This is a genomic window from Bacillus sp. FJAT-45350 (assembly GCF_002335805.1).
Lineage (GTDB): Bacteria > Bacillota > Bacilli > Bacillales > NISU01 > FJAT-45350.
Map to the genome: position 1 here is coordinate 717,452 of NZ_NISU01000001.1, position 115,343 is coordinate 832,794.

The window sequence follows — 115,343 nt, forward strand, 5'->3', positions numbered from 1 at the left end:
AGGAGCTTACTGCTATGTAGAAGCTGCAGTTCCAGTTACTATTAATGTTGATTTTACGGTTACAAAAGAGGACGGATATACTGATGAGGAAGTTATTGAGAATGTATCTAAGAGCTTAACAGAGTACTTAAAATCAATTGCATTTGTGGAAGGAATAAACTTTGTTTCTTATGCTCAAATTGGTTCAACCATACTAGATTCAACAGGTGTCTTTGATTATACTAATCTAATTGTGAACGGCTCTAATGTGAATATTGACATAGCAAACGATGAGGTAGCGATTCTTGGAGGTGTTGGAATTGTCTAATGAGATGATTAAAACACTTCCTCTTTTTATGCGCAAAGATGAAATTATTATTGAAATTTTTGGCGCTCAACAAAAGAAGTTTAATAGTTATAGAGATGCAATTGAAGAAATAATGATGCAATTAGATGTGGACACAGCGACATGGGGTTTGGATATTTACGAGAAAGAACTTGATATCCCAGTTGACCGTAGCAAACCTTTTGATGAAAGGCGCTCTGTCATTAAGTCGAAATGGAGAGGTTCGGGGAAGGTAGACCAAATTCTCTTAAAAATAGTTGCTGATTCCTTCACTAATGGGGATGTTGAGGTATCTTTTGATAATGGTGTAATCGGCATTCAATTCACTTCTGAAACCGGAATTCCACCAAATTTAGAAGATGCCCAAAATGCTTTGGAGGATACGCGACCGGCACATTTACCAATAAGGTATTTCTTCCGTTACCTGACTATAGGTGAGGTACATGATCTTACAATTGGAAAGATGCACAATATGACATTGGATAACTTTGCAGGGGGTGCAAGTTAGTGACTAAAAAGTACACTGAGAAGTTAAATCTCTATCAACCCAACCCAGTAACAGAAAAGGATGATACATTTAATATAGACACTATATTAAATGAAAACTGGGAGAAAGTTGATAACTTCGCTGATGAAATTACAACAAAGAAAATAAATGCTGGTAACGGTCTGACTGGTGGTGGTGACTTATCGCAAGATAGAACAGTTACGCTAGGTACACCAAGTACGGTGACAGCCACGACGAGTAACAGCACGACAGGTACTAGCCATACACATAACATAGACGTAGCGACACAAGCAGAAGCAGAAACAGGTTCAAATAGTACGAAATTAATGACACCGCAGAGAACAAAGCAAGCAATCGATAACATACAAGCAGTAAAAACAGTCGCAGGAAGAACCGGTAATGTTACTGTTACTAAAGAAGATGTGGGACTAGGTAATGTAGACAATGTACAACAAGCAACTAAGACAGAATTTGTTGAATTAAGTAATGACGTTGCTGCGCATAAGGAAGATTATGAGCAAGAGTTAAAAGAAGATGCTATCAAACCTCTTGTAATCAATACAGGTACACAAATTATCGAAAGTGTGAAACGTTCACCATTAACAGTCAATCGGATTGATGGGAAAACGGTTGTTAACTTGATTCCTCCGTTTACGAGTAGGGAGTGGGCGAAACACGCTAATGCAACGGTAAGTGCTGATGGGCGAACGTTGACGTTAGTTGTAAGTGATTCTACAAATACATCTAATGGGTATTGGCTCAGTGTTAAACCTAATACGTCTTACATTATTAGCGGGCATACAAATAATAATAATGCTTTAATCGGTGTATTTGATGATGCAGGTGGGTTTGCAAGAATTACAAATGGTGGTTATATTAGTGGGGAAAATGGAAAAAGGATAATAACTACTGGTGATATAAGTAGAATAAGAATAACTACACAAAATAACGGTTTAGCCAATGGTACTTTCACATTCTCCGACCTCATGCTCACCGAAGGTACGGAACAACACGACTTTGTACAAGGTGTGCAACATACGACAGGCGTGTATGTAACAAACGAAACCAACGACACCTATCAATACTTCGCACGTGATAGCAAAGGTGACGTATTACGTTTAGCTGATGGGGAGTATATCGAGAATGGGCGAAAGTGGAAAGAGATTGAGCGAATTGAGTTAGATGGTAGTGAGGATTGGAAGCTACCTCAAAAATTTACTGGTTACACAATCGTGAGAATTGACTTACCTAACGCTATTGATTATGAGGGGACAGTTGTTAAGTACGATGGTAAGGTGATAGATAGTTTTTTATCTAGTTCTGATTCATGGAATAGCGATAAAGCTAGGGTTACAGGGGGGGTGTTTTATCTTGCAATCTCCAACACCGATTCAGGTTGGGGCGACAACTACACACCTACAGCAGACGAGATTAAGGCGTATTTCATGAGGTGGCGGATGTATACCGATGGACAGTCAAATGGTGGAACTTATAATGGTACAGGAAATAAGGCTTGGTATCCATTAGCGATTTTAGGTGATGCTTGGAATTCTTCGGCTAGAAGGACAGTAGTGCCAATCGAGCCTTACGAGGTAAAAACAGATAAGTGGAAACCCTACCAACTACACTACAAACTAGCTACACCTTACTGGGAAGAAATCACGACAGAAGGGCAAGTCGTATTAGAAGAAGGGGAGAATCACGTTACATTAGGTTCGGGAATGGTTGTGAGGGAGGTTATGGCAAGTTTTGAAGGCACTACAACATTAGCTACAAACACCCCAATAGTACCTCAGACGTTGTATAGTTATCCTACTAATAAAATACTTGAGTGGTATAGTAACGGAAAAATTGATAATAACGTGTGGGAAATTGTCGCAGATTCTAACGCATATGGGAATGAGAGGTTAATTGTATACGGAAAAGAAAAAGCAGACAAAACAGCACAATACACCGTAACCTACCTAGCCTTACCACACGTTATCACAAGTGGTATCGCATCGGTACAAGCCGAAGTCTACGAAAATATTAAGTCTGTACAAGACAAGCATACGGTGGATATTGCAGATACGACTAAACGTGTGAACGTGCTAGAAATGCAGACGAATCCTGATTTGTCGATGTTTGCGAGTAAGAAGCAAGAAGAGTGGATTGAGCCTGTGTTGATGAATGGGTGGGCGCAAAGTAACAGAAAACTTGCATACTTTAAAGACAATTTCGGACTAGTTCATTTGAGGGGAGAAATTAGGGATGGGTCTACCGGACACAATACTATATTATTTATGCTCCCAAAGGGATATAGACCTAATATTGACAATGATATAACTATAAGTACGCACGGTGGTCTAATTAATGGTGTTTCTGTTATGCAACTAAGAATTAAGTCAAATGGTGAAGTTAATATACAGTTAAATGATGCTAAGACGTTCATTCAGATAAATGGTATTTCATTCCGAGCAGAACAGTAAAGGAGGTTAGACAGTGTTTAAAAGTCTAAGGTGTAGATTCCATTACAACCGATGGAAAAGTTTAATTTGGGCGTATTTCAATCTCACAATACTATCAGATAATAAGCAACTAGAAAAAGCAGAATACCACAAAAATAAATTTATTGAGTTAGGTGGAAGTCCTGACATTGTAAATTGGATGAAGGAGGTTAGACGATGACTAAATCAGATTTAAAGTGGTTATGTTTATTTAGTGGAATACCCCTACTCATCGTATTAATTGCACAATTTATATATTTTAATTTTCTATATAGGGGGTTACCGTTGTGAAACAAATTCTAAGAATTGATGAGAATGGGTTGTTTATCGAGCCTGTTCTCGTACAATCAATCCCGACAGAAGAGGTTGAGAAAATACGTACAATCGAACAAGAGGAATTAGATGAAGAAGGTAACGTAATCAACACAATCGAAGTCGAAGAAACGTACACCGAAACAGTACCGAAAACGTATTTTGAGACAGTCGAGCGAGAAGCAGACGAAGAAGGTAATGTAACCAGTGAGATTGTGGAACGTTTTGTTACCGTCACACCACCACAAGGATTATACACGTTAAAGTGGAATGGTGACGAGTGGGAAGAAGGTAAGCCACAAGAAGAGATTAAAGCGATACAAGAGCAAGCGAAACAGGAGAAGCAAGAGGAAGAACAGAAGAAAGCAAGACAGGAGAGTTTGCCGAGCGAGGTGGACGAGTTAAACGTTCAGAGCGTATCAAATATGCTTGCTATGGTTGAAATGTACGAGGGCAAATTGGCGTTAGAACAACAACTCACAGACGAGCAACAACGCCATGTATCGACTATGTTAGCAATTACGGAATTATACGAAATGATGCTAGGGGGTAATTAAGAATGGCTCAAATTTACGCTGAATTAATTCGATTAGGTCATAAGACAATTGACGATGTACCCGAAAATTTAAGAGAAGAAGTTAAGGCGTTGTTAGATGAATCTAATTAAACGTCTTTTTTATTTACTAAAATTAACTAAGGAGATGAGAGATATGGCGACAATTTACACTACTTTAATTATTATGGGGCATAAAACGTATGATGAAGTACCAGTAACATTAAAAGAGCAAGTTAGGGAGCAATTGATTCAGTTAGAAGCAGAGCATTTAATTACGGATTAGTTGCAGGATAGCCTGATTATGTGCAGTAAAAAAAGCCTATAAATAGGCTTCGTCAGTAACGTTCATTTATTTTTTCAAGGTTGTCAAGAAAGTAGGAAAATAAATCTGTAAAGGAATATTTTGTATTATCTAAGATGTAAGAAATAGAATTTTCTTCTCCAATATCACTGTCTTTCGAATAACTAAATACAGGCTTGATATGTTGGTTTTGGATTAAAGCTTTAGTTAATTCCAAAGCTAGTTTTTTATTGTCATCCAAATTTATCACCTCCTGTTAATAGTTATTAGGAGTTTGTCTTGAATATGCAAACACCTCTCAATGAGTAGGTGTATTTTTTATGCCCTTTCATCCAGAGTGTCATTTTAGAGGGCTCTTTTTATATTGTGGAAGGAGTGAAGTAATGGAAAGGTTTGACTTGTGGTTTAAAGGAACAATCACTGCAATAGGAGCGATATTTTCAATTGTTTCAGAAAGTCTAGGAGCTGCATTTACAGTTTTACTTGTTCTAATGGCTGTGGACTTCATTACTGGAATGATGGCTGGTTCTGTTACATCAGGTCTTAATAGTGCAATTGGACGAACAGGTTTTATTAGAAAGCTTTATGTGATATTGCTAATCGCTACTATTTATCTAATAGAAATTAACTTATTTGGAACGAATCACATAGGAAACGGTATTTGTATTGCCTACATTGCAATTGAATTAATTAGTATTACTGAAAACGGTGGGAAGATGGGTGCTCCAGTTCCACAGGGTGTAAAGAAGTTAATTACAATGCTTAAAAATGAAGAGGGAAAGGGTGAAAAGTAATGGTGAAAATTTGTTTGGATGCTGGTCATGGTGGTAATGATTCAGGTGCTATAGGCCATGGGTTACAAGAGAAGGATGTTGCATTAGATATTGTTAAACGAATTGATGAAAAATTAAAACAGTATGAAGGTGTACAGACACTTCTTACTCGTTCTTCTGATATATTTGTTGAGTTAGCCGAACGAGCAGCAATAGCTAATCGCTGGGGAGCGGATTATTTTCTTTCAGCACACCTAAATGCATTTAATGGACAAGCTAATGGTTATGAAGATTTCATTCACATCAGTGCTTCGGCTCAATCTATCTCTCATCAAAATACCATGCATGCCGAGATAACTAAACAAGTACCAGAGATTAATAATCGAGGGAGAAAGACTGCTAATTTTGCAGTATTGAGGTTAACTCGTATGCCGGCAATCTTAACGGAAAATGGATTTATTGATAATGCTCGAGACGCAGCATTGCTTAAACGCCCTGATTTTTTGGATAGAATCGCTCATGGTCATGTGGAAGGAATTATTAAAATCTATGGATTACAAAGAAAGGTGGTACCTTCTATGAGTCAATCAGGACCGTTCCCAGACGTACCAAAAGGACATTGGGCTGAAAAGGCAATTGAACACGTGAAGAAAGAAGGCATAATGCAAGGTAAGACAGACGGAACCTTCGCACCGAATGAACCGATGACTAGAGCTCAAATGGCTCAAGTAATCTTTAATATGAATAAGTAAAATAATAGCCCACTCACAAGGTGGGCTTACTTAAACAACTTCCTCATCGCTTTTCCAGTCGCTCTACCGACTACTCTTCTTCCTATCCTTTTACCGACTCTTCCTTTCCGAACGGCGTCAATATCATTCCAAATTCTAAGTATCTTATTTATTTTTGATTTTAAGCTCATTGTTTAATCTCCTCTTCTACATATTCATATAAATCATCAGTTTTACACTTTAATAACAGTGCCAGTTTATAAAGGTCCTCCGTTTTAGGCTTGGAACGTCCAGTGCACCAATTACTCAATTGTTGCTTAGTGACTTTCATTTGGTCTGAAATGTAATCTCTTCTAAACCCAGCCTTTTTAATACATTCATCTATTTTACTAATAAGCATTGAACCACCTCGTATTATTCCTATGAGTAGTTTTCTATATCTTTCAGATGAATTCCTTTATTTGTATTATTTATTTAAAAATATAAATTTCCTTTATGTTTTTGTTCTTATTCCATTAATAGCTGAGTATGATTTATTAAACCAATCACAAGGAGGTCATACACAGTTATGAATAAACAAAAACAACAAGTAGCATTGATAATGAAAAAGGCACAATTGGAAGGTAAGGTATATCTAACTGTGGAAGGAGAACAATTACTGGAGAGATGGGTGGGTGTTAAATATGAAGCAAACAAAAGTGAAAAGCGTATCATTCAATCTATCTGACCCCTACGAAAAAAAGTTATTAGAACATGCATCAATGTTTAATGTTTTTTCAGCTTATGTTAAACGGCTTATACAGAAAGATATGGAGGAGAGGAAGAGTAACAATACGAATAATAACATGCCAAAGCAAGTCCATCGTTCAGAAAGAGGGGGGTATAAAGTCGAATTTTAAAATCATAACCAGTTAATACTTACCTTCCCCTTCTGTTCAACAATGACCTGGGGGACTAGGGGACTAAGGATAAATCGAAAAACTTTCAATATAAAAAGTTAGGGGAGAGGGAGAAGTGGAGGAGTATCCTATAATAAAAAGGAAAAGACCGAAGAAAAATATTCGTATTGAACGTAAAGAACGTTCGGATAAAAAAGTATTTAGTGATATTCGTGTACCAGTTTCGTTGTACGATCGTGAATATATTATGTATTGTTCTAGAAGTAAAAAACAATCAATGACTGAGTTTTGTACAGAAATAGTCAAAATAAATATAGAAGAGTTTTATGAGTTTCCAGAATTAACATACACAACATCTGATTATATTGTTCACGTTAAAGCAGATAAAGAAGTATACGAAAGAATTGTATATTTTTCAGTATCTTGGAATTGTAGCATAAGAGAAGCTACTTATCGTATACTGACTAATGCATTGTTTTATTTACAAGGCGGTGTCTACATCAATGATAAAAGTAATTACTAACCCATACCTTATGAGGGTATAAGTTAGTAATTCAATTTGCCCACAAAATGCCCACATTGTGCCCACAATTAGAATAAAAACTATGAAGAAATATGAAAATCCATAATTTTGTAAATGTTGATACGGCACTAATTAGAGTGAATCTATGAATCTATATTATAGGAAGAAACACGTTCCGCACGCAAGTTCATCCTTGGGAGCGCGACCAGTACCTACAAACATATTAATAGAACAAACCCCTTGATACCACAGGTGTTGAGGGGTTTTTCTTTGTAACAAAGTTAAATTATATTTACAGTGATGTAAGATTAAATGTACAGTCAACTATTATTAAAAGTGAGGTCCAATAATAATAATAGGACTAGAAAATATAATTTTTTATTTTATTTTTAAAGCCATTTGTGGCAAGATTAAACCATACAAAGAAGACTTTTATTAAAGAGATATAAGTGGGGGTAGTAAAGTGAAAACAGTTGTTGTGATTGGTGGGGGAGTTACAGGCCTATCAACGATGCATTATTTACAAAAATTAAAACGCGAGCAAAATGTAGATGTAGAGTTGATTCTTGTAGAGAAAAATGAGTATTTAGGGGGTAAAATCCACACAGTACTGAATGGTGAATACAAAATAGAAACTGGTGCTGACTCTATTGTTGCAAGACATGAAAGTGTCATGCCATTAGTAACTGACTTACAACTCGAAAATGAAGTTGCTTACAATGCGACAGGTATTTCGTATATTTATACAAATAATGAGTTACATCCAATTCCTAAAGATACAGTATTTGGGATACCTACAAGTAAGGAATCATTATTTAGTAGTACATTAGTATCGGATGAAGGGAAGAAACTTGCATTAAAAGACTATGAGATGGTAAATGACCATTTTACACTCGAGAGCTCGATTGGGGAATTTTTAGAACACTTTTTAGGGAAAGAACTAGTAGAAAAGCAAATAGCACCTGTATTATCCGGTGTTTATTCAGGTAATATAAATGAGCTTACTTTGGCTTCTACACTACCTTACCTTTTAGAGTATAAACAACAATATGGAAGTATTATTGAAGGGTTAAATAAAAATAAAGAGAAATTTCAAACAGCAGCAAATAAAAAGTTCCTATCGTTTAACAAGGGTTTATCTACGCTAATTAACGAAATGGAAAATGAGTTAGAAGAGGTTGAATTCATTAAAGGAGTAAAAGCTACAAAAGTTAGTAAAGAAAATGTTAGCTATGAAATATCATTTTCAAACTTTCGTACAATCCAGGCAGACTATGTTGTACTTACGACACCACATCATGTAACTCAGGAATTACTAAATAATGAGGATTTGGATAAGGACTTTAACAAATTAACTAATGCTTCTTTAACAAGTATTTATCTAGGTTTTGATATCCCAGATGAAAGACTTCCAGCGGATGGTACTGGATTTATTGTTTCAGAAAATAATGATATTCAATGTAACGCATGTACGTGGACGAGTAGGAAATGGAAACATACATCTGAAAAAGGTAATTTATTAGTTCGTTTATTTTATAAAAGTTCAAATCCATCCTATCAAAAGTTGAAAAATATGAATGAGGATGGTTTAGTTGAAGCAGCTTTACAAGATATTGAAAAGAGTTTAGGTATAAAAGGAAAGCCTCAAGTTATAGAAGTAACAAACTGGGAAAATGCTATGCCGAATTATCATTTAGAACATAAACATGCAGTACATTCTCTTATTGGCAAAATGGAAACAAACTTTCCTAATGCTATCCTTGCTGGTTGTTCCTATTATGGAGTGGGTATAGGAATGTGTATTAAGAATGGGAATGATACAGCGGCTATGATTATCGATAGAATAAAGAAAGTTTAGTTGAAAAGCCTAATCTTATTAGATTAGGCTCTTTCTAGGATCCATTTTCGGTTTATTATAGATTAATAATTAGAATTGTAGTAATCAGGGAAATGCCCAGAGCCTTGTCCGTAAGGGAATCCGTGATGCAAGTGGTAATCAGCTGGACTATGTTTTGCTGTAGCTACTTTTTTCGAAAGTGGTTTTGGTTGTGTCTTTAGTTGGTCTCCTAGAGGATTATGAACCCATTGTGTTGGTTTATATGGAGGTTGATAATATCCATGGCCATAATAAGGAATAGGTTGATAATATCCATAAACATATTGGGGTTGTTGGTTAAGCATTGGGTGCAATGCAACACCGGGTTGTAAAGGGTTAATAAACATTTTTACATCACCTTTTTTTGAGGGTTAGGATATAGTATTGTTCAGTATGGTATAAAGAGCTTTTCCCTATGTGATTTAGGCCAATGAGTAAGAGGTGTGATTTTCCTCTTACTCATTTTTAGTTAATACCAAGGCGGTCTAGGAGGTCTAGGTGGCCAAGGGTAAAAAGGTGGATATGGCGGCCAAGGATAGTATGGTGGATATGGGGGGAACGGTGGCCAAGGATAATATGGTGGGTATGGTGGATAAAAAGGTGGACGCCAATGTCTCCTATGAGGCATAAAATTCACCTTCTTTCTTTATAAAGTACTACATTCTACACAGCAAGCATTTGTAAGGAGCATGTACTTTCTGAAATAGGTTTATTTTAGCGTCTTGAAAAGCAAAAAATCCTATCAATTTAGTTTGATAGGATTAAAGATATTAATGAATAGTTCTGAAAACTCCAATCACTTTTCCTAATACAGAGCAATTTTTAAGTATAATTGGTTCCATAGTTGAGTTTTCAGGTTGTAAACGAATATAATCTTTTTCTTTAAAGAAACGCTTAACTGTAGCTTCATCCTCTTCTGTCATAGCTACAATTATATCGCCGTTATTAGCAGTTTGTTGCTGACGAACAATAACCATATCACCATCGAAAATACCTGCTTCTATCATACTTTCACCATCGATTACTAGAATAAATACGTTTTCCTCATTTGAAACATAACGTTCAGGTAATGGGATATATTCTTCTACGTTTTCAATGGCTGTTATAGGGTTACCTGCTGTAACCTTACCGATAACAGGTACATAGGCTGTTTTGCTTTCTGCTATCTTACTATAGTCCTCTTCTGATGATAGGACTTCGATAGCTCTTGGTTTGGTAGGATCTCGTCGAATAAGACCTTTTTTCTCTAGTCGAGATAAGTGTCCGTGAACTGTTGAACTAGAGGCTAGTCCTACCGCTTCACCGATCTCACGTACAGAAGGGGGATAACCTTTGGAGCGAACCTCTGTTTTTATGTAGTCTAGTATTTCTTGTTGCCTCTTTGATAACTTTGACATTCCTCACACCTCACTTGACTAATCTTGTTAAATTTATTATATCATGCAAAATATGGACTAGCAAACATAAGTTCTAATTTACGATTGACACGAACAAAGGTTCTTACTATAATCGAGATAAGAACAAACATTCTTATGAGGTGAGGATAGTGAAAGGTTTACTAAAGAGATTTTCTGGGGAAGAAATTGGAATCATAATTGGATTTGTTGCAACAATTGTCTTAATGTGTGCTTCAGTTCTAATAACTTCTTAGGTATAATTAAGTTATGAATGCTATTATATATTGTAGAGTTAGTACAGAAAAGGAAACCCAACAAACGTCATTACACCGGCAGCAAGAAGAGCTGGTACACCTTGCTGAAAGCCATCAATTAAATGTCATAAAGATTATCAGCGAAAAAGAAAGTAGTTTTAAGCTTGAACGACAAGGGATATTAGAAATGCTAGATTATTTTAGGGAAAAGCAGGCTGAAGTTCTTCTTATACAAGATGACACAAGACTAGCGAGAGGAAATACAAAGATAGCTCTCCTACATCATTTATCAAAAATGGGGGTAACTATCTATACATTAAATAATAATGGTGAAATGGAGCTTAGTGAAACAGATTCGATGGTGCTAGAAATTGTAAGTATAGTAGAAGAGTATCAACGGAAGCTTCATAATTTAAAAATAAAAAGAGGAATGAAACGGGCAGTAAAGCAAGGCTACAAGCCACAAAAAAATTTAAAAAACACTCATGTTGGTGGCAGAGAACAAAAGGACGTACCTATTAAAGAAATTGTTCGCCTTAGAGAAATGAAATTAACTTTTCATGAAATTGCTGCTACTTTAAGAGGGTTTGGCTATGATGTATCAAAAGCAACTGTACATAGACGCTACCAATTATATATTAAGGAAACAGAGCAACTAGATAATGTACAAGACTAAAGCAAAAAAGTTGAAACGACTAAGTCCTTCGTGTACAGTTTGTATTGGTAATAATGTATTATGTACGTGATAGGAGGAATATATGATGGCGATAAATGATAAGATTGCACGCATAAATGAATTAGCGAAGAGAGCGAAAACAACAGGACTTTCAAAAGAGGAAGAACAAGAACAAAAGAGGCTACGTCAAGAGTACGTAAAGCAATTCCGCTCTTCTTTTGAAAATCAATTACATTCAGTCAAAGTTGTAGATAAAAAAGGGAATGATGTTACACCTGAAAAGCTAAAGCAAAGTAAAAAGTCACAGAATGTAACAAAGCATTAAGACACCAAACATAAAATTTATAATAATGACGATACTAGAAGCGTTTACCTTTATGTCGAAATAGGTAAGCGTTTTTATTTATGAGTATTTTTACTTTATTGAGTAAATCCTAGAAACATAGAGATGAATTTCCTAAGTTTGCTTGTACAATGGTGGAAGAAAGTATAATATGAAAAGCGTATATAATCATTATAGGTGAATCGAAAGGGTGACGAAAAATGACAACTCGCGTCGAACAGTTAGCTGTAAATACTATTCGTACGTTATCGATTGATAGCATTGAAAAAGCAAATTCTGGACATCCGGGAATGCCTATGGGAGCTGCTCCTATGGCGTTCAGTCTTTTTGCAAAGTATATGAACCACAATCCAAGTAATCCAGAATGGTTTAACCGTGACCGTTTTGTTCTGTCTGCAGGACATGGTTCTATGCTTTTATATAGCTTATTACATTTAACAGGTTATGACTTATCACTTGAAGACTTACAAAGTTTCAGACAGTGGGGGAGTAAGACTCCTGGACACCCTGAATTTGGACATACTCCGGGTGTGGAAGCGACAACTGGACCACTCGGTCAAGGTGTTGCGATGGCAGTTGGGATGGCAATGGCGGAGCGTCATTTAGCAAGTACATACAACCGTGATGGTTTAGAAATCGTTGATCATTACACTTATAGCATTTGTGGTGACGGTGATTTAATGGAAGGTGTTTCTGCAGAAGCAGCTTCATTAGCAGGACACTTAAAGCTAGGACATCTTGTTGTTCTTTATGATTCAAATGATATCTCATTAGATGGCGAATTAAATATGGCTTTCTCTGAAAGTGTAGAAGATCGTTATAAAGCATACGGATGGCAGGTCATTCGTGTGGAAGACGGGAACAATCTTGATGAGATTGGAAAAGCAATCGAATCTGCTAAGAAAGACGAACGTCCTACATTAATTGAAGTAAAAACAGTCATTGGTTATGGGTCACCAAACAAAGGTGGAAAGTCGGCTTCACATGGTGCACCACTAGGTAGCGATGAAGTTAAACTAGCAAAAGAGGCTTATGAGTGGTCATATGATAACGAATTCCATATCCCTGAAGAGGTTGAAGAATTTTATTCAAATGTTAAAGCAGAAGGTGAGCAAAAGGAGAATGCGTGGAACGAAATGTTCGCTACGTATAAAGAAAAACATCCTGAGCTAGCTGAACAATTACAACAAGCAATTAAAGGTGAGTTACCAGCTGGTTGGGATCAAGATGCTCCTGTCTATGAAGCAGGAAAAGACAGTGTTGCTACGCGCTCATCTTCAGGTGATGCTTTGAATGCGTTTGCTAAAACTGTTCCTCAGCTTATCGGTGGTTCTGCTGACTTAGCTTCATCAAACAAAACATTAATCAAAGGTGAAGCTAACTTTAGTCGCGAAGATTACAGTGGTAGAAACATTTGGTTTGGTGTTCGTGAATTTGCAATGGGAGCTGCTATGAACGGTATGGCTCTTCATGGTGGAGTAAAAGTATTTGGAGCAACTTTCTTCGTATTCTCTGATTACTTACGTCCAGCAATCCGTTTAGCTGCGTTAATGAAATTACCTGTCACTTATGTATTTACACATGACAGTATTGCGGTTGGTGAAGATGGACCAACACATGAACCAGTTGAGCAATTAGCAGCATTACGTGCGATGCCAGGTCTTTCAGTGATTCGTCCTGGAGATAGTAATGAAGCGGTTGCTGCTTGGAAGGTAGCATTAGAAAGTGAAGACACTCCAACTGCATTAGTTCTTACTAGACAAAATCTAATGACATTAGATAGTACTGCTGAGCAAGCATACGAGGGTGTTAAAAAAGGTGCTTATGTTGTATCGAAAGCAAATGGTACACCAGATGTATTATTATTGGCAGCAGGTTCTGAAGTTCCACTTGCAGTTGAAGCACAGAAGGTTCTTGAAAAAGACGGAATACATGCTTCTGTAGTAAGTATGCCGAGCTGGGATAAATTTGATCAACAATCAAAAGAATATAAAGAAAGCGTTATTCCAAGTAATGTGAAATTACGCTTAGGAATCGAAATGGGCTCTTCTCTAGGTTGGCATAAATACGTAGGTAGTGAAGGAGAAGTACTAGGTATTGACCAGTTTGGTGCATCAGCACCTGGAGAAAAAATTATGGAAGAGTACGGCTTCACTGTTGATAATGTAGTAGGTAGAGTAAAAGCATTAGTGCGTAAATAATGTGGTGTCGTAGAGTCTAGTCTACAATGAGATTACTTCTTTTTAGTAGGTAGCTATGCTCTATCGTAACTCTGCTTATTGTTTCGAGGTTGTTTCAAAAGGCAAAATCGACCTTTTGGAACAGCCTCTTCCTTTCGACAAAAATAGAACATCCTTTCTCCATCAAGAGACAATCATTTTCTAGCAAATGTATTATACTTTTTGTATTACATTTGCAATGGGGGAGAATAGGGTGAGAAACTACACTATTTATTTAATTGAAGAAGAGGTTGCTCGTCATTATTTTGGACAAGAATCGAAGTTGTTTCATTTATTTTTAGAACAACTACGCTCCTCAGAGGAAAAGGGTACGGTTATACAAAAGCAAATTGAATACATTACTTCGCCGATACCTGTTTTGCATATTCAGCAGTTAGTTAAACAGCAATTTAAAGGAAGTACAGACTATCGCTTAATTAAGGATAGACATTACTATACGCTACGTCCAGATAGTCACGCGGAATTAATGATTCAGCCGGATAAACTTATTCTATCAGCAGATGGTAATTTTGAAGTAGAAACAGTTTTCTTTGAGGGAATTAGAAAATGGTCGCCATGCTTTTTTGCAGTTGACCTTGATCATTTCCGATACGGATGGCTGAACCCTATTAAACAGATGAAATTAATTTAATTCTTGATTTCTTCTTTTAAACATGTAATTGATAAGATATAATATATAGGATTGCAATTCTTATGTTCGGACCAACAAATGTACGAACGGTTTATTGATGAAGGAGGAAATACAACTATGGTATGGTATATTGTAGTGGGCTTGCTGGCAGCTTTAGCAGGTGTTGCCATCGGCTTCTTCATAGCTCGTAAGACAATGATGAGCTATTTAAAGAAAAACCCACCAATTAACGAGCAGATGCTTAGAGTAATGATGATGCAAATGGGACAAAACCCATCGCAGAAGAAAATCAATCAAATGATGAAAGCAATGCAAAAGCAACAAACTAAATAATAAAGGACAAGCACCTCGTTAATGGGGTGTTTTTTCATTGTTTTTCAAATTGTTAAAGTCTGACTAAAGAAGAAGAGCTTCTTTCATACTCTATCTTGGACTTTTTCAGTGTTCTCGGTGCATTTTGTCTGATTAAGCGAAAATATTTACTCTAAATGTAAGAATTATGCTAAAATTTCGTTATGCTATTTCGAGTTTCGAATAAAAAAGAGAGAACTAAATTGAGAGGGAAAAAATATGAAAGTCTTTATTGATTTATGGTGGTATTTTAAACAGGAAAAGCGCAGTTATGGATTAGGAATTCTTATTTTAGTTTTTGTATCTATTCTTTCCCTATTGCCACCTTATATTGTTGGGGTGATGGTAGACCATATTGAACAGGGTACACTTACCCATTCAATCTTACTAAAATGGGTGGGAGTGCTTCTTGCCATTGCTGTTATCGTTTATATTCTTCGTTATTTATGGAGAATCATGATTTTTGGAGCGTCGATTCGATTAGCAAGACTCCTACGTAATCGCTTGTATACACATTTTACAAATATGTCTCGAAACTTTTATCAAAAAAGAAGAACAGGAGATTTAATGGCTCATTCCACGAATGATATAAAGGCTATTGAACAAACGGCTGGTGCTGGTGTTCTAACGTTAGTTGACTCATTAACTATGGGTGGCTTTGTTATTCTGACGATGGCAGTCACAATTAGCTGGGAGTTGACGTTAATAGCTCTTATACCAATGCCTTTTATGGCATTAGCAACAAGCTATTATGGTTCATTACTCCATAAGAGGTTTGCCGGAGCACAGGCAGCATTTTCAAGTTTAAATGATAAAGTGCAAGAGAGTATGAGTGGAATTCGTGTCACGAAAGCATTTGGTAATGAAGATGCTGAAGTAGAATCGTTTCGAAAAAAATCAGATACAGTTGTAGAGAAAAATATTGCCGTTGCAAAAGTAGATGCGTTATTTGATCCTACAATCTCACTCATTGTTGGGATTTCTTTTTTTCTATCAATTGTATTTGGAGCAAGATTTGTGATTGCTGACACTCTTACAATTGGACAGTTAACTAGTTTTACAATTTATTTAGGCTTACTCATATGGCCGATGCTTGCATTTGGATGGTTATTTAATATTGTTGAAAGAGGTCGTGCATCGTATAATCGTGTGTCATCATTACTAAATGAAAAACAGGAAATAACTGATGAAGAAGCAACAATAGAAGAAATACCAAAGGGGAATATTGAATTTCGATTACCGGAATTTTCTTATCCTAATTCACATGAACAAGCATTGAAAGATATTTATTTCTCTTTAAAAAGAGGAGAGACGTTAGGGGTTGTTGGTAAAACTGGGAGTGGGAAAACAACTCTTACTAAACTGTTAATGAGAGAATTTGATTCAGAGCCTCAAACAATTCTGATTGACAACAATCAGATTGAAGACTATCGTTTCGATGCTCTTCGAAAATCGATTGGGTATGTACCTCAGGATCATTTCCTTTTTTCAGCTACAATCGGAGATAATATAGCTTTTGGAATGCCAGATGCAAGCATGTCAGACATTATCAATGCTAGTAAGCTTGCTTCAATACATGAAGATATCTCTCGCTTCAACGAAGGCTATGAAACTGTCGTTGGCGAGAGAGGTGTTACTTTATCAGGTGGGCAAAAGCAAAGAATATCTATTGCCCGTGCGTTATTATTAAATCCTGAAATTTTGATATTAGACGACTCTTTATCAGCAGTAGATGCTAAAACAGAAGAAGAGATAATTCAATCACTAAGACTGACACGTAAGAATAAAACAACGATTATTACAGCACACCGTTTAAGTGCGATACAGCATGCGGATCTTATATTAGTTCTTGATGAAGGCTTAATAATTGAAAAAGGGACACATCAAGAGTTAATGAAAACTACAGGCTGGTATCGAAAAATGTATGAACATCAACAGCTAGAATCAATCGTAGAGCAGGGAGGGGAGTAAGGTGCAGCATAAAGATAATGTATTAACTTCAAAAGAGCAAAAAGACGTCTTTAAACGACTTCTGTCATATACTAAGCCACATACAAAAATATTAATTATTGCATTTACCCTACTTCTTCTTGCGACAGGTGCTGAAATAATTGGACCGATTTTAGTAAAGATATTTATTGATGACTACTTAACGCCTAGAAATCTTGCTTATGAGCCTCTTGTATTTTTAGGAAGTCTATATTTATTTCTACACATAGGGTCTGTTGCCCTAAATTATATACAATTATATTTATTTCATAAGGTAGCATTAAAAATCATTCAGCAGTTACGAATCGATGTATTTGCTAAAGTACAAAGCCTTGGCTTATCATTCTTTGATCGCACTGCAGCTGGTGGGTTAGTATCTCGTATTACAAATGATACAGAATCTATTAAAGACTTATATGTAAGTGTTTTAGCAACATTTGTACAAAATATCGTTTTCTTAATTGGTATATTTGTAGCGATGTTTTACTTAAATACTAAGCTAGCTTTCTTCTGTTTATTTTTTCTACCCTTGATTTTACTAGTTATGAAAATGTACAGAAAATTTAGCTCGAAGTTTTATGCTGAAATGAGTGAGAAGCTTAGCCACTTAAATGCCAAAATAAATGAATCGATTCAAGGGATGTCGATTGTTCAACTGTTCCGACAAGAGAAAAGATTGCGTAAAGAGTTTGCTGACATTAATGAAGAACATCAAAGAGCATGGATGAAAAGTATGAAGCTAGATGGACTTTTGCTCCGTCCAGCAATTGATTTTATCTCAATCTTGGCACTTATTATCGTATTAAGCTATTTTGGGATTACGTCGTTAAATACAGCAGTTGAGATTGGTGTGCTTTATGCTTTTGTTAATTATTTGGACCGGTTTTTTGAGCCAGTAAATCAGATGATGATGCGTTTATCAATGTTTCAGCAAGCAATTGTATCAGCGGGACGTGTTTTTAAGTTATTAGATTACGAAGACGTAGCTCCAGCCCAAGAGGGGAAAGAGAATCCTAGAATTGGAGATGGGGACGTTGAATTTCGTGATGTCACCTTTTCATACGATGGAAAAACAGATGTATTAAAAAATATTTCGTTTACTGTGAAGAAGGGCCAAACATTGGCATTAGTAGGGCATACCGGTAGTGGAAAAAGTTCGATCATAAATGTCTTAATGAGATTTTATAAGATTAAGAGTGGAGATATTCTCATCGATGGCAAGCCATTACATGCTTATTCCGATAAAGAGATCCGAGAAAATGTCGGACTCGTTCTACAAGACCCGTTTTTATATACAGGAGACATACGCTCCAACATTAAATTATACAATGATACATTAACGGAAGAAGATATAAAAAGAGCCGCTTCCTATGTTCATGCACATCAATTTATTGAAAAGCTTCCTGAAGGATATGATACGAAGGTAGCTGAAAGAGGTTCAACACTTTCAAGTGGGCAACGACAGTTATTATCCTTTGCTAGAACTATGGCAATTGAGCCGAAGATATTAATCCTTGATGAAGCAACAGCTAGTGTTGATACAGAAACAGAAGAAGCGATTCAGGTAGCTTTAGAAAAAATGAGAAAAGGACGAACGACGATTGCTATAGCCCATAGACTTTCGACGATTAAAGATGCTGATCATATCATTGTGTTACACCAAGGTGAAATAATCGAACAGGGGAACCATGAGGAATTACTTGCTGAGCAGGGACTCTATCATAAGATGTACCAATTACAGCAAGGTGTTAACATTGAGAGTCAGGTTATTAGCTAAATTTTAGAAAAAATAAAAAAAACACGCTTTCTGTTTTCAAGAAGGCGTGTTTTCTGACTGATTTCGTTTTTGTGCTTGTTCATATTCGTTAAGTAGGTCATCTAACTCTTGACTTTGTTTAAGTGCATAGGAGGAATTTAACCCATATAGTAATCCTGTATGTATTAATTCATTTCGTTTTTTTTCAATAATGTTTAGTAAATCCTTTTCCTCTACCATGGTGTTCTCCTTTAATAAGCCATCTATTATAAATTATACAAAAAACTGGATATTACATCAAGTACTCTTTTAAAAGAAAATACAAATCGTGACAAAAGCGGATAGTAAATAGGTAATATTATAAAACTTGTTGCTATTACTTGAAAATAATACTATAGGGGGGTATAGTAGTGGTGAGGTGATCGTGATGAAGGAATTTGAATTTGATATAGAATTGCAACCTGAACGGAGTCCATTAGTTATAAAGAAAGAACAGGATAAAGAAAAGCTAGTAAATCGACTGAAGAGAATAGAGGGCCAAGTTCGAGGTCTTCAAAAAATGATTGATGATGACAGGTACTGTGTCGATATACTAGTACAGGTATCCGCTGTAGATGCTGCGCTAAAAAAAGTAGGTTATACATTATTAGAGCAACATACAAAGGGTTGTGTATCACAAGCGATACAATCTGGTGAGGGCGATGATGCCATTAATGAATTAATGAAAGTTATTGGACAATTTTCGAAATGATAGAAAGGAGGACTACTTGTGGAACAATTAACGATACCTATTAGGGGTATGACTTGCGCTGCCTGTTCAACTCGAATTGAGAAAGTATTGAATAAGATTGATAGTGTGGAAGCTTCTGTTAATCTACCTTTGGAAAAGACAACAATTTCTTATGATAAATCTAAGGTTTCTATCGAGGAGATAGTTGAAAAAATTGATAAGCTTGGTTTTTCGGTAGTAGAGAGAACAATTGATTTAGATATACAAGGGATGAGCTGTGCTGCTTGCTCTAGTAGAATTGAAAAGGCAACGTCTAAATTGGACGGTGTATTGGAGGCTAATGTTAATCTACCTCTTGAAAAAGGAAGTTTTAAAATTATTGAAGGTATCATCGATGAGCAAGGAATTATAAATAAAATAGAAAAGATAGGGTTTGAAGCACAGAGAGAAAAGGATATTGATGAAGGTGAAGCTAGAGAGAAAGACGAAGTACAAATACAACGGAATCGCTTCTTATTTGCCTTAATCTTCTCAATACCATTATTTATTACGATGATTGATCATTTTTATCCAGAGAGAATGCTCTTGCCTCACTGGTTTATGAACGGATATTTACAATGGGCACTCGCTACTCCAGTACAATTTTATGCAGGTTGGCAGTTTTATCGAGGTGCTTATAAAACGTTAAGTAATAAGAGTGCAAACATGGATGTACTAGTAGCAATGGGGACATCAGCGGCATATTTCTATTCTGTCTGGCTTGTACTTCAAGGTGAAGTTTATTTATTCTTTGAAACTAGTGCTGTAATTATTACTTTAATTTTATTAGGAAAATTACTTGAAGCAAGAGCAAAGGGTAGAACATCAGAGGCGATTCAGAAATTACTTCAATTACAAGCAAAGAATGCACGTGTAATCCGTAACGGTATCGAAACTGAGGTTCCAATTGAGGAAGTTGTTTTGAATGATATCATTATTGTGAAGCCAGGGGAAAAGATACCTCTAGACGGTATGGTTATAGAAGGTCATACGAGTATTGATGAATCTATGTTAACAGGAGAAAGTATACCAGTTGATAAAAAAGTTGATGATGAGGTAATCGGTGCGACAATTAATAAGCATGGAAGTTTTAAATTTAAAGTAACAAAGGTAGGAAAGGAATCAACCTTATCACAGATCATTAAGATTGTAGAGCAAGCTCAAACGTCTAAGGCTCCAATTCAGCGTATGGCTGATATTATATCTGGATATTTTGTTCCGGCAGCTGTTTCAATTGCATTATTCTCCTTTGTATTATGGTATTTCTTTTTAGGAGCTAGTTTTCAAGATGCATTAATTAACTTTACCGCTGTTTTAGTTATTGCTTGTCCTTGTGCTTTAGGTCTTGCGACTCCAACATCGATTATGGTTGGAACAGGTAAAGGGGCAGAGAATGGAATATTATTCAAAGGTGGAGGACAGCTAGAACAAACGCACAAAACGGATACAATCGTTCTTGATAAAACAGGCACAATTACAAAAGGTGAGCCTGTATTAACGGATATTTTTGTCGTTAATGATTGGAATGAATCTGATTTACTGACGATTGTTGGTTCTGTAGAGAAAGGGTCAGAACATCCTTTAGCAGAAGCAATTGTAAAAGGAGCTAGGGACAAAGGCGTTGAGTTAAAAGATGTAGATTCATTTGAAGCAGTACCTGGCTATGGAATAAAAGCAAGCTATGAAACACTAGAAGTTCTTATAGGTACAAGAAGACTATTACAAAAATTTAACGTAGAGTACGAAGGGCTAGAAGAAATGATGGTTACTTTTGAAGAGCAAGGAAAGACGGCTATGCTAGTCGCTATAAATAATCAAGTGGCTGGACTCGTCTCAGTAGCGGATGAGGTAAAAGAAAGCTCAAAAGAAGCAATTACTAGCTTAAAGAAGCTGGGATATATGGTTGTTATGATGACGGGAGATAATCGTCATACGGCAAATGCAATTGCGAAAGAAGTAGGAATAGACCATGTCTTTTCAGAGGTTCTTCCTGAACAAAAGGCTGAAAAGGTAGAGCAGCTGAAACAAGAAGGAAAACGTGTGATTATGGTTGGAGATGGTATAAATGATGCCCCAGCTTTAGCAACAGCTGACATTGGAATGGCTATCGGCACTGGGACTGATGTTGCAATTGAGGCAGCAGATATTACATTAATGCGAGGAGATTTAACATCGATTCCTCAAGCAATTATGCTTAGTCGTTATACAATGCGAAATATTAAACAAAACTTATTCTGGGCATTTATCTATAATTCTATAGGCTTACCAATTGCCGCAGCAGGACTTCTTGCCCCTTGGATTGCAGGAGCTGCAATGGCCTTTAGTTCTGTATCAGTTGTTACCAATGCTTTACGACTAAAACGAGTAAAGCTTTGATATAAAAAAAATTTATGAGGTGAAGATGATGACAAAGGAAACAATTAAAGTAGATGGAATGAGTTGTGGACATTGCTCTGCAGCTGTAGAGGGAGCATTACTTAAAATTAATGGTGTAGAAAAAGCAGTAGTAAGCTTAGATGATAAGCAAGTAGTAATTGAATTTGATGGTGAAAAGGTCAACGTTGATAAACTTAAAAATGAAATAGAAGACATCGGCTATGATGTTGTTTCATAATATAAAAATTATGAGTCTGTATCAAAAGTCATAGTAGTAGCCCTTTCATGAGTAATCATTTAAATAATTTGTAGAATATCTCAAACAACCTTAATGGTTGTATCAAAAGGTAAAAATCGTCCTATTGATACAACCATTATTTCATTCTTTAATTATAATTTCACATACCGTATTCAGGAGTTAAAATTACAAAACATACAAGGTAGTTAGCAGATTGTAATTCATCATTCTTTTTTGAAAATACCAGTTATGGTATACTACGTGCAAAAGTAACATATAGCAATTACTAGCTTAATGAAGGATATTGCTTGTCAGAAATGGAAGCTAGTATTTAACATTAAAAATTACAAAGAAGAGGATGGTTGTTTTGTTGAAACGAACATCATTTTTTCTCTTATTATCCTTACTTATTTTGTTTACTTGGATGGGGAATGAACAAGAGAAACAAAAACTGTATACTCAAGCAGATGCTCTAGCTATCCCTAAAGTAGGGTATAAAGCACCGGACTTTACTTTAGTAAGTTTTCAAGGTGAAAGTGTTTCACTAGAGGAATTTGATGGTACACCAGTGTTCTTAAATTTTTGGGCTTCGTGGTGTCCACCTTGTAAAGCTGAGATGCCAGATATGGTTGAGGTTGCAAAGATGTATGAAGGAGAAGTACAGTTCATTGGGGTAAATATGGCTACACAAGATAGAATAGAGGCTGCAGAGTCTTTTTTGGATGAGTACGATGTATTTTATACAAATGTCATTGATGAAACTAGAACTGTGGCAGACATGTACCAAATAACTGCAATACCTACAACCTTTGTTATTGATAGAGATGGTGTTATTACGTATAGAAAACTCGGGGGTATGACAAAAAGAGAGATGGAAGCTACTATTGAAGAAGTAATAGAGAGGGGAAGATAATGTTTAGTCCTTTCCATAACATTCAGTTAGGTCCTATTAATCTTTCCATGGATATGATAGCAATTATAAGTAGTTTATTAGTCGGCTATTTAGTAATTTCCTTTTTATTAAAGCTTTCATTTGAAGAAGAAAATGTGAGAGCAATGATTCTAGATACACTGCAAATAAGCATTTTAGTTTTTGTAATTACATATAAATTTTGGCCAATTGTGTTAACTCCAAGCTATCTATTGTCACCTACAAATATTCTACTTTATTCTGGGGGACCTTGGGCCATTGAGGCAGGATTAACTTTTGCATTTGGTTGGCTGCTTATCAAATGGTATAAGAAGAAGTGGCCAATTAAATTAATTGATATATTTGCTATAGGTGGAGTTTCTGGGATAATTTTCTCTCATTTATTAGTGAAGCAATATGGAGTACAATCATTTTTGACTATTGGATGGAAGTTAAATGAGACGGTGTACCACCCAATTAATATATATATGGCTATCTTGTTATCAGCTTTTTTATTATTCAACATACAATGGTTTCGAATGAAAAGGGCTGGTACAGTAGCAATAGGCTTAGTTGTGGGGTATATCATCACAGCTTATCTTTTACAACCATTAGCGGTGTAATAGCTAGAGTATGTACGTTAAATCAATTAGAAACTTTTCCATACTGTTATAGTGAAAACTATGATATACTCTAGTTTGAAATGGTTTCTTGAGGAAGGAGGGGTCGTCGTGACGTCTGTCTTAGTTACTGTTGCTGCAGCGTGTATGGCAATGTTAGCAATCATAATTAGGTTACGAGCAACTAAGAAGCCAGCATCGGTGAAGAAGATTATATTACCACCGATATTTATGTCAACTGGTTTTCTCATGTTTTTGTATGAGCCAACGAGACCAGCTCCACTACAAGTCATAGAGGCGTTAGCAGTAGGGGTACTGTTTTCAATTTTGCTAATTAAAACGTCAAAGTTTGAAATAAAAGAGGACAAGATATATCTAAAACGTTCGAAAGCATTTGCATTTATTTTAGTAGGGTTATTGTTATTACGTATTGGATTTAAGATTATTATTGGTGACGCAATTAATATTGAAGAATTAGGCGGTATGTTCTTTTTACTAGCCTATGGGATGATTATTCCATGGAGAATTTCAATGTACCTACAATACAAAAAGGTGGAGCAAGAACTTAAGTTAGAGCAAGAGAAAACAAGAACACCAATTGTTCCACTAGAAACATAAAAAAACGCGACCAACTAGGTTGCGTTTTTTATCTTTAAAATAAATGACTATATGGGGAAACGTCGATTTGTTTTTCTTTTAGCTTCTTTAAGAGGAATTTATGGTCCCTTTTAGGTGTAGCAATAATGTAGCCACGAATAACTAAATCTTGTGTTATTTTGTCTGCATTTTCTTCAATTGCAAGTTCCCCAATCTTTCCTGCAATTTTTTCCCGTGCCACATCACGAAATAGATTAGGTACAGGTGAAACTAGTTCTTCTAATAGTTTTTTATTCTCATTAGTCCATAAATGTATTGTTTTTTGTATGTAGTGATCTTGCCAGTCTAATATTGACTTGCCGTCTTCTTTCGGTAGTCGTTTTAAAAACTTTCGGAACATAAAGTAACCACCGATAAACATAACAACCGTTAGGAAGACCGACCAAAAAACGATGAACCACATAAACCAGCCAGACATCTCCATAAAATCCACCTCTACGATCTGCTTGAAATCTTCTATTATTTTTATTTACATAACCTATTAGATTTTACCATACATCAATGTTAGAAATAAAATATATTTATTTGTGAAAGAAGTTTTGTTATAGTAAAAAACAGTGAGGTGAAATAAAAATATGTTAGTACATCTAATTAGTTATGGACTCCATCTATTAATAACGCTAATCTTTTTTGTCCTTATTCCTTTACCTATCATTATTAAGGCATGGTCAGCTGAAGATAATAAAAAAGTTGCTAGGGTGTTACGTATTTATAAAGTGGTTATCATGATTGCCCATGGAGCACTGATTGTCGCATTAGTAACAGGTTTAATTCTTCATTTTGATTTAACTTCTCTATGGATATGGGTTGTTATTCTTCTTTGGGTAGCAATTGGAGCATATTTAGGTTTAACGGCGAAATATGTACGTATGACGTTAGAATTATTAGATAAGAACGAACCACATAAAGAATCTTTGCAAAAGACAATGACGTATAGCGTATGTTTAATGCTAGGGATTATTTCAATGTTTGTTCTTAAATATATCACGTTATAACTAAACAACAGGCCTGCAAAGAAAATAAAGTTGCAGGCTTGTTGTTTTTATTAATTCTATTAATTTCTTTGACTAGGCAGGAAATTACGCTGAATTGATAGAATTTTTCTTTAACTAGCGATGTAATGGAGGGGCTTATGGGGAATAGAAAGAGACAGAAGAAAGATACGTTTATTGGAATTGATAAAAAGGAAGTAGTAGAAACGCCAAAGGCAGAAAAGTTTCAACGAATTGCTTGGGCATTTATCTTTATAGTTCTACTACCATTACTAGGCTTATTTATGTTTGGTCTAGGTGGACTTTTTGTTGGCGCAGCTATTGGCTTTATTGGATTACTTTCAACTATTAAGAAAAATAAGAGAGTGGCGAACGAAAGGAAAAACTAAAGCACAATATAGAGGTCGAAAAGTGGTAAAGGTTCGTTCGGAGCATACCGCTAATAGAAACCATTCATAGTTCGCTATAAAAAGAAGCCCGCTTCACGCGTATGATACTCATAAGTGAAGGGGCTATTTTTGATTTAAACCAATAAACATAATGAGCTTGGGGTGTTCAAGCCCATAAAAATATCACACAAACTTCTTACCTAGTTTTCCAGCATCGACCATTGCTCCAAGCACATCAGAAATAATTGCAGTTCCGAGCAGTGCCGTTTGATCGCTGACATCATATGGTGGTGATACTTCTACCAACTCTAGACCACATATTCCTTCCCTGGCAACTAAGTCTAAAAATTTCATCCCTTCTCTTGGGGTAAGCCCTTGAGGGTGAGGCCAACCCGTCCCCGGTACAAAACCACTATCAAAACTATCAATATCCACACTTAAATATACTGCTTTAGCACCTTTCCAGGCTTTTTCTAATGCGATTTCAGCTACTTTTTCTATACCTAGCTTTTCTACATCATTCATTGTGATCACTGTAGTATCAAATTTCCGTACATTTTTCACTGCTTCTCTAAGTGTTTGCCAACCACCTATTCCAACTTGAACTAGGTTTGATGGTGGTGCGTTTGGAATATTGCTTGCATGGAACCAAGGCGTAGTATGCATCCTTTCGTCCATGTCCTTTTCTTGTAAATCTAAATGGCGATCAAGGTGTATGATACCAATATTTCCGTCAATATTATCAGCGATCGCACGTACAGCTGGATACCCAATAGAGTAATCGCCACCAAGCAAGACTGGTAGAGTACCTTGGCAAAAGACATGTGATACAGCCTTGTAGATTTGATCGAAGCTTTTTTCAATATTAGCAATAGTAAACACATCACCAACATCACACATATTTAGTGATTCGATCAAATCGACACCTTTTTCATAACTATAGCTAGTAAATAGTTTTGAAATTCTTCGAAGAGCTTCAGGTCCAAATCGAGCACCAGCACGGTAAGTAGTTCCAATATCAAAAGGAACTCCCATAAAGGCAACATCATAATCTCCAATCTTGCGAACATCTTCTAGGAAAGGAGTTCGTAAAAAAGTTGGTATTCCTGATTGAGGAGGTCTTGCTTCTCTAGTGAAAGTAGAAATAGTTCGATCGCCAATTGATGGAGCAGCTTCTAATCAGAACTTAACTGAACGCTCAAGTTCTTTTTTGCGTTCAGTTTCTGGAATTTTCGCTTCCTTGTATGCTGCTTCAATACCTAATAAATCTGTATGACGATCACTTTCCAATGCCTTTTGCTTACGAAAGCTTAAGCCATGGTTATCAAAGAAACCCAATATAAACACCCCATTTACATTTTACGTACCTTATGGTGTAGGCTACTATATGTATATTTATTAATTTAATGGATATGACATGATGACAGGCTGGTTATTGGTAAATATAAGATTATGTAATATGCTGCATAAAAATATAAACATTGGCTTTACTATGATAATATCTAATAATAATCTACATTAGAATAATTGAAAAAACGAGAGAAAACTGAAAATTGTCGTAAGAGGTGAGAGCATGAGTACGGTTTCGAGTGTTGAAGTGGAAGCATTGTTTGATGAGGTATCTAAGATTGTTATAGGAAGAAAAAAAGAATTAAGACTTATCTTTACAGCGCTACTAACAGAGGGGCATGTTTTATTAGAAGACCTTCCAGGTACAGGGAAAACAACGATGGTCAAAGCTTTTTCAAAAGGGTTAGATTGTTTATTTTCTAGAATTCAATGTACACCAGATTTACTTCCTTCTGATGTATTAGGTGGTTCAATTTATAACCCGAAGACTAATGAATTTACGTTTCGTAAAGGTCCAGTCTTTACAAATGTCCTGCTTGTCGATGAAATAAATCGAACATTACCAAGAACGCAATCTAGTTTATTAGAATGTATGGAAGAGCGTCAAGTGTCGATTGAAGGGAAGACACATCCATTATCTAGTCCGTTTATTGTCCTAGCTACTCAAAATCCTGTCGAGATGGAAGGTACATTTCCATTACCTGAAGCGCAACTAGATCGATTTCTTATGAAGTTAAATCTCGGGTATTTGTCGCCAAAAGACGAGGAAAGGATGCTTGAACAAGTAGGAGATAGGCTTTCATATGAAACAATCGAAAGTAAATTCAATCCTAAACAAATTGAAGAGCTTCAAGAAAAGATTAAAAATGTACAAGTTCATGCTCAAATTAGAGAATACATAACATTGTTAGCAAATGAAACTCGTAATCATCAACTTGTTTCGATAGGTGTTAGTCCAAGAGCGAGTAAGGCACTTTATCGAACGGTAAAAACGTGGGCAGTCTTAAATGACCGACAATATGTTGTTCCAGATGATGTAAAAGAAATGCTATACCCTGTGTGGAATCATCGGATGATTTTAAAAACAGAAGCTCATATAAACGATACGACACCTGAAGAAATTTTAGTGGAAGTAGCTGAGAGAGTTCCTGTACCTGAGGAGCGTGTCGTTCGTTTATGACTGACACGTCGAAACAAATTGAAAGTGATGCGAACGGTACGAATAAGCAAGTAGTACAAACAAGCATTTTATTTGAGAAATATTCCGTTTGGGTATTTCTTACTGGACTGGTACTTGCGATATGGTTTCGGTTCATCCCGTTAATTGTTGTCTTTACCTTTTTAATTCTTTTATCGGTGCTCATTGGTGTATGGAAGAGGAAATCCCTAACTTTTATTACACCACAAGTAGAGCTCTCTAAGTCTAGAATCTTTGCAACTAATGAGTTTTATATCGATGCATCCGTTTATAACGATAAGTGGTTACCACTTCCGTGGCTAGAGTGGGAGTTCACTGAAAAAGAGGGGATAGTGATCGGAAATCGTGAACAAGATACATATCTCATTCGATTTCTATGGTTATTATGGTATCAAAAAGTACAATGGAAAATTAAAGGAACGGCAACGAAACGTGGCGTTTATAATGTCGGCTTAGTCAAATTACGCTCAGGAGACGGCTTTCGTTTTAGTGAGATAGAACAGGAACTTAATGTAAATAAAAGATTATATGTTTATCCTAAATTAGTTTCAGTCATCGTTCCACCTTTTCGACCTTCTATGCAATGGGGAGTGAAAGGAAAGCAAGGAGGATTTTTAGAAGATCCACTTTTAATAAATGGAATCCGCGAGTACCAAGAGGGAGATGAGTTACGGAGAATGAATTTGAAGGCTACCGCACGGACTGGTAAGCTTCAATCAAATGTGTATCAGCCTGTAGTGGTCGAGCAATTAATGCTCTATATAGATGTAACAGGTTTTGTTAATCAAGAAGGTACTCATGAAGATCCAACTAAATTTGCGATGATTAACAAGCAGAAAAAAGAAGATTTTGAGTGGCTACTTTCAATCATTACATCAGTTGCTGTCGCTTATAAAGAGAAAGGGTTAGATGTAGGTTTTAGTAGTAATGGATCAAAAAGTGAAGAGAAGAATGTCAGAATCGTTCCTCCTAGTAGCAATTTACTATCAGTGCTGGACCAACTAGCTGAAATGACTCAAACGGTAAGTGAAAAGAATACAATTGTGTTAGAAGAGATGCTCAAAAAGGGAAACATAAATTCACCGTTATTCATTTATTGTGAGCGAATTACAAAAAGCCAATTTATGTGGTATAAGAAGAATAGACAGAAACTTATGGATGTACGTTTTTTCTATATGTATGATACAGACTATTCAAAAAAGCTAAAAAATGCTAAGCCGATTGATTCATTCATATCCCGTAAACAAGCAGTAAAGGGGTTGTAGTGATGACCCTTAGACATCTATATAATATTTTTATTGTATTGTTTAGTGAAATAGTTTGGATTTATTACTCTATTGTTTTATTCACAAGTCTTAGTTGGAATCAGCCTGTATTTTTTTCGATTACTTGGTGGATTGTAGCTGGGCTTATAGGAATTGCTTTCAATTATATGACGAGGAATATTTCAATTGTACAAGTAGTAGGTAATATTCTTTTGATAGGGCTACTTACTGTACAAAACTTGAGAACTACAATGCCAGAAGAAGGTACGTTATTCTTTGGTGTTATTGTAAGTATTGTTGTAATTTACATTTATATACGTAGTGCTGCATTTCTAAGTGAGTTTCCTAGCCGCTTAAATGTATTGCATCGTTTTGAAGGCAATATTATTTTTTACATTCTTTTTGCACTGTCGTTCTCTGCAAATGACTGGATTCATGAAACATTTCACTTGGTATTTATTTTTGCGATATTTTTAAGCCTAATCGGTATGCTTCTATCGTTAAGTAATGAAGAACGAGGGGAAAATAGTAAGGTAGAAATACAGAAGGTTGGTCAGTCAAGTTGGTTTACGGGAGTAATTTCAGTTTTAGTCGTTGTTCTTTCACTCGTCTCTTTATTATTACTTTTTAGTTCAGTACAAAGAGGGATATATACGATTGTATTGAGTGTCTGGGAAGGGTTGCGTTCCATTGGAGTGAGCTTACTTCAATTATTTAGTTGGTTGCTCAGTTTTCTCCCAGCAACAGAAATAGAAACTGAATTACCACCTATGGAACAAGGTGAACAAGTTGTCATTCCTGAACATATGGAACAATTGATAGAAGCCTCTATTCCTTTATGGCTAATCATTGTATTAGGTTTACTTCTTTTCGGTGTCGCAATTTGGCTCTTAACTAAATTAATGAAACAAAAGAGAAGAAAACAGCCTTCTATAGAAGTACGTAAAATCATCATTAGTAAGGATTCTTGGTGGAAAAATGTTTGGGAAAAGTGGATTTCGTTTATTTCACTTTTAAATAGAAGATTTCGTATGAGGTTCTCCTGTTTTTATCATCATCAAGTCTACTGGTACTATTATCAAGTTCAAAAGTGGGGAAAAAAGAACGGTATTTCAGTTCATAATCATGAAACTTCTCAAGAATATATAAATAAACTCATCATGAAGATTGATGAGGATGATAAAACGTATACTTACAATAATGAAGGTTATAATGTTCAAGAACAACTCTTAAATCTAAATAAAGATTATCAAGCGGTCTATTATGGCCAGATGTGTGAAACTTCAACTGAGAATTATCAAATCTTATTAAAATACCTTAAAAGGTTACGTATTAAAACAATTAGCTGAAAGGGTTGATCCAAATGGATTGCCCTTTTTTTATTGAACTGACGGGAATACCATTGATAGTTCATCTTCAGTTCATAAAAGATTGGTAAAGTATAGTAGTAGTAATTTTATTATAGTAAAGGAAGTTATGTTAATGAATGAAAAAGTAGCGCTAATTGCAGGTGCGAGTGGTTTAGTTGGAAGCGAGCTTCTTCAAATTCTCCTAAATGGTGAAGCGTACGATAAGGTGTATGCAGTTAGTAGAAAGCCTCTTGAAATAGACCACCCAAAGTTAATAGAAGTAGTGTGTGACTTTGATAATCTTGAAGAAATTCAGGGTGACTATGTTGTTGATGATGTTTTCTGTTGTTTAGGGACAACTATCAAGAAGGCGAAAACAAAAGAGGTAATGTACAAGGTAGATGTAGAGTATCCAATTTCTTTAGCAAATATTACGAGAGAAATGGGTGCGAAACATTATCTCCTAATAAGTTCTATGAACGCAAATCCTTCATCTCCAATATGGTATCCAAAAATGAAAGGAGAACTTGAAGAAGAGCTAAAGAGAATTCGGTTCACTACAACGTCTATCTTCCGTCCAGCTCTATTATTAGGAAATAGAAAAGAATTCAGATTGGGAGAAGACATTGCTAGTAAGCTCTTTAAAGGGGTATCTTCTTTATTTAAAGGCTCTTGGAAAAGTCGATTCGCAATTGAAGCTTCATCAGTTGCAAAGGGGATGTATGAAGTGGCACAAATGGATAAAACTGGAGTAACTATATATGCTTCTACTACGATAGAGGACATAGCAAATAAAATACATAATGAGAGATAAAAATAATCTTACAAACTTTGAGGTGGATGACCAATGGTTAATGTCTTTGGAAAACTCGGACTAGGATTCCGTTTATTTATTATTCTTTTTCTACAATCTTTACTTTTATTTATTATCCAACAGTTTACGGGCTACACAGATACTTATTTATTAGGAGGATTAATTACGTTAGCTATCTTATTATCAACAACATTTCTTCTATATCGTATTTTAATTAAACCTATTAAGGATTTAGCAAATGGTATAAAGGTTATTACAGACGGAGATTTAACGGAGAGACTGACTGTTACAAGTGTTGGTGAGGTGCAGGTATTAATTGACTCTTTTAATAAGATGACTGATGATTTACAAACATTAGTAAAGCACTTACAAACCAATGCAAAAGAATTAAAGGGAACATCTCTGCATATTGACCAAGCAGCATTAGAATCGTTACATGCTCACCAGGAAATCTCAGCTACAGTTGAAAATACAACGAACAATATAGAAAAACAGAATGAAAATATTGAGGTTATACAAGCATCACTTCAAGAAGTGAATGTGTCTATTGAAGAAATCTCATCTGCGACAAAACGAGCTCGGACAATAACAGAAGGTGCAATTGAAACCTCTGACAATGGTGTGATAGCGATAGAAAATGTAATCGATAAGTTAAAGCTGGTAAACGAGAACACTGATAATCTTCAATCAATCCTATCAAGACTAGAAAAAGAATCGACAAATATTAATAGTATCGTAAAAGTAATTACTCAAATTTCAGAACAGACAAATTTACTTGCGTTAAATGCGACAATAGAAGCAGCACGGGCAGGAGAACACGGTAAAGGGTTTGCGGTAGTAGCGAATGAAGTAAGAAAACTCGCGGAGGAAAGCTCGAAGTCTGCCTCTATGATCTCTAGAATTGTAAATGAAAATATAACATTAACAAAAAGCTCAGTACAATCTATCGATTCCTTAAAAACAGGTTTGAACTACAGTAATGAAATTGTTCAACAATCAAAACAAACATTAAAATCAATTAAAGAAAACTCTCTACATGTTGATACTAACGTGTTTACAATTTCTGAACATATTACACAGCAAGTCTATGCTAATCAGGAGTTAAGTAGGTCAGTCGAGTCGATTTCGAGTCTGTCACATGAAATTGCGGAGGGAGCTCACTTTTCAAATAATGTTATTAAGGAGCAAACAACAACATCTGAAAAGTTTAAAGATGGAACGAAAAGATTAGAAGTAATGACTAGTGACTTTGAGAATCTCTTAAAAGGATTTAAGGTATAACAAGAAAATGCTATCAAAGGGAGCGACTGTAATGAAAACAACCATTTTAGTAGCTGATGATGATGAACATATTCGTAAATTGATTAGAATTTATCTTGAAAATAGTCATTTTACCGTTATAGAAGCAGCAGATGGGAAAGAAGCTTTAGAACATCTATCTACTAAACAAATTGACCTAGCAATTATTGATGTGATGATGCCTCATATCAATGGAATTGAACTAACCGAAGAAATCCGTTCATTTCTGAGTATTCCAATTCTGATGGTTACTGCTAGAGGAGAATCGAAAGATAAAGTAAAAGGATTTAATGCGGGTACAGATGATTACTTAGTGAAACCATTTGATCCAGTAGAGCTTATCCTACGAATTAAAGCTTTATTAAAGCGTTACAATGTCGTATCTGAAAAGATTGTAAAAGTAGGTACTGTAACAATTGACTTAGAACGACTCATTATTGAGTCACCAGACAAAGAATTGGCGTTAAAAAAGAAGGAATGTGAATTATTATTTGTCTTAGCTAGTTCACTAGGTAAGATATTTACACGCACACAATTAATTGAAAAAATCTGGGGCATTGATTATGAAGGGGATGAAAGAACTGTTGATGTTCATATTAAAAGGTTAAGAGAACAGTTAACTTCTTTTCCAGACTTATCAATTACAACAGTAAGGGGACTCGGCTATCGATTGGAGGAAGTCTAAATGAGAAAAAGTCTTTACCTCCGCATTATTAGTACCTTTATTGGTGTTGTAATTATAAGCTTACTTATTTCCTATTTTATTACTTCATTATTTTTTCACCAGGAAGTTATTTTTGAGGAAGAGGTAAATAAAATTACGACAGGGGCAGCACAACTTGTTACGATGATTGAGCCAGAAAAAATATCAGAGATTATGGATGTATTAGCTGAATTTAATTTTGAATTAATCATAGTAGATGAAAATGGATTTTCTTACTCAGAGGGAGAGCCGTCATTTACAGTTGATGAAGCATTGATTGCCCAAGTAATACATGCTCAAGATCAAACACCAATCATACTTCCTCATTCTGGAAGTGAGGCGAATAGGTTAGTTGGTTTTCCAGTAGAAATCGATAATACGAATTATGGACTGTTTATTAATTTAAACTATGAAGAAGAAGTAGGTACATTAAAGCGGGTGACAGTTTCTGCACTAATACTCGTATTATTTATTGGAAGCTTGTTAATATTGCTTGCTTCACGTTATTTAGTCAACCCTATTAAGGATGTTACAAGTGCGGCTAAAAAAATGGCGACTGGAGATTTTGCTGTTCGGTTGAAAAGTAATAATAAAGATGAAATCGGAGAATTAATTACTAGTTTTAATTACATGGCATCAGAGCTTGGAAAAATTGATAAAATGAGAGATGATTTTGTAAGCAATGTATCTCATGAAATCCAATCTCCCCTAACTTCAATAAAAGGGTTTACAAAGGCTTTAAAAGATGAGGTCATACCTAAAGAACACCAGAGAGAGTACCTTGACATTATTTATCAAGAATCGGATCGTTTGTCCAGACTTGGTGAAAACTTAATTCAACTAGCATCGCTTGATTCTGAGCATCACCCATTCCATCCAGTAAAATATAGACTAGACGAACAAATTAGAAGAACTGTACTAGCGACAGAACCACAATGGAAACTCAAAAATCAACAAATACACCTTGATCTGGAGTCGTTTGAGGTTCTTGCCGATGAAGACTTATTTGAGCAGGTCTGGTTGAATCTCCTTACAAATGCTATTAAGTATTCTAATGAGGATGATTTGATCATTATTAAGCTAGAAAGCAATGAAGAAAACGTAATCGTGAGTATAAAAGATAACGGAAAAGGGATTCCAGAAGAATCTATGCTGCACCTTTTTGAACGATTTTATAAAGTTGATAAAGCGAGAAGCAGTAAGGTAAAGGGGAATGGATTAGGTTTATCAATCGTGAAAAAAATAATTTCAATTCATGAATGCTCTATTAATGTTGAAAGCGAGGAAGGGGTAGGTTCTACATTCGTAGTAACAATTCCGAAAAATTAAATGGATAATTGGGGATGGCCTAAAAAGGTAATATACTACCTTCTGGGCCACCCCTTTTTATATTTTTACATAATTAATTCATATTCAGTTCATACAAGACTTTTATAATATAAAGGAAAAGAACACACAAATGATGAGGTGAAGCGCATGTTTAAAAAAATCGTGTTGTTAAAAAATATCAATAAAGATTCAGATGAGCAGCCTACCTTTAACGAAAATAAATCAATGAAACAAATTGTTGCAGAGCTACAACAACAAGGTATTAATGCAGAATTGTGTAAGCGAGTATCGTTCAATCGTGATGATCTCAGGTTGAACCTCTAGAGGTTATAAATTCCCCTACTTTGGATATTTCAAAGCATTCATGAAACAATAAATACGTAGTTCTAGAATGATCACGGAGTGTTCGGATAAGGAGGGCTAGATGGAAAATAAATTTATTAAATTTTGTATATCAATCATTATTTTATTTTTAATTATATACTTAGCATCACTTATCGATTGGGTATTTACTCCTCTTTTGGTGCTTGTACAGACACTGTTCGTACCAGTAATTATAGCTGGAGTACTTTTTTACATATTTAGACCAGTTGTCCGCTATTTAAGTACGAAAATGCCAAAAACATTAGCGATTTTACTGTTATATATAGGTTTTGCAGGATTTATTACAGGTTTACTTTTTCTAATTGTTCCAGAACTTCAAAAGCAATTTAATAGCTTAGTCAACAACATACCAATGATTTTTAATGAAATTCAACATTTGCTTATTCGCCTTCAGCAACATGATTTAGTTCAGAGGTTTGAATTAACGGAATTATTGCATTGGGAAGAACAAGTTGATCAGGCAGGTGCCTTTATTAATAGTGTGATAAGAGATATTTCTGCGAATGTTGTAGACTACATAGGTGCAGTTTTTAATGCTTTAATCCTTTTATTTGTTGTTCCTTTTATTCTTTTTTATTTATTAAAGGATGGAGAGAAATTTTCAAACAGTATTGTACGCTTTGTTCAAAAGGATAAACAGGGTGAAGTACGATTAATTTTACATGATATGGATATGATGTTGAGCTATTATATAAAAGGAATATTGATTGTCTGTTCTTTTATTGGGCTCATTTGTTATATTGCCTTTACAATAATTGGATTAGATTATGCTCTTATACTGGCTCTAATTGCAATGGTTACGAATGTAATTCCATATGTTGGTCCTTGGATTGGCACTGTACCAGCCGTAATTGTCGGCTTTCTTCACTCACCATTCATGGCATTGATTGTGATTGTGGTTGTCTTCTTCATACAACAAATTGAAAGTTACTTACTGCACCCTCAAGTGATGGGGAAAAAGATGTCAATGCATCCGGTTACAGTATTAATCTTAGTACTAGTTGCTGGTAGATTTATTGGAATTGTAGGAATGTTACTTGCTGTGCCAACCTATGCAGTTGGAAAGGTAATTGTGACCCATAGTTATCGGTTATGGAAAGTGAGAAGAAAAGAAGATAAAGCTCACGCTACTTAGACTAGTAGTCAAGGCATATACATGTTATAAAAGCTGTGAAAAGATGAAGAACACTGAAAATGGCTACTGAAAAAATGGAAATCATACGTTTTCAGTAGCCTAGAAAAGAGGTGGCTGTTACTTTGAAGACAGGGACAAAATCATTCCTCTTCATCACATCTGGGATATTTGGACTTTATCTGTTATATGCCTTTATTTTCGGTGTTGTTCTTTTTAACTTTCATCAACCTAAAATGAGTATAGTTGACCATAACGGGGAAATGGATTATAAAGAATCTCAATCTGATGATAGAGTTGTCTTAGTTGAAGATAGAATAGATGCTGGCCTAGCTCGTATTAATCTGATTGAAAATGCCGAGTCTACTCTTGATATAGCTTACTATACTTTACATGGAGGAAAATCAAGGGATATTTTATTTGCCAGTATAGTTGAGGCTGCTGATAGAGGAGTTCAAGTTCGAATAATGCTTGATGGACTATTTCATAATATACGGGGAAAAGATAAAGATAGTTTGTTGGCTTTTACTTATCATCCAAATGTTGAGGTGAAGTTATATGAGCCATTGGATCTCCTGCAACCGTGGACGTGGAATAATCGACTTCATGATAAGTTGATGATTGTTGATAATACATTAGCCATGATTGGCGGACGAAATATTGGTGATAACTATTTTGCTCCAGAAAAGTATCATGGGGCAACGAATGATCGGGACGTAATGATAATTAATATGGAGCAAGAAAAGAGCGTGGATAGTGTAATAAACGAAATAAGTCATTACTTTCACTATGTTTGGGAACATGAATTCTCACAAATGCCGATTGAGGTGCTCTCGACTAGAAGAGAGGCGCTTGCTCAAGAAAAACTAACTGAGTTAAGAGAGCTAGTAGCTTTATTTCACGAAAGCGATAGTGAATTATTTAATCATGAGATAGATTGGATTGCTCAGTCATTCCCAACAAATCAAATTACCTTTGTTCATAATCCAATTGAACGTCTTAATAAGGAGCCTATAGTATGGCGAGAGATAACTAGATTAATAGAAGAGGCGGAAAAATCAATACTGATTCAAAGCCCGTACATCATTCCAACTAACCAAATGCGGCACTATCTTAATAATGGAAAGATAACGGTAAATCAAATTAGTATGCTTACAAACTCTCTTGCTGCCTCTCCCAATGTCATCGCTTTTTCTGGTTACCGTCAACATCGAGAGTCGATTGCGGCTAATGTTAACTTATATGAATATCAAAATCCTCTAGAATCATTACATGCTAAAACGTTTGTGTTTGATAGTAAAATTAGTGTAATAGGCTCGTTTAATCTTGATTCTAGGAGTACGTTTTTAAGTACAGAATCAGTAGTGATAATTGATAGTGAAGAATTTGCAACATTAGTAGAAAGCAAGATAGAACAAATAATAGACAATGATAGCCTGCAAGTTACAGGTGAAGGTACTTATCGCACAAACCCATCTGTAGAGGAAGGAACAGTCTCTCTGTTGAAATTAAGTGTAACAAGAAGTCTATCCCTTGTTACGCGCTTTTTTCAATATATGTTATAGTAAAATAAATAATAATGGTTTGACAAAAAGTTCTATTTTTCGGTAGTCAGGATGGAACTTTTTTGATTTAAGATTGTCCGCTCAAGAAAAGTGAAGAAGTCTTTGTTTTAATTCATATTCAGTTCACATTTCCCACTTATAATATAGATAGTACTTGTCAATGATAATGAACGATTCCATCTATCAATATATCTTAATAGCAAAATTAATACAGTTAAATATCATTATAAATAGGAGGATGATAAAAAATGATGCCTATTAAGCTCGATGGTTTGTCCACTTATATTAGAAAAGAAATTGAAAAAATACAGTCAACGATTGCTCCATTAATGAAGAAAAGTATGCTACTAACCTTTGTTTCTATCTCTATGCTTTCAGTCGCGATTGTGAACTTGTTTATCCTAATATTCGGTTCGGTTAACAGTCAAACTGTCATGATTGTAGCTTTTTCTTTATTAGGTGCGATTGGTATGGCATTATACAAAGAAACGGTTCATCAAAACAAAGAAATTCAGAAAAAAAGTATTGAATATATAAAAGAAAGAATAAAGGGTAGCAAATCGGTCCCAGAAGAAACGAAGGACCAATACATCGAAAAGGTAACTAGAGAGCCAATGATAGCATTACAAACGTTTTGTGAATTTCTAAGTAAAGAAGAACGAATCAAGAGAATGGAAGATTTTAGTGCGTGATTTTTCAATTATAGTTAGAGAAGCCCAGGATTATTCTGGGCTTCTTTGAGTTTATTAACTATCTATTTGAACTAATTTTCCAATTTGTAACGAAATAAAAACTCTGGGGTTAACATAAGGTATTGATGAATTACTTTTATACATAGTTAACTATCGTCTTATTTTATTTTATATGTAAACCAAAAATAAAAACAAGTTGACATATAGGGTATTAAAATGTAAAATTTTCTAAAAATAGGGTTAACAGTATCATGGGGGTATGGATGCTAAATATGAATAGTGCTCAATATAAAAATATAACATTACTACTTAATTCTAGTGACTTTATAGTCTCAAGAGAGTACAGGAAAAGGCTGATTCGCATGGAGAATAAACTCTTTAGTATTAGAATGAGAGCTGCTAAAGGAGGTTCTCACGAAAATGGTGGCAAGCATATTTCTGGTGGAGAAGTACTAGCAAACTATGAAAATATAAAAAAAGCAGTTAACACCCTGATGGACAAGGCTCTAATGCATTCGAGAGGGAATCCAGATTTTATGCTGATTCAATTTGAAGAAGTACAAAGGCCAGTCCGTACCTTACGACCTTTACCTATTCAAACAAATAACGTGTCGACTACTCAAGAAGGACATCTGTTAGCAAAGCGTCTACTTAAGGAATGTGGTGTGTCGGGTTCAACAATTGAAAGGGCTTACGAATTGATTGCGAAGCCAGAAAATATCGGAATGAGAGGGGCAATGTTATTAACTACTAGTACAGGTGAACGAGTAGACAACAGAGGAGAAAAGGGAGTACGTGTTTCTAGAATGGATTGGGAGCATAGCAATTTTAAAAAATGGGCTATGAGACAAGAACTGTCGAGTAATTTAAGGGTAAAGGAAGCAATTACGCTAGCAACAAAAGTTGCGAACCACCCGGGTATCATTGCAGAGCTATGTTGGTCAGACGACCCTGATTATATTACAGGTTATGTTGCGAGTGAAAAAATTGGCTATCATCGAATTTCAAAACTGAAAGAATATGGTGATGAAAGAGGGTTTCGTATTTTTTTTGTTAAAGAAGCTAGGAACATAGAAAACTATATTGATTATCTTGAAAAAGATCCTATATTACTATTTTGGGAGGAAGAAGATGACAAACGATTTAATTACTAAAAGCAAAAAGCATTTATGGTTACCTTTTACGCAAATGAAAGATTATGATCAAGACCCACTAATTATTGAGAGCGGTGAGGGAATTAAGGTAAAAGATATTAATGGGAAGGAATACTATGATGGTTTTTCTTCTGTTTGGCTTAATGTCCACGGCCATAGAAAGAAAGAGCTAGATCAGGCTATTATCGATCAATTAAATAAAATCGCTCATTCTACTTTATTAGGAATGACGAATGTACCGGCAACGGAATTAGCAGAGAAATTAGTGGAATTAACTCCTGAAAATCTTACACGTGTTTTTTATTCAGATAGTGGTGCTGAAGCAGTAGAGATTGCATTAAAGATGGCATTTCAGTATTGGAAAAACATAGGAAGGCCGGAAAAGCAAAAATTTGTTTCAATGAAAGATGGTTACCATGGCGATACGGTTGGTGCGGTAAGTGTGGGTGCAATCGATCTCTTTCATCATGTCTATGGTCCTTTAATGTTTGAAAGCTTCAAGTCGCCTATTCCTTCTGTCTATCGCTCAGAAACTGGCGATCCAGAACAATGTCGTGATGAATGCTTACAAAATCTTGAAGAACTGCTGAAGGAGCGTCATGAGGAAATTGCGGCTCTAACGATAGAATCAATGGTTCAAGGAGCAGCTGGGATGATTGTCATGCCAAAGGGATTTCTATCAGGTGTAAGGGAACTTTGTACAAAGTATGATGTGTTAATGATTGTAGATGAGGTTGCTACTGGATTTGGTCGTACTGGTAAAATGTTTGCTTGCGAACATGAAAATGTTCAACCTGATTTAATGGCTGCTGGTAAAGGAATAACTGGAGGATACCTTCCGATTGCAGTAACATTTACGACAGAAAAAATTTATCAAGCGTTCTACGATGACTATGAAACGTTAAAAACATTTTTTCATGGCCACTCATATACAGGTAATCAATTAGGCTGTGCTGTTGCTATTGAAAATTTAAGACTCTTTGAAACTGAACGAATTGTTGAAAACGTTCAAAATAAATCAGAACAATTAAAACAAATTCTATCTACTTTACATTCGTTACCACATGTTGGTGATATAAGACAGTTAGGATTTATGTGTGGTATTGAACTTGTGCAAAACAAATCTACTAAAGAGCCGTTTCCATTTGAAACTAGAATCGGTTATAAAGTCTCTTTAAAGATGAGAGAACTAGGTATGCTAACAAGGCCTTTAGGTAATGTTGTTGTGTTTATGCCACCGCTAGTAAGTACTAAGACGGAGCTAGAGGCTATGGTGAACATCATGAAAGAGGCAATAGAAATCGTATGCCAAGAGGAAGTTACGGTGGTTGGACAAGATGTTTGATTCTTGGCTGTCAGATAGAGTCACTAAAATAAAAGAAAATAATCTGTACCGAGAGTTAAATGTCATGAATAGTGGATCTAAACCGATGGTTGAAATGAATGGTGAGGAAAAGCTTATTTTTTCATCAAATAATTATTTAGGACTAGCTTGTGATAAGCGCCTAACAAATGCTGCTGATACAGTTGGGAAAACATTTGGTATAGGAAGTAGCGGTTCTAGATTAACAACTGGAAACACTTTATGGCATGAAAAGCTTGAACGAAGGATTGCTAGATTTAAACAAACAGAAGCTTCCTTACTGTTCTCTAGTGGCTATCTTGCAAACGTTGGTGTATTGTCATCCTTACCTGAAAAGGGTGATGTTATCTTAAGTGATGAGTTGAACCACGCGAGTATTATTGATGGTTGTCGTCTTTCAAAGGCAAAAACTATTATATACAAACACGACCGTATGTACGATCTTGAACAGAAACTAATAGAAACACAACACTGTACTAGACGTTTTATCGTTACTGATGGTGTGTTCAGTATGGATGGAAACATTGCACAGTTAGATGCTATTACAGCTTTAGCAAAGAAATACCAAGCCTTTGTTATTGTTGATGATGCACATGGTACAGGTGTACTTGGTGAAAATGGACGAGGGGTATGTGAGTATTTTGGAGTTAAACCAGACGTAATGATTGGAACTTTAAGCAAAGCAGTTGGAACAGAAGGTGGGTTTGTAGCCGGCTCTAGAATACTAATAGATTTTCTGATTAATCATGCTCGAACATTCATTTTTCAAACAGCAATTCCACCTAGTGTTTGTGCAGCTTCCTATGAAGCAATAAATATAATTGAAGAAAATAAACAGAAGAGAGAATCATTAATGGTGAAAGTAAATCTAATTCGAACAAGATTACAAGCCTTAGGTTATAACGTAAAAGGTGATGAGACACCAATTATTCCTGTAATCATAGGAGATGCAAAAAAGGCTATATGGTTTGCTGACAAGCTACAAGAACATAACGTATTTGCGCCTGCCATTCGTCCGCCAACAGTAAAGGATGGAGAATCACGTATTCGTTTAACTGTTACCGCAGAGCATTCTTATGATGATATTGATACTTTAATTCAAGCCTTTGAAATAATTCGTAGTGAACAAGAGGTGATTATATGAGGGGAGTCTTTATAACTGGTACGGATACAGATGTTGGTAAAACGGTTATCTCCAGTGGAATTGCAGGCGTGTTACGGGATGAAGGTGTAGATGTTGGTGTGTTTAAACCAATGTTAAGTGGAATTAAACGTGACGATCCGGACAGTGATACATACTGGTTGAAAGCGATGTCGGAAACCTCACTGAGACTTGAGGAAATCACCCCATTTCAATTCGAACAACCTTTGGCTCCAGGAATGGCACAGGAGCTAGAAGGCAAGAACATTACACTTGGTGATATTTTAAGGAAGTGGGATAACATTCGAAATAGACATGACTTTTTTATTGTTGAAGGAGCTGGTGGGATATCAGTTCCTCTAGGTAAGGACTTTTTAGTCAGTGATTTAATCAAAGCGTTAAACCTTCCAGTACTAATTGTAGCTCGACCAAACCTTGGAACGATTAATCATACTTTTTTAACTGTAGAGTATGCAAAAAAGCTTGGCCTAACAATTAAGGGAATTATCATAAATGGAACTAGTGTTAAAAAAGATCTTGCTGAAAAGCTTAGTCCTAAGGTAATAGAAAAGATGTGTTCTGTTCCCATTATAGGTATAACTCCAAAAATAGATGAACTTTCAAAAGTAACTGTAAAGAAACTTATAAGAGACCATCTTACTTTAGAAGTATTACATAAGTAGTTGAGAATTATGCTCTCAAAGAGTAGAAACAAAAAAATTGAAGAATTGTATTTTTACACATCTTCTTGAGAGGGGCTTAACCAATGAGTCAAAAGACAAAGCTGAGACCATCGGATTTTGTTCAGGATCCATATACCTTTTATAGTGAAATCCGCTCAATAAACAGGATATATAAGGGCAACCTCTTGCGTTATCCTGGTTGGTATGTAACTGGATATGATGAAGCAAGCTTAATTTTAAAAGATGTTCGTTTTCAAAATCGCGTTCCTCTTCCAGAGACAACCAAAAAGTACGAAAGACTAAAAAGTGTACAGGACAAGATGATGCTTTATAAAAACCCTCCAGACCACAATAGATTACGTGAATTTGTAAGGGAAAGCTTTACTCCTAAAGCGATGGAACAATTAGCCTATCAGGTTGACAATATAGCGTACAATTTATTTCAAGATGTGAAGAATCAAAAGAGGATGAATATCATTGCTGATTTTGCTTTCCCGTTAGCAAGTCTTGTTATAGCTAACATGTTAGGTGTGCCGGAAAAAGATAAGGAATTTTTTCGTAAGTGGGCATTGCTTTTAATTCAAACAATTGATTTTACTCGTTCTTCTAAATCTCTTGAAATAGGTAACGATACAATTGGTGAAATGGTCACTTATTTTAACGAATTGATTGAGAAGAAGAAACTAAATCCACAAGATGATTTAATTACTTTATTAACAGAGGAAAAAGATGGCGAGAAATTAACGAACGATGAAATACTTTCAACATGCATACTACTTGTGATTGCAGGCCATGAAACAACTGTAAATCTAGTTAGTAATTCCGTATACTGTTTATTAACAAATCCTAATCAATATCAAAAATTAAAAGAAAATCCTATATTATTAGATACTGCTATTGAGGAATTTTTACGTTATGAGAGTCCTACTCAAATGATAGCTCGGATTGCTTCGGAAGATGTGACAATCAATCAAATTGAAATAAAAAAAGGTGAGCAGGTGTATGTGCTACTAGGTGCAGCAAACCGAGATCCGAAAAAGTTCGATAATCCAAACACTCTAGATATTACAAGGACCCTTAACCCTCACCTCTCGTTTGGTTCCGGTATTCATTTTTGTCTAGGGTCTACACTTGCAAAAATGGAAGCTCAAGCAGCAATACGAACTATTATTGAAAACACTAAGAATATCAAATTTGAATCTAATGAAGTCGAATGGAGAGAGCTTATGAGTTTCAGAGCGCTACAAGAGCTTCCGATTATATTTGAGTAATTTAAATCATTCTCAGGTACGAAAATCACTTAAATAGTAAGTCCCGAATAATGAATATTACTTATTATTCGGGTAAATAACACATTTGATACCCAAGATGACGTTTGAATTGTATCAACTGAAATTGAGTTACCTACTTGTGAGACAGCATAAAGTTCTTGCTTAGAAGGGTTATAGCATTTTGCTTTCATACGAAACACTTCGTTAGGAAACTCACTGAAAAATTGTTCCAGTTTAGAAAAATTAATTGGAAGATAGCTTTTATAAACATAAGTATCAATTCCATACTGTCCGATTACTTTAAGCTGATTTCTAGATGCAAATAATTCAACCTGATAAGCATAGAGGGAAGAGATTGTATTAATGTCAAAGGGGTCTTTATTTTCAGTATTTTTCTCAAGAAAATCCTCGAATGTTACTATTAACGCTCTTGGTTGTAGAATTCTAACAAATGAAAAAATTTCACCTAAACGTTCAGGAGAGATCGTTTCAGTATTACATATAAGAATTGTGTCAGCCATTTCTAACTGATTTATTAGTGTTTCTCCTATTTAAAGCTTCTCTTTCTAGTGTTGTGATCAGATTGGTTTCTGTATTTATCTCTTTATCATGAACGGCTTCTCCAATTATTCCACTAAGTTGAAACGAGTCCTCTACATTTTTAATAAGTTCAATATTTGTTTGTCTGTATAGAACCTTTGTTATTTTATTTTTTTTGATTTCTTGAATTTTTTTAACCAAATTACATTTGTCCTTTAATGAGAAGCCTGTGATAACTGTTAGAGGTTTTTGTTTTTTCAATCTTCACACATCCTTAACTAATAAATCTTACCAACTTGATTTCTTAACACCTGGAATTTGTCCTTTATGTGCAAATTCTCTAAATGCAATTCTAGAAAGTTTAAATTTACGCAGTACACCACGAGGTCTTCCAGTGTGCTTGCATCTCCTTGTTAATCGTGTAGGGGACGAGTCCCTTGGAAGTTTACTCAGACCGATATAGTCTCCTTTTTCTTTTAACTCTCTTCTTCTTTCAGCATAACGGGCAACAAGTTGTTGTCGTTTTAATTCTTTTGCAACCTTTGATTTTTTTGCCACTATTAATACACCTTCCTTTTCTTAATGAAAATCAAAATCATTACGATTTATATAATAGATTAAAAAATATAGGAAGTAAAGTATTGTGAAATTTACGCTTAATTAGGTTGGAGGAAGTTTGTAGTATAACTGATTATTTACGGGTCCTATTAAATGATGAAAAATATGCTTGGTTTCAAGATAGGGTGAAAAAGCAAATACTCAAAATGTTTGTTAGAAAAATTCATATTCACGCTAATTGATTATTTACAGGAGTACTGAATAGATATATCATCAAAATGATACAAACGTACATACATACTATGGGTTTATATGTTATACAAGAATATTGTGTTCGTCTTAGTAAAAAAAGTCGATTGCAGTTTATGGAGGTAAAGAGAATGGAAATGCACTATCGAACGTGGGGAGATCCACAAAAAACACCTGTTATACTTCTTCATGCCCTTGCTTGTCACAGTGGCTGGTGGAAGTGGGTAGCACCTCATCTTGAAAAAGAGTACTATCTAATTGCCCCTGATTTAAGAGGCCATGGTCAGAGCCCACATGCGGAAAGCTATAGCTTTGATGATTATGCAGAGGACATCGAAGAGCTTGCTAGAAAGTTTGCCCGTCCTTATGCTATCGTAGGTCATTCGATGGGTGGCTATGTTGGTCTTAAAGTGGCTAGTCGTGGGGTCCAGACACCTGCTGCTTTACTAATAGCCGATATGAAAATTGACTCTCCAGAAGAGGAGTTGGCTGGATTACGTAAAGCTTCTCAAAAGAGTGGACGTACATATGAGTCTATGCAAGACGCTGTTGGCAATTATAAGTTACTACCACCTCAGCACGTTGCCCCGTTGGAGCGAGTGGAGGAAGTAGCTAAAGAGTGCTATAAGGAATTGGAAGATGGACACTGGGGAGAGCGTTTTGATCGACGAGCTCTTGCAATTGAAAATGTTGAGTCAGTGTTGGTAGCCCAAAAGGTTACTTGTCCTGCTTGGGTTGTTAGAGGAAAGGGAAGCTTAGTGATGCCTGAAACAGGGGCCAAGGAGATCGCTCGAGTCACCGATGGACCATTACACGAGATGGAAGAGGCTTACCATCACCTTCCATTGGAAGTGCCAGAAGAGTTTGCTACCGAAATCCGAAACTTCTTGGTCGAGAACAAGCTTTAAGTCTCGATTACGTTGATATTTATACAGTGAGCTTGCATGATGTAACATTGTTATATTTTAGGTGCGTATAGAAAACGTAATGTCTATGTAAGAATTTAATCTAATTATAATTAATAACCCTAGAGGCTATATGCGAGGGGACTAAAAAAGTGAATACCACACTTTTTTAGTCCCTTTTCTATATGCCCTTAGGGTTATTTTCAAGTTGAAGTATCTACTTATCATATCTTTAAGACCTAAATCACCTTTAATGGGCATAACAACTCCCTCTAATGATAAAAAATGTAATAAATATCCTATTACTTAATACATTACAATAAATTAGCATCTAAGGGGGAACTGTATGTTAAGGTCGAGAAAAATTTTTGTTGGAAACTATAAAGGTGGGGTAGGTAAAACGACAAGTATATTTCAAATAGCGTTACATTTAGCAGAATTAGGGGAAAAGGTATTGCTAATCGATTTAGATCCTCAATGTTCTTTAAGTGAGATTTGTTTAGCGAAACAAGAAATGAATTTAGAGGATTTGGCACCAAATGAAAGTTTGAATTATGTTTATGATATGTGGCTACAAGTTAAGAGATTTCGTAGCTTGCCGTTCTATGTAGATCTTGAGCCTTTAGTGAAGCAATTAGAAGATAATGTGCATTTTATTCCATCAAATACGTTCTATAACAATGGTGGTCTAGATGATTTAGCTTTAAACCTTAGGGGTGACCTTGAAGATCTTTTACCTCTGCAACAATTTTTTCAGACAAGTAGGATCGAAGAGGAGTACGATTATATTCTTTTCGATTGTCCACCAAGTAATAATATGATTACCCAAGGTGCATTTTTACTCTCAGATTACTATATTATACCATCAATTATTCAAACATTGAGTATCCGTGGTGTTGTTCACTATATAACTACAGTAGATAAGATATACCAACGTTTTTGTGAGGAAAATCAGTATAGCTTTATTGCGAAATCGTTATTTGGTGAAAAGCCAAAGCTACTAGGAATTTTTGAAACTTTGAAAAAGGGAACTGTAAAAAATGACGACGTAATCAATGATTTAGAAAGTGACCTGCAAAAGGCGAATATTCAAACACTTATGTTTTGTGAAGATGAAGAAAAATTTATTTTTGATACGATAATTAATAATTATGAAGATATAGCACGCTCTACAGCAGAGGGAAAAAAGTGCGAAATATATGAGAATTTAACAGACGAAATTATTAACTGTATTGAGAATTCAATGGAGTGATCTAGTTTATGAATCAAGAAATTGTTGACTATTTAAATCGCCTAAAAAACATTTATCAAACTATAAATAAACCATCGCTTTCAAAAGATATAAAAAGGATAGAGAAGTTAATCGATTCATTAGATGCAAGTAAAGAAAAGAGTGTAAAAAACTTTCAAAAACCTACATTCAAAGAAAACTATGAATCATTAATTAATAAGAAATATGTTGATATGACAGGGGTAAAACTTGATTATAAAAACTTTAATAGTGTTGAGGCGGTGATTGAATTTATAAAAGACGTTTCACAATCGAAGTTACTTAGAGAAACAACAGCAGTGGACTTAAAGCTGCTTTATTGTATATTAACGAATAGTTCCACCGAAATGAAAGGAACGAAAAATGAAATTTACGAAGCAATTAAGCGTAACGTACGAGCAAGAAAGCGCGGAGAAGCGTTTAAAAAATTATGATTAAAAATCTGGTGCTTCTGAAAATCGTTCACACTAAAGATAGGACATCAGGCTCGGTACCGTTATTAAACTAAACTCAAGTTCGACAACAAAATACTACACTACAACCATCTACCTGAGTGTAATAAACACTCAGGTTTTTGTCTATCCAATACACTATTTTGAAACTTCGTAGTATTTTTAATCAATTTCATTTTTGTTAAACAAAAGTAGTTCATCTCGTTTTATTAATAAATCATTACGAGCACCTAAAAAGTATTATTAGTCTCTTCAATGCGAGGTTATGTTTACGCGTTTTGTTCCAGTCCTTTAGTAACGTTCCTAGAAGGCAATGCCCACTCAAATTTAAGTGAGATTAAACGTAAAGTAACGATAATGACAAAAAGCGTATACAGTTGATACGGGTGCTCTGCCCATCCTATACCGATGATGAAACCCGCTATCAAAGCCCAAAAAAGATAAATCTCTTGACGAAAAACAGTTGGTTTTCTTTGAGCTAGAACATCACGGACAATTCCTCCACCGGCACCAGTGATCGCAGCTGAAAACATAATTGCAATAAGTGGTAGATCGATAGAATGTGCATGCATTGCCCCTTGAATTGCAAATGCTGATAAGCCCATAGCATCAAATAGACTCCATTTTTCTAGGTACTGAACAGTTTGACTAGGCATAAAAAAGATTATCGTTATTGTAATAATGGCAATTGTAATAAGAGCTGTTTGTTGCCATAAATCTGTAATAGGTAGACCAATCATTAAATTTCGAATGGCGCCACCACCGAAAGCGGTAATTAGACCCAACGTATAAACCCCTACCATATCGTACTTCGCTTGCATCGCTATAATAGCTCCACTCATCGCAAAAGCAATAGTACCAATCACATTTAACACATCCCAAACCATAAAAAAACCCCCTAGTTTTTAAAGAAAAATAAAAAAGGACAGAGAAAAGGTATCAAACAAATACCTTTTCTCTGTCCTTTTTACCTGAGAGTTTAACCTAAACATGTAGAAGGTTTACCCCGTTGGTGGCGTTTTGCACTCTCCAGAGAAGCGTCCTACTGAGGTCTTTTTTACCTGAGAGATTCATCTCTTGGTTGATTTAGAGATTTGCCCCTTCGGTGACGTAGTTTATCAATCGATACGTTCTCTCCCACAGCAGTCTTTCGCAACTATCCAATTTATAGTTTATACAGTAGTGGAAGAGGGTTTGTTTTGTCAATAAAAAAATATTGTCACTGAACAATGCCAGCCATTCTATGTAGAAGAAATATCTTTCCACTACCTTATTTGAATAAAATAAACTAATATTGTGATAACATACATAATTATTAATCTTTTACATGGATTTCAACATTAAAGGTGGAAATGAAATGACGAATGTACATCGAGAAACGTTGGTAGAAAGACTTAGAAAAAAGAATAAAGAGATAGATTTATTAATGGCAGGGATCCGTGATATTACTTCATCACTAGATAAAGACTATGTTTTGACACAAATTATTAAGAATGCACTTATGGTCATTCCAAATGGTGAGACAGGCTTTTTAACGTTGTATGATTCTTCCTTAGAGCGATTGGTTCCTAGTACAGCAGTTGGTTTTAGTGAAACGATACAACATTTTAGGACAAAGATAGGAGAAGGGATAACTGGTAAAGTATTTGAGGATGGAAAGGCAAGAATTTACGATACAACTTCAAAGATTTATCAAGACATGAATAACCTCTCGAAAGAAAATTTTGAAATATTACACAATTCATTAAACAACCATTTGAAAATAAAGACGGCAATCGGGGTTCCGGTTTCGGTCAATCAAGAACGAATCGGTGTGCTGATCCTTCATCAATTTAGTAATGAATGTAAATTAAGTTTAGATGACGTGAAACTACTGCAAGGTTTTGCTGATCAAGTAGCAATTGCAATCCAGAATGCAGGGTTGTACTCTGAATTAAAGACAAGATTGCACGAAATAACACAGCTCAGTAAACAACTAAGGGAAAAAAATGAATTTCTACAAAAAAGAAATAAAATTCATGAGATGTTAACCGAGTTTTCACTTCAGAATCAAGGAGTAGAAAAAATAATCAATGAAATATCTCGAATGATAAAAAGTGATGTTTATTTTATTAGTTATCTAGAAAATGAGTTTTACCCTATGAAAATAAGGAAAAAGCCTCCCTTGAGTATAGATGAAGTAATGTTACTTTCGACGGATAATAGGAATCCTAAATATATAGATGTTTTAGAAGAAAAAGTGATTCAAGGTTACTATTTCTATCCTGTAGTAAACGGCTCGATCTTTTTAGGTTGCTTCATTGTTTCTAGCAATTCTCCTGTATCTGAGCTCGAAAAAATCACGATTGAACAAGGGGCATCAGTATTAGCGTTAGAACTCATTAGAAAGAGAACGCTAACAGAAATACAATTTAAGAAAACAAGAGAATTTTTTAATGAAGTTCTTGAAAATAAAGATGAAGACTATTTACAACAGAAAGGCAGTGAATTTGGATTAAATTTATCGGAGTATTTATTTTGCGTAATTTTTCAAACCTCTCAGCAGGAAGATATACAAAAACTTGATGTAAAGATGCATCGATTAATTTCGATTGTAAAAAAAATCATGTCTAACGTAGATTTTATTATTTACGCAATAGATAATCGTGTTATCTTGCTTGCAACGATTAGTAATCCAGACGCCCATAAAATCATTAAAAATAAGCTAGATATGTTTATAAAAGATTGGATAATGGTTGAGGACTCACCTTACCGTATTGGTATAGGGAATACTTATAAGGGGATCAGTAATAGTAAGAAAAGCTATACTGAAGCAGAAAAGGCTTTGAGCTATTTACTAAATCAAAAACGAACAGGGGTTATGTTCTATAAGGATATGGGTTTAAACCGATTATTTGTTAACCAAGACTATGGTGAAATTAGTGTATTTATACAAGAGGTATTTGAACCATTACAAACTGCAGTAGCCAAAAGAAATGACCTAGAAAAGACGTTAATTACGTATATTTCAACTAATAAATCGGTTAATGCGACTGCTGAAATACTTCATATTCACTCGAATACCCTTTATCAGCGCTTAAGAAAGGTGGAAAAATTACTGAATATCGATTTTTCTAATCCGGAAGATACGTTAAAAGTCCAATTAGTTTGCCACATGGTAGAAACCTATACTAAATCTAATTAATGCATCAAATAAATAAGATATAGCGTAATAAAAAGCAGGTGGATACTTTCATCTGCTTTTTAATGCTGTATAACGAATTATAAAGTGTGGAAATCAACAGTAATTTGATAAAAACGATGGTTAGTTACACATAGTAAAAATATTCTGATAGTTTATACTAATTAGTATACAAAGTTAATTCTGAAAAAAAGGGAGAGATACTAGTGGTTGAACATTTACTTTCTAAATTTAAAGAGTTGTACCCAGAATTAGTAGCTATTCGTAGAGATTTACACATGTATCCGGAAATCGGGTTCAAGGAAGAAAATACCCCTAGAAAAATTTCTGATTATTTACGTAAGATAGGGATTGAAGTTCAAACGGGTGTTGGAGGAAATGGAGTAGTCGGAAGAATTCGTGGTGGTAAGCCAGGAAAAGTGGTAGCGCTACGAGCGGATTTTGACGCACTCCCAATTCAAGATGAGAAAGAAGTCGAGTACCGTTCTAAAATTCCAGGTGCTATGCATGCATGCGGTCATGATTTGCATACGGCGGTGTTACTAGGTGTAGCAAAAGTCCTTTTTGAGGCAAGAGATGAGCTTGAAGGTGATGTCGTTTTAATTCATCAATTTGCAGAAGAGATTATACCTGGTGGGGCGAAGGCGATGATTGAAGATGGTTGTCTAGAGGATGTCGATGTCATTTACGGTGCGCATGTAATGTCTCATGAACCATTCGGAAAAGTAGGTATAAGTGAAGGGTATTTGATGGCAGCTGGGGATACATTTGAAATAGAAATCTTCGGTAAAGGTGGACATGGAGGGATGCCTCACACAACAGTAGATCCACTGCTTGCTGGATGCCAGCTTGTAATGAGTTTACAGCAGATTGTATCTAGGCGTATTGACCCGAACGAAGCGGCTGTTGTATCTGTTTGTTCATTTAATTCTGGAGAAGCGTCAAATGTCATTTCTGACTCTGCAAAAATTACGGGAACAGTTCGAACGTTTGACGAAAACGTTAGAGACCAAATTGAAGAGACAATTGGAACACTAGTGAATACAACTTGCCAAGGTGTAGGTGCAACATCATCTTATACTTATAGTAGAGGATATCCATCTTTAAAAAACGATCCGGAAGAAACGAGAAGAATTGAACGATTGGCGAAAAATATTGTTGATGAGAACCAAGTGGTACACATTCCAAAGATAACAGGAATGGAAGACTTTGCATATTACTTAAAAGAAGTACCTGGAACGTTCGTGTTTGTAGGTGGTGGAAATCCTGAGATAAATGCAATATATCCTCATCATCATCCAAAGTTTGACGTGGACGAACGAGCTATCATTACGATAGGACAGTTATTTATATCAGCAGTGTTTGATTATTTAAATGGTAGTAGTATTGAAGAATAAGTACAAACAAATGACCTTAGCAGGTTATTAAATTTTAATCAATAATGGTAACGGTTACATTTTATGAAACATATTAAAAGTGAGGTGGGATAAATGGATTATTTAGAAATTGCGAATAGTCCGTACATGTGGTTAGCTGCTGCAAGTGCAGTAACTGTTGTATTTGTACAAGCATTTGTATTCGTGAAAAAATCACTAGTGGCTGGTAAAGAAATAGGTTTAACAAACGTTCAAATGAAAAGTGCAATGAAAAGCAGTATGATTTCATCCATTGGTCCATCGATTGTTATTTTATTCGGATTAATCTCATTATTAGTTGCTATTGGGGCACCGATGGCTTGGATGAGGTTATCTTTTATCGGTTCACTTCCGTTTGAATTAATGGCAGCAGGTTTCGGTACGGAAGCGATGGGAGTTAGCTTAGGATCGGAGAATATGACAGCTACTGTATTTGCCAATGCTGTTTGGACAATGGTATTAGGGTCGTTAGGATGGATTATCTTCACAGGCTTATTTACAAATAAGTTGGAAAACATGCAAACGTTCCTCTCAGCTGGAAAAAAGGAGCTCGTTCCTATCATTTCTATATCAGCTATGATTGGAGCATTCGCTTATTTTAGTGCAGACCGTGTATTGAATTTTGATAAAGGGACGATTGCTTTATTTATTGGAGCAGGTATGATGATTGTTCTAATGTGGATTGCTGAAAAGAAAAACAAACAATGGTTAAAAGAATGGGGACTCACATTTGCTATGTTTGCAGGTGCAGTAATTGCATTTTTAATCTAGTTTGAGATTCTACTATAATTCATAAGTAATGGAGGGAATAAGATGAGTAATGCTAAGATGGAAATACCAGTGGAATCTGAGAAAAAAACGTTTTCCTATAAAGATGATTATATCCCTTTTATCGTCAAATGGGGGAGAATTACATGCTTTCTAGGACTGATACTTTCATTTACACCTTTATTTGTTTTAACGTTTGTATACGGCCTGACTCCTGATGCATCAAGTATACTTGCCGGTTTCATTGCGATAGCGGGTGTGGCAGCTGTTCTTTGGATTATTGAACCTATATCTTATTATCCAATCTTAGGGATACCGGGAACGTACATGTCTTTTCTTTCAGGTAATATTTCGAATCTTCGCTTACCGTGTGCGACAGCAGCACAAAAAGCTGCTAATGTTCAGCCAGGTACTGATAAAGGGTCAATTATCTCTACCCTAGGAATTGCAGTTTCCATCATTGTTAACGTTTTGATTTTGACAATTGGAGTTTTTGTAGGTGCATCATTACTTGCGGGGCTACCAGATGGCGTGCGAGAGATGTTTAATTATATACTCCCTGCATTATTCGGTGCGATATTTGGACAATTTGCGATTGCTCAGCCAAAAATAGGTGTGTTTGCTATTATTGTAGCGATTATAATGGCTTGGTTGTTGAGAAATGGTTACTTAGCATTCTTACCAGGGCACCCATCGTATGCTGTAATTATTTGTTCCATATTCGGTACGATTATGTTTGGTAGATATCTTTATAATAAAGGATTATTAGGGAAATAAGGGTTTGAGTTAAATAGAATAGGTGATTTAAGGACAGAGGAAGCTAGTGAAGTGCTAGATTTCTTTGTCTTTTTTTGATAGAGAGGCGGAATACCCCCATCTAACCACGTTTAAATGTGGGTGACTTGAGTCCTTCAAATAAACAAACACTTCATAATTCAAATAACTCTGTATAATACTAATCATTATGCTATAGTTAATAAGCCTTTAAACAAATTATGGCGATAATTTAAAAAGAAAAGAAGTGATCATCATTGCTTGATTTTTTACAACTTGGTATTCGACAAGAAATAAACCATACATTAAAATCATTAGGACTTATAAACCCTACTCCAATACAGGAAAGGACAATACCCACTGTACTTGAGGGGAAGGATGTTATTGCACAAGCACAAACGGGAACAGGAAAAACGTTAGCTTTTGTTCTACCGATACTTGAGAAGATTGATGTTAACAATTCGGGTGTTCAAGCGCTAATTTTAACCCCTACACGTGAATTAGCTCAGCAAGTTTCAAAAGAAATAAAGAAAATGATTGAGAATTTAGAAGGCGTTAAGGTGTTAGCTGTATACGGTGGTCAGGATGTTGAACGTCAATTGAAAAAATTAAAAGGCGGCCAACATATTGTTGTAGCAACGCCTGGACGATTATTAGACCATATTCGTCGTGAAACAATTGATCTCTCAACTGTTCAGATGTTTGTTCTTGATGAAGCGGACCAAATGTTACATATGGGTTTTCTACCTGAAGTAGAGAACATTATTTATGAAACACTTTCTACCCGACAAACGATGCTGTTTTCTGCGACTATGCCAAGCGAAATTACATCTCTTGCAAAAAAATATATGGTACATCCAGAGATAATCGAAGTAAAGACGAAAAAAGAAGTAACTGTTAAAGAGATAAAACAAGTTGTGATTGAAACAACAGATCGTAGAAAAATGCAAACGTTATTACATTTAATAGAAGAACAGCGTCCGTTTCTAGGAATTATTTTCTGTCGTACAAAAGCGCGTGTGACAAAGCTACATGAAAATCTGCTAGCCAACGGGTATGAAGCAGACGAGCTTCACGGTGATTTACCACAATCCAAACGTCAAAAGGCGATGAAACGATTTCGTGAAGCAAAATCTCAGTTTTTAGTTGCTACAGATGTTGCAGCAAGAGGTCTTGATGTCGAAGGTGTGACACATGTATACAACTATGATATACCACAGGATGTAGAAAGTTACGTTCATCGGATTGGACGTACAGGGCGAGCTGGTGGAGATGGTGTTGCCTATACTTTAGTTGCTGCTAAGGATGTAGAGTTCTTACGATTGATTGAAAAAGGGATTAATCAGAATATAGAAAAACAAGTGATTCGAGGGGTTAGTATTCCTGATCGAGAGGATTATGAGTTAGAAAGAAATAAGGAAATTAAGAAAGCTAAACGTCTAGATGGCGCTAGCAAAGAAAAAAGAAGAGGTGCAGATTCTTCTTCCAAAAGAAAAACAAATAATCGTCCGGCAATAAGTAAATCAGGTTCTTCATCTAGTGGTAGAAGAAATCCTCGATAAATAGGAGGTTTATACGTGACTAATAATGATCTATTAATTAGATTAAGATATGCGTTAGATATAAAAGATATAGACATGGTAGAGATATTTAAACTTGGTGGCGTTGATGTGACTAAAGAACAAGTCCAAAATATGCTATCAAAAACAGAAGACGAGTACGATGATGAAATTGAAGATGAAAATAGTGTAACCTGCAATAATACAATGTTTGAGTGCTTTTTAAATGGTTTTATTACGTTTAAAAGAGGAAGGCAGGATTCAAATTCTGGACAACCTATAAGACCAGAGCTTTCTAAAGAAAGTCCTAATAATCTTCTTTTAAAGAAATTGAAAATAGCATTAACATTAACGAGTGAGGATATAATTGATATCTTAGATGTGGCTGGGGTTACTGTATCAAAAGGAGAAATAGGAGCCCTTCTAAGGAAAAAGGGACACGCGAAGTATAAAGAATGTGGTGACAAATACGCTAGAAATTTCTTAAAGGGATTAACTCTAAAATATAGGACGTAATGTAAGGGCCAAATCTTTTGGCTCTTTTTTTTTACAACTACTGCACAATAGACGATTACTGTGCAGCAAGTAATTACCCAACTGCACATAGGTAAGAATAGTTAGATAATTATTTTATACGTGATTTGTTATCTTCTGGTATTATTTATACGTGGATATTGATTGCTTGGTGAAGTTATTCACTTAAACTAACGAATCAGTAATCTTTAATAATAAAGGAGGGAAGTTTTTGGGTTCGAATACTAAACTGCCACTAACACATGAGGAAAAATCAAAACTTAGAAAAGCTAATGTCAAAATAAGTGAATTACATACTTTTAATGCAGAAGAAATAGCTCAACTGCTAAACATTCCACTTGGAAAAGCTAATGTTTTAAAGGGGCTGGCTGAATTTCAAACTGTTCCCTCCATTGGTTATAAATTAGCTGAAAAGTTGGTTTTTAAGTTGTGTCTTTTTTCATTATCGGAAATTAAGGATAAGAATGCTGCTCAACTTTTTGACCAATTAGAAAGAGAATTAGGTGTATGGACTGACGGTTGTGTTGAAGACCAAATTCGTTGTGTGATTAACTATGCAAACAACCCTAAAAGCAATAAACAATGGTTTGATTTTACAGAAGAAAGAAAGGTATACAGAGAAATGAATGGTTTCCCTCAAAATAGACCTATAAATGCTTGGTATGAGTGAATTGTGATTGAAAATTATTAATACAAAATCAATGGGAGGTTTTTGAATGGAACTTACACATACTCGTTTACTTGTTGATAACTATAAAAAATGTTTTCTTTTTTATAGAGATGTATTGGGATTTGAATTATCATGGGGAAATGAAAATTCCAATTATGCTGACTTTAAATTCAACGGGTGTACTTTAGGGATATTTGAACGAAAACAAATGGTTGAAGCAATAGGTGCTGAATACTCAACTAAGATTGATAAAGGAGATAAGACAGCCTTAATTTTTAAAGTAAATAGTGTCGAAGATAAATATCAAGAATTAAAAGGTAAAGTAAATTTTATAACTAAGCCTACCGAGCAAAAGGAATGGGGGATTAAAGTGGCTCATTTTAGAGACCCTGCAGGTTCACTAATAGAAATTTATGAAAATATCTAATCTAAATTAGCTAAACGAAATCAGCTTTCTTATTGCATTAACGGGAGCGATTGTTCTAGAAGAACAGTCGCTCTTTCAGAAAAAAGGAGTTGTCCACATGGCAGAACCTGATGGTGGTGTGTCGGAAGAGTTTAGGAAGAAAGTAGAAGAGCTTTGTGATAGGCTTGGACCAAAAAATAAAGAAACCAACGCGTTGTGGCAGCTAGTTAGTAAAATATGCAAGGACGATGTAAAGGATTAACTAAGTTAGGTTTAAAGATCATAAAATATTATCTGTTGCGCAGTACAACGATAATGGTTACCAAATTATATTTTTTAACGGCGATCACTTTTGAAAAGATCGTATTTCGTATTTGACCAATACTGCGCAATAACAACTTCTGTTACACAAAATATTTAAATCGGACTGGAAGCACTTTTATATTGCTATACAAAAGGTGCACTCTAACTGAGTGCACCTTTTGTGTTTATGAATTATATATTTCTCTGTTTATTCTAACAATATCCTTATGTGAAAACTCCTTTTTTTCTGCCAAGAGCTCTTCAAACCTTTCCATTACCTTATCTCGTAGTAATGGTGCTTTTTCTTTGTTTGCCTCATTTAACGCTCTCGTTAGTTCATCTTTTGTTAGCTCTGTGCAGTAAGCAGGAGTTCCTGGTTGTTGTCTCCAAGAATCACTTAAAGAACCACTGTCTACTGCGTCGAAGCCTAGCTCGTTTACCACGCCCATGATTACTTGTTTTTGTGATAGATTATCACCGGCAACTGTCATGGCAATTCGTCCACTAGAATCTTCGGATGTTCCTTCATTTTCTAAAGTATAGGCTAATAAATTGTTAAAAGCTTTAATGATAGGTCTGTCTAATTGATTTGAAACCCAAATACTTTCAACCATCCCGTTCTCGATTTCTTCAATTTTGCCGTCTCTAAAAGGATAGTAATTTGAAGTATCTACAATGATCACTTCCTCCGCGACTTGATTGATAATGTTTCGAATGCTTGGTAGTGCTCTTGTAGGGAGTGATATGATAAGAACATCAATATTATTAATTGCATCCTCTACAGGCACAGCTGTTCCTGCAAGCTCTTTCCCTTCTAGACGTTCTATTCCTCGTGCATCTGCAATTTTTACAGCATGTCCACTTTTAACTAATTTGTTAGAAATAATTGACCCAATTGGTCCTGCACCTATAATTCCAAATTTCATTATTGTTCCTCCTTAAGAAATTGTATATAAAAGAAATATTTTGCTTAAAGTTATACAATCATATGATTATCAGACGGTAACCATATATTCACTACAAATAAAAAAGGTATTGAGTATTTATGTTACATATACTAGAATAAAATGATTTCTCTTCTAATTAAAGTAGGCAATTTAAATTGACGTAGTACATTTTTTTGTACTTAATAGTAGAAAGCAGGTGTTTAGGTGTCTAGGATATGTAAGGATGGATTTGATAAAGAGTGTATAAAGGAACAAAGAGAATTTTATGGTATTGCTTATACCCAAAATGTACTCTCCGGACGTTGGAAATATGTAATTCTTTGGTTTCTAAAGTCCACAGAGCGTCGTTATAGTGAAATTAAAACTTTTTTAGGGGATATATCACAAGGTTCTCTTACAAAGCAACTTCGAGAACTGGAAACAGATGGTTTAATTAATCGAAAAGTTTTTCCAGAAGTTCCTCCTCGTGTAGAGTATTCATTAACCTCAAAGGGGAAAGAACTCATTCCTATTATTGATTTGATGGAAGAGTTCGGGAAGAGGCATGGGGAGCAAGTAGACTAACCAAAGTGCCTTTAATCGGTTATTTACCATTTACCCCGGAATTCAAACCTAAATGGTGGATAAAGTTATAGTTGTAGGAGGAGAAAACGTTCTAGTGGAGTTTATGATAAAAGTCTATGAAGAAATATATATAAATTAACGGGCATGGATTTATAGATCCGAGCTCAGCAGGTTAAACACTTTAGGAGATTCGTGTAAGTGCAAAAAAATGTACTAGATCTATTTTTATTGCCCTCTTCACAAAGGTGTGAAATGATTTTATTCTAGTGCATGTAACAAATTTACTAAGTACAACAATTTAATAGGCAAGTCTGGATTCAACAATAGATGGACACTTGATCCTGAACAACTGTTTCATACAGAATTGTTTATTACTTTGTTTTGAATTGGCCGGATAATTTGTGGGGAGGTCATAAATTGACAACCGAATTTTCAACGTGAAATAGTTAGCTTGCTAAATGTTTTTAGTAGTGGAGGAACATCTATGAACAATAGTGTTGATTGCGATATTCGTCAGTCGTTAGATAAAATCTCATTTCAAATGCGTAGAGATTATAGTGAAAGTCTTAGAGAACTTAATCTCTATGTAGGTCAAGATAATTTACTCTTTCGTTTGTGGCAAGAAGAGGGGGTAACGCAAATGCAGCTATGTGAACACTTAAAATGTGAACCGCCTACGGTCACAAATATGGTTAAATCATTGGAGCAAAACGGTTTTATATACCGTAAACGTGACGAACAAGATGCGAGGATTATGCGAATCTTTCTAACGGACAAAGGCAAAGAATTAGAGAAACCGGTTGGGTTCAAATGGGAACAGCAGCAAGAAAAATTGCTCCATTCATTCTTACCGGAAGAACGTCTATTATTGAGGGATTTTATGAAGCGAATGGAGAGAAACTTGCTCTAAGTTTCCTCTGTGTTGATATTTAGCATGCTAAATAATTGTGTAGCAACCTAAATATATTAAATAGTACAATGTCGCTTGTCATATTTAAAAAGTAAGGAAATTAAAAGTAGAAACTGTTAGATGATTACCTTTAACAAATTAGTTAGTAAGCTAAATATTACTTGTTTTGCCCTGCTTAGAGTGATTTAATTCTGACTCTTTTAGTTACTTTTAGAAAATAAAAAGGAGAAATATACATGGAAAAAAGAAAAGAAATGCAATTAGCATTACAAATGGTTTCTGGATACGGAGCCGAATTCAGTGCCTGGAGAATGCCTGGTACAGATCCAGCAGCCTACACAAATACGGATAGTTACGTGGAACGAGCTAAAATAGCTGAAAAAGGAAAATTTCAAATGATCTTTATCGCTGATACTCCGGCATTGACCGTCGATTTAGGACCTCAGACTCCTATGTTCCCTATGGACCCTATGTTAGCACTAATGGCTTTAGCTAGAGAGACGAAACATATTGGACTTGTGGCGACACATTCAACGACATTCAATTATCCATACAACATTGCACGTCAGTTCAAGGCACTCGATGTTATAAGTAATGGGCGAGTAGGATGGAATGCGGTCACTTCATCCCTCCCAGTAGCGGCAGCAAATTTTGGTACTAAAGTTGCCAGTCGCAAAGAACGCTATGACATGGCACATGAATCCATCCAAATTGTTCAAGCATTATGGGGGAGTTGGGAACAAGATGCGTGGACGTTAGATGCAGAAGGAGGAAAATTTGCCGATATGGACAAAATTCAGCCTATCAATCTTGAAGGGCAATATTATTCATCTCGTGGTCCTTTGCCTATCCCGCCCTCTGAGCAAGGCCAGCCGGTTATTTTCCAAGCAGGTGGAGGAGAAGAAGGACTGGAATTGGCGGGGAGGTACGCTTCTGGGGTCTACGCTAACCCTTATGATATAGAATCTGCTCGTCAACATAGGCAAGCACTTCGCCAAAGTGCAACTCGTTTTGGTCGAAATCCCGATGACATTAAGATGTACGCAGGTTTTATGTTTTCCATCGGTTCAACGGAAGAAGAAGGTTTAGAACGACGAAGACAGCTTATGAGTTTTAATCCAGAGGAGATACCAGGAAGAGTAAGTTACCTTGGTTCAATGGTAGGTTTACCACTATCAGTGAATTCGGTAGATATTGATCAACCTTTATCAGCTGACTTGTTGAAAAAAGCATATGCCAACCCAATGGATCCACGTTCCCACAGAGCTTTAGAGCTTCTGAAAAAAGGGATATCGATTCGAGACGTTCTTGCACATGGGGTCATTAACTATCATCCAGTAGTGGCAGGTACCCCCGTACAAGTTGCTGATTTCTTGGAAGAATGGTTTTTGGCTGGTGCATGTGACGGCTTCTCGGTTGTTCCGGATATAGCCTATGATGGAGTTGCTGATTTTGTGGAACATGTCGTCCCAATTTTGCAGGACCGTGGTTTGTTTCACAAAGATTATGAAGGAAAAACACTACGTGAGAATATGGGAGTTCCTTATCAATACGGAAGACTGAAAGATAATAATAAATAATAGAGGAGAGGATTCAAATGAATAAAACCCTTGAATTGCTTCAAGGTCATACATCCATTCGTTCTTTTACAAATCAACCACTGACAGAGGAACAACGAGATGCAATCTTTAAGGCAGCTAATCAAACGTCATCTTTCAGCCTGTTGCAGGTGGTTTCTATTATTAGGATTACAGACCCAAATCTTCGAAAAAAAGTGATGCAACTCTCTGTAAATCAACCGTATATCGAAGAAGCAGCAGAGTTTTGGATTTTTTGTGCAGATTTTAACCGAAATCATGAAATTGCTCCCAACGTAGACCTTGACTATATTGAATACCTATTAATAGGATCATTCGATGCTGGGCTCATGGCTCAAAATGCTTTAACTGCAGCGGAATCAATGGGACTCGGTGGTGTCTATATCGGCGGAGTAAGGGCTAATATTACAGAATTAAGCGAGGTATTAAATTTACCAAAGTATGTGATTCCTTTAGTAGGACTATGCATAGGGCATCCTGCTGGAGAGAAGCCTGGACTAAAACCGCGTTTGCCTCAATCTATGGTCATGTTTGATAATCAATATCAGCCATTAGATGAAGAACAATTAGCAACTTATGACCAACAGATGCGTGAATATTATGAAAATCGTTCTGTTAAAGCACCTTTCACAGTGAAGAAAGTAAAGGGATGGAAAGATCATATTGAGGATCATCTTGAAAGAAGCAAGTTGCCCTTTATGCTCGAGTATTTAAACAAACAAGGATTTGCAAAAAAATAAATTGTTATTAATTTAATGAATGTACGAGGAGATAAAAATGAAGAATCAATATAATACGCGTGCCATTATGGCAGCACTACTTATGTGCGGTTTCGTCGGTATGTTCAGCGAAACGGCTCTCAATATTGCAATGACTAACTTAATGGAAGTGTTCCAAATTTCGGCCACAACCGCACATTGGTTAACAACTGGGTTCTTACTAACACTCGGCATTTTAATGCCAATGAGCGGGTTACTGCTACTAATGTTTACGACGAGGCAGCTGTTCGTAGCTTCTCTCATCAGTTTAATTTTAGGTACATTGATTGCAGCGCTCGCGTTTAGTTTTGAAATGTTAATGATCGGCCGAGTCTTACAGGCCGTTGGCATGGGCTTGTTGCTTCCACTCATGTTTAATACTGTTCTTGTAATCTATCCGCCTGAAAAGCGGGGGGCTGCCATGGGATTTGTTGGGCTTGTTATCATGTTTGCTCCAGCTACCGGACCGACCATAGGTGGTCTATTAATCCAATATTTAACATGGCATTACATCTTCTGGTTATCGCTACCACTTTTGGTTATAGGATTGTTAATAGGTCTAAAGTACTTGGAAAACGTTACGGATGTCACTAAGCCTAGAATCGATCTGCTATCTGTTTTATTGTCAACAATCGGTTTCGGAGGAGTTGTCTATGGCTTCAGTAAGGCGGGCGAAGGAGTTGAAGGTTGGAGCGGCATGATTGTTATCGTCGTTGGACTTATTGCTCTGGTGTTGTTCATACTAAGGCAGAACTTTATGCACGAACCGATGTTAAATCTGAGGGTTTTCAAGTATCCGATGTATGTTGTTGGGATGCTTCTAGTACTGTCATGTATGATGATTATTATGTCAAGCATGATTATTCTGCCGATGTTTCTGCAAACTGGTGCAGGATTATCTGTTTTCATCGCCGGCCTCATGCTTTTACCGGGCAGCGCGTTGAACGGTATCCTATCACCACTAGTGGGGCGTTTATTTGATAAGTATGGACCGAAATGGCTCGTTACTCCCGGCCTCATTCTCGTTACAGTGATGTTATGGTTCTTTACGACCCTATCCCCGGTTTCTTCAGTAACCTTTATCGTGGCTCTGCATATCGGCCTCATGGTGGGAGTAGCTATGATTTGGATGCCTGCTCAAACGAACGGACTAAATCAATTACCGCCGGAATTATACCCGCATGGTACGGCAGTCTTAAACACACTGCAGCAGGTTGCAGGCGCGATTGGTATAGCGATCGCAATCAGTATCCTTACTGGTGGGATGGAGAAATACTTGCATAGCTCCTCCGATCCTACACAGCTGACCGAAATAGCAAACGCGATGACGGCAGGATCACAAAGTGTGTTCTGGTTCACGATGCTCATTGCATTGATTGGCTTGATCTTAGCATTCTTCATTCGCCGGGTAGTCAACCACGAGGAGAGGTATTCAGCGCATTGATGCTGTTGTAAATAACAACAGGGTCACTTAGAAAATTAATATATAAGTTGACCCTGTGTATTTATCTTTTTCAGGTGTTTTACTTGTTATATACCCGATAACTGTAAAAGAAAAAAGTTCTTTTATAAATAGTTATTATTCTATTGATAAAAAGGAGTTATATTGAATGGTCAAAAATGAACTTAATAATGATCTGCAGTTATCCATCTTAGATTTTGTACATGTATATCCTGGTAGTAATCCCATTCAAAGTTTAAAAAATTCAACGGAAATGGTCCAACTAGCTGACAGATTAGGTTATAAGAGATACTGGTTCACGGAACATCATAGTACTCCTAGCCAAATGAGAACATCTCCGGATTTGTTAAGTCTACACGCAGCTTCACATACCAAAAATATACGTGTAGGTTCAGGAGGGATTATGTTACCTAACCATAGTCCATTGAAAGTGGTAGAAAACTTTACATTACTTGAAGCACTCTATCCTGGCAGGGTAGACCTTGGAATAGGAAGAGCATCGGGAACAGATGGATTAACTGCATTAGCCTTACAACGTTCACAAGAGTCAGTTACTGCAAATGACTTTCCAGAACAATTAAATCAATTACTCTCGTTTTTTTCACGAAATTTCCCAGCTCACCACCCTTTCAAGAAGATAATCGTTCCAGGGAATGAATCAATCGTACCCGATATGTATATGTTAGGTTCCAGCCAGGGCGGTGTACAGTTCGCTATAGATAAAGGACTTGGTTTTGTGTTTGCAGCCCACTTAGCACCGAGAGTAGCTATACCAATGCTTCGTTTCTATCGTGAAAATTTCAAGCCATCTATTTATATGAAAGAGCCACAGAGCATGTTAGCTATTGGAGTTATTACAGCAGAAACAGAGGAAGAGGCAAAATATTTTGCAGGGCCATTGGAATTAATGTGGGCAAGAATGGCAACGGGTTCACGCGATCTTTCATTTCCATCACTAGAGGAAGCCAGTAAGTATGTTTATACATTACAGGAAGAGGAAGCCCGTCAATATAATAAAGACCGTTTTGTTATTGGGAGTGTAGCCAATGTTGCTGAAAAGTTAAAACGATTGGCAAAAGAAGCTTTAGTAGATGAAATTATAATCGCTGATTTTTATCCTAGTCAAGAAAGCAGACTAAAAGGACATCAATTACTAGCAGAAGCATTTGATATAAATTTAAATAGCTATCAAGATTAGAACGAAAGAAGGTGAAATGAATGAAAGAAAAAAGACAACTTAAAATAGCCGGGACTATAGATGGGGTAGGCTGGAATTACATGGGCTGGCGCCACCCAGATATGCCAGCATATGCTAGTGAAAGCATTGATTACTATGTACAAAAAGCAAAAAGATTAGAAGAGGGAAAGTTTGACACCATCTTTTTAACTGACGTTAGCCATATTGGTCCAGGTATGCTTCCTCATTACCTTAGTATGTTTGAAGGTGTAAGTATTCTGTCTGCCTTAAGCATGGTGACGCATTCCATAGGACTTACTGCCACAATTGCAACTTCCTATGCGGATCCATTCACTGTTTCCCGTCAAATGGCTTCTCTTGACAAAATCAGTAATGGCCGAGCAGGATGGAATGCTGTCACTTCTAATCCAGGAGGACTAGCAAATTATAGTCGCACTCATCTTTCTAAAGCAGATTTGTATCCAATGAAAAAAGAGTTCTTAGAGATTGTCGAAGGTCTCTGGGACTCCTATGAGGATGACGCATTTATACGGGATAAAAAAAGCGGCGTATTCTTTGATCCACAAAAAATGCATGCTCTAAATTATAGAGGAAACTATTTTTCTGTGGATGGTCCTTTAAATATTAGTCGTTCCAGACAAGGAAGACCGGTTATTTTCCAAGCTGGAACTTCTTCAGATTTCATGAATATTGCCTCAAAGCATGCCGACGGTGTATTTCTCCCGGCTGATCATTTAGAAGATGCAAAAGCTTTTAGTCAAGAGTTAAAGAGAAGAGTGGAATTGGAAGGGCGTTCGTTTGATGATTTCCTACTTACGATTTCACATAATCCGATTGTAGGAAGAACAGAAAGAGAAGCTGAAGATAAATTTCAGGAACTGCAAGAGCTGATGCCGATTTACCGTATCCCAAAACCGAAAATTTTTGGTTCGGCAGAAAAGGTAGCAGATCAAATTCAACACTGGTACGAGGCAGGGGCGATGGATCTATTGCTGCTAAGACAGGAGCATCCTTCAGGGTTTGATGACTTTATTGATTTAGTCGTTCCTATCTTACAAGAAAGAGGAATCTTCCGTAAAGAATATGAATCAAACACTTTACGTGGAAATTTGGGTTTACCTTATCCAGAAAATAGATATTCTATCTAATTATACTTTGATTAAACAGAGGAGAGGTGTGACCAATGAAAATGGAGGACATTATCCTCACTTGTATAAAAGAACACCCAGGAATAAGTGCAAAGAAGATTGTTTCATGTTTCGATTCAAAAACAAACAATTTATTAGTAACGGAAGAAACGAATCCTCAAGCTTCTATTTTTAAACAATTAAGGACCCTGAAGAAAAAAGGGAATCTTCTTAACAGAGGTGATCGCTGGTACTTTATGAATCGAAATATTGGATAATTGGCATTTGATGGTTCTTTATTGGTTGTAATTGATTAACTATTTAGTATACTAAAAATATTTATATACTGAGCAACTTCAGTATTTGTGCCTGCCACTACCCGAAGTATGTCGACATCATCGACAAAATACGGTGGTGACAGGCACTTTTTGTGATCGTATAGAGAAGTCTCTATAAAAGAAATAATCTTAATCTTATTGGAAAAAATTGAATTGATTTTGAAGAAGAACTCATAAAAGAAACTCTTTTACTGCGCAGTACAACGATACTATTCAATAGAAAATGATATTCCACAATTGACGCGATTGCGGAAGACAGCCTAATTCCTCGGTAAAGATAAGGAGGATTAGGCTTTTTCACTTCAAAACCGTTGACGTCTTCTATTTAGTATAAATCTCTGCTCCAATAGTAGATGAGTTGATGGTTTCTTTCAATAGTTCTTCCTTCTTCCATAAGAATTGCTATATTCATATTGAACAAACCATGAGCATTTGGCTTCACAGTTCATAAATCATAATCACTTGGTACAATTTTCTCTTTAGTTTCAATAACTTTCATCCTCAAAAAACAATATCTACCTTCTGATTATCAATGGATAAATTATTGTAGGTTCATTTTTTACACAATCTTCTATCCAATCTTGTAAACCCGAAACAGAGAATACAGCTACCATATTAAGTTCATCATGGTGCTTTTCAAAAACATTTATGAGTTCATTCATATTTTGAATTTCGTTAGAATTATAAAGAACACTAAACGAATCGATAAAAATCACCTATTTTTCTTGGACCATCATTTCTTCTATTTCTATTTTCTTTGACTCTTTTTGAAAGATGAGACGAGGAGTAGTAGGCTGTGGTTTAGAAGAAGGTTGGCTGCGACTCTTTATGAATTACTAGATGAGAAGTTGATTGATGTGCAAGAACGTCAGCAGCAGATTAGCGAAAATCTGACTTTGGAGTATGAGGTGGGGGAGGAGAGGGCTACTCTTGTATGAGTGGTCTAATTTTATTTCGTCCCTATTTTAAAATTGAAAACAACTGAAACTAACCATATTAAATAGTATTTCACGTAACAATTTAATAATAACTATTTGCTACTAATGAGATGTTCAACTTATAAATGCTCTATATATATTCTTACATAATTCTTAAATTCCGAAGCAACAGGTGAAATAGATTTTTCTTTCTTTTGAATCCACCCATATTTAATATCAGTATGTTCAAAATTAATTAATGGAATTTGAATAATGTTTTCGTAATTACCTCCAGGAAAACTATTTAATTTAGATTTAGACATAATGGTTAATGCTAACCCCTCAGAAACAGCTTTTATTATAGTACTAACATTGTTAGAAAAAAATAAAATATTTAATTGGCCATACTCTTCTTGAAAGGCATTAATGAGGTGCTTCGTGTTGTCACCGTTAAATAGAGCAAGAGGTACATTAATGAGATCTTCCGGAATTATAAATTTTTTTGTTGCAAATTTAGAATTTTTACTAACACAGACACAAACTTCCGCTTCAAGTAATACTTCAAATTCAACCTTATCTAAATTTATCCATTCCTCATTATAAAGCGCAATTAAACCTATTTCTGCTTTATCATTAACAATGTCATTTATAACATCTGTAACATTCTTTTCGAATATTTCTGTTTTTAATTTAGGATAGTCGTTTTTAAAACTAATAAGTGGTTTTATTAGAGTAGTGGGTAAAAGAGAAGGTACAACAGATAGCCTCAAATAACTCACTATATCTATTCCAGCTTGCATCTGGGCCATTTCTTTTAGCTCATATATATGAGTAATAATCTTTTTTGCTTTGTTGATAAATTTTTGTCCGTCTTGAGTCGGATGGGCCCCCTTTTTAGTACGAGTAAATAAAATAACATTTAGCTCTTTTTCTAAACTTGTAATTGCTTGACTGATACCAGGCTGTGAAACATGAAGGTTTTTAGCTGCTTTAGATAAGCTCCCGCACTTAGCAACTTCGGTGATAAATTGTAATTGTTCAATATTCATTTACTTCCTCCTTTATATAAGTTCAGGTTATGAATTATATAATAAATAATTAATTTACTTCCATTGTACTTATGGATTAAACTTAAGTAAATATAAAAAATCAAAAAATTCTATGTTTTTTGTTAATTAGTAAGAAAAAGTTCCGTGATACGAAAAAGGAGGTGAACCATGTTATATCAATTTTCTATTTAACTTGGGAAGGGGTTTATTAAACTCTTTTTCTAATGTAATTATTGGATAGAGTATTGTGTGAGTTTGTGAAATACTTGGAGTTTACTTTGGTCGTAGAAAGTAAGAAAATTTCTGTCAGCAATTTTAACATTGGCCGTTAAATGTTAAACCCTACGTTACACTGATTTGTTTTGAAAACGTATACAATTTGAGGATGAACTTGAACTAATCTAGGTAGCTTTTTATATGAATTAATTAGAAAACAATGGACCTTACTCAGGAGGCTAATATTAGAAATAATGTTAGGAGGCTACGATCTATTAGATACAGAAATCTATTCTTTTCTTTAAATATTATAATTTTAAAATATTGAGAAGCCAATAGGAGGGGAGCTTAGCTACATAAGTAAAACAAAATTTCAGAAGTGCTATAGTACAAGTTTACTTTATTTATAGGATAGTTAATTCTTCTAAAAACAATTTGTTTAGGAGGTGAAAGTGTTGGGAATTCCATAATTTGTTTCTTGTTAGAGTGATAATATTTGTAAAACCTTACTTCGATAATAGGGAGGAATTTATTTTATGAAAAATAAACTGTTTTTAAGTCTACTGGGTTTTATATTTTTTATTATAGCTGGTTGTAGTAATTCAGAAATAACAGGTAATAGTTCTACAAATGATGAACAAAGTGGAGGGAATGAAGCAAAGGAAACTATAACATTAAAATTAGGACATCCTGCTCCACCTCAACATTCTTATGGTCTAGCAGCAACAGCTTTTGCAGAAGAAATTGAACAGGCATCCAATGGAAGATTAAAGATTGAAGTTTACGATTCTTCTCAACTAGGGGGTCAAAGAGAACTTACTGAACAAATTCAAGTAGGAACACTGGATATGGGAGTAATAGCAGCGGGAGTAGTTTCAAATTTTGTTGATGAATTATCTATTTTGGACCTTCCTTTTCTATTTACTGATTTAGATCATGTTTATCGTTCTTTAGATGGAGAAGTGGGTGAAGTACTAACTGAAAAAATAAACAATGCCGGTTTTGTAAATCTTGGAATTTGGGAGCTGGGATTTAAGGATTTAAGAAGCAGGAATACTCCAATCTATTCAGTAGAAGACATGAGAGGGCTAAAAGTTAGAATTCAAGAAAGTCCGATCCTTGTTGAAACGTATCGCAGTTTAAGTGCTGATCCAACACCTATGGATGCAGCTGAATTATATACTGGTCTTCAACAAGGAATTGTAGAAGCAACTGAGGGTCCCTATGGATCGTTTAGAGATTTAAATTTATATGAAGTTCAAGATTATTATAGTGAATTAAATATATCTTATGGTGCTGCTATCTTTTTAATGAATCCTAGGGTTTTAGATTCACTTGACCCCGACCTTCAAGAGTTGGTATTAGAATTATCAGCAAAACATACACAATTGCAAAGGCAAATCAATCAAGATGCAGAACAAAATGCTAAAGAATATGTTATGGAACATGGAATCATAGTGGTTGAATCAGATGAAATTGATGTTCAATCATTTAGAGATGCGACTCAACCAGTATATGAAAAATTGGGAGAGCAATATATTGATTTAATTGAAATTGTAAGAAATCTAGAATAAGTTTCAACCTTATTTTTTAATTTAGATTTAAAAAATCGGATAGATAGATGAAGAAAATACTTAGAATGTACAAGAAAGTAAGGTTCTCTCTTATTTTCTTGTACATTGAGAGGTGAAGAAGTATGGGAAAATGGAACATGCTTATTACTACTTTAAATCGTGTAACTGCAGGTATTACTATGACATTTCTTGTAGTTATGGTTTGTCTTATATCTTTACAAATTATTACTCGTTTGATCTTTAATACTTCATTTTTTTGGACAGATGAATTAGCCAGATATCTTATGATTTCTATTATTTTTTTAGGTGCATCGCTTGCTTTTCAATACGGAAGTCATATTAGCATAGATTTAATATTTAACCGAATTTCAAAGGGTTCACAAAAGATAATGCAAACAATTGTTGCATTATTATGTATTACTCTCTTAGTAGTACTTGTATATAAAGGTTTTGAATTAGTTAATATAACAATGGTTCAACGCTCCCCAGGATTACTTATACCTATGGGGTACATATATATGGTAATCCCGATAAGCGCTATTTTACAAATTTTAAATATTATAGACATTACAATAAATTTTTGGAAAACGGGAGAGTTACAAGAGGAGGGAGAGTAGGTCATTGATTATAATACTATTAATTATAATGATAGGATTATTTCTTATTAACGTACCAGTTGCTTTTGCTATTGCTTTAGGAACTATTATAACAGGGTTATTATTTTCGGATCTAAATCTACTAAGATTAGTACAAACAATGTTTTCTGCTCTAGACTCCTTTCCACTAATGGCTGTTCCGTTTTTTATATTAGCCGGGAAGCTAATGGAACATGGGGGTATATCTCAAAAAATAGTAGAATTCGCGAGTAGTTTAGTTGGTAATATAAGAGGGGGATTAGCACATGTTTCTATTATGGCATGTATGCTATTCGGTGCAATTTCCGGTTCTTCAGTTGCTACGATAATAGCAATAGGGGGAATTATGATACCGTATATGGTTAAACAGGGTTATGATAGAAATTTTGCATCAGCAGTTCAAGCAGCTGGTGGTACAACAGGCATGATTATACCTCCTAGTATTCCAATGGTATTAATTGGTGTTATAGCTGGAGTTTCTGTAGGAGATATGTTTATAGCTGGTATTATTCCAGGATTACTAATTGGATTTTCTTTAATGATAGTAGCTTATATAATGTCAAAGAAAAAGGGCTATGGAGATATTGTAATTAAATCTGATAAAAGTATTTTACAATCATTACGAGATGCTATTTGGGCACTACTAATGCCAGTAATTATATTAGGAGGGATATATGGAGGTATTTTTACTCCAACAGAAGCCTCGGTAGTTGCAGTTATTTATGGACTTTTGGTAGGAATTTTTATTTATAGGAAAATAAATTTCTCTGTATTTAAAAAAATACTACATTCAACAGTTCTTACCACATCTGCGATTGGAATAATAATTGCGACTGCATCTTATTTTGGGAAATTGATAACTCTTGAAAGAGTCCCGCATGATATCGCAGCAGCATTGGGAAATGCTAATCTTTCACCATTAGTAGTAATGCTTTTGATAAGTGCATTTTTACTAGTATTAGGAACTTTTCTGGATGCAGCTGCAGCTTTAATTATTGCGACTCCACTTTTACTACCAATTGCTGTAGGAATAGGAATGGATCCTGTTCACTTCGGTATAATAATGGTTGTTAATCTTTCTATCGGATTGCTGACTCCCCCATTAGGAGTAGGATTATTTGTTGCTTCTAAGATTGGAAAAGTAAAATATGAATCTATTTTAAAGCCAGTATTTCCTTTTATATTAATTTTAATTATCGATGTCATTATAATAACTTTGTTTCCTCAAATTAGTGTTGGTTTTGCAAATTTAATGAGAAATTAGTAGATTTAGTCACTGAATAACTTATTAGGGCTTCATCGTATTTTGCTGCAAATTACTACGTGTCTTGTTTGTCATTGGTCAAAAGAAAGATGAATTTGATGAACAAAGTTGAGAGGTACATCAAGTAGCTACGTTACAGGCAGCTTAAAATAGTCCGTCCACTGGACGTTAAGCTATTAAAAACAGTTGTAGGGTTGGTGGAGCCTTAACGGGAGGGCATTGACTTTTTGTGAAGAGGGCGATTGTTTTAAACATTCGCCACAGTTGAATATCTCACGATGCCCTTAACTCCACGTAAGCAATGCATTGAAATTTGTAAACTAAATCATGGAATACTTCACAAACATCAATTAATGCAGATTCAGAGTTTCTATATTTCTAAACTAATCTAGTTTGGGCGGATAGGCTGGATTCGCATTTGTAAAAAAATAGAAAATATTGAATTTTTATCAATTTGATAATAACTTTTAAATATTCGAATAAAAAAAACATAAATATTCATGAGAAAATTAAACTTTGTTGTGGGAGGAAATCGTGAGTAAAATTCTTAATAAAATAATACTTACTAAATACGGTAAATTAGAAGGCGTCGAACTAGAAAGAGGGATAGCCTGGAGAGGAATCCCATATGCTCGTCCACCTATTAACGAATTACGTTGGAAGTGTCCCCAACCACCTGTAGCGTGGACAGGTGTAAGAGATGCTACTCGTTTTTCTCCTCGAGCAATACAACTTCCAGCACCTGTAAGGAATTTTGTTCCTACTTTTACTGGAGATGATCCAACAAATCTAAGTGAAGACTGTCTTTATTTAAACGTATGTACACCAAAAGAATCTATGGAGAGCAAAAAATCCTTGAAACCTGTATTACTATGGTTTCATGGTGGGGGGTTCCACTATGGATCCGGACCAAATATGATTGGCGACGGTGAAATATTTGCTCAAAAAGGTATAGTCGTTGTTACATTTAATTATCGTTTGGGAGCATTTGGATTTTTAAACCTTAAAGATATTTTAGGTAAACAATACTCGTCTTCAGCAAATTGTGGAATATATGATCAAATTGCTGCCTTAAAATGGATAAATGAAAATATTGAAGATTTTGGTGGTGACCCAAATAATGTGACTATAGCTGGTGTTTCTGCAGGTGCAAAAAGTGTTATTAACTTGATTTCAAGCCCTTTAGCCAAAGGATTATTTACACGTGCGATATCACAAAGTGGTGGAGAGCATGTTATTGATATAGATGAAGGTGAGTTATTAACTAAAAAATTTATAAGTGTTTTAGAAGAAAAAGGAATTAATACTGAAAACTTGCTTGAAATATCACCACAGGATATTTTGCATGCACAACGTCAATTAGGTGAGGGTGTTAGAGCAACGTGGATATGGAGACCGACAATAGATGGAAATGTATTAACCCATCCACCAGTCAAAGCATTAAATAATGGTGCTGGAAAAGATATTCCTTTATTAATAGGATTCAATTGTAATGAGGCAATATCGTTTGATTTACCAGATCCTACTGCGACTGAACAGGTTTTCTCAATATTAGAGAGCATTTATGGTAAAGGAAGAGCAAGTGAAATAATTGAATTGTATGCTAAAAATCGACCGGGTGCCACTATGCGTAAAGTTCTTCAAGATATTATGACAGATGAACGCTATAGAATTCCTACAGTTAGGATTGCCGATGCTCAGTCTAAACATGCACAAGTATGGATGTATAGATTTGATGGTCCTACACCAGGATGGGATCCAACTAGTTATGGGGGACATGGGGCCGAATGTCCACTAGTATGGAATATTGGAATCAACAAAGAAGACTATGAGATAAGTAATTTTGCTAATCAAATTCAAGAAGCATGGGCTGCTTTTATCCATGGAGAAAAACCAAATTCACAAGGGTTACCTTTCTGGAACCAATATGAGTTAACTAAACGCTTAACGATGATTTTAGACGTAACTTCTAAAATCGAAAATGATCCTAATGGTCTAGAAAGGGAACTTTGGGAAGGGTTATATTGGAATTCTGGAACCTGGTGGTCTCTGTGAAATAATTACTATCGTGTAAGTCATAGTTTTAAACGGACAGCTATTGGTCTATAAGCGAATTAAAACAATACACATCACAATTATTATATGAGAAAGGGTTGTACAATCCTTTTAGTTTAATTATTAATAAATACCTGGGAGGCATAAATGGAATTTATTAAAGAATTAAAAACAATAATCACAGACAATCGAGTAACAACTAACGAGACGGTATTAAATCAACATAGTTTGGATGAATCGCATCATGAGCCATCTTTGCCTAGTGTTGTTGCTTATCCGCAGAATAGTGAAGAAGTAAGTAATATAGTAAAAATAGCTAATAAATACAAAGTACCCGTAACGCCTTTTGGTGTAGGTTCAAGTCTTGAAGGTCATGTAATACCTTATGATGGAGGAATAACAATAGATTTTTCGTTAATGAACAAAATACTAGAAGTCCGTGATAAAGATTTACTAGTGACTGTTCAACCAGGTGTTACAAGAACTCAGTTAAATAAAGAATTAAAAAAATATGGTTTATTTTTCTCGGTTGATCCTGGTGCTGATGCGACACTAGGAGGAATGGCTGCAACAAATGCAAGTGGCACAACCTCTGTTAAATACGGGATAATGCGAGATCAAGTAAGGGATTTAGAAGTAGTTTTAGCTGACGGGACAATAATCAAAACTGGTAATCTTGCAGAAAAATCTTCATCTGGATATCATTTAAACGCTCTTTTTGTGGGTTCAGAAGGGACATTAGGTATTTTTACTGAGTTAACTGTAAAAGTAATTGGTATACCTGAATACACGATGGATGCAAGAGCAGTTTTTCCATCGATTGAAAAAGCAGTCGACTCAGTTGTAAGTATATTACAGGCAGGGATTCCGATTGCTCGTTGTGAATTGGTTGATGATCGTTCAATGAGACAAGTCAATCAATTTAGTAAAACAGAGTATATAGAATCTCCAACTTTATTCCTGGAATTCCACGGAAATAAGCAAGGATTACTAGAAGATATTGAATTTACAAAAGCAATTGTGGATGAACATGGTTGTAAAGAAATTATATTTGTAAGTGATTCAATTGAATCTCATCAACTATGGGAAAGTCGACATAATTTAGCTTATGCGTTTATACATGGGTTTCCTGGAAGGAAAATGTATTTAACTGATGTTAGTGTCCCTATTTCGGAACTGAGTGGTGCAATAATGAACGCCCAAGAAGAGTTGTTAAAGTTTGGACTAGATGGAGCCATATTAGGTCATGTTGGTGATGGAAACTATCATACTCTGTTAATGATCGATAAGAGAAATCCAGAAGAAGTTAAAAAAGCAGAGGCGTTTAATGAAAGACTTGTTAAATATGCTCTATCCAGAGGAGGTACATGTACTGGAGAACATGGTGTAGGTATTGGTAAAAAGAAGTACCAAAAAATTGAACATGGTCATGCATATGAAATAATGACAGCTTTGAAAAAAACATTAGATCCTAAATGTATCCTTAATCCAAATAAAATAATTGATTCTTATTGAGTAATTAATATATTTTAAAAAATCACTAGTGTTATATTAATTGAATCAAAGTATAAAAAATATTAAAAATATTCAATAATTTATTATAGGTAAACAGAATAGAAGAGGTTACTGTTTTAGTGTAATGATATAAATCTGAAGTAAATGATGGAGGAGATAGTATGAAAGCACAACTTATTTATCCAGAAAAACCGGTTTTTGAAACGTATGAAGAAGAACGTGTCCATATTAAGCAACGTTTAGCAGGTGCATTTCGCATATTCTCAAAATGTGGCTTCGACAATGGTTTAGCAGGCCATATAACAGTAAGAGATCCAGAGTTTTCTGACTTGTTTTGGGTAAACACGTTTGGTCAGCACTTTAGTCAAATCAAGGCATCGGATTTAGTATTGGTTAACTTTAAAGGAGAAGTCATTGAAGGAAATAAAAATGGAATAGTGAATGGAGCAGCTCTCGCAATTCACTCTCAAATTCATGAAGCGTTACCACATGTAAAATCCGTAGCTCATACTCATTCAACACATGGAATGACTTGGTCTACATTAGGGAGAAAGCTAGATCCAATCTCACAAGATGCATGTGCTTTTTATAAGAGTCACGACGTTTACAAACAATACAATGGGGTTGTTTTAGATTATAGTGAAGGAAAGCAATTAGGTGAAATGCTTCAAAATAAAAGGGCAGTTATCTTGCAAAATCATGGTCTGTTAACTATTGGAGACACTGTTGATGAAGCTGCTTGGTGGTTTATAACAATGGAAAGGTGCTGCCAATCTCAATTAATGGCAGAAGCGGCAGGGACACCAAAGTTAATCAGCGAAGAGGTTGCAGAAGATACAGCACAAAAAATGGGCTCTTCACAAAACGGCTGGTTCAGTTTTCAACCGTTATGGGACCGCATTATTAAAGAACAACCAGATTTAGTAGAGTAGTATTGTCGTAAATCTACTAGAGGGCGAAAAATCACTTGATATGAACCCTAATAATTTGACCAAACGATATGTCATAGAAAAAGGGTTCGGGATTCAATTGAATTATGAAAGAAGAAGAAAAAAACCAAGTAAGAAGGTAAAATAAGATACATTCGAGATCGGGAAGATACTATGAAACGGCCCCAAATTAGTAGAACATATCTATGCTAAAGAGTGTGGAATAAATCTGTACAAAATATGACAGAATCATCAGTTCTTTGATCTAGACATAATAAAGACGTTTTTTTAGTGCAAAGGAGATTGAACTCAGAGAGACTGAAATGGAGGAGCTGAACCAAAATGAAACTTGCTTTTTTGTTTCCTGGTCAAGGAGCTCAAAAGCCAAATTTTCTAAATGAGTTGCCGCCAAGTTCTGTTTTAGAAGATGTAATGACAGAAGTAAATGAGACGTTAGATGAGAATATATACACCTTAGACACAGAAGAAGCGCTTTCTTCGACGAGGGCCGTACAACTAACGCTTTTGACGGCCGGGATTGCTACATATAGAGCATTTGAAGAAGTTGGTGTAACACCAGGTTTTGTCGCTGGTCATTCGATTGGTGCGTTCGGTGCAGCAGTGGCTGCTGGGGTTATTACTTTCAAGGATGCCGTTAAAATTGTTAATTTACGAGGACAATTAATGGAACAGCCATACCCCGAAGGGTATGGTATGGGGGTTGTCAACGGGATCGAAGCAAATAGAATACAAGCTCTAATAACAAAATATTACGATGAGAAGTACCCAATTTTTATGTCTAATCGAAATGCACCAAATCAAATTACAATTTCTGGAGCTTTGCCTGGTATACAAAAAGTATTAGATGATGTAAGTCTGAATGGTGCACGTTCTGCGGCATTGTTGAATGTCAGTACGCCGTCACATTGTCCACTTCTCTCATCAGTAACTGAAAGATTAAAAGAAGCGCTTAATGAAATCCCACTCTATCGTCCTTCGATCCCATATGCTGGGAACCGAAGGGCACGTCTTTTGAGTGATCCGGTCGACATTCGACTTGATCTAGCTGAAAGTGTTTCTGCTCCAGTTCAATGGCATGATGCTTCAACGGTTTTGTATGAAAAAGGAGTGAGGCTATTTATTGAAATGCCTCCGGGAAACGTACTTTCACGCTTGGCTACTAATGCCTTCCCTGAGGCTAGAGCTTTGTCTGTCACAGATAATGGTTTCGAAGACTGTCATTATGTAGTAAGTACAAAAAACTGGTAATGATGAAAGGGGTTATAACATGGAAGTATTGAAGAATAAAAAAAGATCCTGGACAACACGGCTTGATGCGAAGAGAAAACGTATAGAAAGCGTAAGTGAAATTGTAAAAGGAATGGTGATTCCGACAAATAGAATTGTCGAGGCTTTGGAAAAGTTAATTAGACCGGGAGATCGAGTTGTTATGGAAGGAAACAATCAAAAGCAGGCTTCGTTTCTTTCTGAAGCACTATCACAAACGAGCCCTGATACATTACATGATTTGCACATGATTATGTCTAGTATTTCGAGACCAGAGCACCTTGATCTATTTGAGAGAGGAATTGCAAAAAAAATAGATTTCGCCTATGCAGGACCACAAAGTCTGCGAATGGCACAAATGCTTGAAGACGGTAAACTAACGATGGGTGAGATACATACTTACATTGAATTATACGGCCGACTTTTTATCGACTTAATTCCTTCCGTTGCTTTGGTTGCTGCAGATAAAGCGGATAGCGATGGGAATTTATATACAGGGGCAAATACTGAAGAAACACCAACGTTAGTGGAAGCTGCAGCGTTTCGTGATGGCATTGTTATTGTTCAGGTAAATGAATTGACCGACGAATTGCCACGGGTAGATATTCCTGGATCATGGATTGACTTTGTGGTTGTAGCTAATGAGCCATATGAGCTCGAGCCACTTTTTACAAGAGATCCACGACATATTACAGACATTCAAATATTACAGGCAATGATGGTTATACGTGGGATTTATGAGAAACACGAAGTAAAATCATTAAACCATGGGATTGGTTACAACACCGCGGCGATCGAATTGTTACTTCCTACATACGGAGAGTCGCTTGGTTTGAAGGGGAAGATTTGTAATCACTGGGCCTTAAATCCACATCCGACACTAATCCCAGCGATTGAAAGTGGTTGGATCGATAGCATCCATTGTTTCGGGGGCGAAGTAGGGATGGAAAAGTATATAGCTGCACGTCGCGATGTATTCTTCACTGGTCGTGATGGAAGCTTGCGCTCAAATCGTACTCTTTCACAAATGGCTGGTCAATACGCGGTTGATTTGTTTATCGGTTCAACGTTACAAATGGACCAATATGGAAATTCTTCAACTGTTACGCGAGGGAGGTTAGCAGGGTACGGAGGTGCGCCAAATATGGGACATAATCCAGGTGGAAGACGTCATTCTACCCCAGCTTGGTTAAACATGATGACCTCAGATGATCCATTAGCTCGAGGGAAAAAGCTCGTTGTACAGGTTGTAGAAACGTTTCAAGTTGGAAATAAGCCAGTGCTTGTCGAGTCTCTTGATGCAGTTGATGTGAAAAAAGATACAGGACTTGCAACAGCTCCTGTCATGATTTATGGAGATGACGTCACACATGTAGTAACAGAAGAAGGGATTGCCTATTTGTATAAAGCAGACAGTATGGAAAAAAGAAGAGAGGCAATTTCAGCAATTGCTGGTGTTACATCAGTAGGACTTAATCATGATTCGAAAAAAACAGACCAATTGCGCCGAGAAGGTTTGATTGGATTTCCAGAAGATTTAAAGGTTCGTCGAACAGAGGCAAAGCGTTCACTTCTTGCTGCTAAAAGTGTTGAGGAACTTGTTGAATGGTCGGACGGACTCTATGAACCACCTGCAAAATTTAGAAGTTGGTAAGATTGAGGAGGAGTGAAATGAGTTATGAAAAACATACTTTTTGTTCAGATATAGCTGAAATAGCTGTTAATTCTTTAATCGAAGAAGTGGAACTAACACCGAAGCCTGGGTTAGTTGATCAAGCCAATACAGGTGCGCATAATGATCTAACAATTCAGTTAATGAGAAAGTCAGCAGAATCTCTAAGGGATACTTTTGAAGAAATCGCCTATACAAGTATTGATCAAAAGCCATCTCAGTATATAAGAGAGACAATTGCTAACATCGGTCGACGCGGAGAAAAAAAGATGTTTCACGAAACGAATGGTATAAATACTCACAAAGGCGCAATTTGGTCCATCGGTTTACTAGTTTCTGCTTACTCAATGGGGAAAGGATTGTACACTATAAAAGAAATAGTCTTCAAAGCTGGTGACATTGCCCGTTTTCCAGACCGCTTTTATGAAAATACCACGACAAACGGTGGACGAGTGATGGCGAAATATGGTGTCGGTGGAGCAAGGGGCGAAGCGGAACAAGGATTTCCTCATATCGTTAATTATTCTCTACCAATATTGAAACAGATGAGAGCTGATGGAATAGCTGAAAAGGAGGCACAACTTTATGCGCTTCTTTCATTGATTTCTCAGCTTGACGATACTTGTATTTTACATCGTGGAGGCGTACAAGCACTTTCCTATGCTAAAGAGCAAGCAAATACATTTTTGAAAGCTGGTCATCTTGGCAGACTGACAACTCTTGATAAGGAATTTACGAAACGAAATATTTCACCAGGAGGAAGTGCTGATCTTCTAGCAGTAACACTTTTTTTAGATAAGACACAAGCAGTAACAACGCTCAAGAGAAGCCATCGACAATATGAACATAACCATTAAGCGGAGGTGTTTTAATTGGAAAAAATTATATATACATTTCAAGCCACAAAAGCCATAAATAAGAGAGTGCATGTTGGGGTTGTTGGTTCAGGTGATTTAGAAATAATCATGGAGCCTAGTAACGATTTAAATACACAAGTCATGATTCGTACAGGAATCAATGGATTTAAAGAAACTTGGGAAGCCGTTCTTCAACGTTTTTTTGAGAAGCATGATGTTGCAGCACTTGTAAAAATTAATGATTTCGGAGCAACGCCAGGGGTGGTTACATTACGTCTTGAACAAGCCCTGGAGGTGAGTCGAAATGAGTAAAATATTAAAAAGTAGTTTTGTTGAATGCAATGGTCGTGAGCGAGTACAAAATTTATTGGATCGTGGAACATACCTAGAACTACTTGATCCGTTTACTGGGTTAGAATCTCCTCATTTAGAACCACAAGGGATTGTCCCACAAAGTGATGATGGTGTTATCGTTGCAAAAGGGACAATCCGCGGAAAACCGACAGTAATTATTTCGACTGAGGGAAAATTCCAGGGTGGGGGAATAGGTGAAATATCAGGTGCAAAAATTGCTGGTGCACTTGAACTTACGCTTAAAGATTGTGAGGAAGGGGTAAAAGTAACTCCAATCATACTCTATGATACAGGTGGTGTTAGATTACAAGAAGCTAATTATGGTTTACTAGCGATTGCTGAAATAAGTGCAGCTATTGTTGCGCTTCGCCGCTATGTTCCAGTGATTGCAGTTGTCCCAGGAAAAGTTGGAGCATTTGGCGGGATGTCAATTACGGTAGGTCTTTGTAGTTCAGTGATTATGACACGAGAAGGAAGGCTAGGATTAAATGGGCCGGAAGTAATTGAGCAGGAAGCAGGTATTCGTGAGTTTGATTCGAAAAATCGCATGCTTATTTGGGATACAATTGGCGGAAAACAGCGAACAGGTAGTGGGTTTGCTGATGAATTAATTGATGATGATCTAGAAGCTGTGAAAATAACCGTTTCTAAAATCATAGATAGTGGTATTACCTCGGTAAGAACAGAGCAAGTAAAGAGGTATGAAAGGTTTTTACAGTTAGTCGATTCAATAGAGCGGTTAGCACCAGAAAGGGTTAGAGACTTGTGGGAAGAATCAGAAACTGAATTGAATGACGATAACATTCAGCTAATTTATGAGAACTATAAAGCACTAGGTAGGGGCCAAACGTGGTTTGATTTATTACGAAATAACGCTATAGAAATAGGAGATATTCCATCAGTTCGTGTTGCTGACGGTTTCATTGGAGAAAAAAAAGTAAGGTTTGTTGCTGTTGTTCCAGACGTAAATAATCATTTTCCTCGGGCAAGTAAAGGAGAATTCGGCTTGCGAGAAGGTTGGTCAATTGCCAAACAAATCCGAGCAGCAATCGAGGAAGATCAAGGGCGAGAAAAACGCGCAATTGTGTCGATTGTCGATGTTCCCAGCCAGGCCTATGGTTATCATGAAGAACTACTTGGTATCCATCAGGCATGTGCAGCTGCAGTAGACGCTTATGCTTCAGCAAGGCTAGCTGGTCATCCTGTCATTTCATTTATTCCTGGTAATGCGATTTCAGGAGCATTTTTATCTCATGGGTTGCAAGCCAACCGCTTGATTGCTCTACGTGATCCCGGGGTTAATGTGCACGTTATGTCAAAACAATCAGCCGCACGTATTACACAAAGAAGTTTAGAAGAATTAGAAGTTGCATCTCAAAAAATACCAGCGATAGCTTATGATATTGAATCTTTTAATAAGCTTGGCGCACTGTACTCACTCGTAGAAGTTGTAAATGCAGATGCACCAGAGGAAAATGACCGTGATATCATCTATGCAGAAATTGAAAAGGCGATTTGCGATGTGAGTGTAAGCAATTGTAAAGATTTAAGTGTTCGACTATCATCAAAAAATGCAAAAAATGGTGGTCGAACAGGTTCAATTTTAGTTAGAGAGAAGTTGAGTGAACAATGGCATTAAGGCCCCATGATTTACTAGAAATCAATAATCATCTTGACTTATTTAGTTATACGGCAGTACCAGAATGGGTTGCCAAATCACTAAATGAAGCTCCTTTTGTCGTTGTTAGAAGAGCAAGTTCTCCTAAAGGGTTGGTTGCAGTTGGTGTAAGAGGGACAACGAGAAGTGAGAGGTTTGCAGCTTTTTTACCAATGAAACGTATTGTGAATCAAATTACACCAGAAAAACTAGCCAATGAAAGAAGCTGGAAAGGAATTGATAAAGACTTATTTGAAACCCTCGAGAGAGTAGCTCAAATAATGCAGCGCTATACCCTTTTCTGGGGACCAGTAGGAAGTAGTGGATTTGAGTTAGCAAGCGGAAAAGAAACAGTCACTAAAACAAGTGATATAGATATTATTATCCGCCCAGTTGAAAATTTATCGATCGACCTTGCTCAAAAACTAGAGAAGGAATTTTTTAAACTTCCGATACGTATTGATACACAAGTAGAGATATTAGAAGGTGCCTTTTTACTAAAAGAATATGCAACTTCAGAGGGAAAGTCTGTTCTTTTTCGAACCAATGAAGGACCTATCTTAAAGAAGCCATTTCAAGAAGAAGTAATTTCATAAAAGTAATAATAATCGACTAGAGTCACAAAGCTTTTCCTACAGCGACTTTAGTCTTTTTTTTGCTTGGCATAATCTTTATCTTGCAATCACAAAATTTAAATTATGAAACATTGTGACGCAAAGTAATTTTAGTCAGTTTTTGCTTACTAATTTGAAGTACTTTCTTGAATTTCCACTGACGCCCCATGCTTTTGAAGATAACGTTTAATCGTCTTTTTATGGCGGTTAGGAAGAATATCGATAGGCTCTCTGGTTATTCCATTCGCGATAATAAACTGATACTTTCCTTCTCGGGTATCACCTTTGTATTCATCTATTGCAATTACTTTCGGTAATTGATCCACCTTACGAATTTCTCCCTTAGCGATGTGATCAAACCGACGTATGGCGGTTGTAGGTGACGTTCCATATACATCTGCAGTTTCTTTAAATGTTTTTCCCTTAATTTCTTTAATTACAATAGCCTGATTCCATTCAATAGAGCTACGTTGAAAGCGCTCTACAAAGGGATTCTCCTCTGAAAATCGTTTTCCACAAGCACAAACATACCTTCTTCTTCTATAAAACAGTTGAGTATTTCTCTCAAACCACTTTAGATGTTTAATTCTTTTAATTCGATAGTCGTGGATACGGTTGGTTTGACCCCCACACTCTGGACAACTGTGAAGTTTCCGCTCCATTTCTACATCGATTCGAATAAATTCTCCCACTTCTTCAACCTTAGTTACCAGTACGTCTTTTAAACCTGGAATAGACATGTTAAAATTCATTTACACGCATCTCCACTCTTTACTTGTTTCTCGTCAATTCAAGTATAAAAGAACTGGTAGATTGCGTTTCTTTTTTTGCTTCTTGGGCTAGCCCAAGAAGCAAAAAAAGAAATACCCTCACTCAATTGTTTACGAACCCCAACAAATAGTATAGAGCCATTTTTCTTTCATTTTTACAGCAGCTCACACTGGAGCAAGGTTAGGTGAACTAAGAGCGTTAACTTGGAAGGATATCGATTTAGAAAAAAGAAAAATGTACATTACCAAGACGGCATGTGATGTGAAAGAGGAAGGTGTCATTATAAAGGGTGAGACGAAAAGTGGAAAAGACCGATCTGTGTTTATCGGAAAAAGCTTATTAGAGTTTCTAACTAAACATAAAGAAAAATGCGAAAAAACGAAAAAAGCACTAGGGAGTTCTTTTAACCCGCTAGAGCTTGTATTTACAAATTCAAAAGGAAATTTTATTGATACTCGTGATTTATCGAGAGCCTATAAAAAAGCGGTTAAGAAAGCAGGGTTACCTGATACTCGTTTTCATGATTTACGACACACACATGCAACGATTCTGTTACAAAATAATGTTCATCCCAAAATTGTGAGTGAACGACTAGGTCATAGTAAAGTTTCAGTTACGTTGGATTTGTATAGTCATGTACTACCATCACTTCAGGATGGTGCGGTATCCGTATTTGATGATGCTTTTAATAAGTAAAATAAAAATTGAGTGCTTCGGCACCTTTTCGGCATCTATAGGAAAAAATCGAACGCTCCAAATAGGCTTCATTAAAAAATGGTAACACTCAAACCCCTTGATATATAAGGGTTGGCGGGACTGTGTGGGAATCGAACCCACCAGAGACGGCACGCGCCTCCCTGAAGGTTTTGAAGACCTCGGCAAACACCAGTTACGCAGCCAGCCCCATATAATTGAACACCAAATTATTATAATCATCTTAGAATCAAAAATCAAGCAATAAAAATTAATTTTGTTGAATGTCACCTTTGTATAGTAAGCAAAATAAGGCAAAGACTATTTTGTAGAGGTGACTTTGGATGAATAAAGAAATGATGACAGCACTTGCGACGATTGGGATAGCTCAATTTATTAAAGTACCGTTACGAGTTAGAAAAACGAATAAATGGGACTGGCGTGCATTTTTAGAATCGGGTAGTATGCCTAGCTCTCATTCTGCCGGGGTGACTTCATTAGCAACGTATATTGCACATAAAAAAGGAGTGCCTACCGTCGATTTTGCACTAGCTGCCGTGTTTGGTTTGATCGTCATGTATGATGCACAAGGGATTCGAAGACAAGCAGGTGAATTGACAATGAAGGTGAATGAAATAGATGAGCAAGTTGAGCAGTTAGCGGGGGAGGATACAGGTGACTATCACGAAAAGGAAGAGAAGAAGCTTAAGGAAATGTTAGGACATCAGCCTGAAGAAGTATTAGCTGGTGCTTTATTAGGCCTGTTAACTGGAACAATAAGTTATATGATAAATGAAAAGTAATTTACTTAATAAGAAAATCCTGCTTGAGAGTAAATATTCAAGCAGGATTTTTATCAAAGTTTTATTTCTCATAAGGTAGTAGTACGTCAACGACAGTTCCTTTACCAACTTCACTTTCAATCGTAATTCGTCCATTATGGGCATGGACAATTTTAAATGTGACAGTCATCCCTAGTCCAGTTCCTTTTTCTTTCATCGTATAGAAAGGCTCTCCGATTTTAACTAGGCGTTCCTTGGGAATTCCACATCCTTTATCAGAAATTCGAATGAGAATGTGATTGTCTTCATTTTTAGATAATGCAATCGTGATCTCCTTACCGTCAGTAGATGCTTCAATCGCATTTTTTATAATGTTGATAAACACTTGTTTTAATTGGTTTTCTTCCCCATCAATTAAAGGGAGGTTGTTATCAGCTTCTAATTTGATATGGGCACCCATTAGAATGGCTTCCGTTTCCATAATTGATTTCACATTATGGAGTACATGAACAATATTTGTTTTTTTATAGGCTACTTTTTGAGGTTTTGCGATTAATAGTAGTTCATTTACAATTTGATTTATTCGTTCTAGTTCAGAATGCATTATAGAATAGTAAAAGTCCTTCTGTTCTATTGGATTTTCTCTCATCAGCTGAACGAAACCTTTGAGTGAGGTCAATGGATTACGAATTTCATGCGCAATTCCCGCAGCAAGTTGTCCGACGACTGAAAGTTTTTCATTTTTCATAAGTAATTCTTCTGCCTGTTTAATTTCTGTAACATCTCGGCCGATGACTAGTAAAGCATTTCGCTCATTGTTTGCATCGAATAGTGGTACTTTTACTACTTGGAAAATCCGTTCTTTATCTTCGATTTGAAGCCTTTCCTCATGATGCATAGGCTTTCCTAATTGCCATGCTTCTTCATCAGATTCCACACACTCTTTAAAGTGCTCTCTATATTCTGGATATAATTCACTTAACTCTGCATCTGACTTTCCAGAGTAATGGTCATCTTGTAGCTGATACAATGTGTGCCCGAATTCGTTTGTTTGAATCCAGCGACCTTGTCCATCCTTTAAAACAATAAAATCAGAAAGAGCGTTTATGAGAGCAGAGAGTCTTTGTCTACTTTCTTCTGCTCCTTCTAGCCGTTTCTTCTTTTTTAAGATTATCGCTAGAAACACCCCGGACAAGATAACAAAAAGGCCACCTTTTATGGTTTGCCATATTATCAATGTTTTATTAGTTAAATCTAGTAGAGCAAATAGTATATCGGTAGATACAATCCATGTAAATCCAATGAGTATATAAATTATAGGAACTTTATATGAGGATAATAGTTTCATAGTTCACCTCTGACACTTTTATCATATATGTTCGATAGTATATCACTTTTTTCTTATTGAAAGCATCATTTTTTTAATGTTGATATGAAAAGAGTGAGTTTACCTTGATATCTATAATTTACCACCTTATATTTTTGGAAATGGCAAAAAATTTTATTCCCACGATAACCTATTGTATGATGGACTATAGTAAAGATGGAATGGGAGAGATTATTATTAAACATTATCATTACACGGTTGGTATGGCTGGACATATTGACCACGGAAAAACGACATTAACAAAAGCTTTAACAAATATAGATACAGACAGACTAAAGGAAGAGAAGGAAAGACAAATTTCAATTGAACTAGGGTACGCTCCACTTTCTCTGACTGATAACCTCGATGTTTCAATAGTTGACGTTCCTGGACATGAACGATTCATCCGTCAAATGATAGCAGGTGTGGCAGGAATTGACTTAGTCATTCTAGTGATTGCTGCAGATGAAGGGGTCATGCCTCAAACGAAAGAGCACCTTGATATATTATCATTTTTAGAAATAAAGAAGGGCATTATTGTTCTTTCAAAAGTGGACAGGGTAGATGATGCTGAACTACTTGAGCTAGTAAAAGAAGATGTACTAGACCATGTTAAAGGTACGGTATTTGCTGATGCACCGATAATAGCAGTTGATAGTATTAGCAAGAGAGGCATTAACGAATTAAAAGAGCAATTAGTGACTGAGCTTACTGATTTACCTGTTCGTAGTCATCAAGGGCCATTTCGTTTACCGATCGATCAAGTATTCACTGTTCATGGCCAGGGGACTGTCGTGCGTGGAACTGTTTATGAAGGAACAGTGAATGAAGGGGATATGCTAGAAGTTCTACCACTCGGGGCGAAAGTGAGAGCCAGACAAATTCAGGTTCATCACGAGCAAATGCCAAAGGCTATAGGAGGCCAACGTGCTGCGGTTAATATTGGGGGCGTCTCAGCCTCTGAGGTAAAAAGAGGAGACGTATTAGTTGCTCCTAATACACACACAATTACTAATACAATTGATATTTCATTACAAGTTATTGATAAATTAAAGTATGAATTAAAACAACGAGCAAATATCAAAATACATACAGGTACTGCTGAAGTGTATGGAAAAATTGTGTTCTTTGATAGAAATAAAATTGATGGTGGAGAAAAGGTTCTCTGTCAATGTCGTTTAGATGAAGCGATTGTCGTTAAAAAAGGTGATCGTTTCATTCTTCGAAGACCTACGCCTACGGAAACAATAGGTGGTGGCTTTGTTATTGAACCTCAAGGGGAGCAGTACAAGTTCGGAGAAAATACGATTCAAATGTTGGAAAAGAAGTTAGTCGGAACACCAGAAGAAATCATTCTTGATTTGCTTCAAGTAAAAAAGAATATGACAGTAAAAGAGATTATCACCCAGTCTGGTATCAGTGAAGATGAAGTACAAGAAATACTACAGGAGTGTAAATTGAATAATCTTGTTATACAGCTTGCAAATCAAGAGTTTATTCGTAAGAGCTTTTTAGAGGATGTTCAGTCAATAATATCGGAAGAACTTTCGAGTTACCATGAAGATTTTCCTCTTAGAGAAGGGAAGAAGAAAGCAGAAATCGTACAAAGTCTTTTTTCCCAAGCTTCAATAAAGGTAATTGAACAAATAATAGATATTCTTTGTGATAGTAGAGTTTTAATGAAGCAAGGACCTTATCTCGCGTTACCTGATTTTCAAGCAGGTCCTCCTAAAAAGTGGGCTAAGCGGATTGAACATGTCGTGCTAAAAGTAAAGGATATGGGTCTTCAAGTATCTCCGTTGCTTGATGTCTTGGAAGAGAATCAAATTCCCAAAGGCCTTCATGAAGAGTTAAAGCATTATTTACTTCGAGAAAAAATACTATACGAATTTGACGAGAAGCTTGCAGTGCACAATGAACCATTACATCAAGCTGTAAATAAGTTGAAAGAAAAAACTGGTGAAGAATTTACACTTCAGAATGCAAAAGAAATTTTAGGGTTATCAAGAAAGTATTTAGTTTCATTATTAGAGCTCCTAGATAGCTTGAACTACACAACTAGAATTGAAAGTAGAAGGGTTTGGAAGAAATAATGGGAAACGTAACATTTTTTAGTCCTTACATCTATCAACCTCGTGGGAATTCAACAACAGCAAGACGTATTATAGGTGGACTTGAAAAGGATGGACTAGATGTAAAGAGTTTTGCCTATTGTGAAGAGGAATTACCAGAAGATAAAATTAGTGAGCTTAAGAACACTAAAATTTATCATATATTACACTTTCGTCGCTTTGCAGAATGGCAATTGGCTACGAATTTTCAATTAGACAAGCCCTATATTCTCACGTCTGGTGGAACAGATGTGAATCAAGATTTGTTTCAAGAAAGAGAGAAGGAGGTAATGAGGAATTTAGTAGAGAACGCATCAATGATTACTGTTTTCAATGAAGATGCAAAAGACAAGCTTCTTAGTGTGTATAACTTGCTAGCTAAACAGGTTGAGATTGTTTCTCAAAGTATTTGGTTCCCTGAAAATATACAGACAAATCGGAACCGATTACAAAATGGTTATCCTAAACTCCTTCTACCTGCTGGATTACGTGAGGTGAAAGATGTACTATATTTGATTCCAGCTATTGAAGAGCTGCAACAATCGATATTTCCTGAAATACAATTCACAATTATTGGTGCTCCTTTGGATGAGTATATAGAGGAACAGGTGAGGGAGGCGTATACTCGCTACCATTGGCTTGATTATATAGAGGATGTTCCCTTTGAAGAAATGCCTGCAATTTATGAACAAAGTGATATCGTTCTCAATACATCACTATCTGAAGGGCAGCCAATTGCTTTACTAGAAGCAATGTATTGTCATAAACCTGTTATGGCTAGGAAAATTGCTGGTAATGAAAGTTTAATTAAAGATAATGTTAATGGCTTTATATTTGACAATCTAGGTGAGTTTAAAAGAAAATTAGAAATGCTTGTTATTCGTGAGGATTTACGAGAAACATTTATAAAAAATGGATTAAACACTTTAACAAATAAACATGCCTTAGAAAAAGAAATAGCATCATATAAGAGGATTTATGCAAAGTGTTTACATCCATAAATAATAAAAAGGGGAATTGATATGAAAAAAATACTTGTATTTGTATTGGCAATGTTATTATTTGTAACTGCTTGTGGTAATGAAGACACAACAGATGAAGCAACTGAACCGCAAGACGATGTTGCAGTTGAACGTGAGGTGCTAGAAGTAGCAGTCATTCCGGCTCAATCAATAGGAGAAATGGAAACAGGCTTAAGGAAATTAGAAGAAACGTTAGCTGAGAAGCTTGATCGAGAAGTGAAAGTAGACCATTATCCTAACTATAATGCAGTTGTTGAGGCATTAAATTATGAACACATTGATTTAGCGTATTTAGGACCAGTAACGTATTTAGTGGCTCATGACCAAAGTGGGGCACAAGCAATCTTAACTCAAGAAATTGATGGTGAGCCGTTCTATTATTCATACATGATTACGCATGTAGATAACCCTTGGGATTCGTTAGATGAATTATTAGAAGATGTTTCTGAAATTGAATTTGCTTTTGGTAGTATTTCATCAACTTCTGGATCTGTTATTCCAAGCTATGAATTAATGCAGCGTGGAGTGTTTGAAGATGAGTATGAAAACGAATTTAAAACTGTGCGTTACACAGGTTCACATGATATTACTGCTCAACAAGTAGCGAGTAAGCAAGTGGGTGCGGGAGCAATTGATAGTGCCATTTTTAATGGATTAGTTAGAGAAGGCGCAATTAATGCAGATGATTATAAAATCATTTGGCAATCAGAGCAATTATATCAATATCCGTGGGCAGTCAGAGCGAGCATGACAGAAGAGGAAATTGCAGAAATTCAACAAGCTTTCATTAGTATTACAGACAAAGAAATCTTAGATATCTTTGGTGGAGCATCTGCATTTGTTGAAGCGGACCAAGCTCAATATGATTATATTTTAGAAGTAGCAAAAAAAACTGGCATGCTGAGATTGAATGAATAGAGGTTTTCTCGAATAGGGGCAGATTAGATGATTTGGTTTAAAAAGCGATATTTAGTATATCTTTTCTTAATTATTATTTTTACGTGGTGGAGCATGTATATGACCGGGTTTGATATTAGACGCTTTGCCCAGTTTGGTAATGCGATTGATATCGTAAAAAATCGTTTCTTTCCTGTCGAATGGTCATTATTCCCACGATTATTGAGAGAAAGCTTAGTGACATTGGCAATGGCTTTTCTTGGGACGTTTATTGCCTTACTTATCGCTTTACCAATAAGCTTTATGGCGGCTCGTAATACGAGTCGTCATCCCTTTTTCTTTGGTTTAACTAGGTCAAGTTTAAGCGGTCTCCGTTCAATACCAGAAATTGTTTTTGGTCTAATTTTAGTGGCGGCATTAGGGTTAGGTCCATTTCCAGCGGTATTGGCAATACTTTTACATAATATTGGTGTACTAGGTAAGCTATTATCCGAGTTAGTTGAGGCAGCAGATGAAGGACCACAAGAGGCGATGAAAGCTGTTGGTGCATCAAGATGGGTTGCTGTTGTTTTCTCAATTCTTCCTCAAATATGGCCTAATGTCCTCTCTCACTATTTTTATCGATTTGAAGTTGCGATTCGTACATCCCTTATATTAGGGTTTATCGGTGGTGGAGGTTTAGGACAGCAGTTATTTAATCATTTTAGTAGTTTATACTATCAAGCGGTTGCCCTAGACATCTTAATGATTATGGCATTGGTTATATTAGTTGACTTTATTGGCGGATTTGTAAGGAAACGAGTGATATAAGTGGAGCAATTGGAATGTTGGATATCAAAGGAAGCGGAGAGGAGGCGTTCTCTTGATACGTTTACAAGATGTATCTGTAAGGTATAAAGGGTCAAAGGAGGATGCCTTAAAGAAACTATCCCTTTCCTTTGAAAAAGGAGAATTTGTTTGTGTGCTAGGAAAAAGTGGGGCAGGTAAATCAACGTTCATTCGTTGTATTAATGGATTGCAAAGGCCTATTTCTGGAGATGTAGTTATTGATAAAACTTCCCTATCCTCATTAAAAGAAGGAAACCTTCGGAATGTGCGTCAAAATATAGGAATGATATTTCAACATTATCACTTAATCCCTAGGCTTTCTGTTTTGCATAATACGTTAACAGGTACTTTTGGTAAACGACCTCCCTGGAAGAATTTTCTGGGGATTTTCACTTCTGGTGAAAAGGAAAAGGCGTATGAGGCATTAAGGGCAGTAGAGTTAGAGGATTATCATCAACGACGGGTAGAGGCATTAAGTGGTGGCCAGAAACAACGGGTTGGAATTGCCAGGGCGCTAACGCAGGAGCCGCAAATCTTTTTAGGAGATGAGCCTGTTGCAAGTCTTGATCCAAGTACAGCGAGTAAGATATTTCAGCTGTTAAAAAAGATTCATGAAGAAAGAGAATTAGTAACGATCATCAACGTTCATGATGTACAGCTAGCAAAACGATATGCAACGAGAGTTATTGCCTTTAAGAATGGTACACTTGTATTTGATGGAAAGCCATCTGAACTTTCAGATGAAGTACTTGATGATATCTATACTGGTTATGAGGGATTTAAATGAACAAAGAACAGGTAGTAAGAGATACAATTCATTTTGTTAAGGAATTAATGAGTAAAGAGGGCAGTGGTCATGATTGGTACCATGTGGAGAGGGTTATGAAGCTTGCACAGACACTAGCTAATGAAGAAGGTGCTGATCCCTTTATTTGTACGATGACCTCTTTGTTACATGACGTAGCCGATGATAAAATCTGCAAGGATGTAGAAGCTGAAAAACAACGAATTCATGATTGGCTAACACAGCATCAGCTAATAAATGATGACCATTCGCATATTATCTCTATAATAGAGAACATGTCTTTTAGTAAAGGGACTACGCAATTGCCTACACTTGAGGGAAGGATCGTGCAAGATGCTGACAGACTTGATGCGATTGGGGCAATAGGAATTGCTCGTTGCTTTGTTTATTCAGGCTATAAAGGTCAATTAATATATGACCCTTCAATTAAAGTACGTACGGAAATGACAAAAGAGCAGTATCGAAATGAAGAAAGTACTGCAATTAATCATTTTTATGAAAAACTTCTTAAACTAAAAGAGTTAATGAATACGAATGCAGGCAAGAGGGTCGCTGAGGAAAGGCATTCTTTCATGGAGGCGTATCTTGAGCAGTTCGCTCTTGAATGGCAAGGGAAACGATAATCATTAAATTCGTTCATATATAGCCGTTACTACCGAGTGGCGGCTATTTATTGTTGTTTTTAAACCGGTCTGCAATAAATAGCAAAACAAGACCAAGACCGCTAATAATATAAATATAAGGTGTAATTGTCATCTGACTATTTATTATCGGGGCAGTTAAGATCATTAATAAGGAAATTATTTGTAAAACGAGTTTTTTACTCATCATGAACACTCCTACATAGACAAAAGTATGTCTCCTTTGGTCACTTAACCATCGGAGACATACTTTTTAGTTATTTTACGTAAATACATTTATCTTTTTTCTCAATAACTTCTCCGACGATTGTTGTATCAGAAGCACCTAGCTTGTGCATATCAGTCACATATTGTTCTGCTTCCGATTTGTCGATACTGATTAATAATCCTCCAGAAGTAATAGCGTCACATAGTATGCTTTGATACACTTCTGAAACAGTATCTCCGTATTCAATTACGTCTTTTAACCAGCGTTCGTTAGCTTTTGAGCCACCAGGGATAATACCTTGCTCAGCTAATTCAATCGTACCATCAAGAAGAGGGACATTATCTTTGAAAAAAACAAAACTTGCTTCACTTCCTCGAGCCATTTCGTACCCATGACCTAATAATCCAAAGCCTGTTACGTCTGTTACAGCTGTAGGATTGTATTTCTCAAGGGTTTCAGCCGCAACCTTGTTTAATGTTGCCATTGTTGTTGTAACAGCTTTTTCTTGCTCTTCTGTTACTGCTTCTCGTTTGATTCCAGTTGTTAAAATACCTACACCAATTGGTTTCGTTAAGACAAGAACATCTCCTGGTTTTGCACCGACGTTTTTGAAGATTCTATCGGGGTGAGCTATACCAGTCACAGATAGACCAAATTTAGGCTCTTGGTCATCGATTGAATGTCCACCAACGATAATTGCTCCAGATTCTTTTACCTTATCTGCTGCTCCACATAAGATGTCTGCTAACATTTTTTTCGGTAATTTAGTTATTGGGAAGCCAACGATATTCATCACTGTTTTTGGGACGCCACCCATTGCATAAACGTCACTTAGTGCGTTAGCTGCGGCAATTTGACCGAACATATATGGGTCATCTACTACAGGTGTAAAGTAATCGACAGTTTGTATAAGGGCAATATCATCTGTAATACGATAAGCTCCTGCATCATCTGATGTATCTAATCCAACCAATAGGTTAGGGTCATCTGTTTGAGGGGGTAAATGACACAAAACTTGTGCCAGGTCTTCAGGACCAATTTTGCATCCTCAGCCAGCTTTTGTTGACATTGCTGTTAATCTTATTTCTTCTCGCTTGTCCATTTGAGAGTGCACCTCCATAATTAATGTTTCATGTATAAAATGTAATATTTTGTGCAAATCTGTAGTGTACTCTTACTTATTGAATAGAGCAAAGGAGTTTGCCTCATTAGTATAAGCAATATGATTGCAAAGTTTCAAATGATAACCTAGAATGAATTTACAATAATCATCTTATTGGAAGATGAATAAAGCTTTGAAAGGGGTATCATTATGAGTTTTAAAATGTCTGTTGAATTTTGCATGATGTGAAACTATGCACCAAAAGCCGCAAGTTTTGCGGAAGAGCTATTTAACCATTTTCGTGGTGAGATTTCTCAACTTGACCTAGTAACAAGTAAGGGTGGTGCCTTTGAGGTTACTGTTAATGGTGAGAAGATTTATTCTAAGCTAGACACTGGTTCATTCCCTCTGACAGAGGATATTATAGAAAAAATGGAACGTATGAGAAGTTGAAACAGACGTTGTCACAATAGGGTAATCAACCTTTTTGAGGAGGTCACTAAAAAAAGTGAAAATTCACTTTTTCAGTGGCCTCTTTTTGAGACAGCCTTTCTTTGTAAAAAAGCTCTCCACGTTTTGAAGATAAGGAGAATTGTATGAAAGAATATTTAAGGAAGTTACCTCCAATTCATGAATTACAGCAAACAGAAGCTTTTAAACAATTGGCAACTGAGCTATCTACTGAAAAACTCACAGAATGGCTTCAAGAAGGAGTCGATTTGATTAGAAATCAACTCATAAAAGGGACTTGGCAAGGAGAATTGTCAGAAAAGGATTTACAAGACAGTGTCCTATCATACACAAAAACAAAAATGGAGCATTTTCAATCGTACAAGCTCGAGCGAATTATTAATGCTACCGGTACGATTCTACATACGAATTTAGGTCGAGCTAGGTTAAGTAAGAAGGCTGTCGAACAGGTCATTATGGCTGCTTCAAATTATTCTAATTTAGAGTACAACATATCTACTGGAAAAAGAGGCTCCCGTCATGATTTAATTGAGGAAGTTATTCAAGAGGTTACCGGAGCTGAGGCTGCGATGGTCGTTAATAATAATGCAGCTGCAGTATATTTAATTTTAAAAGCATTTGCTAAAGAAAAAGAAGTGATCGTATCAAGGGGGCAACTAGTAGAGATCGGTGGCTCGTTTCGAGTTTCATCAATTATGGAAGAGAGTGGAGCTTCATTAGTTGAGGTTGGGACAACAAATAAAACCCACTTAAAAGATTATAAAGAAGCTATCACGGAACATACTGCCATGATTATGAAAGTCCATACGAGTAATTTTAAAACGATTGGATTTACTGCCGAAGTATCGGTTGATGATTTAGCAGGTGTAATAAAAGAGGAAGAAAATGTAATTTTATATGAAGATTTAGGAAGTGGCGCTATCTATGATTTTCGCCAACATCACATCGGAGAGGAACCAACTGTAAAAGAGGTTCTCGATAAAGGTGTAGACATTGTTTCTTTTAGTGGGGACAAGTTATTAGGCGGACCTCAAGCTGGGATTATCGCTGGGAAAAAAGAACTTATCAATCAATTGAAAAAGCACCAGCTAGCAAGAGTATTACGAGTAGATAAAATGACATTAGCAGCCTTAGAAGCCACGATAAAACTATATGTAATTGGTGAAGACGCAATAAAAGGAATACCAACTGTAGCTTCGATATTAGACAATGTTCACGCAGTTAAAGAGAAAGCAAAGAGTTTCATCAATGGTATAACGAATAAAATATGGGATTTACACCTTGTAGAAGGCACTTCAAAAATTGGTGGAGGTACAATGCCAGACGTTGAAGTTCCGACATACCTTGTTCAAATTAAGCATGAAAACAAACATGCTCAAAAAACAGCTGATATACTAAGGTTAGGAAGCCCTTCAATTGTTTGTCGTCTAAAAGATGACGCAATCTTACTAGATTTTCGTACTATCCATCTAGATGAACTAGAGGAGTTAGTTAAGGTGTTTAATGATTTTCATTAATTGATACGAGTCAAGGGATGTTTGTAACCTTCACCTTGACTCGTATGGATAGTTACATTAAGAGGTTAACCTATTAGCTTTCGCCGCCTGTTTGGCTAACATGGTTGCCTTTTTTTACTTTTTTTGAGCCCTTCATTGGAGCTGGTTGTCCTGGGTTTTCTCCCTTTGGTGCATTTTTACGAATGTCTTTATAGGAATTGTGCTCTGCCATTGAAATCCCTCCTTCGAACATTATTATTTTATTATCTAATGAGGTCTATACACCTTTGTGAAAAATATGAAATTCCTTATAAAATATGAGTATTTAGTGGTTGTAAATGAATATTTTTTTGAGTCATACAGGAAACTAAACTGAACACTCACTAAAATTACATGGGGGGTTTAAGCATGCCGTATCATAAGGACAAACAGCAAGCTTTCCAAGCAGCACAACAGGCATTTGTACAAGCTCAGGAAGCTCGTGAAGAATTAGAGGTACACAGCGACAGTGGAGAATTTGGTACTCATGTTAAAAAGTTTGAGGAAGAAATTGAAGAGGCAGATCAAGTAATTTACAAAGCCTTACAAGTTGCATCTGAGCATCAGCGAGATGAACTTGAAAAGTATCAACAAAGACTAGTTGAGATGAGACAACAAAGCCACTAATTAAACCCTTCATCTAAGTGGGAAGTTTTTAGAGGAACCAAACAGTAAACAAAACACCCAAGGAATTCATTTCCTTGGGTGTTTTTCGTAGTAAAAAAATTACTGTCTTTTCTTTGTTTTCTTATTAAATTGACGTTGTTCTTCAGTTAGTGGCTCGTTCGCCATCTCCTGGTTAAATTGAGAGCGATAACCAGCTCCTTTACCTTGTCCTTTTGCTTGGTTCATTCCAGGGATAACATGATTAGAATGTTTTTTCGTCAAGTAAATCACCTCCATTTCTATAGCATTTGTAAAAAAATCGATTTAATTTCAAAAATCCATTTATTCTTTTAGTAAGTTCTGCTATTCTATAAAGGGAAAACCAAGCGAAATTAGTAGAACGCTTACTCTCTCGGAGTTTAGAGGGTAGAGGGAAGTGGCTGTTTTTTCATTTTTCGACTGTTATACAACAGAATGATTAGTAATCGAACGACCCCTTTTCTTTGCGAAATCTAATTTCAACACATTTCCAATACTACTTTTTCGACAATCTTGAAATTGTAGTATAAGATAAGATAGTATATTGAGGAGGGAATACATATGGCAAAAGATATTTTTAATGCACGTTCATCTTTTACAGTGAACGGAAAAACAATCAATTACTATAGTTTAAAAGCACTAGAAGACGCAGGTGTAGGTAATGTAACGAAGCTTCCTTATTCAGTTAAGGTACTTTTAGAATCTGTACTACGTCAACAAGACGGTTTTGTAATCAAACAAGAGCATGTTGAAAACTTAGCTAAATGGGGAACTTCAGAATTACAAAACATTGATGTTCCATTTAAACCATCGCGTGTAATCTTCCAGGACTTCACAGGTGTACCTTGTGTAGTTGACCTTGCTGCACTTCGTAAAGCAATGGCTGACCTTGGTGGAGACCCACAACAAATTAACCCTGAAATTCCAGTTGATCTAGTTATTGACCACTCTGTACAAGTTGATAAAGCAGGTACAGCGGATTCATTAGATTTCAACATGGATCTTGAGTTTGCTCGTAACGAAGAGCGTTATGAGTTCTTAAGCTGGGCTCAAAAAGCATTTGATAACTACCGTGCTGTTCCACCAGCAACAGGTATCGTTCACCAAGTTAACCTTGAGTACTTAGCTAACATCGTACTTACTGGTGAGAAAGATGGCGAAACAGTTGCATACCCAGATTCAGTATTTGGTACTGACTCACATACAACAATGATCAATGGTATTGGTGTACTTGGATGGGGTGTAGGTGGTATCGAAGCGGAAGCTGCTATGCTTGGACAACCTTCATACTTCCCAGTTCCAGAAGTTATCGGTGTTAAATTAACTGGTAGTCTTCCAAGTGGAACAACTGCAACAGATGTTGCGTTAAAAGTTACTCAAGTATTACGTGAAAAGAAAGTAGTAGGAAAATTCGTTGAATTCTTCGGTCCAGGACTTGCAGAAATGCCTTTAGCTGACCGTGCTACTATTTCAAATATGGCTCCAGAATATGGTGCGACATGTGGTTTCTTCCCTATTGATGAAGAAGCACTTAACTACATGCGCTTAACAGGTCGTACTGAAGAGCAAATTAATATCGTTGAAGAATACTGTAAAGCTAACAGCTTATTCTACGTTGCTGGTGAAACTCCAGACCCAGTATTTACAGATGTTGTTGAATTAGATCTTTCTGAAATTGAAGCTAACCTTTCTGGTCCTAAGCGTCCACAAGACCTTGTTCCACTTTCTAAAATGCAGGAATCTTTCCGTAATGCAGTAGTGGCTCCACAAGGAACTCAAGGTTTAGGTTTAAGCGAAGAAGAGTTCAACAAAGAAGTAAATGTGAAGCTTGCTAGCGGTAATGATACGACAATGAAAACAGGTGCTATCGCTATCGCGGCTATCACAAGCTGTACAAACACGTCTAACCCTTACGTTCTTGTAGGTGCTGGGCTTGTTGCGAAAAAAGCTGTTGAATTAGGTATGGAAGTACCTGAGTATGTTAAGACTTCACTTGCTCCTGGTTCAAAAGTAGTAACAGGTTACTTACGTGATTCTGGTCTACTTCCTTACTTAGAGAAAATGGGTTACAACATCGTTGGTTATGGTTGTACGACTTGTATCGGTAACTCAGGACCTTTAGCTGATGAAATCGAAAAAGCAATCGCTGAAAATGACTTAACAGTTACATCTGTACTTTCAGGTAACCGTAACTTTGAAGGTCGTATTCACCCATTAGTGAAAGCTAACTACTTAGCTTCACCTCCATTAGTTGTAGCTTACTCTTTAGCTGGAACTGTAGATATTGACTTAAGAAACGACCCAATCGGAAAAGATAAAGATGGTAAAGACGTATTCTTCAATGACATCTGGCCAACTGCTGAAGAAATTTCTGCTGTTGTTGAAAAATCTGTTACACCTGAATTATTCCGTAAAGAATATGAGAACGTATTTGATAGTAACCTACGTTGGAATGAGATCAACACTACTGACGATGCTCTTTACAAATGGGATGAGGATTCTACTTACATTGCTAATCCTCCATACTTCGAAGGACTTTCTGAAGAGCCAGGAGAAGTTAAACCTTTATCTGGATTACGTGTTATGGGTAAATTTGGTGATACAGTTACAACTGACCATATTTCTCCAGCAGGTTCATTCTCTAAAGAAACTCCAGCAGGTAAATACCTAGTTGGTAAAGGTGTTGAGCCTAAAGACTTCAACTCATACGGTTCTCGTCGTGGACACCACGAAGTAATGATGCGTGGTACGTTTGCTAACATCCGTATCCGTAACCAAGTTGCACCTGGTACAGAAGGTGGATTCACTACGTACTGGCCAACTGGCGAAATCATGCCAATCTATGATGCAGCAATGAAGTACAAAGAAGATGGTACTGGACTTGCGGTTCTAGCTGGTAAAGATTACGGTATGGGAAGTTCTCGTGACTGGGCTGCTAAAGGTACAAACCTTCTTGGCGTTAAGACAGTTATCGCAGAAAGCTATGAGCGTATTCACCGTTCTAACCTAGTATTAATGGGCGTTCTTCCTCTTCAATTTAAAGAGGGTGAAAGTGCTGAAACTCTAGGTCTATCTGGAGAAGAAACGTTCGAAGTAGCAGTAACAAACGATGTTCAACCTCGTGATATGGTTAAAGTTACTGCAACTGCTAAAGACGGCAAGAAAACAGAATTCGAAGTTCTAACTCGCTTTGATAGTGAAGTTGAAATCGAGTACTACCGTCATGGAGGAATCTTACCAATGATCCTTCGTAAGAAATTAAATGAAGCAAAAACAAAAGCATAATAACGCGCAATTAAAAGAAGTACCGGCATAGCTGGTACTTCTTTTTTGCGCGAATTATGAATTATGAGGTATGAATTATAAATTATAAGCCATAAATCCAAGCTAAAAACTAAGCACGCTTAGTTTTTAGCTTCCTTAATTCGTAACTCATAACCTATAACTCATAATTATTTCTTAATAATGTACGTTGCTCTATCGGTCTTTATCGTCATAAACTCTTTAGATGCTTCAAAAGAGAGTAGTTGTTTTAAAGGTAATTCGTAGCTGTGTAAAGGAAGACTCGATGTTCCGTTATGGTTTACAACAGTTCCTTTTCCTTTTAATTGAATTGTATATGGATCAACATAATCATCTTCATCCTCAACCTGTTCCGCAATTAATACCTCTTCAAGTGCAAGTTCATTATTGTCGGTATCATCACGTTCTTCCTTCTTAATTGAAATGTTGGACCCTTGCCAAGATTTTAGTTTACCAATGATTGATTCAATTTGATGGTTTGTATGTTCCGTCATTTTGCATCCCCCTTAGCCTCTAACCGTTAAATTCAATTTGTACAGTAGTAGGTTTTTCATAAAGCTAAAATTCAATACATTTTTTTCCGTTTCTTTTTATTAATATTTTTAGTTGTGTTAGCCAAACTATAATTGTTAAATCAAACTATACGGAAGGCGAGGTATGTCCTGATGGGTAGACAAAAAAAGGGAAACGCTAACGCTCAAAGAAATAATAATGCTAAAGCACAAGGGAAGAAGAATCACCAAGACGATACAGAATTTTCATACGCTGCAATAGAAGCAGAGAAAATGAACCGAAATAATCGTTCGTAATTGAAGGGGGGAACTTTCAAATGACTGTACAAACTCAAATGCAACAGGCAATTGCGTCTGCGCAAAGCGTTCAAGCTAGCTTATCACAGTTTTCATTAGAAACACAAAACCAACAGGCTCAACAACTTTTCCAACAACTTGCTGAGCAGCAGAAAGGGATTGTGACGCAACTAGAAGGAAGATATCAGCAAGTTCTACAAGAGGAACCGCAGTTCAATCAAAATCAATAAGTATCAATGGAACTATTTTAACCGGTTCTTCTGAGCTACTCGTTCTACTATGAAATCATCATAGTAGAACTTTTAAAATATGTAGCAACTTCTGTACATTACTTAGGGGGTGCCAAATGGGCTTATTTCGCCCTTTTGAGTCACCCCCATTTACATAGATGTTAATAGAAAGGGAGTAATACTGATGTTTGAGTTTTGGACTGGTGCAGAGGATTTTCCCCTCTATGGTTTTTTCATACGAGCAGTAATTGTATACCTATATATTTTTATTACAGTAAAAGTAATTGGCCAACGTTCGATGGGTACAATTGATCCTCTTGACTTTATTTTTGGAGTTATTATTGGTGATATTTTAGGTGAGCCGCTGCACACAGGCGATTTACCGTTAACTGGAGCGTTGATTTCTGCAACTGTGATTAGTACGTTACATTGGGGTTTATGTATTCTTGCGCTATATACCCCAAGATTCCGTCGTGTAATTGAGGATGAACCGATTGTTTTAATAGAGAAGGGTGAAATTTTAGAAAAGGAACTGAAGAAAGCTAAAATTACAACAGAGTCTTTAATGATGGATATGAGGTTAAAGGATGCTTCTGATTTAAATGAAGTCGATTATGCTGTATTAGAGATGAATGGTCAAATTAGTGTCATTAAAAAGAGTAAGAATCAATCACTTACTCCAAGTGACATGAAGATTCCAACACCTCCTAAGGGGTATCCTACAGTATTGATTCAAGATGGTCATATTATTGAAGCTAATCTCAATAAGGTAGGTACGTTAGAATGGCTACAAGAACAAGTAATGAAGCTAGGCTGTAGAAATGCAACAGAGGTTTTTCTGCTTACAATGGATGAAGGCGGACAAATGTATATAAGTAGAAAGTAACACTGGTATGGCAATACAGACTTTTCATAAAAATGTATAAAGTCACTCTTTTTTAGGCATAATGTTTAAAAATAAAAGGAGTGATTTTTTCATGAGAAGAGTCAGAAAATTAACATTTGAGGAACTAGTGAAAGAAAACAAAAAACAACTTATGAATGATAAGGAAGCTTTAGAGAGAATCGAAGTACGCTGGGAAGAAAGAAGAGCAGAAGGTCAATAATAAAAAAAGTTGTATGTAATATATAAGGCTGTTGGAAAAGTGAAAATAACACTTTTTCAACAGCCTTGTAATATAATACCTTCTTCAGTTACTGTCTACTGTGCATTGAATCCTGATGGCAGGAGATAATAATAGAAGGAAGGGGGAAGTCAAAATGGCTAAATCAAAGCATGCATTTGACAAATTTCGACCAAATCACTTAGGGACACAACCTAGAGCGTCTAATTCAAACAATGGTAAAAAGATGAATACAAAGGGGAACCAACAACCGGATTATGTTCCTCCAAAAGGATAATTTCCTACAGGTGTAGAAGATCAAGTAAGCAAGTCTTACTTGGTCTTTTTTTGTGTGACTTTTGAAACTATAAAATACTTCAATGTAGATAAGAGAAAGCATAGTCAACAAATTCAGATTTGCAGTTTTTGTTCTAGTTATTTTAATCGAAGTGCTCACTAAATTAACGTATGGAGGTAAGTGTGTGAAGAACTATCATTGTTGTGCAACATGTATTCATTTTGAAGTTTATAAAGAGAATAACAAAACGATTCGGTGTTGTAGTCGGTTAGGTTTTGAGACTAAACCTGACCATCAATTTCGATGCTGGGATCCGAAAGAAAAAGTAAAGCGACTCATGAAGAAAAATTGATAATAAAATAATGCTTTCTTGACTTTTTTCTCTTGTAATATTTTTGACCAAGCTCCATAATTATTCAAGTATGATAGAAAGTAAGGATGTGTTACTAATCAAAGATATAAATAATGCTCAACCAATTATTAAAATAAATCAGAAACTAATCTCGTCACTTTTTAAGCTATTCTTTGGTCTTTATATCTTTGTCTTATTATATGTGACCTTGTTAGCTTGGAATTACGGGGCTTCTTTAGGTCCTGAGGGGCCAGGTGGTAGAAACTATAATTTAACACCATTTAGAAGCATTTATCGAATATCAGTATATAGTAAAGATATTATGGATCCAATACGGATTTTACTAGGTAATATCGTCCTGTTTATCCCTTTTGGACTATTACTTCCTTTAGCGTTTAAGAAATTTGCCAAGTCATTTTTTATTATTATTTTTATGGGAATGTCAGTTTCGATTTTTATAGAAATATGTCAGTTTGTTTTTACGTATCGTGTATCTAATATTGATGATGTTATTTTGAATACGGTAGGAACAATGATTGGTGTAATTGTATTTAAAATAGTTCGAATTGTGAAAAGAAGAGTTATTTTCATGCATTCATAGAAAAATAGGTGAGGCCCACTGAAAAAGTAAACTTTCCCAGTGGGCCTTATATTTAATAAGGTGTTTTGATTTTTACTTTTGATAAGACCCTTTTTCTCCATAATTTATAACTGATATAAACGATTGCTAAGAATGTGCCGTAGAAAAGGATAATATATATTAGCTCTTTAGGGTTTGTGGCAATCGTACTTCCAACAGTTGCGAATAATATCATAGATGGTACTTTACCTAAAGAAGAAGCTATTGAATATGGAATAAAATGTACTCTGCTAAGGGCGGAATATACATTAACAAGAATTGATGGAATTACTGGAATTAGTCTTGTTGTAAAAATGGTAAGAAACGCATTTTTCTCAAATAGTATAGTAATTTTATTAAGGCCTTTATTTGAACTTAGAACTTTCATACCCCAATCTTGGTAGCCAAACCGTACAAACATGAACATTAGGATTGATGCAAGTGCTGAACCAATCCACGTGACGACAGCTCCAAGAACAGGACCATAAGCTGCACCGATAATACCACCGATAACGGGATAAGGTATGATTGGGAATAATGCTAAAAGTGTTGCTACAATTGAGGTAATTACAACTGAATCCTTTCCTGAATGTCTCATCCAAGAAAGAATAGACTCCCCATAAAAGTAGATAAGAATTGCTACTACTAGATACATAACCGCAATGCCTAATTTTTTCTTCATCTTTCTCTCCTATGCTGTAATGTACTTTATTGCTATAGTTTATCATGGCATTTAATTTAGCAACAGTGATTGATTGAAAAGAAATTGGAGTTTACTAGTTGCATTTTCATAACATTGTAATATATTATATACCATATAAGAAAACTTGGAATTAAGGTTGGTGTTTATATTGAAAAAGATCTTGTTTGCTTTACTATTATTTTTATTAATTTTTCCACACTTTGTATTAGGACATTCATATGTTGAGCGTTCGTTCCCGAGTGATGGTGAACTAATAACTGAACCTTTAAAAGAGATTGAACTGTATTTTGATGGTGGAATAGAAGAACACTCCCATATAACACTACTAAACGAGGATGGTAGTGAAATAGAGATTATAGACCAGATAGTGACTTCTCCTACCTTAACGGCACTAATAGCAACACCGCTAGAGAACGGTGCATATGTGATTGAATGGAATGCATTAGGAAGCGATGGGCATGCGACAGAAGGCAGCATTCTATTTTCTGTTAGTATCGAAGACGAAACTCAAGGAATTGAGGAACCTGCCACTGATGAAATACAGCAGACGGACGATGAGGTTCTTGTAGATGAGGAGATAGAATCTACTGAAGAAATTAATTCAAATGTAGATACTGATTCCACTAATACATTTACTATAGCTATCATTGGACTAATAGTTATTGGCCTTGTATTTCTTTTTGTACTAAGAAGGAAGAAATAAAAAATGGCTATTGTTAGCAATGTTCTATTATACGTAGCCTTCGCATTTCTTACTGGCTATGCACTATTGCAACTTGTTCCAACAAACGTTCGACCAGAGCTTACCTTCAAAAAGAAGTATGTCTATTATTTACTACTAATCATAATTGTTGCTGGCTTTTTACCTATTTTATCTATAAGTCAATTTATTTCTGTTCAATATGAAGCCTCTTTTATTAAGACTTTAGGAAATGTCATGTCTTCTTATAATATGGGGACGTCATGGTTGTTGATGGTGTTGCTAACAGCTTTTATAGCATTACTAGTAAAAATAGATATAGCTTATAGCCGATATATAGTATTTGTTATAGTGTTAGGTCTACATTTTGCTGCTGGTTGGGCGAGTCATGCAGTGTCATTACAGTCAATTCAAGGTTTGCTGGCAAATAGTCTTCATTTTATTGCTGTTACCGCATGGATAGGGACTGTACTTGTGATAGGTTTCTTCTCGAAGGAATTTTCCAACTGGAGAGGTTTTGTGAGATGGTTTTCACCGTTAGCCATTTTTGCAGTTGGTTTATTGTTTCTCTCAGGATTTTTATTAATGGGAATGATTGTTCCTGAATATGTGAATTCATGGGCGTTAACTTACGGACAATTATTACTTTTAAAGCATTTACTCATAATTCCAATCCTTGTATTTGGTTTCAGCCATGGATTTTTATTACGAAGAAAAATTGCAAAAGCAGAGTCCTTTTCGATTCGGTCTTTTAGGTTAGAGGGATTGATTGCAATTGTAATTTTTGTTGTAACAGCGATTATGACAGAAACAACTCCACCACACGAGGTAGCTCGAACACTTCAATTTGTTGAGCCGTCAGCATTATTTTTAAACTTTTATCATGGTCAAATTATTCCATTTCCTGGGCTTGGGATTGTTATAGGGCTACCATCAATATTATTCTTTATCTTTTCAATAGCACTAGTTACTATGTTGCTCATTTTCGTATTCAAACAGAAGCGATTATTTGTTGCTAGTATTGTTGCTGTAGCCTTTATTCTATCTACGTATATTGCCCTTATGGTAAGTGTTGTTCAAAATGACTCAAACGTAGATATGACATTATATTCAACTGTTGAAGAGGCAGTTGAGGCTGGTGTTGTTGAAGGCGAAAACCCTACTGTTTTACAAACAGTTACTCACCTTAATCAATATAAAGTAGTACTATATCATGTAAATAACGAACGATTAGTAACGGAGCTTCTTCATATAGAAGAAAACGGAGACGGTTATTACCGCTTACCGGAATCAATGTTAACAGTTGGGGGCGTACCAATCTCACAAGCTGAGCATAAAATCCGAACATTTTTAATTCGTGATGGCTATTGGTTGGATGATGACTATACCTATGCTTATGTCACGATAGGTTTTATTAATGAACCAGAACATGTATCTAATGTGCAAATTCATTACGAAGGACAGCTTGTTGAAACAGATATGGTTAACCAAAGCTTTATTAATATATCAAGTTCTAATGAGCAATGGGATGAAATGCACCCTATTGAATTCTTTAATGAACAAGGAGAAGACATTGGTGGCTACATGAGAGGCTTTATGGAAGAAGGAGCTTATTGTCATTAAAAATTGAGGGTAACTGAAAGGAGATAGGACTTTCGGTTACTTTTTTTTGCTCTGTATTAATTGTTAAAAATCTACCATTTAGGTGTTTTCTTTATTTCGTTTCTCAAAAAAATGGTACAATACTGTTGAATTGAAATCAGATAAGAATGAAGGGAACTATTCATGGATACGAAGAAATTATGGGTCATCTATCTAATGCTAGGTTTTGCAACTTCCATATGGGGAAGTGCATTTATTGCAGGGAAATTTGCTGTTGAAAGCTTTGAGCCTGCAACAGTAGCTTTTTTACGTTTCTTTGGAGCAGTAATACTCTTATTTCCTATTATGTGGGTCATGGATAAAGAGAAAATCAAGCCATCAATGAAGGATTGGGGTATGTTTGCATTGCTCGGCTTAACAGGAATCGCTATTTATAATATTTGTTTCTTTCTTGCCAGCAAGCATGCGCCAGTAATAAAAAGTTCGTTGTTTATTGCTACAAATCCCGTATTGATTGTTCTGTTTTCAGCTATGTTTTTAAAGGAAAGAATTACAAGAAATCATATAATTGGAATGATTGTAGCATTATTTGGGGTGGCTTTTATTATTACAGATGGACAGCTACTGTCAATTTTTGAAATTGGTTTTCAAGGAATTGATGTAATATTGCTTATGGCTGTTATTACTTGGGCTTTATATAGTGTTCTTGGTAAGGTAGTTTTAAAGAAATATAGTGCGATTGTTTCCACTACTTATGCAGTCGCATTTGGTACTGTTTTCTTGCTTCCTTTTGCTCTAGTGGAAACTTCTTGGAGTGATGTGCAATCAGCAAGTCTTGAAGCGTGGATTTCTATTGCGCATATGAGCATCTTTGTCACAGTTATTAGCTTTATTATCTATTATCATGGGATAAAGCAGGTTGGCGCAGCTAAGGCTTCTATTTTTATTAATGTCATGCCTGTATCTGCTGTGATTATGGCAACGATATTTTTAGGAGAGACGTTTACTATTGCACATGGAATTGGAGCAATTTTAGTATTAACTGGCGTTTATACAGGAATGTATGTAAAGAAAAGTAAAATTAACAAGATACATGAAAATAAATCTGCTTAATTGTGTAAGGTGTGGATCATGAATCATGAATAGAGATAAACAAATGAATATAGATACGATAAAAAATAAGATTATGAGCGAAGAGTGCCTAATAAGTGAAGCGGAATTAAAGCGTATGTTGCACTATCTAGAAGGTGAGGAACCACAGTCTGAAGGAAATAATTCCCTTTCTGATGTGACTTCTTCTGTCATGGGATTATTAGCAGAAGCAAGGCTTAAACGAGTTGGGTACGACCCCATTGGCAGCGAATTAATTGAAAAAGCTCTTACGATAGATCCTCGAAATTTAAAAGCAAATTTATACCTGATAAAGCAATCACTTGAGTATTTAAAAGCACACGTCTTAGATGAACCGTTTCCTCATTTGCGTGAAACGGACCATAGCGCAGCGAAGAGAACGGTAGCTGTCTCGTATTATGAATTAGGGCAGTTATTCTTTTCAAAACTTAGTGTTTTCAAAACTCATTTATCTAAAATTAAGCAAGCAGCGAAAACTAGTGATAATCAAAGTGAGCTTGAAAAGGCGCAACGGTTAGAAAGTGTACTAGAAGACATGGTTGATCCTCTTGAAGAAATTATTCGCTTAACAGAGGAGGCTGCTAGTAAAAAATCTGGAGTTTTTTATGCAGCAGGTCAAGTAAATCAAATACGTGCGAAACTTTCCGAGGTAAAGGAATTAAAAGATAAGTGGGACACGATTATTGAAGAGCATTCGGATAGCTCCGATTCGAGTAAGACAATGGAAGAATTAAATAAAATGATAGGTCTGATTCCTGTAAAAGAACGAGTTAAACGGTTGTATCGGTTTCTGCAATATCAAAAGCTCCGAGAAGAAAAGGGTTTTCATAGTGAGGATGAACAAAGTCTTCATATGATTATCACTGGGAACCCAGGAACAGGGAAAACGATGCTAGCAAGATTACTTGCTACTATTTATTACGAATTAGGAATTCTGCCGAGAAGAGAGGTTATCGAGGTAAATCGTTCACAGCTTGTTGGAGGTTTTATGGGTCAAACGGAAGAGAATACATTATCTATCATTAAAAATGCTGTCGGTGGCGTTTTATTTATTGATGAAGCATATAGCCTTAAACGTGATGGAGCTGCAGGCAATGATTATGGACAAACAGCAATTGATACGATTGTAGCTGCGATGACGAGTGGTGAATATGCAGGTAAGTTTGCGGTTGTGTTAGCGGGGTACCCAGAAGAGATGAGGCAATTTCTCTGGGCAAATCCCGGCTTACGAAGTCGTTTTCCGGATCATAATCATATTGAAATCCCTGACTATTCGATGGATGAATTAATTCAAATAGCTGAAAAAGTCGCATTAGATAATGATTATATTTTCTCAAGTGAAGCAATTGTTGAATTAAAAAAAAGAATTGAGAAAGAACAGGTTGATGAGTTATTTGGAAATGCAAGAACAGTGAAGAATATCGTTATGGATATCATTTTTAAAAAGGGTTCACATCACCCTTTAATATCAGAGCCTTCTATTGATGATTTAACTATTCTAGATAAAGTTCATGTTGTGGATGAAGGGATTAATCATATTGAATTTAACCCGTTGGAAGAATTAGAGAATTTAATTGGACTAACAGAAGTGAAACGGGAAGTAAAGTCATTAGCTGACTTTGTTCAAGTTCAGCAGTTAAGACGAGAGAATGACTTACCTGTTGCCCCTATACAGCTTCATTCAATTTTTACCGGTAATCCAGGGACAGGAAAAACAACGGTAGCAAAGTTGTATTCACAAGTACTTAAGGAAATCGGCTTATTGAAAAAAGGCCATCTTCTTGTCGTAGGACGATCAGATATAGTTGCGGGCTACGTTGGACAAACAGCTATAAAAACGAAAAAGAAAATAAGAGAAGCATTAGGTGGCGTTTTGTTTATTGATGAGGCGTACTCATTAGCAAGTGGTGGTAGTAATGACTTTGGGCATGAAGCAATTGATACAATTGTAGAAGAAATGACTAAGCATAATGAAAATCTTGTTGTTATTTTAGCGGGCTATCCATTGGAAATAGAACGGTTATTATTAAAGAACCCAGGACTTCGTTCAAGGTTTAAGAAGGATTTTGCGTTTCATGACTATACAGGTGAGGAATTACTTGAAATCATGAAAGGCTATGCAAAGAAACTAGGATATTCCATTGAGCAAGAAGCGTTTGAAAAGCTTGAGATCACATTGGCTCAAATAGACCTAAGTGGAAATGGACGGTTTGCAGTTGATTACGTAGATAGAAGTATTCAAGCACAGGCTAGAAGGATTGTTGCTGAAAATAGAGAATTAGATCAGGATGACCTAATTACTTTAACAGTGAAAGATTTTGAAATTGATTGAATTATGGGAGTTGGAAACAGATGAAAAAGGCAGTAGTAGATGTAGAAGTACGGTATGCTGAAACAGACCAAATGGGGGTTGTTCATCATTCGAGCTATGTCATATGGTGTGAGCTTGGACGTACAAGACTAATTAAGGAACTAGGGTTTAGTTATGCCCAGATGGAGAAGGAAGGGATTCTGTCTCCTGTATTGGAAATTAATTTACAATATAAGAAACCGACAGTATATGGTGAAACGGTTAAAGTTCATACGTGGATAGAATCGTATGATGGACTTAGAGTGATATATGGTTATGACATTGTTAATGAGGAAGGAAAGACATGTGTTACTGGTACTAGTACTCATGTATGTGTAAATAAAGAAAATTTTAAACCAATCTCAATTAGAAGACAATTACCTGAATGGCATGAAGTGTACGAAAAAGAGAAAAAGCAACTATAAAATATAAAGCAGTAGGTAATAAATTAATAAATAAGCCTAAGTTTTACAGACATATTCCCTATATATTATAAGCAAACTATTGCTTGTAAATATAAAGGAGGAATGAAAGAATGGCGAAACCTGATAACCGAAAAAATAATGTTGAGCGATTAAAACAAATGCGTGAGAACACGATTGAGAACATCGAAGCAGCAGAAGAAACAATGTCTCATGATATGTCGGATAAAGATAAACGAGATATCCAAGAAAAAAACGAACGTAGAAAAGATAGTATCCAAGCTTTTGAAGCTGAAATTAAAGATGAACAAGCTGACCGCGAGCGCGGAGAATATTAATACACAAAAGGACAAGGTTGTTCCCTTGTCCTTTTGTGTATTAATGATTAATGGTTAATAAAGAGCAATTAATATCATCATTACCCATTATCCATTAACAATTAACCATTAAAAAAACCTCTTCGTCAAAACAAGTGTGCCTTAGACAAAATTTGTTGGAGGAAAAAGAAAGTTTGTGAGGAATTCATTCAATAGAGCTGACAAATGATTAATAATAATGTATAAGTGAGGAGAATGATGCATGTTGATAGAAAAAATGAAGCAATCTTCTTCTAATAAAGAGGTAACTCATCGACGTTTAGGACTAATTGTGAAGCAAATGAAATCAGATGACCCAATGGTTCGTGACTATGCTTTAACTTCACTTGATGAAATGGTTGATGAAGAATTAAAAGGACAATTATCGAAGGACAATCAAATTGAAAAAAATGAGTTAGACTTTCAAGAACCTGAGTTAGTTACATCTCGTAAAGATTCAGATGTCCTTTTTAAAATTCGACTATTACAACGTGAGAAGGAAAAGGAACAGAAGAGGAAGAAGCCATTTCTTATCAATTGGGAGAGCTTTAACTTTGTTAAGGCATTCAAGGAAATGAGTAAAAATCGGAGGGAACAACTTTGATACAGCAAGAAGTTATTGAAGCATTACAGGTTAAACCTATTATCAACCCAAAGGACGAAATTCGTAGTAGGATTGAGTTTTTAAAGAAGTATTTAGTACATACTGGTGCAAAGGGCTATGTGTTAGGAATATCAGGTGGACAAGATTCTACACTAACTGGAAAGCTAACACAAATGGCGATAAATGAATTAAATGAAGAGTGTGGAGGAAAGAGCTATACGTTTTATGCTGTTCGTCTCCCCTATGGTGAACAGAAAGATGAGGTGGATGCACAGGATGCTATAAAGTTTATTAAAGCTGATAATACAGTAACAATCAATATTAAAGAAGCTGTAGACGCCTCTTATCAATCATTTTTACATGCTACAGGAGAAACCCTGTCTGATTTTAATAAAGGAAATACAAAAGCGAGAGAACGAATGAAGGCACAATATGATGTAGGTGCCCATTATCAGTGTTTAGTTGTAGGAACAGACCACGGGGCAGAAGCGATTACTGGCTTTTTCACAAAGCATGGTGACGGAGCGTGTGATGTTGCCCCAATTTACGGATTAAATAAACGACAGGGGAAAGCACTTCTCCAAGAGCTTGGCTGTCCAGAGCATTTATATTTAAAGGTGCCAACAGCTGACTTGGAAGATGATAAGCCTGGTCTTCCTGATGAGGTATCATTAGGGATAACGTATGATGAATTAGACGATTACTTAGAAGGTAAAAAGGTATCTAACGACATCCAAGAAAAAATTGAAAAACGATATCGTCAAACTGAACATAAGCGTCACTTACCAGTTACTGTTTATGATAAATGGTGGACATGTTAAAATATCGTTAACACAACCAAGGGTGAAAAATACTTTTGGTTGTTTTTGTATATTAATCAACTTTCTCTCATATTGTAGCTATGGAGTAAATATCGGGTGAGGGTGAAACGAAATGAATTGGAAGATTGGATTGTTAACTGGGTTGAATGCAATCTTGTTTATGCTGATTGGATATTGGTTGGGCAATAGTTATCCTTTAGGTGGTGAAGCTACATCTAATGAGGTTCATTCCAGTGGTAGTAAGAATACTCAATATGAAATTGGGGATGAAGTTGAAATTAATGGCTTATCGATTATGGTCCACGGTGTAAAGTATGAGGAACAGGAACAAGATGGTAACCAATTTGTTATTGTCGATGTAACTGTTGCTAATAATAAGCAACACATATATGAATTTACCCCTTATAAAATGGTTTTAATGGATCCAGATGGATACGGATATGATTATGATTCTAGAATTGAAACGAAAGGTATTCTTGGTGGCCAAATTGGTCCAGGAAGAAAAGTAAGAGGTGAATTAGGATTCTATGTCCCTACTTTTTCAGAATATGAATTTATTTATACTGATCATTTAAGAACGGGGCAAGTGGTCTGGAACTTGAAAGAGAATAAGAAAAGGTGGTAAATTGAGAGTACTAAAGTTGAAGTAGGAGTTGAGCTCTCATGGAACCTAAAAATAATAACGCAGATCTACATATGCATTCGACAGCATCAGATGGTGGCTATACTCCAAGTGAATTAATGAAAAAGTGTGCGGAAGTTGGTTTGGAGATTGTCGCTTTAACTGATCACGATACAATGGAAGGCATCGCTGAAGCTGTTGAAACAGGAAAGCAGCTTGGTTTAACTGTTATCCCTGGGATTGAATTTTCTACTAAATATGCTGGAAAGAGTGTTCATGTTCTTGGATATGGGTTAGAGCAAGGTAATGAGGAGTTACAGAAGCTACTAACAGAACAGCAAAACATGAGAAGAGAACGGTTAGATACAATTATTAAAAAGTTACATCTCGTTGGAATTAAAATCAATCCAGAGGATGTACTGGAATTTGTCGATGGTGGTAGTATAGGTAGACCACATGTTGCCAAGGCATTAGTAAAGCATGGCTATGTTAAAGATGTAGCGGAAGCCTTCGAAAAGTATCTTGCTGAAGGGAAGCCTTGCTACGTTGGGAAAGAAAAAGAGATGACTCCTGAGGAAGCAATTGGTTGGATACACGAATGTAAAGGAGTCGCTATTCTTGCTCACCCTGTGTATTATAACTTAGATGAAGCAATTGAAATTTGGGTTAAGGAATATCACCTTGATGGTGTAGAGGTTTTTCATAGAGACCATACAGACGAAGATAGGATTAAATATAATACAATTATAAATAATCTTGAGAACTCATCACAAATAAAACTATTAAAGACAGGGGGATCTGACTTCCATCATGAAGATTATGGAAGAGTAAAGGAACCGCTTGGAATTACAAGAGTGAGCAATAGGTTAGCGGAGGAATTGATAGAAGCAATAAAAGTAAGACGATAAGGAGTATAAGGATGTACAAAGAAGGCACTGAAAAAGTAGCAATTAGATGAATCAAGAAGCGGTAATGGCTTCCCGCATTACATTAAGGGGACTGAAAAAGTGTGGTTTTCACTTTTTCAGTCCCCTCTTGTCGAAACGGTAGAATTTTATCGTTTGGGACACCCCTAAAGTTATATCTGAATGTTACACGGTCTGAAAGTGCTTAGAATGAACTGGTTCATTTTAAATATTATACTACTTTAGTCATTTAGGTACCACGTTTATTATGAATTTCTTTGTTTTTAATATAAAACTTTTCTCATTTTATGATAAGATAGTAATGTGTACATAGTAGTGTAATAGATGTAAAGTGGAAGTGGTGAGAGAGTTTGAGAGTGATAGAAATATCGGAATATGATTTAGAAACAATGGAATTAGCAAAACCTGTTTACGATGCGAAAGGTAGAGTGTTACTCGGGGCAGGTAATCAAATTCATCCTAAATACTTGGAAAGATTAAAGGATTTAGGGATTACATACTTAATTGTTGATGATGCGGTATCAAAAGGAATTACATTAGATGAAATGATGGACATGCCTAAGTGGATTGACGTTATTAAAGAGCTAGAAACTGTTTTTGAAGCAGTAAAGCAGAAGCAAACATTCCTTGTACGTACGATTCAGCAAATTGCCATTAAATTAATTGAAGAAGTTAAGAAACGGAAGGCTATTTTACTCGTCCCTTCAACATCAGTATCAGATGATATGCAAGTGTATGCTCATAGCGTAAACATCACATTAATCGCGATACAAATTGGGAGATTTATGCAATATAATGAGATGCAGATACGGGATTTAGCTGTTGGCTGCTTGCTGCATGATATTGGTAAGGCCATAACAAATG

At 36.0% G+C, this 115,343-nt stretch carries 128 protein-coding genes, 1 tRNA gene, 3 pseudogenes and 2 riboswitches (2 of these 134 running past the window's edge); of the genes and pseudogenes, 108 read left to right on the plus strand and 24 right to left on the minus strand.

The window, feature by feature from the left end:
* The 7 genes from CD003_RS03600 to CD003_RS22165 all read left to right on the plus strand — a co-directional run.
* A protein-coding gene (locus CD003_RS03600; RefSeq protein WP_096199521.1) for a baseplate J/gp47 family protein crosses the window boundary here: on the plus strand, positions 1-307 show its 3' end. Its footprint begins 758 nt before the window's first position; 307 of the gene's 1,065 nt are visible here — the last part of the coding sequence; its start codon lies beyond the left edge, outside the window; the stop codon is at positions 305-307.
* Positions 291-833, plus strand: a complete 543-nt coding sequence (locus CD003_RS03605; RefSeq protein ID WP_257008343.1) for a YmfQ family protein — start codon at positions 291-293, stop codon at positions 831-833. Before CD003_RS03600 ends, CD003_RS03605 begins: the two co-directional genes overlap by 17 nt.
* Entirely contained in the window at positions 833-3,301 is a 2,469-nt protein-coding gene (locus CD003_RS03610) for a hypothetical protein (protein WP_096199523.1), read from the plus strand. The genes CD003_RS03605 and CD003_RS03610 overlap by 1 nt, the downstream gene beginning before the upstream one ends.
* A 13-nt stretch (positions 3,302-3,314) precedes the next feature.
* Positions 3,315-3,500 (plus strand): hypothetical protein, encoded by a 186-nt coding sequence (locus CD003_RS03615; protein ID WP_096199524.1) that lies wholly within the window; start codon positions 3,315-3,317, stop codon positions 3,498-3,500.
* 106 nt (positions 3,501-3,606) lie between these two features.
* Entirely contained in the window at positions 3,607-4,188 is a 582-nt protein-coding gene (locus CD003_RS03620) for a hypothetical protein (protein ID WP_096199525.1), read from the plus strand.
* A 2-nt stretch (positions 4,189-4,190) separates the two neighbouring features.
* A complete protein-coding gene (locus CD003_RS22160; RefSeq protein ID WP_257008155.1) occupies positions 4,191-4,298 on the plus strand; it encodes a CD1375 family protein in 108 nt (35 codons plus the stop codon).
* 43 nt (positions 4,299-4,341) lie between these two features.
* Positions 4,342-4,470, plus strand: a complete 129-nt coding sequence (locus CD003_RS22165) for a CD1375 family protein (protein ID WP_257008156.1) — start codon at positions 4,342-4,344, stop codon at positions 4,468-4,470.
* A 52-nt stretch (positions 4,471-4,522) separates the two neighbouring features.
* Here CD003_RS22165 and CD003_RS03630 read toward each other — a convergent pair whose 3' ends face one another.
* A complete protein-coding gene (locus tag CD003_RS03630; RefSeq protein ID WP_096199527.1) occupies positions 4,523-4,729 on the minus strand; it encodes a hypothetical protein in 207 nt (68 codons plus the stop codon).
* A gap of 142 nt (positions 4,730-4,871) precedes the next feature.
* Here CD003_RS03630 and CD003_RS03635 point away from each other — a divergent pair, with 142 nt between their 5' ends.
* Positions 4,872-5,282 carry a phage holin family protein gene (locus tag CD003_RS03635; RefSeq protein WP_179295410.1) on the plus strand — a complete coding sequence of 137 codons (411 nt, stop codon included), beginning with the start codon at positions 4,872-4,874 and terminating at the stop codon, positions 5,280-5,282.
* Positions 5,282-6,013, plus strand: a complete 732-nt coding sequence (locus CD003_RS03640) for an N-acetylmuramoyl-L-alanine amidase (RefSeq protein ID WP_096199529.1) — start codon at positions 5,282-5,284, stop codon at positions 6,011-6,013. The genes CD003_RS03635 and CD003_RS03640 overlap by 1 nt, the downstream gene beginning before the upstream one ends.
* Before the next feature lie 26 nt (positions 6,014-6,039).
* Here the strand turns inward: CD003_RS03640 and CD003_RS21665 are convergent, their stop codons facing one another.
* Positions 6,040-6,183 carry a hypothetical protein gene (locus CD003_RS21665; protein ID WP_179295411.1) on the minus strand — a complete coding sequence of 48 codons (144 nt, stop codon included), beginning with the start codon at positions 6,181-6,183 and terminating at the stop codon, positions 6,040-6,042.
* Positions 6,180-6,392, minus strand: coding sequence for a helix-turn-helix transcriptional regulator (locus tag CD003_RS03645; protein WP_096199530.1), 213 nt, complete (start codon positions 6,390-6,392; stop codon positions 6,180-6,182). The genes CD003_RS21665 and CD003_RS03645 overlap by 4 nt, the downstream gene beginning before the upstream one ends.
* Positions 6,393-6,560: 168 nt before the next feature.
* On the opposite strand from CD003_RS03645, the gene CD003_RS21670 reads away from it, so the two are divergent.
* The 4 genes from CD003_RS21670 (at position 6,561) to CD003_RS03660 (ending at position 9,272) form a co-directional block, all read left to right on the plus strand.
* The gene (locus CD003_RS21670) at positions 6,561-6,719 is read left to right on the plus strand and encodes a hypothetical protein (RefSeq protein ID WP_179295412.1); all 159 of its coding nucleotides are present in this window, start codon (positions 6,561-6,563) and stop codon (positions 6,717-6,719) included.
* The gene (locus CD003_RS03650; RefSeq protein WP_096199531.1) at positions 6,676-6,891 is read left to right on the plus strand and encodes a hypothetical protein; all 216 of its coding nucleotides are present in this window, start codon (positions 6,676-6,678) and stop codon (positions 6,889-6,891) included. The genes CD003_RS21670 and CD003_RS03650 overlap by 44 nt, the downstream gene beginning before the upstream one ends.
* Before the next feature lie 115 nt (positions 6,892-7,006).
* On the plus strand, positions 7,007-7,414 hold the full coding sequence (locus CD003_RS03655) for a hypothetical protein (RefSeq protein WP_096199532.1): 408 nt from the start codon (positions 7,007-7,009) through the stop codon (positions 7,412-7,414).
* Between the two features lie 463 nt (positions 7,415-7,877).
* Positions 7,878-9,272 carry a protoporphyrinogen oxidase gene (locus tag CD003_RS03660; protein WP_096199533.1) on the plus strand — a complete coding sequence of 465 codons (1,395 nt, stop codon included), beginning with the start codon at positions 7,878-7,880 and terminating at the stop codon, positions 9,270-9,272.
* 62 nt (positions 9,273-9,334) lie between these two features.
* On the opposite strand, the gene CD003_RS03665 is transcribed toward CD003_RS03660, so the two are convergent.
* Positions 9,335-9,637, minus strand: a complete 303-nt coding sequence (locus tag CD003_RS03665; protein WP_096199534.1) for a hypothetical protein — start codon at positions 9,635-9,637, stop codon at positions 9,335-9,337.
* 151 nt (positions 9,638-9,788) lie between these two features.
* On the opposite strand from CD003_RS03665, the gene CD003_RS22170 reads away from it, so the two are divergent.
* The gene (locus tag CD003_RS22170; RefSeq protein ID WP_257008158.1) at positions 9,789-9,920 is read left to right on the plus strand and encodes a hypothetical protein; all 132 of its coding nucleotides are present in this window, start codon (positions 9,789-9,791) and stop codon (positions 9,918-9,920) included.
* A gap of 140 nt (positions 9,921-10,060) precedes the next feature.
* Here the strand turns inward: CD003_RS22170 and lexA are convergent, their stop codons facing one another.
* Complete coding sequence (gene lexA / locus CD003_RS03670; protein WP_096199535.1) at positions 10,061-10,687, minus strand: transcriptional repressor LexA; 627 nt, start codon at positions 10,685-10,687, stop codon at positions 10,061-10,063.
* A gap of 267 nt (positions 10,688-10,954) precedes the next feature.
* Here lexA and CD003_RS03675 point away from each other — a divergent pair, with 267 nt between their 5' ends.
* The 7 genes and pseudogenes from CD003_RS03675 (at position 10,955) to CD003_RS03705 (ending at position 18,948) form a co-directional block, all read left to right on the plus strand.
* Positions 10,955-11,617: a YneB family resolvase-like protein gene (locus tag CD003_RS03675; RefSeq protein ID WP_096199536.1), complete on the plus strand. Its 663-nt coding sequence runs from the start codon at positions 10,955-10,957 to the stop codon at positions 11,615-11,617.
* An 85-nt stretch (positions 11,618-11,702) separates the two neighbouring features.
* Positions 11,703-11,942 (plus strand): DUF896 domain-containing protein, encoded by a 240-nt coding sequence (locus CD003_RS03680; RefSeq protein WP_096199537.1) that lies wholly within the window; start codon positions 11,703-11,705, stop codon positions 11,940-11,942.
* A gap of 218 nt (positions 11,943-12,160) precedes the next feature.
* Positions 12,161-14,161 carry a transketolase gene (gene tkt, locus CD003_RS03685; RefSeq protein WP_096199538.1) on the plus strand — a complete coding sequence of 667 codons (2,001 nt, stop codon included), beginning with the start codon at positions 12,161-12,163 and terminating at the stop codon, positions 14,159-14,161.
* A 232-nt stretch (positions 14,162-14,393) separates the two neighbouring features.
* Positions 14,394-14,831, plus strand: coding sequence for a sporulation inhibitor of replication protein SirA (gene sirA / locus CD003_RS03690; protein ID WP_096199539.1), 438 nt, complete (start codon positions 14,394-14,396; stop codon positions 14,829-14,831).
* A gap of 109 nt (positions 14,832-14,940) precedes the next feature.
* Positions 14,941-15,164, plus strand: a pseudogene (locus CD003_RS03695) (YneF family protein).
* A 237-nt stretch (positions 15,165-15,401) separates the two neighbouring features.
* Positions 15,402-17,153 carry an ABC transporter transmembrane domain-containing protein gene (locus CD003_RS03700; RefSeq protein ID WP_096199541.1) on the plus strand — a complete coding sequence of 584 codons (1,752 nt, stop codon included), beginning with the start codon at positions 15,402-15,404 and terminating at the stop codon, positions 17,151-17,153.
* A gap of 1 nt (position 17,154) precedes the next feature.
* Positions 17,155-18,948: an ABC transporter ATP-binding protein gene (locus tag CD003_RS03705; protein WP_096199542.1), complete on the plus strand. Its 1,794-nt coding sequence runs from the start codon at positions 17,155-17,157 to the stop codon at positions 18,946-18,948.
* Positions 18,949-18,984: 36 nt separating this feature from the next.
* On the opposite strand, the gene CD003_RS03710 is transcribed toward CD003_RS03705, so the two are convergent.
* Entirely contained in the window at positions 18,985-19,167 is a 183-nt protein-coding gene (locus CD003_RS03710; RefSeq protein WP_096199543.1) for an aspartyl-phosphate phosphatase Spo0E family protein, read from the minus strand.
* Positions 19,168-19,354: 187 nt separating this feature from the next.
* Here CD003_RS03710 and CD003_RS03715 point away from each other — a divergent pair, with 187 nt between their 5' ends.
* The 6 genes from CD003_RS03715 to CD003_RS03740 all read left to right on the plus strand — a co-directional run bounded on the left by CD003_RS03715 (position 19,355) and on the right by CD003_RS03740 (position 24,458).
* Positions 19,355-19,678 (plus strand): metal-sensitive transcriptional regulator, encoded by a 324-nt coding sequence (locus CD003_RS03715; RefSeq protein WP_096199544.1) that lies wholly within the window; start codon positions 19,355-19,357, stop codon positions 19,676-19,678.
* An 18-nt stretch (positions 19,679-19,696) separates the two neighbouring features.
* On the plus strand, positions 19,697-22,072 hold the full coding sequence (locus CD003_RS03720) for a heavy metal translocating P-type ATPase (protein ID WP_257008159.1): 2,376 nt from the start codon (positions 19,697-19,699) through the stop codon (positions 22,070-22,072).
* Between the two features lie 28 nt (positions 22,073-22,100).
* Positions 22,101-22,310 (plus strand): copper chaperone CopZ, encoded by a 210-nt coding sequence (copZ, locus tag CD003_RS03725; RefSeq protein WP_096199545.1) that lies wholly within the window; start codon positions 22,101-22,103, stop codon positions 22,308-22,310.
* A gap of 367 nt (positions 22,311-22,677) precedes the next feature.
* Positions 22,678-23,223, plus strand: coding sequence for a TlpA family protein disulfide reductase (locus tag CD003_RS03730; RefSeq protein ID WP_218838242.1), 546 nt, complete (start codon positions 22,678-22,680; stop codon positions 23,221-23,223).
* Positions 23,223-23,843, plus strand: coding sequence for a hypothetical protein (locus CD003_RS03735; protein WP_096199547.1), 621 nt, complete (start codon positions 23,223-23,225; stop codon positions 23,841-23,843). Before CD003_RS03730 ends, CD003_RS03735 begins: the two co-directional genes overlap by 1 nt.
* 108 nt (positions 23,844-23,951) lie before the next feature.
* Positions 23,952-24,458 carry a CcdC family protein gene (locus tag CD003_RS03740; RefSeq protein WP_373558526.1) on the plus strand — a complete coding sequence of 169 codons (507 nt, stop codon included), beginning with the start codon at positions 23,952-23,954 and terminating at the stop codon, positions 24,456-24,458.
* Between the two features lie 34 nt (positions 24,459-24,492).
* On the opposite strand, the gene CD003_RS03745 is transcribed toward CD003_RS03740, so the two are convergent.
* Entirely contained in the window at positions 24,493-24,915 is a 423-nt protein-coding gene (locus tag CD003_RS03745) for a DUF2621 domain-containing protein (RefSeq protein ID WP_096202236.1), read from the minus strand.
* A 157-nt stretch (positions 24,916-25,072) separates the two neighbouring features.
* Between CD003_RS03745 and CD003_RS03750 the strand changes: the two genes are divergently transcribed.
* Together CD003_RS03750 and CD003_RS03755 are read left to right on the plus strand one after the other, a co-directional pair.
* On the plus strand, positions 25,073-25,492 hold the full coding sequence (locus CD003_RS03750) for a hypothetical protein (protein ID WP_096199549.1): 420 nt from the start codon (positions 25,073-25,075) through the stop codon (positions 25,490-25,492).
* A 137-nt stretch (positions 25,493-25,629) separates the two neighbouring features.
* Positions 25,630-25,878 carry a hypothetical protein gene (locus CD003_RS03755; RefSeq protein WP_096199550.1) on the plus strand — a complete coding sequence of 83 codons (249 nt, stop codon included), beginning with the start codon at positions 25,630-25,632 and terminating at the stop codon, positions 25,876-25,878.
* A 183-nt stretch (positions 25,879-26,061) separates the two neighbouring features.
* Here the strand turns inward: CD003_RS03755 and CD003_RS03760 are convergent, their stop codons facing one another.
* Together CD003_RS03760 and CD003_RS22175 are read right to left on the minus strand one after the other, a co-directional pair.
* Positions 26,062-26,913 (minus strand): agmatinase family protein, encoded by an 852-nt coding sequence (locus tag CD003_RS03760; RefSeq protein ID WP_257008160.1) that lies wholly within the window; start codon positions 26,911-26,913, stop codon positions 26,062-26,064.
* 144 nt (positions 26,914-27,057) lie between these two features.
* Positions 27,058-27,216 (minus strand): hypothetical protein, encoded by a 159-nt coding sequence (locus tag CD003_RS22175; protein ID WP_257008161.1) that lies wholly within the window; start codon positions 27,214-27,216, stop codon positions 27,058-27,060.
* 235 nt (positions 27,217-27,451) lie between these two features.
* Between CD003_RS22175 and CD003_RS03765 the strand changes: the two genes are divergently transcribed.
* The 17 genes and pseudogenes from CD003_RS03765 to CD003_RS03835 all read left to right on the plus strand — a co-directional run bounded on the left by CD003_RS03765 (position 27,452) and on the right by CD003_RS03835 (position 44,570).
* The gene (locus CD003_RS03765; protein WP_096199551.1) at positions 27,452-28,408 is read left to right on the plus strand and encodes an AAA family ATPase; all 957 of its coding nucleotides are present in this window, start codon (positions 27,452-27,454) and stop codon (positions 28,406-28,408) included.
* Positions 28,405-29,691 (plus strand): DUF58 domain-containing protein, encoded by a 1,287-nt coding sequence (locus CD003_RS03770; protein WP_096199552.1) that lies wholly within the window; start codon positions 28,405-28,407, stop codon positions 29,689-29,691. Before CD003_RS03765 ends, CD003_RS03770 begins: the two co-directional genes overlap by 4 nt.
* 2 nt (positions 29,692-29,693) lie before the next feature.
* A complete protein-coding gene (locus CD003_RS03775; RefSeq protein ID WP_096199553.1) occupies positions 29,694-31,040 on the plus strand; it encodes a hypothetical protein in 1,347 nt (448 codons plus the stop codon).
* Between the two features lie 133 nt (positions 31,041-31,173).
* Positions 31,174-31,854 carry an NAD-dependent epimerase/dehydratase family protein gene (locus CD003_RS03780; protein WP_096199554.1) on the plus strand — a complete coding sequence of 227 codons (681 nt, stop codon included), beginning with the start codon at positions 31,174-31,176 and terminating at the stop codon, positions 31,852-31,854.
* 33 nt (positions 31,855-31,887) lie between these two features.
* Positions 31,888-32,193 (plus strand): annotated as a pseudogene (locus CD003_RS22520) (HAMP domain-containing protein); the annotation flags it as partial.
* A complete protein-coding gene (locus tag CD003_RS03785; RefSeq protein WP_373558551.1) occupies positions 32,188-33,135 on the plus strand; it encodes a methyl-accepting chemotaxis protein in 948 nt (315 codons plus the stop codon). The pseudogene CD003_RS22520 and the gene CD003_RS03785, both read left to right, overlap by 6 nt.
* A 31-nt stretch (positions 33,136-33,166) precedes the next feature.
* Positions 33,167-33,838, plus strand: a complete 672-nt coding sequence (locus tag CD003_RS03790) for a response regulator transcription factor (protein ID WP_096199556.1) — start codon at positions 33,167-33,169, stop codon at positions 33,836-33,838.
* Positions 33,839-35,185, plus strand: coding sequence for a sensor histidine kinase (locus CD003_RS03795; protein WP_096199557.1), 1,347 nt, complete (start codon positions 33,839-33,841; stop codon positions 35,183-35,185). It begins immediately after the preceding gene.
* A 147-nt stretch (positions 35,186-35,332) separates the two neighbouring features.
* A complete protein-coding gene (locus CD003_RS21675) occupies positions 35,333-35,509 on the plus strand; it encodes a hypothetical protein (protein WP_179295414.1) in 177 nt (58 codons plus the stop codon).
* A 100-nt stretch (positions 35,510-35,609) separates the two neighbouring features.
* Positions 35,610-36,704, plus strand: a complete 1,095-nt coding sequence (locus CD003_RS03800; protein ID WP_096199558.1) for an AI-2E family transporter — start codon at positions 35,610-35,612, stop codon at positions 36,702-36,704.
* Positions 36,705-36,826: 122 nt separating this feature from the next.
* The gene (locus CD003_RS03805; protein ID WP_096199559.1) at positions 36,827-38,266 is read left to right on the plus strand and encodes a phospholipase D-like domain-containing protein; all 1,440 of its coding nucleotides are present in this window, start codon (positions 36,827-36,829) and stop codon (positions 38,264-38,266) included.
* 248 nt (positions 38,267-38,514) lie between these two features.
* Positions 38,515-38,958, plus strand: coding sequence for a DUF5392 family protein (locus CD003_RS03810; protein ID WP_096199560.1), 444 nt, complete (start codon positions 38,515-38,517; stop codon positions 38,956-38,958).
* A 362-nt stretch (positions 38,959-39,320) separates the two neighbouring features.
* On the plus strand, positions 39,321-40,112 hold the full coding sequence (locus CD003_RS03815) for a 6-carboxyhexanoate--CoA ligase (protein ID WP_096202237.1): 792 nt from the start codon (positions 39,321-39,323) through the stop codon (positions 40,110-40,112).
* The gene (gene bioA / locus CD003_RS03820) at positions 40,090-41,457 is read left to right on the plus strand and encodes an adenosylmethionine--8-amino-7-oxononanoate transaminase (RefSeq protein WP_096199561.1); all 1,368 of its coding nucleotides are present in this window, start codon (positions 40,090-40,092) and stop codon (positions 41,455-41,457) included. The genes CD003_RS03815 and bioA overlap by 23 nt, the downstream gene beginning before the upstream one ends.
* Entirely contained in the window at positions 41,450-42,619 is a 1,170-nt protein-coding gene (gene bioF, locus CD003_RS03825) for an 8-amino-7-oxononanoate synthase (protein WP_096199562.1), read from the plus strand. Before bioA ends, bioF begins: the two co-directional genes overlap by 8 nt.
* Positions 42,616-43,299 (plus strand): dethiobiotin synthase, encoded by a 684-nt coding sequence (bioD, locus tag CD003_RS03830; RefSeq protein ID WP_096199563.1) that lies wholly within the window; start codon positions 42,616-42,618, stop codon positions 43,297-43,299. Before bioF ends, bioD begins: the two co-directional genes overlap by 4 nt.
* A gap of 83 nt (positions 43,300-43,382) precedes the next feature.
* Entirely contained in the window at positions 43,383-44,570 is a 1,188-nt protein-coding gene (locus CD003_RS03835) for a cytochrome P450 (protein WP_096199564.1), read from the plus strand.
* A gap of 29 nt (positions 44,571-44,599) precedes the next feature.
* Here CD003_RS03835 and CD003_RS03840 read toward each other — a convergent pair whose 3' ends face one another.
* Genes CD003_RS03840 through rpsN form a run of 3 tightly spaced genes read right to left on the minus strand, consistent with a single transcriptional unit; the run spans position 44,600 to position 45,668 of the window.
* The gene (locus tag CD003_RS03840) at positions 44,600-45,091 is read right to left on the minus strand and encodes a GTP-binding protein (protein WP_096199565.1); all 492 of its coding nucleotides are present in this window, start codon (positions 45,089-45,091) and stop codon (positions 44,600-44,602) included.
* Positions 45,084-45,371 carry a hypothetical protein gene (locus CD003_RS03845; RefSeq protein ID WP_096199566.1) on the minus strand — a complete coding sequence of 96 codons (288 nt, stop codon included), beginning with the start codon at positions 45,369-45,371 and terminating at the stop codon, positions 45,084-45,086. Before CD003_RS03845 ends, CD003_RS03840 begins: the two co-directional genes overlap by 8 nt.
* 27 nt (positions 45,372-45,398) lie before the next feature.
* Positions 45,399-45,668, minus strand: a complete 270-nt coding sequence (gene rpsN, locus CD003_RS03850) for a 30S ribosomal protein S14 (RefSeq protein WP_096199567.1) — start codon at positions 45,666-45,668, stop codon at positions 45,399-45,401.
* A gap of 380 nt (positions 45,669-46,048) precedes the next feature.
* Between rpsN and CD003_RS03855 the strand changes: the two genes are divergently transcribed.
* From CD003_RS03855 to CD003_RS03865, 3 genes are all read left to right on the plus strand, one after another.
* Positions 46,049-46,825, plus strand: a complete 777-nt coding sequence (locus CD003_RS03855) for an alpha/beta fold hydrolase (protein ID WP_179295415.1) — start codon at positions 46,049-46,051, stop codon at positions 46,823-46,825.
* Positions 46,826-47,168: 343 nt separating this feature from the next.
* Positions 47,169-48,074 (plus strand): ParA family protein, encoded by a 906-nt coding sequence (locus tag CD003_RS03860; protein WP_096199569.1) that lies wholly within the window; start codon positions 47,169-47,171, stop codon positions 48,072-48,074.
* An 8-nt stretch (positions 48,075-48,082) separates the two neighbouring features.
* A complete protein-coding gene (locus CD003_RS03865; protein ID WP_096199570.1) occupies positions 48,083-48,526 on the plus strand; it encodes a hypothetical protein in 444 nt (147 codons plus the stop codon).
* A gap of 287 nt (positions 48,527-48,813) precedes the next feature.
* Here CD003_RS03865 and CD003_RS03870 read toward each other — a convergent pair whose 3' ends face one another.
* A complete protein-coding gene (locus CD003_RS03870) occupies positions 48,814-49,431 on the minus strand; it encodes a trimeric intracellular cation channel family protein (RefSeq protein WP_096199571.1) in 618 nt (205 codons plus the stop codon).
* 67 nt (positions 49,432-49,498) lie between these two features.
* Positions 49,499-49,581, minus strand: a riboswitch (glycine riboswitch).
* 1 nt (position 49,582) lies between these two features.
* Positions 49,583-49,694: riboswitch (glycine riboswitch) on the minus strand.
* A gap of 207 nt (positions 49,695-49,901) precedes the next feature.
* On the opposite strand from CD003_RS03870, the gene CD003_RS03875 reads away from it, so the two are divergent.
* The 9 genes from CD003_RS03875 (at position 49,902) to CD003_RS21680 (ending at position 58,113) form a co-directional block, all read left to right on the plus strand.
* Positions 49,902-51,728 carry a helix-turn-helix domain-containing protein gene (locus CD003_RS03875; protein ID WP_179295416.1) on the plus strand — a complete coding sequence of 609 codons (1,827 nt, stop codon included), beginning with the start codon at positions 49,902-49,904 and terminating at the stop codon, positions 51,726-51,728.
* A 203-nt stretch (positions 51,729-51,931) separates the two neighbouring features.
* Positions 51,932-53,122, plus strand: a complete 1,191-nt coding sequence (locus CD003_RS03880) for an amidohydrolase (RefSeq protein ID WP_096199573.1) — start codon at positions 51,932-51,934, stop codon at positions 53,120-53,122.
* Positions 53,123-53,215: 93 nt separating this feature from the next.
* The gene (locus CD003_RS03885) at positions 53,216-53,911 is read left to right on the plus strand and encodes a DUF5058 family protein (protein ID WP_096199574.1); all 696 of its coding nucleotides are present in this window, start codon (positions 53,216-53,218) and stop codon (positions 53,909-53,911) included.
* 42 nt (positions 53,912-53,953) lie between these two features.
* Positions 53,954-54,685 carry a small-conductance mechanosensitive channel gene (locus tag CD003_RS03890; RefSeq protein ID WP_218838243.1) on the plus strand — a complete coding sequence of 244 codons (732 nt, stop codon included), beginning with the start codon at positions 53,954-53,956 and terminating at the stop codon, positions 54,683-54,685.
* Between the two features lie 254 nt (positions 54,686-54,939).
* Complete coding sequence (locus tag CD003_RS03895) at positions 54,940-56,244, plus strand: DEAD/DEAH box helicase (protein ID WP_096199575.1); 1,305 nt, start codon at positions 54,940-54,942, stop codon at positions 56,242-56,244.
* Between the two features lie 15 nt (positions 56,245-56,259).
* Entirely contained in the window at positions 56,260-56,757 is a 498-nt protein-coding gene (locus CD003_RS03900) for a DUF1456 family protein (RefSeq protein WP_096199576.1), read from the plus strand.
* Between the two features lie 229 nt (positions 56,758-56,986).
* Positions 56,987-57,445, plus strand: a complete 459-nt coding sequence (locus tag CD003_RS03905) for a helix-hairpin-helix domain-containing protein (RefSeq protein ID WP_096199577.1) — start codon at positions 56,987-56,989, stop codon at positions 57,443-57,445.
* 46 nt (positions 57,446-57,491) lie between these two features.
* Entirely contained in the window at positions 57,492-57,872 is a 381-nt protein-coding gene (locus tag CD003_RS03910) for a VOC family protein (RefSeq protein ID WP_096199578.1), read from the plus strand.
* Between the two features lie 97 nt (positions 57,873-57,969).
* Complete coding sequence (locus tag CD003_RS21680; RefSeq protein WP_179295417.1) at positions 57,970-58,113, plus strand: hypothetical protein; 144 nt, start codon at positions 57,970-57,972, stop codon at positions 58,111-58,113.
* A 226-nt stretch (positions 58,114-58,339) separates the two neighbouring features.
* Here the strand turns inward: CD003_RS21680 and CD003_RS03915 are convergent, their stop codons facing one another.
* Positions 58,340-59,080 (minus strand): NADPH-dependent F420 reductase, encoded by a 741-nt coding sequence (locus tag CD003_RS03915; RefSeq protein ID WP_096199579.1) that lies wholly within the window; start codon positions 59,078-59,080, stop codon positions 58,340-58,342.
* A 225-nt stretch (positions 59,081-59,305) separates the two neighbouring features.
* Between CD003_RS03915 and CD003_RS03920 the strand changes: the two genes are divergently transcribed.
* The 8 genes from CD003_RS03920 to CD003_RS03955 all read left to right on the plus strand — a co-directional run bounded on the left by CD003_RS03920 (position 59,306) and on the right by CD003_RS03955 (position 66,996).
* Positions 59,306-59,665 (plus strand): winged helix-turn-helix transcriptional regulator, encoded by a 360-nt coding sequence (locus tag CD003_RS03920; RefSeq protein ID WP_096199580.1) that lies wholly within the window; start codon positions 59,306-59,308, stop codon positions 59,663-59,665.
* A 484-nt stretch (positions 59,666-60,149) separates the two neighbouring features.
* Positions 60,150-60,575, plus strand: coding sequence for a MarR family winged helix-turn-helix transcriptional regulator (locus tag CD003_RS03925; protein ID WP_096199581.1), 426 nt, complete (start codon positions 60,150-60,152; stop codon positions 60,573-60,575).
* 236 nt (positions 60,576-60,811) lie between these two features.
* Positions 60,812-62,155, plus strand: a complete 1,344-nt coding sequence (locus CD003_RS03930) for an NtaA/DmoA family FMN-dependent monooxygenase (protein ID WP_179295418.1) — start codon at positions 60,812-60,814, stop codon at positions 62,153-62,155.
* Between the two features lie 17 nt (positions 62,156-62,172).
* A complete protein-coding gene (gene nfsA / locus CD003_RS03935; RefSeq protein WP_096199583.1) occupies positions 62,173-62,913 on the plus strand; it encodes an oxygen-insensitive NADPH nitroreductase in 741 nt (246 codons plus the stop codon).
* Positions 62,914-62,932: 19 nt separating this feature from the next.
* Positions 62,933-64,375 (plus strand): DHA2 family efflux MFS transporter permease subunit, encoded by a 1,443-nt coding sequence (locus CD003_RS03940; RefSeq protein WP_096199584.1) that lies wholly within the window; start codon positions 62,933-62,935, stop codon positions 64,373-64,375.
* 166 nt (positions 64,376-64,541) lie between these two features.
* A complete protein-coding gene (locus CD003_RS03945) occupies positions 64,542-65,591 on the plus strand; it encodes an LLM class flavin-dependent oxidoreductase (protein WP_096199585.1) in 1,050 nt (349 codons plus the stop codon).
* A gap of 20 nt (positions 65,592-65,611) precedes the next feature.
* Positions 65,612-66,739, plus strand: coding sequence for an NtaA/DmoA family FMN-dependent monooxygenase (locus tag CD003_RS03950; protein WP_096199586.1), 1,128 nt, complete (start codon positions 65,612-65,614; stop codon positions 66,737-66,739).
* 35 nt (positions 66,740-66,774) lie between these two features.
* Positions 66,775-66,996, plus strand: a complete 222-nt coding sequence (locus CD003_RS03955; RefSeq protein WP_096199587.1) for a hypothetical protein — start codon at positions 66,775-66,777, stop codon at positions 66,994-66,996.
* Positions 66,997-68,113: 1,117 nt separating this feature from the next.
* Here CD003_RS03955 and CD003_RS03960 read toward each other — a convergent pair.
* On the minus strand, positions 68,114-69,022 hold the full coding sequence (locus tag CD003_RS03960) for a LysR family transcriptional regulator (RefSeq protein WP_096199588.1): 909 nt from the start codon (positions 69,020-69,022) through the stop codon (positions 68,114-68,116).
* Positions 69,023-69,774: 752 nt separating this feature from the next.
* On the opposite strand from CD003_RS03960, the gene CD003_RS03965 reads away from it, so the two are divergent.
* The 12 genes from CD003_RS03965 (at position 69,775) to CD003_RS04020 (ending at position 83,633) form a co-directional block, all read left to right on the plus strand.
* Positions 69,775-70,812 carry a TRAP transporter substrate-binding protein gene (locus CD003_RS03965; RefSeq protein ID WP_096199589.1) on the plus strand — a complete coding sequence of 346 codons (1,038 nt, stop codon included), beginning with the start codon at positions 69,775-69,777 and terminating at the stop codon, positions 70,810-70,812.
* A gap of 122 nt (positions 70,813-70,934) precedes the next feature.
* Positions 70,935-71,429 (plus strand): TRAP transporter small permease, encoded by a 495-nt coding sequence (locus CD003_RS03970; RefSeq protein WP_096199590.1) that lies wholly within the window; start codon positions 70,935-70,937, stop codon positions 71,427-71,429.
* A gap of 4 nt (positions 71,430-71,433) precedes the next feature.
* Positions 71,434-72,711: a TRAP transporter large permease gene (locus tag CD003_RS03975; protein WP_096199591.1), complete on the plus strand. Its 1,278-nt coding sequence runs from the start codon at positions 71,434-71,436 to the stop codon at positions 72,709-72,711.
* Between the two features lie 534 nt (positions 72,712-73,245).
* Positions 73,246-74,766 (plus strand): carboxylesterase/lipase family protein, encoded by a 1,521-nt coding sequence (locus CD003_RS03980; RefSeq protein ID WP_179295420.1) that lies wholly within the window; start codon positions 73,246-73,248, stop codon positions 74,764-74,766.
* A 147-nt stretch (positions 74,767-74,913) separates the two neighbouring features.
* The gene (locus CD003_RS03985) at positions 74,914-76,281 is read left to right on the plus strand and encodes an FAD-binding oxidoreductase (protein WP_096199593.1); all 1,368 of its coding nucleotides are present in this window, start codon (positions 74,914-74,916) and stop codon (positions 76,279-76,281) included.
* A gap of 161 nt (positions 76,282-76,442) precedes the next feature.
* The gene (locus tag CD003_RS03990) at positions 76,443-77,213 is read left to right on the plus strand and encodes a class II aldolase/adducin family protein (protein WP_096199594.1); all 771 of its coding nucleotides are present in this window, start codon (positions 76,443-76,445) and stop codon (positions 77,211-77,213) included.
* Between the two features lie 339 nt (positions 77,214-77,552).
* Positions 77,553-78,479, plus strand: coding sequence for a malonate decarboxylase subunit epsilon (locus CD003_RS03995; RefSeq protein ID WP_096199595.1), 927 nt, complete (start codon positions 77,553-77,555; stop codon positions 78,477-78,479).
* 19 nt (positions 78,480-78,498) lie between these two features.
* Positions 78,499-80,151 (plus strand): malonate decarboxylase subunit alpha, encoded by a 1,653-nt coding sequence (mdcA, locus tag CD003_RS04000; RefSeq protein WP_096199596.1) that lies wholly within the window; start codon positions 78,499-78,501, stop codon positions 80,149-80,151.
* A 17-nt stretch (positions 80,152-80,168) separates the two neighbouring features.
* A complete protein-coding gene (locus CD003_RS04005; RefSeq protein WP_096199597.1) occupies positions 80,169-81,026 on the plus strand; it encodes a triphosphoribosyl-dephospho-CoA synthase in 858 nt (285 codons plus the stop codon).
* Between the two features lie 15 nt (positions 81,027-81,041).
* Positions 81,042-81,338, plus strand: coding sequence for a malonate decarboxylase subunit delta (locus tag CD003_RS04010; RefSeq protein WP_096199598.1), 297 nt, complete (start codon positions 81,042-81,044; stop codon positions 81,336-81,338).
* Positions 81,331-83,019 carry a biotin-independent malonate decarboxylase subunit beta gene (locus tag CD003_RS04015; RefSeq protein WP_096199599.1) on the plus strand — a complete coding sequence of 563 codons (1,689 nt, stop codon included), beginning with the start codon at positions 81,331-81,333 and terminating at the stop codon, positions 83,017-83,019. Before CD003_RS04010 ends, CD003_RS04015 begins: the two co-directional genes overlap by 8 nt.
* Complete coding sequence (locus CD003_RS04020) at positions 83,010-83,633, plus strand: malonate decarboxylase holo-ACP synthase (RefSeq protein ID WP_096199600.1); 624 nt, start codon at positions 83,010-83,012, stop codon at positions 83,631-83,633. Before CD003_RS04015 ends, CD003_RS04020 begins: the two co-directional genes overlap by 10 nt.
* 167 nt (positions 83,634-83,800) lie before the next feature.
* On the opposite strand, the pseudogene CD003_RS04025 reads toward CD003_RS04020, so the two are convergent.
* Positions 83,801-84,403, minus strand: a pseudogene (locus tag CD003_RS04025) (transposase family protein); the annotation flags it as partial.
* A gap of 169 nt (positions 84,404-84,572) precedes the next feature.
* On the opposite strand from CD003_RS04025, the gene CD003_RS04030 reads away from it, so the two are divergent.
* Positions 84,573-85,118: a site-specific integrase gene (locus CD003_RS04030; RefSeq protein ID WP_096199602.1), complete on the plus strand. Its 546-nt coding sequence runs from the start codon at positions 84,573-84,575 to the stop codon at positions 85,116-85,118.
* Between the two features lie 112 nt (positions 85,119-85,230).
* Here CD003_RS04030 and CD003_RS04035 read toward each other — a convergent pair.
* Positions 85,231-85,327, minus strand: a tRNA-Sec gene (locus tag CD003_RS04035).
* A 132-nt stretch (positions 85,328-85,459) separates the two neighbouring features.
* Here CD003_RS04035 and CD003_RS04040 point away from each other — a divergent pair.
* On the plus strand, positions 85,460-85,918 hold the full coding sequence (locus CD003_RS04040; RefSeq protein WP_096199603.1) for a divergent PAP2 family protein: 459 nt from the start codon (positions 85,460-85,462) through the stop codon (positions 85,916-85,918).
* A gap of 61 nt (positions 85,919-85,979) precedes the next feature.
* Here the strand turns inward: CD003_RS04040 and CD003_RS04045 are convergent, their stop codons facing one another.
* The gene (locus tag CD003_RS04045) at positions 85,980-87,245 is read right to left on the minus strand and encodes an ATP-binding protein (protein ID WP_096199604.1); all 1,266 of its coding nucleotides are present in this window, start codon (positions 87,243-87,245) and stop codon (positions 85,980-85,982) included.
* Positions 87,246-87,421: 176 nt separating this feature from the next.
* Here CD003_RS04045 and selB point away from each other — a divergent pair, with 176 nt between their 5' ends.
* Genes selB through CD003_RS04075 form a run of 6 tightly spaced genes read left to right on the plus strand, consistent with a single transcriptional unit; the run spans position 87,422 to position 93,549 of the window.
* Positions 87,422-89,356, plus strand: a complete 1,935-nt coding sequence (selB, locus tag CD003_RS04050; protein ID WP_257008162.1) for a selenocysteine-specific translation elongation factor — start codon at positions 87,422-87,424, stop codon at positions 89,354-89,356.
* Positions 89,356-90,375, plus strand: coding sequence for a glycosyltransferase family 4 protein (locus tag CD003_RS04055; protein WP_096199605.1), 1,020 nt, complete (start codon positions 89,356-89,358; stop codon positions 90,373-90,375). Before selB ends, CD003_RS04055 begins: the two co-directional genes overlap by 1 nt.
* Before the next feature lie 21 nt (positions 90,376-90,396).
* A complete protein-coding gene (gene phnD, locus CD003_RS04060; RefSeq protein ID WP_096199606.1) occupies positions 90,397-91,314 on the plus strand; it encodes a phosphate/phosphite/phosphonate ABC transporter substrate-binding protein in 918 nt (305 codons plus the stop codon).
* Positions 91,315-91,341: 27 nt separating this feature from the next.
* Positions 91,342-92,103, plus strand: a complete 762-nt coding sequence (gene phnE / locus CD003_RS04065) for a phosphonate ABC transporter, permease protein PhnE (RefSeq protein ID WP_096199607.1) — start codon at positions 91,342-91,344, stop codon at positions 92,101-92,103.
* Positions 92,104-92,155: 52 nt separating this feature from the next.
* On the plus strand, positions 92,156-92,908 hold the full coding sequence (gene phnC / locus CD003_RS04070) for a phosphonate ABC transporter ATP-binding protein (protein ID WP_096199608.1): 753 nt from the start codon (positions 92,156-92,158) through the stop codon (positions 92,906-92,908).
* The gene (locus tag CD003_RS04075) at positions 92,905-93,549 is read left to right on the plus strand and encodes an HD domain-containing protein (RefSeq protein WP_096199609.1); all 645 of its coding nucleotides are present in this window, start codon (positions 92,905-92,907) and stop codon (positions 93,547-93,549) included. Before phnC ends, CD003_RS04075 begins: the two co-directional genes overlap by 4 nt.
* Before the next feature lie 43 nt (positions 93,550-93,592).
* Here the strand turns inward: CD003_RS04075 and CD003_RS21685 are convergent, their stop codons facing one another.
* Both CD003_RS21685 and selD read right to left on the minus strand, forming a co-directional pair.
* Complete coding sequence (locus tag CD003_RS21685; RefSeq protein WP_179295421.1) at positions 93,593-93,754, minus strand: hypothetical protein; 162 nt, start codon at positions 93,752-93,754, stop codon at positions 93,593-93,595.
* 70 nt (positions 93,755-93,824) lie between these two features.
* Positions 93,825-94,877 carry a selenide, water dikinase SelD gene (gene selD, locus CD003_RS04080; RefSeq protein WP_096199610.1) on the minus strand — a complete coding sequence of 351 codons (1,053 nt, stop codon included), beginning with the start codon at positions 94,875-94,877 and terminating at the stop codon, positions 93,825-93,827.
* Positions 94,878-95,087: 210 nt separating this feature from the next.
* Between selD and CD003_RS22525 the strand changes: the two genes are divergently transcribed.
* Complete coding sequence (locus CD003_RS22525; protein WP_373558527.1) at positions 95,088-95,330, plus strand: Rdx family protein; 243 nt, start codon at positions 95,088-95,090, stop codon at positions 95,328-95,330.
* Between the two features lie 143 nt (positions 95,331-95,473).
* Complete coding sequence (gene selA / locus CD003_RS04090; protein ID WP_096199611.1) at positions 95,474-96,865, plus strand: L-seryl-tRNA(Sec) selenium transferase; 1,392 nt, start codon at positions 95,474-95,476, stop codon at positions 96,863-96,865.
* A 73-nt stretch (positions 96,866-96,938) separates the two neighbouring features.
* Here the strand turns inward: selA and CD003_RS04095 are convergent, their stop codons facing one another.
* Positions 96,939-97,076 carry a small acid-soluble spore protein P gene (locus tag CD003_RS04095; protein ID WP_096199612.1) on the minus strand — a complete coding sequence of 46 codons (138 nt, stop codon included), beginning with the start codon at positions 97,074-97,076 and terminating at the stop codon, positions 96,939-96,941.
* Positions 97,077-97,252: 176 nt separating this feature from the next.
* On the opposite strand from CD003_RS04095, the gene CD003_RS04100 reads away from it, so the two are divergent.
* Positions 97,253-97,510, plus strand: coding sequence for a hypothetical protein (locus tag CD003_RS04100; protein ID WP_096199613.1), 258 nt, complete (start codon positions 97,253-97,255; stop codon positions 97,508-97,510).
* A gap of 99 nt (positions 97,511-97,609) precedes the next feature.
* Here the strand turns inward: CD003_RS04100 and sspO are convergent, their stop codons facing one another.
* A complete protein-coding gene (sspO, locus tag CD003_RS04105; protein ID WP_096199614.1) occupies positions 97,610-97,771 on the minus strand; it encodes a small acid-soluble spore protein O in 162 nt (53 codons plus the stop codon).
* Between the two features lie 318 nt (positions 97,772-98,089).
* Between sspO and acnA the strand changes: the two genes are divergently transcribed.
* On the plus strand, positions 98,090-100,813 hold the full coding sequence (gene acnA / locus CD003_RS04110; RefSeq protein ID WP_096199615.1) for an aconitate hydratase AcnA: 2,724 nt from the start codon (positions 98,090-98,092) through the stop codon (positions 100,811-100,813).
* A 167-nt stretch (positions 100,814-100,980) separates the two neighbouring features.
* Here the strand turns inward: acnA and CD003_RS04115 are convergent, their stop codons facing one another.
* Entirely contained in the window at positions 100,981-101,325 is a 345-nt protein-coding gene (locus CD003_RS04115; RefSeq protein WP_096199616.1) for a hypothetical protein, read from the minus strand.
* Between the two features lie 171 nt (positions 101,326-101,496).
* Here CD003_RS04115 and CD003_RS21690 point away from each other — a divergent pair, with 171 nt between their 5' ends.
* The 7 genes from CD003_RS21690 (at position 101,497) to CD003_RS04140 (ending at position 104,224) form a co-directional block, all read left to right on the plus strand.
* Entirely contained in the window at positions 101,497-101,640 is a 144-nt protein-coding gene (locus tag CD003_RS21690; RefSeq protein ID WP_179295422.1) for a hypothetical protein, read from the plus strand.
* A 20-nt stretch (positions 101,641-101,660) separates the two neighbouring features.
* The gene (locus tag CD003_RS04120; protein WP_096199617.1) at positions 101,661-101,870 is read left to right on the plus strand and encodes a DUF1657 domain-containing protein; all 210 of its coding nucleotides are present in this window, start codon (positions 101,661-101,663) and stop codon (positions 101,868-101,870) included.
* 184 nt (positions 101,871-102,054) lie between these two features.
* The gene (locus CD003_RS04125; RefSeq protein WP_096199618.1) at positions 102,055-102,756 is read left to right on the plus strand and encodes a DUF421 domain-containing protein; all 702 of its coding nucleotides are present in this window, start codon (positions 102,055-102,057) and stop codon (positions 102,754-102,756) included.
* 91 nt (positions 102,757-102,847) lie between these two features.
* Positions 102,848-102,976, plus strand: coding sequence for an FbpB family small basic protein (locus CD003_RS04130; protein ID WP_096199619.1), 129 nt, complete (start codon positions 102,848-102,850; stop codon positions 102,974-102,976).
* A 154-nt stretch (positions 102,977-103,130) separates the two neighbouring features.
* Positions 103,131-103,271 (plus strand): acid-soluble spore protein N, encoded by a 141-nt coding sequence (locus CD003_RS04135; RefSeq protein WP_096199620.1) that lies wholly within the window; start codon positions 103,131-103,133, stop codon positions 103,269-103,271.
* Positions 103,272-103,455: 184 nt separating this feature from the next.
* Positions 103,456-103,623: a hypothetical protein gene (locus CD003_RS21695; RefSeq protein ID WP_179295423.1), complete on the plus strand. Its 168-nt coding sequence runs from the start codon at positions 103,456-103,458 to the stop codon at positions 103,621-103,623.
* A gap of 88 nt (positions 103,624-103,711) precedes the next feature.
* On the plus strand, positions 103,712-104,224 hold the full coding sequence (locus tag CD003_RS04140; protein WP_257008163.1) for a VanZ family protein: 513 nt from the start codon (positions 103,712-103,714) through the stop codon (positions 104,222-104,224).
* A 52-nt stretch (positions 104,225-104,276) separates the two neighbouring features.
* Here CD003_RS04140 and CD003_RS04145 read toward each other — a convergent pair whose 3' ends face one another.
* A complete protein-coding gene (locus CD003_RS04145; RefSeq protein WP_096199622.1) occupies positions 104,277-104,924 on the minus strand; it encodes a TVP38/TMEM64 family protein in 648 nt (215 codons plus the stop codon).
* Positions 104,925-105,093: 169 nt separating this feature from the next.
* Between CD003_RS04145 and CD003_RS04150 the strand changes: the two genes are divergently transcribed.
* From CD003_RS04150 to CD003_RS04200, 11 genes are all read left to right on the plus strand, one after another.
* Positions 105,094-105,648, plus strand: coding sequence for a copper resistance protein CopC (locus CD003_RS04150; RefSeq protein ID WP_179295424.1), 555 nt, complete (start codon positions 105,094-105,096; stop codon positions 105,646-105,648).
* Positions 105,649-105,651: 3 nt separating this feature from the next.
* Positions 105,652-107,268 carry a copper resistance D family protein gene (locus CD003_RS04155; protein WP_096199624.1) on the plus strand — a complete coding sequence of 539 codons (1,617 nt, stop codon included), beginning with the start codon at positions 105,652-105,654 and terminating at the stop codon, positions 107,266-107,268.
* Positions 107,269-107,430: 162 nt separating this feature from the next.
* Positions 107,431-108,360 (plus strand): DMT family transporter, encoded by a 930-nt coding sequence (locus tag CD003_RS04160; RefSeq protein ID WP_096199625.1) that lies wholly within the window; start codon positions 107,431-107,433, stop codon positions 108,358-108,360.
* A gap of 25 nt (positions 108,361-108,385) precedes the next feature.
* Positions 108,386-110,710 carry an AAA family ATPase gene (locus CD003_RS04165; protein ID WP_096199626.1) on the plus strand — a complete coding sequence of 775 codons (2,325 nt, stop codon included), beginning with the start codon at positions 108,386-108,388 and terminating at the stop codon, positions 110,708-110,710.
* A 20-nt stretch (positions 110,711-110,730) separates the two neighbouring features.
* Positions 110,731-111,153 carry an acyl-CoA thioesterase gene (locus CD003_RS04170; RefSeq protein WP_096199627.1) on the plus strand — a complete coding sequence of 141 codons (423 nt, stop codon included), beginning with the start codon at positions 110,731-110,733 and terminating at the stop codon, positions 111,151-111,153.
* Positions 111,154-111,263: 110 nt separating this feature from the next.
* The gene (gene tlp / locus CD003_RS04175; RefSeq protein ID WP_096199628.1) at positions 111,264-111,488 is read left to right on the plus strand and encodes a small acid-soluble spore protein Tlp; all 225 of its coding nucleotides are present in this window, start codon (positions 111,264-111,266) and stop codon (positions 111,486-111,488) included.
* A gap of 241 nt (positions 111,489-111,729) precedes the next feature.
* Entirely contained in the window at positions 111,730-112,110 is a 381-nt protein-coding gene (locus CD003_RS04180) for a hypothetical protein (RefSeq protein ID WP_096199629.1), read from the plus strand.
* Entirely contained in the window at positions 112,110-112,931 is an 822-nt protein-coding gene (gene nadE, locus CD003_RS04185) for an ammonia-dependent NAD(+) synthetase (protein WP_096202240.1), read from the plus strand. Before CD003_RS04180 ends, nadE begins: the two co-directional genes overlap by 1 nt.
* Positions 112,932-113,043: 112 nt before the next feature.
* Positions 113,044-113,556, plus strand: coding sequence for a DUF4352 domain-containing protein (locus CD003_RS04190; protein ID WP_096199630.1), 513 nt, complete (start codon positions 113,044-113,046; stop codon positions 113,554-113,556).
* 38 nt (positions 113,557-113,594) lie between these two features.
* The gene (locus tag CD003_RS04195) at positions 113,595-114,461 is read left to right on the plus strand and encodes a PHP domain-containing protein (protein ID WP_096199631.1); all 867 of its coding nucleotides are present in this window, start codon (positions 113,595-113,597) and stop codon (positions 114,459-114,461) included.
* A 374-nt stretch (positions 114,462-114,835) separates the two neighbouring features.
* Positions 114,836-115,343, plus strand: the 5' portion of a protein-coding gene (locus tag CD003_RS04200) for an HD-GYP domain-containing protein (RefSeq protein WP_257008165.1). Its footprint extends 473 nt past the window's final position; only the first 508 of its 981 coding nucleotides appear in the window; it begins with the start codon at positions 114,836-114,838; its stop codon lies off the right edge, out of view.

What these genes read in the sequence shown, in the direction of transcription:
- CD003_RS22160 (WP_257008155.1), top strand. Translation starts at nt 4,191, where the DNA reads ATGGCTCAAATTTACGCTGAATTAATTCGATTAGGTCATAAGACAATT.
- CD003_RS22165 (WP_257008156.1), top strand. Translation starts at nt 4,342, where the DNA reads ATGGCGACAATTTACACTACTTTAATTATTATGGGGCATAAAACGTAT.
- CD003_RS03635 (WP_179295410.1), top strand. Translation starts at nt 4,872, where the DNA reads ATGGAAAGGTTTGACTTGTGGTTTAAAGGAACAATCACTGCAATAGGA.
- CD003_RS03640 (WP_096199529.1), top strand. Translation starts at nt 5,282, where the DNA reads ATGGTGAAAATTTGTTTGGATGCTGGTCATGGTGGTAATGATTCAGGT.
- CD003_RS21665 (WP_179295411.1), bottom strand. Translation starts at nt 6,183, where the DNA reads ATGAGCTTAAAATCAAAAATAAATAAGATACTTAGAATTTGGAATGAT.
- CD003_RS03645 (WP_096199530.1), bottom strand. Translation starts at nt 6,392, where the DNA reads ATGCTTATTAGTAAAATAGATGAATGTATTAAAAAGGCTGGGTTTAGA.
- CD003_RS21670 (WP_179295412.1), top strand. Translation starts at nt 6,561, where the DNA reads ATGAATAAACAAAAACAACAAGTAGCATTGATAATGAAAAAGGCACAA.
- CD003_RS03650 (WP_096199531.1), top strand. Translation starts at nt 6,676, where the DNA reads ATGAAGCAAACAAAAGTGAAAAGCGTATCATTCAATCTATCTGACCCC.
- CD003_RS03665 (WP_096199534.1), bottom strand. Translation starts at nt 9,637, where the DNA reads ATGTTTATTAACCCTTTACAACCCGGTGTTGCATTGCACCCAATGCTT.
- lexA (WP_096199535.1), bottom strand. Translation starts at nt 10,687, where the DNA reads ATGTCAAAGTTATCAAAGAGGCAACAAGAAATACTAGACTACATAAAA.
- CD003_RS03675 (WP_096199536.1), top strand. Translation starts at nt 10,955, where the DNA reads ATGAATGCTATTATATATTGTAGAGTTAGTACAGAAAAGGAAACCCAA.
- CD003_RS03680 (WP_096199537.1), top strand. Translation starts at nt 11,703, where the DNA reads ATGGCGATAAATGATAAGATTGCACGCATAAATGAATTAGCGAAGAGA.
- tkt (WP_096199538.1), top strand. Translation starts at nt 12,161, where the DNA reads ATGACAACTCGCGTCGAACAGTTAGCTGTAAATACTATTCGTACGTTA.
- CD003_RS03700 (WP_096199541.1), top strand. Translation starts at nt 15,402, where the DNA reads ATGAAAGTCTTTATTGATTTATGGTGGTATTTTAAACAGGAAAAGCGC.
- CD003_RS03710 (WP_096199543.1), bottom strand. Translation starts at nt 19,167, where the DNA reads ATGGTAGAGGAAAAGGATTTACTAAACATTATTGAAAAAAAACGAAAT.
- CD003_RS03715 (WP_096199544.1), top strand. Translation starts at nt 19,355, where the DNA reads ATGAAGGAATTTGAATTTGATATAGAATTGCAACCTGAACGGAGTCCA.
- copZ (WP_096199545.1), top strand. Translation starts at nt 22,101, where the DNA reads ATGACAAAGGAAACAATTAAAGTAGATGGAATGAGTTGTGGACATTGC.
- CD003_RS03735 (WP_096199547.1), top strand. Translation starts at nt 23,223, where the DNA reads ATGTTTAGTCCTTTCCATAACATTCAGTTAGGTCCTATTAATCTTTCC.
- CD003_RS03745 (WP_096202236.1), bottom strand. Translation starts at nt 24,915, where the DNA reads ATGTCTGGCTGGTTTATGTGGTTCATCGTTTTTTGGTCGGTCTTCCTA.
- CD003_RS03750 (WP_096199549.1), top strand. Translation starts at nt 25,073, where the DNA reads ATGTTAGTACATCTAATTAGTTATGGACTCCATCTATTAATAACGCTA.
- CD003_RS03755 (WP_096199550.1), top strand. Translation starts at nt 25,630, where the DNA reads ATGGGGAATAGAAAGAGACAGAAGAAAGATACGTTTATTGGAATTGAT.
- CD003_RS03760 (WP_257008160.1), bottom strand. Translation starts at nt 26,913, where the DNA reads ATGGGAGTTCCTTTTGATATTGGAACTACTTACCGTGCTGGTGCTCGA.
- CD003_RS03765 (WP_096199551.1), top strand. Translation starts at nt 27,452, where the DNA reads ATGAGTACGGTTTCGAGTGTTGAAGTGGAAGCATTGTTTGATGAGGTA.
- CD003_RS03770 (WP_096199552.1), top strand. Translation starts at nt 28,405, where the DNA reads ATGACTGACACGTCGAAACAAATTGAAAGTGATGCGAACGGTACGAAT.
- CD003_RS03775 (WP_096199553.1), top strand. Translation starts at nt 29,694, where the DNA reads ATGACCCTTAGACATCTATATAATATTTTTATTGTATTGTTTAGTGAA.
- CD003_RS03780 (WP_096199554.1), top strand. Translation starts at nt 31,174, where the DNA reads ATGAATGAAAAAGTAGCGCTAATTGCAGGTGCGAGTGGTTTAGTTGGA.
- CD003_RS03785 (WP_373558551.1), top strand. Translation starts at nt 32,188, where the DNA reads ATGACTGATGATTTACAAACATTAGTAAAGCACTTACAAACCAATGCA.
- CD003_RS03790 (WP_096199556.1), top strand. Translation starts at nt 33,167, where the DNA reads ATGAAAACAACCATTTTAGTAGCTGATGATGATGAACATATTCGTAAA.
- CD003_RS03795 (WP_096199557.1), top strand. Translation starts at nt 33,839, where the DNA reads ATGAGAAAAAGTCTTTACCTCCGCATTATTAGTACCTTTATTGGTGTT.
- CD003_RS21675 (WP_179295414.1), top strand. Translation starts at nt 35,333, where the DNA reads ATGTTTAAAAAAATCGTGTTGTTAAAAAATATCAATAAAGATTCAGAT.
- CD003_RS03800 (WP_096199558.1), top strand. Translation starts at nt 35,610, where the DNA reads ATGGAAAATAAATTTATTAAATTTTGTATATCAATCATTATTTTATTT.
- CD003_RS03810 (WP_096199560.1), top strand. Translation starts at nt 38,515, where the DNA reads ATGATGCCTATTAAGCTCGATGGTTTGTCCACTTATATTAGAAAAGAA.
- CD003_RS03815 (WP_096202237.1), top strand. Translation starts at nt 39,321, where the DNA reads ATGGAGAATAAACTCTTTAGTATTAGAATGAGAGCTGCTAAAGGAGGT.
- bioA (WP_096199561.1), top strand. Translation starts at nt 40,090, where the DNA reads ATGACAAACGATTTAATTACTAAAAGCAAAAAGCATTTATGGTTACCT.
- bioF (WP_096199562.1), top strand. Translation starts at nt 41,450, where the DNA reads ATGTTTGATTCTTGGCTGTCAGATAGAGTCACTAAAATAAAAGAAAAT.
- bioD (WP_096199563.1), top strand. Translation starts at nt 42,616, where the DNA reads ATGAGGGGAGTCTTTATAACTGGTACGGATACAGATGTTGGTAAAACG.
- CD003_RS03835 (WP_096199564.1), top strand. Translation starts at nt 43,383, where the DNA reads ATGAGTCAAAAGACAAAGCTGAGACCATCGGATTTTGTTCAGGATCCA.
- CD003_RS03840 (WP_096199565.1), bottom strand. Translation starts at nt 45,091, where the DNA reads ATGGCTGACACAATTCTTATATGTAATACTGAAACGATCTCTCCTGAA.
- CD003_RS03855 (WP_179295415.1), top strand. Translation starts at nt 46,049, where the DNA reads ATGGAAATGCACTATCGAACGTGGGGAGATCCACAAAAAACACCTGTT.
- CD003_RS03860 (WP_096199569.1), top strand. Translation starts at nt 47,169, where the DNA reads ATGTTAAGGTCGAGAAAAATTTTTGTTGGAAACTATAAAGGTGGGGTA.
- CD003_RS03865 (WP_096199570.1), top strand. Translation starts at nt 48,083, where the DNA reads ATGAATCAAGAAATTGTTGACTATTTAAATCGCCTAAAAAACATTTAT.
- CD003_RS03870 (WP_096199571.1), bottom strand. Translation starts at nt 49,431, where the DNA reads ATGGTTTGGGATGTGTTAAATGTGATTGGTACTATTGCTTTTGCGATG.
- CD003_RS03875 (WP_179295416.1), top strand. Translation starts at nt 49,902, where the DNA reads ATGACGAATGTACATCGAGAAACGTTGGTAGAAAGACTTAGAAAAAAG.
- CD003_RS03885 (WP_096199574.1), top strand. Translation starts at nt 53,216, where the DNA reads ATGGATTATTTAGAAATTGCGAATAGTCCGTACATGTGGTTAGCTGCT.
- CD003_RS03890 (WP_218838243.1), top strand. Translation starts at nt 53,954, where the DNA reads ATGAGTAATGCTAAGATGGAAATACCAGTGGAATCTGAGAAAAAAACG.
- CD003_RS03910 (WP_096199578.1), top strand. Translation starts at nt 57,492, where the DNA reads ATGGAACTTACACATACTCGTTTACTTGTTGATAACTATAAAAAATGT.
- CD003_RS21680 (WP_179295417.1), top strand. Translation starts at nt 57,970, where the DNA reads ATGGCAGAACCTGATGGTGGTGTGTCGGAAGAGTTTAGGAAGAAAGTA.
- CD003_RS03915 (WP_096199579.1), bottom strand. Translation starts at nt 59,080, where the DNA reads ATGAAATTTGGAATTATAGGTGCAGGACCAATTGGGTCAATTATTTCT.
- CD003_RS03925 (WP_096199581.1), top strand. Translation starts at nt 60,150, where the DNA reads ATGAACAATAGTGTTGATTGCGATATTCGTCAGTCGTTAGATAAAATC.
- CD003_RS03930 (WP_179295418.1), top strand. Translation starts at nt 60,812, where the DNA reads ATGGAAAAAAGAAAAGAAATGCAATTAGCATTACAAATGGTTTCTGGA.
- nfsA (WP_096199583.1), top strand. Translation starts at nt 62,173, where the DNA reads ATGAATAAAACCCTTGAATTGCTTCAAGGTCATACATCCATTCGTTCT.
- CD003_RS03940 (WP_096199584.1), top strand. Translation starts at nt 62,933, where the DNA reads ATGTACGAGGAGATAAAAATGAAGAATCAATATAATACGCGTGCCATT.
- CD003_RS03945 (WP_096199585.1), top strand. Translation starts at nt 64,542, where the DNA reads ATGGTCAAAAATGAACTTAATAATGATCTGCAGTTATCCATCTTAGAT.
- CD003_RS03950 (WP_096199586.1), top strand. Translation starts at nt 65,612, where the DNA reads ATGAAAGAAAAAAGACAACTTAAAATAGCCGGGACTATAGATGGGGTA.
- CD003_RS03955 (WP_096199587.1), top strand. Translation starts at nt 66,775, where the DNA reads ATGAAAATGGAGGACATTATCCTCACTTGTATAAAAGAACACCCAGGA.
- CD003_RS03960 (WP_096199588.1), bottom strand. Translation starts at nt 69,022, where the DNA reads ATGAATATTGAACAATTACAATTTATCACCGAAGTTGCTAAGTGCGGG.
- CD003_RS03965 (WP_096199589.1), top strand. Translation starts at nt 69,775, where the DNA reads ATGAAAAATAAACTGTTTTTAAGTCTACTGGGTTTTATATTTTTTATT.
- CD003_RS03970 (WP_096199590.1), top strand. Translation starts at nt 70,935, where the DNA reads ATGGGAAAATGGAACATGCTTATTACTACTTTAAATCGTGTAACTGCA.
- CD003_RS03985 (WP_096199593.1), top strand. Translation starts at nt 74,914, where the DNA reads ATGGAATTTATTAAAGAATTAAAAACAATAATCACAGACAATCGAGTA.
- CD003_RS03990 (WP_096199594.1), top strand. Translation starts at nt 76,443, where the DNA reads ATGAAAGCACAACTTATTTATCCAGAAAAACCGGTTTTTGAAACGTAT.
- CD003_RS03995 (WP_096199595.1), top strand. Translation starts at nt 77,553, where the DNA reads ATGAAACTTGCTTTTTTGTTTCCTGGTCAAGGAGCTCAAAAGCCAAAT.
- mdcA (WP_096199596.1), top strand. Translation starts at nt 78,499, where the DNA reads ATGGAAGTATTGAAGAATAAAAAAAGATCCTGGACAACACGGCTTGAT.
- CD003_RS04005 (WP_096199597.1), top strand. Translation starts at nt 80,169, where the DNA reads ATGAGTTATGAAAAACATACTTTTTGTTCAGATATAGCTGAAATAGCT.
- CD003_RS04015 (WP_096199599.1), top strand. Translation starts at nt 81,331, where the DNA reads ATGAGTAAAATATTAAAAAGTAGTTTTGTTGAATGCAATGGTCGTGAG.
- CD003_RS04020 (WP_096199600.1), top strand. Translation starts at nt 83,010, where the DNA reads ATGGCATTAAGGCCCCATGATTTACTAGAAATCAATAATCATCTTGAC.
- CD003_RS04040 (WP_096199603.1), top strand. Translation starts at nt 85,460, where the DNA reads ATGAATAAAGAAATGATGACAGCACTTGCGACGATTGGGATAGCTCAA.
- CD003_RS04045 (WP_096199604.1), bottom strand. Translation starts at nt 87,245, where the DNA reads ATGAAACTATTATCCTCATATAAAGTTCCTATAATTTATATACTCATT.
- selB (WP_257008162.1), top strand. Translation starts at nt 87,422, where the DNA reads ATGATGGACTATAGTAAAGATGGAATGGGAGAGATTATTATTAAACAT.
- CD003_RS04055 (WP_096199605.1), top strand. Translation starts at nt 89,356, where the DNA reads ATGGGAAACGTAACATTTTTTAGTCCTTACATCTATCAACCTCGTGGG.
- phnD (WP_096199606.1), top strand. Translation starts at nt 90,397, where the DNA reads ATGAAAAAAATACTTGTATTTGTATTGGCAATGTTATTATTTGTAACT.
- phnE (WP_096199607.1), top strand. Translation starts at nt 91,342, where the DNA reads ATGATTTGGTTTAAAAAGCGATATTTAGTATATCTTTTCTTAATTATT.
- CD003_RS04075 (WP_096199609.1), top strand. Translation starts at nt 92,905, where the DNA reads ATGAACAAAGAACAGGTAGTAAGAGATACAATTCATTTTGTTAAGGAA.
- CD003_RS21685 (WP_179295421.1), bottom strand. Translation starts at nt 93,754, where the DNA reads ATGAGTAAAAAACTCGTTTTACAAATAATTTCCTTATTAATGATCTTA.
- selA (WP_096199611.1), top strand. Translation starts at nt 95,474, where the DNA reads ATGAAAGAATATTTAAGGAAGTTACCTCCAATTCATGAATTACAGCAA.
- CD003_RS04095 (WP_096199612.1), bottom strand. Translation starts at nt 97,076, where the DNA reads ATGGCAGAGCACAATTCCTATAAAGACATTCGTAAAAATGCACCAAAG.
- CD003_RS04100 (WP_096199613.1), top strand. Translation starts at nt 97,253, where the DNA reads ATGCCGTATCATAAGGACAAACAGCAAGCTTTCCAAGCAGCACAACAG.
- acnA (WP_096199615.1), top strand. Translation starts at nt 98,090, where the DNA reads ATGGCAAAAGATATTTTTAATGCACGTTCATCTTTTACAGTGAACGGA.
- CD003_RS04115 (WP_096199616.1), bottom strand. Translation starts at nt 101,325, where the DNA reads ATGACGGAACATACAAACCATCAAATTGAATCAATCATTGGTAAACTA.
- CD003_RS21690 (WP_179295422.1), top strand. Translation starts at nt 101,497, where the DNA reads ATGGGTAGACAAAAAAAGGGAAACGCTAACGCTCAAAGAAATAATAAT.
- CD003_RS04120 (WP_096199617.1), top strand. Translation starts at nt 101,661, where the DNA reads ATGACTGTACAAACTCAAATGCAACAGGCAATTGCGTCTGCGCAAAGC.
- CD003_RS04125 (WP_096199618.1), top strand. Translation starts at nt 102,055, where the DNA reads ATGTTTGAGTTTTGGACTGGTGCAGAGGATTTTCCCCTCTATGGTTTT.
- CD003_RS04130 (WP_096199619.1), top strand. Translation starts at nt 102,848, where the DNA reads ATGAGAAGAGTCAGAAAATTAACATTTGAGGAACTAGTGAAAGAAAAC.
- CD003_RS04135 (WP_096199620.1), top strand. Translation starts at nt 103,131, where the DNA reads ATGGCTAAATCAAAGCATGCATTTGACAAATTTCGACCAAATCACTTA.
- CD003_RS04145 (WP_096199622.1), bottom strand. Translation starts at nt 104,924, where the DNA reads ATGAAGAAAAAATTAGGCATTGCGGTTATGTATCTAGTAGTAGCAATT.
- CD003_RS04155 (WP_096199624.1), top strand. Translation starts at nt 105,652, where the DNA reads ATGGCTATTGTTAGCAATGTTCTATTATACGTAGCCTTCGCATTTCTT.
- CD003_RS04160 (WP_096199625.1), top strand. Translation starts at nt 107,431, where the DNA reads ATGGATACGAAGAAATTATGGGTCATCTATCTAATGCTAGGTTTTGCA.
- CD003_RS04165 (WP_096199626.1), top strand. Translation starts at nt 108,386, where the DNA reads ATGAATAGAGATAAACAAATGAATATAGATACGATAAAAAATAAGATT.
- CD003_RS04170 (WP_096199627.1), top strand. Translation starts at nt 110,731, where the DNA reads ATGAAAAAGGCAGTAGTAGATGTAGAAGTACGGTATGCTGAAACAGAC.
- tlp (WP_096199628.1), top strand. Translation starts at nt 111,264, where the DNA reads ATGGCGAAACCTGATAACCGAAAAAATAATGTTGAGCGATTAAAACAA.
- CD003_RS04180 (WP_096199629.1), top strand. Translation starts at nt 111,730, where the DNA reads ATGTTGATAGAAAAAATGAAGCAATCTTCTTCTAATAAAGAGGTAACT.
- CD003_RS04190 (WP_096199630.1), top strand. Translation starts at nt 113,044, where the DNA reads ATGAATTGGAAGATTGGATTGTTAACTGGGTTGAATGCAATCTTGTTT.
- CD003_RS04195 (WP_096199631.1), top strand. Translation starts at nt 113,595, where the DNA reads ATGGAACCTAAAAATAATAACGCAGATCTACATATGCATTCGACAGCA.